This is a genomic window from Gordonia aichiensis NBRC 108223 (assembly GCF_000332975.1).
GTDB classification, from domain to species: Bacteria; Actinomycetota; Actinomycetes; order Mycobacteriales; family Mycobacteriaceae; genus Gordonia; species Gordonia aichiensis.
This window is the reverse complement of record NZ_BANR01000017.1, coordinates 57,672-139,652: the sequence shown is the minus strand read 5'-3', so window position 1 is coordinate 139,652 and position 81,981 is coordinate 57,672. Positions and strand designations below refer to the sequence as shown.

Annotated in this window: 82 protein-coding genes (1 of these 82 cut by a window edge); 18 read left to right on the top strand and 64 right to left on the bottom strand. The window is 65.7% G+C overall.

The window, feature by feature from the left end; translation table 11 throughout:
• The 4 genes from GOACH_RS23425 to rimP all read right to left on the bottom strand — a co-directional run.
• Positions 1–505, bottom strand: a 505-nt coding sequence (locus GOACH_RS23425) for a translation initiation factor IF-2 N-terminal domain-containing protein (protein WP_005176841.1), incomplete at its 3' end; no start/stop codon positions are given.
• Positions 506–584: 79 nt separating this feature from the next.
• Positions 585–902 carry a YlxR family protein gene (locus tag GOACH_RS23420; protein ID WP_157227770.1) on the bottom strand — a complete coding sequence of 106 codons (318 nt, stop codon included), beginning with the start codon at positions 900–902 and terminating at the stop codon, positions 585–587.
• 160 nt (positions 903–1,062) lie between these two features.
• Positions 1,063–2,112: a transcription termination factor NusA gene (gene nusA / locus GOACH_RS15950; protein ID WP_005176834.1), complete on the bottom strand. Its 1,050-nt coding sequence runs from the start codon at positions 2,110–2,112 to the stop codon at positions 1,063–1,065.
• Between the two features lie 138 nt (positions 2,113–2,250).
• Positions 2,251–2,796, bottom strand: a complete 546-nt coding sequence (rimP, locus tag GOACH_RS15945) for a ribosome maturation factor RimP (protein ID WP_005176832.1) — start codon at positions 2,794–2,796, stop codon at positions 2,251–2,253.
• Positions 2,797–3,006: 210 nt separating this feature from the next.
• On the opposite strand from rimP, the gene GOACH_RS15940 reads away from it, so the two are divergent.
• Positions 3,007–3,576: a hypothetical protein gene (locus tag GOACH_RS15940; RefSeq protein WP_052004037.1), complete on the top strand. Its 570-nt coding sequence runs from the start codon at positions 3,007–3,009 to the stop codon at positions 3,574–3,576.
• A complete protein-coding gene (locus GOACH_RS15935) occupies positions 3,573–4,007 on the top strand; it encodes a ferritin-like domain-containing protein (protein WP_005176828.1) in 435 nt (144 codons plus the stop codon). Before GOACH_RS15940 ends, GOACH_RS15935 begins: the two co-directional genes overlap by 4 nt.
• Here GOACH_RS15935 and GOACH_RS15930 read toward each other — a convergent pair.
• Positions 4,004–5,740 carry a proline--tRNA ligase gene (locus tag GOACH_RS15930; RefSeq protein WP_005176826.1) on the bottom strand — a complete coding sequence of 579 codons (1,737 nt, stop codon included), beginning with the start codon at positions 5,738–5,740 and terminating at the stop codon, positions 4,004–4,006. The two genes, GOACH_RS15935 and GOACH_RS15930, sit on opposite strands and share 4 nt — an antisense overlap.
• Positions 5,741–5,824: 84 nt before the next feature.
• On the opposite strand from GOACH_RS15930, the gene yaaA reads away from it, so the two are divergent.
• On the top strand, positions 5,825–6,565 hold the full coding sequence (yaaA, locus tag GOACH_RS15925) for a peroxide stress protein YaaA (protein ID WP_040518963.1): 741 nt from the start codon (positions 5,825–5,827) through the stop codon (positions 6,563–6,565).
• An 8-nt stretch (positions 6,566–6,573) separates the two neighbouring features.
• Positions 6,574–7,308, top strand: coding sequence for an aminoglycoside 3'-phosphotransferase (locus tag GOACH_RS15920; RefSeq protein ID WP_005176814.1), 735 nt, complete (start codon positions 6,574–6,576; stop codon positions 7,306–7,308).
• A gap of 6 nt (positions 7,309–7,314) precedes the next feature.
• Here the strand turns inward: GOACH_RS15920 and GOACH_RS15915 are convergent, their stop codons facing one another.
• The 4 genes from GOACH_RS15915 to GOACH_RS15900 all read right to left on the bottom strand — a co-directional run bounded on the left by GOACH_RS15915 (position 7,315) and on the right by GOACH_RS15900 (position 11,630).
• Positions 7,315–8,868, bottom strand: coding sequence for an MFS transporter (locus GOACH_RS15915; RefSeq protein ID WP_005176810.1), 1,554 nt, complete (start codon positions 8,866–8,868; stop codon positions 7,315–7,317).
• Positions 8,869–8,939: 71 nt separating this feature from the next.
• Positions 8,940–10,241, bottom strand: coding sequence for a uroporphyrinogen-III C-methyltransferase (gene cobA, locus GOACH_RS15910; protein WP_005176808.1), 1,302 nt, complete (start codon positions 10,239–10,241; stop codon positions 8,940–8,942).
• A 55-nt stretch (positions 10,242–10,296) separates the two neighbouring features.
• Positions 10,297–10,635: a hypothetical protein gene (locus tag GOACH_RS15905; RefSeq protein ID WP_005176802.1), complete on the bottom strand. Its 339-nt coding sequence runs from the start codon at positions 10,633–10,635 to the stop codon at positions 10,297–10,299.
• A complete protein-coding gene (locus tag GOACH_RS15900) occupies positions 10,632–11,630 on the bottom strand; it encodes an acyl-ACP desaturase (RefSeq protein ID WP_005176800.1) in 999 nt (332 codons plus the stop codon). Before GOACH_RS15900 ends, GOACH_RS15905 begins: the two co-directional genes overlap by 4 nt.
• A 195-nt stretch (positions 11,631–11,825) precedes the next feature.
• On the opposite strand from GOACH_RS15900, the gene GOACH_RS15895 reads away from it, so the two are divergent.
• On the top strand, positions 11,826–12,533 hold the full coding sequence (locus tag GOACH_RS15895) for a response regulator (RefSeq protein WP_245551919.1): 708 nt from the start codon (positions 11,826–11,828) through the stop codon (positions 12,531–12,533).
• A 90-nt stretch (positions 12,534–12,623) separates the two neighbouring features.
• Here the strand turns inward: GOACH_RS15895 and GOACH_RS15890 are convergent, their stop codons facing one another.
• The 6 genes from GOACH_RS15890 to mqo are packed head-to-tail and all read right to left on the bottom strand — an operon-like array spanning position 12,624 to position 20,459.
• The gene (locus tag GOACH_RS15890) at positions 12,624–14,330 is read right to left on the bottom strand and encodes a GAF domain-containing sensor histidine kinase (protein WP_005176797.1); all 1,707 of its coding nucleotides are present in this window, start codon (positions 14,328–14,330) and stop codon (positions 12,624–12,626) included.
• Positions 14,330–15,727 carry a cobyrinic acid a,c-diamide synthase CobB gene (locus GOACH_RS15885; RefSeq protein ID WP_005176795.1) on the bottom strand — a complete coding sequence of 466 codons (1,398 nt, stop codon included), beginning with the start codon at positions 15,725–15,727 and terminating at the stop codon, positions 14,330–14,332. Before GOACH_RS15885 ends, GOACH_RS15890 begins: the two co-directional genes overlap by 1 nt.
• A gap of 19 nt (positions 15,728–15,746) precedes the next feature.
• Positions 15,747–16,364, bottom strand: a complete 618-nt coding sequence (gene cobO / locus GOACH_RS15880) for a cob(I)yrinic acid a,c-diamide adenosyltransferase (protein ID WP_005176793.1) — start codon at positions 16,362–16,364, stop codon at positions 15,747–15,749.
• Positions 16,365–16,397: 33 nt separating this feature from the next.
• Positions 16,398–18,416: a VWA domain-containing protein gene (locus GOACH_RS15875; RefSeq protein WP_005176792.1), complete on the bottom strand. Its 2,019-nt coding sequence runs from the start codon at positions 18,414–18,416 to the stop codon at positions 16,398–16,400.
• Positions 18,413–18,886 carry a GNAT family N-acetyltransferase gene (locus GOACH_RS15870; protein WP_005176791.1) on the bottom strand — a complete coding sequence of 158 codons (474 nt, stop codon included), beginning with the start codon at positions 18,884–18,886 and terminating at the stop codon, positions 18,413–18,415. Before GOACH_RS15870 ends, GOACH_RS15875 begins: the two co-directional genes overlap by 4 nt.
• Before the next feature lie 40 nt (positions 18,887–18,926).
• Positions 18,927–20,459 (bottom strand): malate dehydrogenase (quinone), encoded by a 1,533-nt coding sequence (gene mqo, locus GOACH_RS15865; protein ID WP_040518960.1) that lies wholly within the window; start codon positions 20,457–20,459, stop codon positions 18,927–18,929.
• A 167-nt stretch (positions 20,460–20,626) separates the two neighbouring features.
• Here mqo and GOACH_RS15860 point away from each other — a divergent pair, with 167 nt between their 5' ends.
• Positions 20,627–21,727 (top strand): alpha/beta hydrolase, encoded by a 1,101-nt coding sequence (locus GOACH_RS15860; RefSeq protein ID WP_005176789.1) that lies wholly within the window; start codon positions 20,627–20,629, stop codon positions 21,725–21,727.
• Positions 21,724–23,139 carry a mycothione reductase gene (locus GOACH_RS15855; RefSeq protein WP_005176788.1) on the top strand — a complete coding sequence of 472 codons (1,416 nt, stop codon included), beginning with the start codon at positions 21,724–21,726 and terminating at the stop codon, positions 23,137–23,139. Before GOACH_RS15860 ends, GOACH_RS15855 begins: the two co-directional genes overlap by 4 nt.
• A gap of 10 nt (positions 23,140–23,149) precedes the next feature.
• On the opposite strand, the gene GOACH_RS15850 is transcribed toward GOACH_RS15855, so the two are convergent.
• From GOACH_RS15850 to GOACH_RS15840, 3 genes are all read right to left on the bottom strand, one after another.
• On the bottom strand, positions 23,150–23,986 hold the full coding sequence (locus GOACH_RS15850) for an alpha/beta fold hydrolase (protein ID WP_005176787.1): 837 nt from the start codon (positions 23,984–23,986) through the stop codon (positions 23,150–23,152).
• A 67-nt stretch (positions 23,987–24,053) separates the two neighbouring features.
• A complete protein-coding gene (locus GOACH_RS15845; RefSeq protein ID WP_083859084.1) occupies positions 24,054–25,673 on the bottom strand; it encodes a cobyric acid synthase in 1,620 nt (539 codons plus the stop codon).
• Positions 25,627–25,986 (bottom strand): winged helix-turn-helix transcriptional regulator, encoded by a 360-nt coding sequence (locus GOACH_RS15840; protein ID WP_005176784.1) that lies wholly within the window; start codon positions 25,984–25,986, stop codon positions 25,627–25,629. The genes GOACH_RS15845 and GOACH_RS15840 overlap by 47 nt, the downstream gene beginning before the upstream one ends.
• Before the next feature lie 122 nt (positions 25,987–26,108).
• Between GOACH_RS15840 and GOACH_RS15835 the strand changes: the two genes are divergently transcribed.
• Positions 26,109–26,828 carry an SDR family oxidoreductase gene (locus GOACH_RS15835; RefSeq protein WP_005176783.1) on the top strand — a complete coding sequence of 240 codons (720 nt, stop codon included), beginning with the start codon at positions 26,109–26,111 and terminating at the stop codon, positions 26,826–26,828.
• Between the two features lie 20 nt (positions 26,829–26,848).
• On the opposite strand, the gene map is transcribed toward GOACH_RS15835, so the two are convergent.
• Genes map through GOACH_RS15820 form a run of 3 tightly spaced genes read right to left on the bottom strand, consistent with a single transcriptional unit; the run spans position 26,849 to position 28,673 of the window.
• Positions 26,849–27,712 (bottom strand): type I methionyl aminopeptidase, encoded by an 864-nt coding sequence (gene map, locus GOACH_RS15830; RefSeq protein ID WP_040518926.1) that lies wholly within the window; start codon positions 27,710–27,712, stop codon positions 26,849–26,851.
• Positions 27,709–28,299, bottom strand: a complete 591-nt coding sequence (locus tag GOACH_RS15825; RefSeq protein WP_005176781.1) for an ATPase — start codon at positions 28,297–28,299, stop codon at positions 27,709–27,711. Before GOACH_RS15825 ends, map begins: the two co-directional genes overlap by 4 nt.
• Entirely contained in the window at positions 28,296–28,673 is a 378-nt protein-coding gene (locus tag GOACH_RS15820; protein ID WP_005176779.1) for a TA system antitoxin ParD family protein, read from the bottom strand. Before GOACH_RS15820 ends, GOACH_RS15825 begins: the two co-directional genes overlap by 4 nt.
• A 222-nt stretch (positions 28,674–28,895) precedes the next feature.
• Between GOACH_RS15820 and GOACH_RS15815 the strand changes: the two genes are divergently transcribed.
• The 4 genes from GOACH_RS15815 (at position 28,896) to GOACH_RS15800 (ending at position 33,141) form a co-directional block, all read left to right on the top strand.
• Entirely contained in the window at positions 28,896–29,879 is a 984-nt protein-coding gene (locus tag GOACH_RS15815) for a heme/hemin ABC transporter substrate-binding protein (protein ID WP_157227779.1), read from the top strand.
• The gene (locus GOACH_RS15810) at positions 29,876–30,955 is read left to right on the top strand and encodes a FecCD family ABC transporter permease (RefSeq protein ID WP_040518925.1); all 1,080 of its coding nucleotides are present in this window, start codon (positions 29,876–29,878) and stop codon (positions 30,953–30,955) included. Before GOACH_RS15815 ends, GOACH_RS15810 begins: the two co-directional genes overlap by 4 nt.
• Entirely contained in the window at positions 30,949–31,743 is a 795-nt protein-coding gene (locus GOACH_RS15805) for a heme ABC transporter ATP-binding protein (RefSeq protein WP_005176774.1), read from the top strand. Before GOACH_RS15810 ends, GOACH_RS15805 begins: the two co-directional genes overlap by 7 nt.
• A gap of 180 nt (positions 31,744–31,923) precedes the next feature.
• The gene (locus GOACH_RS15800; RefSeq protein WP_005176772.1) at positions 31,924–33,141 is read left to right on the top strand and encodes a DUF7373 family lipoprotein; all 1,218 of its coding nucleotides are present in this window, start codon (positions 31,924–31,926) and stop codon (positions 33,139–33,141) included.
• A 55-nt stretch (positions 33,142–33,196) separates the two neighbouring features.
• Here GOACH_RS15800 and GOACH_RS15795 read toward each other — a convergent pair whose 3' ends face one another.
• The 8 genes from GOACH_RS15795 to puuE all read right to left on the bottom strand — a co-directional run bounded on the left by GOACH_RS15795 (position 33,197) and on the right by puuE (position 41,667).
• A complete protein-coding gene (locus GOACH_RS15795; RefSeq protein WP_005176770.1) occupies positions 33,197–33,862 on the bottom strand; it encodes an SDR family NAD(P)-dependent oxidoreductase in 666 nt (221 codons plus the stop codon).
• Complete coding sequence (locus GOACH_RS23800) at positions 33,859–34,002, bottom strand: hypothetical protein (protein WP_157227766.1); 144 nt, start codon at positions 34,000–34,002, stop codon at positions 33,859–33,861. The genes GOACH_RS15795 and GOACH_RS23800 overlap by 4 nt, the downstream gene beginning before the upstream one ends.
• A 91-nt stretch (positions 34,003–34,093) precedes the next feature.
• Entirely contained in the window at positions 34,094–35,929 is a 1,836-nt protein-coding gene (locus tag GOACH_RS15785; RefSeq protein ID WP_005176768.1) for a penicillin-binding transpeptidase domain-containing protein, read from the bottom strand.
• Positions 35,930–36,032: 103 nt separating this feature from the next.
• A complete protein-coding gene (locus GOACH_RS15780; RefSeq protein WP_005176766.1) occupies positions 36,033–36,869 on the bottom strand; it encodes a GNAT family N-acetyltransferase in 837 nt (278 codons plus the stop codon).
• Positions 36,870–36,941: 72 nt separating this feature from the next.
• Complete coding sequence (gene ispG, locus GOACH_RS15775) at positions 36,942–38,126, bottom strand: flavodoxin-dependent (E)-4-hydroxy-3-methylbut-2-enyl-diphosphate synthase (RefSeq protein WP_005176765.1); 1,185 nt, start codon at positions 38,124–38,126, stop codon at positions 36,942–36,944.
• Between the two features lie 67 nt (positions 38,127–38,193).
• Positions 38,194–39,420: a M50 family metallopeptidase gene (locus tag GOACH_RS15770; RefSeq protein ID WP_005176764.1), complete on the bottom strand. Its 1,227-nt coding sequence runs from the start codon at positions 39,418–39,420 to the stop codon at positions 38,194–38,196.
• Between the two features lie 76 nt (positions 39,421–39,496).
• Entirely contained in the window at positions 39,497–40,675 is a 1,179-nt protein-coding gene (gene dxr / locus GOACH_RS15765) for a 1-deoxy-D-xylulose-5-phosphate reductoisomerase (protein WP_005176763.1), read from the bottom strand.
• Positions 40,676–40,701: 26 nt separating this feature from the next.
• Positions 40,702–41,667 (bottom strand): allantoinase PuuE, encoded by a 966-nt coding sequence (puuE, locus tag GOACH_RS15760; protein ID WP_005176762.1) that lies wholly within the window; start codon positions 41,665–41,667, stop codon positions 40,702–40,704.
• A 196-nt stretch (positions 41,668–41,863) separates the two neighbouring features.
• On the opposite strand from puuE, the gene GOACH_RS15755 reads away from it, so the two are divergent.
• Entirely contained in the window at positions 41,864–42,136 is a 273-nt protein-coding gene (locus tag GOACH_RS15755; RefSeq protein ID WP_005176760.1) for a DUF2631 domain-containing protein, read from the top strand.
• A 4-nt stretch (positions 42,137–42,140) separates the two neighbouring features.
• Here the strand turns inward: GOACH_RS15755 and rlmN are convergent, their stop codons facing one another.
• On the bottom strand, positions 42,141–43,253 hold the full coding sequence (gene rlmN, locus GOACH_RS15750; protein WP_005176758.1) for a dual-specificity RNA methyltransferase RlmN: 1,113 nt from the start codon (positions 43,251–43,253) through the stop codon (positions 42,141–42,143).
• 30 nt (positions 43,254–43,283) lie between these two features.
• On the opposite strand from rlmN, the gene GOACH_RS15745 reads away from it, so the two are divergent.
• Entirely contained in the window at positions 43,284–43,676 is a 393-nt protein-coding gene (locus GOACH_RS15745) for a LapA family protein (protein ID WP_005176757.1), read from the top strand.
• A gap of 30 nt (positions 43,677–43,706) precedes the next feature.
• Here the strand turns inward: GOACH_RS15745 and GOACH_RS15740 are convergent, their stop codons facing one another.
• The 4 genes from GOACH_RS15740 to GOACH_RS15725 all read right to left on the bottom strand — a co-directional run bounded on the left by GOACH_RS15740 (position 43,707) and on the right by GOACH_RS15725 (position 48,221).
• A complete protein-coding gene (locus GOACH_RS15740) occupies positions 43,707–44,567 on the bottom strand; it encodes a short-chain dehydrogenase/reductase (RefSeq protein WP_005176755.1) in 861 nt (286 codons plus the stop codon).
• On the bottom strand, positions 44,564–46,060 hold the full coding sequence (locus tag GOACH_RS15735; protein WP_005176753.1) for a flavin-containing monooxygenase: 1,497 nt from the start codon (positions 46,058–46,060) through the stop codon (positions 44,564–44,566). The genes GOACH_RS15740 and GOACH_RS15735 overlap by 4 nt, the downstream gene beginning before the upstream one ends.
• A 197-nt stretch (positions 46,061–46,257) precedes the next feature.
• Entirely contained in the window at positions 46,258–47,331 is a 1,074-nt protein-coding gene (locus tag GOACH_RS15730; RefSeq protein WP_005176751.1) for a PDR/VanB family oxidoreductase, read from the bottom strand.
• A complete protein-coding gene (locus GOACH_RS15725) occupies positions 47,328–48,221 on the bottom strand; it encodes a metal-dependent hydrolase (protein WP_040518954.1) in 894 nt (297 codons plus the stop codon). The genes GOACH_RS15730 and GOACH_RS15725 overlap by 4 nt, the downstream gene beginning before the upstream one ends.
• A 132-nt stretch (positions 48,222–48,353) precedes the next feature.
• Between GOACH_RS15725 and GOACH_RS15720 the strand changes: the two genes are divergently transcribed.
• Positions 48,354–48,962, top strand: coding sequence for a TetR/AcrR family transcriptional regulator (locus GOACH_RS15720; RefSeq protein ID WP_005176747.1), 609 nt, complete (start codon positions 48,354–48,356; stop codon positions 48,960–48,962).
• A 35-nt stretch (positions 48,963–48,997) separates the two neighbouring features.
• Here GOACH_RS15720 and GOACH_RS15715 read toward each other — a convergent pair whose 3' ends face one another.
• The 5 genes from GOACH_RS15715 to GOACH_RS15695 form a co-directional block, all read right to left on the bottom strand.
• Positions 48,998–49,882, bottom strand: a complete 885-nt coding sequence (locus GOACH_RS15715; RefSeq protein ID WP_005176745.1) for a phosphatidate cytidylyltransferase — start codon at positions 49,880–49,882, stop codon at positions 48,998–49,000.
• 20 nt (positions 49,883–49,902) lie between these two features.
• Complete coding sequence (frr, locus tag GOACH_RS15710) at positions 49,903–50,460, bottom strand: ribosome recycling factor (RefSeq protein ID WP_005176743.1); 558 nt, start codon at positions 50,458–50,460, stop codon at positions 49,903–49,905.
• Between the two features lie 95 nt (positions 50,461–50,555).
• The gene (gene pyrH, locus GOACH_RS15705) at positions 50,556–51,296 is read right to left on the bottom strand and encodes a UMP kinase (protein ID WP_005176741.1); all 741 of its coding nucleotides are present in this window, start codon (positions 51,294–51,296) and stop codon (positions 50,556–50,558) included.
• Between the two features lie 159 nt (positions 51,297–51,455).
• Positions 51,456–52,403, bottom strand: coding sequence for a glucosyl-3-phosphoglycerate synthase (locus tag GOACH_RS15700; protein ID WP_040518951.1), 948 nt, complete (start codon positions 52,401–52,403; stop codon positions 51,456–51,458).
• A gap of 50 nt (positions 52,404–52,453) precedes the next feature.
• Positions 52,454–53,470 (bottom strand): alpha/beta hydrolase, encoded by a 1,017-nt coding sequence (locus GOACH_RS15695; protein ID WP_083859081.1) that lies wholly within the window; start codon positions 53,468–53,470, stop codon positions 52,454–52,456.
• 546 nt (positions 53,471–54,016) lie between these two features.
• On the opposite strand from GOACH_RS15695, the gene GOACH_RS15690 reads away from it, so the two are divergent.
• Positions 54,017–55,438 carry a condensation domain-containing protein gene (locus GOACH_RS15690; protein ID WP_005176731.1) on the top strand — a complete coding sequence of 474 codons (1,422 nt, stop codon included), beginning with the start codon at positions 54,017–54,019 and terminating at the stop codon, positions 55,436–55,438.
• A 14-nt stretch (positions 55,439–55,452) separates the two neighbouring features.
• Positions 55,453–57,147 carry a DHA2 family efflux MFS transporter permease subunit gene (locus GOACH_RS15685; RefSeq protein WP_005176730.1) on the top strand — a complete coding sequence of 565 codons (1,695 nt, stop codon included), beginning with the start codon at positions 55,453–55,455 and terminating at the stop codon, positions 57,145–57,147.
• Between the two features lie 126 nt (positions 57,148–57,273).
• Here the strand turns inward: GOACH_RS15685 and tsf are convergent, their stop codons facing one another.
• Together tsf and rpsB are read right to left on the bottom strand one after the other, a co-directional pair.
• Positions 57,274–58,098 carry a translation elongation factor Ts gene (gene tsf / locus GOACH_RS15680; RefSeq protein WP_005176727.1) on the bottom strand — a complete coding sequence of 275 codons (825 nt, stop codon included), beginning with the start codon at positions 58,096–58,098 and terminating at the stop codon, positions 57,274–57,276.
• Between the two features lie 98 nt (positions 58,099–58,196).
• Positions 58,197–59,033 (bottom strand): 30S ribosomal protein S2, encoded by an 837-nt coding sequence (rpsB, locus tag GOACH_RS15675; protein WP_005176716.1) that lies wholly within the window; start codon positions 59,031–59,033, stop codon positions 58,197–58,199.
• A 276-nt stretch (positions 59,034–59,309) separates the two neighbouring features.
• Between rpsB and GOACH_RS15670 the strand changes: the two genes are divergently transcribed.
• Positions 59,310–59,900 (top strand): M23 family metallopeptidase, encoded by a 591-nt coding sequence (locus GOACH_RS15670; RefSeq protein ID WP_005176713.1) that lies wholly within the window; start codon positions 59,310–59,312, stop codon positions 59,898–59,900.
• A gap of 53 nt (positions 59,901–59,953) precedes the next feature.
• Here the strand turns inward: GOACH_RS15670 and GOACH_RS15665 are convergent, their stop codons facing one another.
• The 23 genes from GOACH_RS15665 to smc all read right to left on the bottom strand — a co-directional run.
• Positions 59,954–60,913 (bottom strand): tyrosine recombinase XerC, encoded by a 960-nt coding sequence (locus GOACH_RS15665; protein WP_005176711.1) that lies wholly within the window; start codon positions 60,911–60,913, stop codon positions 59,954–59,956.
• Between the two features lie 150 nt (positions 60,914–61,063).
• The gene (locus GOACH_RS15660) at positions 61,064–61,927 is read right to left on the bottom strand and encodes a siderophore-interacting protein (RefSeq protein WP_005176710.1); all 864 of its coding nucleotides are present in this window, start codon (positions 61,925–61,927) and stop codon (positions 61,064–61,066) included.
• 80 nt (positions 61,928–62,007) lie between these two features.
• Positions 62,008–63,156 (bottom strand): DNA-processing protein DprA, encoded by a 1,149-nt coding sequence (gene dprA, locus GOACH_RS15655; protein ID WP_005176707.1) that lies wholly within the window; start codon positions 63,154–63,156, stop codon positions 62,008–62,010.
• On the bottom strand, positions 63,153–64,664 hold the full coding sequence (locus GOACH_RS15650; RefSeq protein ID WP_005176694.1) for a YifB family Mg chelatase-like AAA ATPase: 1,512 nt from the start codon (positions 64,662–64,664) through the stop codon (positions 63,153–63,155). The genes dprA and GOACH_RS15650 overlap by 4 nt, the downstream gene beginning before the upstream one ends.
• Before the next feature lie 9 nt (positions 64,665–64,673).
• Complete coding sequence (locus tag GOACH_RS15645) at positions 64,674–65,087, bottom strand: YraN family protein (RefSeq protein WP_040518921.1); 414 nt, start codon at positions 65,085–65,087, stop codon at positions 64,674–64,676.
• 106 nt (positions 65,088–65,193) lie between these two features.
• Positions 65,194–65,505 (bottom strand): DUF2469 domain-containing protein, encoded by a 312-nt coding sequence (locus GOACH_RS15640; RefSeq protein WP_005176689.1) that lies wholly within the window; start codon positions 65,503–65,505, stop codon positions 65,194–65,196.
• Positions 65,502–66,203: a ribonuclease HII gene (locus GOACH_RS15635; RefSeq protein WP_040518918.1), complete on the bottom strand. Its 702-nt coding sequence runs from the start codon at positions 66,201–66,203 to the stop codon at positions 65,502–65,504. The genes GOACH_RS15640 and GOACH_RS15635 overlap by 4 nt, the downstream gene beginning before the upstream one ends.
• A 14-nt stretch (positions 66,204–66,217) precedes the next feature.
• Positions 66,218–67,090, bottom strand: coding sequence for a signal peptidase I (lepB, locus tag GOACH_RS15630; RefSeq protein WP_005176684.1), 873 nt, complete (start codon positions 67,088–67,090; stop codon positions 66,218–66,220).
• An 18-nt stretch (positions 67,091–67,108) separates the two neighbouring features.
• Complete coding sequence (rplS, locus tag GOACH_RS15625; RefSeq protein WP_005176683.1) at positions 67,109–67,450, bottom strand: 50S ribosomal protein L19; 342 nt, start codon at positions 67,448–67,450, stop codon at positions 67,109–67,111.
• Positions 67,451–67,680: 230 nt separating this feature from the next.
• Positions 67,681–68,577: a hypothetical protein gene (locus GOACH_RS15620; protein WP_245551917.1), complete on the bottom strand. Its 897-nt coding sequence runs from the start codon at positions 68,575–68,577 to the stop codon at positions 67,681–67,683.
• Positions 68,578–68,798: 221 nt separating this feature from the next.
• A complete protein-coding gene (locus tag GOACH_RS15615) occupies positions 68,799–69,182 on the bottom strand; it encodes a hypothetical protein (protein ID WP_005176681.1) in 384 nt (127 codons plus the stop codon).
• Positions 69,182–69,541 carry a YbaB/EbfC family nucleoid-associated protein gene (locus GOACH_RS15610; protein WP_157227764.1) on the bottom strand — a complete coding sequence of 120 codons (360 nt, stop codon included), beginning with the start codon at positions 69,539–69,541 and terminating at the stop codon, positions 69,182–69,184. The genes GOACH_RS15615 and GOACH_RS15610 overlap by 1 nt, the downstream gene beginning before the upstream one ends.
• 129 nt (positions 69,542–69,670) lie before the next feature.
• Positions 69,671–70,396 (bottom strand): tRNA (guanosine(37)-N1)-methyltransferase TrmD, encoded by a 726-nt coding sequence (gene trmD, locus GOACH_RS15605; RefSeq protein ID WP_005176676.1) that lies wholly within the window; start codon positions 70,394–70,396, stop codon positions 69,671–69,673.
• A complete protein-coding gene (gene rimM, locus GOACH_RS15600; RefSeq protein WP_005176670.1) occupies positions 70,393–70,914 on the bottom strand; it encodes a ribosome maturation factor RimM in 522 nt (173 codons plus the stop codon). Before rimM ends, trmD begins: the two co-directional genes overlap by 4 nt.
• A 14-nt stretch (positions 70,915–70,928) precedes the next feature.
• The gene (locus tag GOACH_RS15595; RefSeq protein ID WP_005176668.1) at positions 70,929–71,171 is read right to left on the bottom strand and encodes an RNA-binding protein; all 243 of its coding nucleotides are present in this window, start codon (positions 71,169–71,171) and stop codon (positions 70,929–70,931) included.
• Positions 71,168–71,629, bottom strand: coding sequence for a 30S ribosomal protein S16 (rpsP, locus tag GOACH_RS15590; RefSeq protein WP_005176666.1), 462 nt, complete (start codon positions 71,627–71,629; stop codon positions 71,168–71,170). The genes GOACH_RS15595 and rpsP overlap by 4 nt, the downstream gene beginning before the upstream one ends.
• A 431-nt stretch (positions 71,630–72,060) precedes the next feature.
• Positions 72,061–73,152, bottom strand: a complete 1,092-nt coding sequence (locus GOACH_RS15585) for an amidohydrolase family protein (RefSeq protein ID WP_005176665.1) — start codon at positions 73,150–73,152, stop codon at positions 72,061–72,063.
• Between the two features lie 6 nt (positions 73,153–73,158).
• Complete coding sequence (gene ffh / locus GOACH_RS15580; protein WP_005176664.1) at positions 73,159–74,715, bottom strand: signal recognition particle protein; 1,557 nt, start codon at positions 74,713–74,715, stop codon at positions 73,159–73,161.
• A gap of 89 nt (positions 74,716–74,804) precedes the next feature.
• Positions 74,805–77,438, bottom strand: coding sequence for a [protein-PII] uridylyltransferase (locus GOACH_RS15575; protein WP_005176663.1), 2,634 nt, complete (start codon positions 77,436–77,438; stop codon positions 74,805–74,807).
• 10 nt (positions 77,439–77,448) lie between these two features.
• Positions 77,449–77,787, bottom strand: coding sequence for a P-II family nitrogen regulator (locus GOACH_RS15570; RefSeq protein ID WP_005176661.1), 339 nt, complete (start codon positions 77,785–77,787; stop codon positions 77,449–77,451).
• 50 nt (positions 77,788–77,837) lie between these two features.
• Positions 77,838–79,181, bottom strand: coding sequence for an ammonium transporter (locus GOACH_RS15565; protein WP_005176645.1), 1,344 nt, complete (start codon positions 79,179–79,181; stop codon positions 77,838–77,840).
• A 191-nt stretch (positions 79,182–79,372) separates the two neighbouring features.
• The gene (ftsY, locus tag GOACH_RS15560; protein ID WP_005176643.1) at positions 79,373–81,088 is read right to left on the bottom strand and encodes a signal recognition particle-docking protein FtsY; all 1,716 of its coding nucleotides are present in this window, start codon (positions 81,086–81,088) and stop codon (positions 79,373–79,375) included.
• A gap of 116 nt (positions 81,089–81,204) precedes the next feature.
• Positions 81,205–81,981, bottom strand: partial view of a chromosome segregation protein SMC gene (gene smc / locus GOACH_RS15555; protein ID WP_005176641.1) — the 3' end only. The gene runs 2,946 nt beyond the window's last position; the window shows 777 of its 3,723 coding nt (coding positions 2,947–3,723); its start codon lies beyond the right edge, outside the window; it ends in the stop codon at positions 81,205–81,207.

Below are 81,981 nucleotides of genomic sequence, written 5' to 3'. Positions count from 1 at the left end.
AGTACGGGTTGTTGCCGACACGGGGTGCACGCGGTCCGGGCTTGGGGCCGGGTCGCGGGCTCGCAGGTGCGGGCGCTTGGGCTGCCGCAGGCGTCGAGGTCTGTGCCGGGGCCTGAGTCGGAGCTGCCGGAGCAGGCTTGGCCGCGGGAGCCGGTGCCGACTGCGCTGCGGCAGGGGTGGGCGCAGCGGTAGGTGTCGGGGCTGCGGGTGCGGGTTTCGGAGCCGCCGGCTTGGGGCCGGGGCGTGCCGCGCCGGGCTTGGGCGCAGCGGTGTTGTCACGAGCGGCAGAACCCGGCTTGGGTGCTGCCGACTTCGTGGAGTCGTTCTTGCTTGCTCCCCCGTTATCTGCGGGGAAGGATTCGCGGAGTCGGCGGGCCACTGGGGCCTCGACGGTCGACGACGCGGATTTGACGAACTCGCCCTGTTCTTTCAAACGCTCGAGCACTTGCTTGCTCGTCACGCCAAGTTCCTTGGCCAGTTCATGCACGCGGGCTTTGCCTGCCACTGCTCTCCTCACTTGGAGGCCGAGCGGCTTGCCCGCCACGGCCTCGGATTACGTCCGATACGTGCTCATCGTGGTGACTTCACGGTGTGCTCATGTCTTCTGCTACCTGTTCTGGCCCCATAGGGCCGCTCTCGTCCGTGCCCTCTCCCGACCGGGTGATCAGCACTTCTTCGAGGTCGGACTGGTCTACGACCAGCCCCGGACTCCTCAGTGCCCGGGCAAACGCGTGGCGTCGAACCGCGGCAGACACACAGTCTGCCGACGGATGCATCCACGCACCTCGCCCCGGCATGGTCCTCGCGACATCGACGACGACCCTCGACCCGCCGTCGCAAGCAGCTGCGACGACTCGGACCAGGTCTGCAATGCCGACTCGCTGTCGACATCCCAGACACATACGGATCGGACCTTGCGGAGAAAGACCCTGTGAGGAGTCGTTCCGCCGACCGGACCGGTTACCGCCGTCGGAATTGTTTCCACAGGAGGCATCCGGCCGCATTCGCGTGACCATCGATCAGTCTAGCGCGCCGAGGGCAGAACTGGACAACCGGTACTCATCACGCCCGGCCGGCTCCCGCCGCGCCCGACTGTCCGGCGGCCGAACCCGGCGCGCCCGGTGTCTCGTCGGCATCCGAGCGGATGTCGATACGCCAGCCCGTCAGGCGCGCGGCCAGACGCGCATTCTGGCCCTCCTTGCCGATCGCGAGTGAGAGTTGGTAGTCGGGCACCACCACGCGCGCGGCCTTCTGCGCAGCGTCGACGACTTCGACCGAGACGACCTTCGCGGGCGACAACGCATTGCCCACGAACACCGCCGGATCCGTGTCGTAATCGATGATGTCGATCTTCTCGCCGGACAACTCACTCATCACGTTGCGTACGCGCTGCCCCATCGGGCCGATGCAGGCACCCTTCGCATTGAGTCCGCTGACGCCTGTGTGCACCGCGATCTTCGAACGGTGGCCGGCCTCGCGCGCCACCGCGACGATCTCCACCGACCCGTCCTCGATCTCGGGCACCTCCAGTGCGAACAGCTTGCGCACCAGGTTGGGGTGCGTGCGTGAGAGCGTGATCTGCGGACCGCGCGGCCCGCGCGAGACACCGACGACATAGCACTTGATGCGATCGCCGTGGTTGTAGTTTTCCCCCGGCACCTGCTCGGCGGGCGGGATGATTCCCTCCGCGCTATTGGCGTCGCTACCGATCTGCACCACAACCATCCCGCGGGCATTGGCACGCGAATCCTGCTGCACCACGCCACCGACGATCTCACCCTCGTGGGTGACGAAATCGCCGAAGTTCTTCTCGTTCTCCGCATCGCGGAGGCGCTGCAGGATGACCTGGCGCGCCGTGGTGGCCGCGATCCGACCGAATCCCTCGGGAGTGTCGTCGTACTCGTGGACGACGATGCCGTCCTCGTCGACCTCCTGAGCCATCACCCGAACAGCTCCGGTCTTTCGATTGACGTCGATACGCGCGTGCGGCGCGAATCCGTCGGTGTGGCGGTAGGCGGTGAGCAATGCGGTTTCGATGGCGGTGATGACCGTGTCGATCGAGATTCCCTTGTCGGCCTCGATCATGCGCAATGCGTTGATGTCGATGTTCATGTGGGCGCTCCTATTCACTTGTCGGCTGCTATGGAGTTGTTCGGCTACTGGGGAGTTGTTCGGCTGGCTGGGATTCTGGGCTGGCTGGGGAGTTGTTCGGCAGGTGGACGTCGTCGACGTTCCGCAGACGTCGGGCCGCTACGAGGTGACGCTGTCGCGACGCTGCGCGATCTGTTCGTCGTCGAGTCCGCACAGGCGCAGTTCGGCGGCGCCGGGCCGGGAGAAGTCGACGTCGACCACAGCGCGCGTGACCGAGTCGAGTTCGACCGCGCGTACGCGGAAACGTCCGCGATCGTTACTGACGACGTCGACCTGACCGTCGTGCAGCGGACCGACCCTCCCGACGACGCGGGTCGGCTCGTCGCCGTCGAGGAGATCGATGAGAACCTTGCGTCCGGCTGCCCGTCGCCACTGCTGCTCGGTCGTGAGCGGCCTGTCGACTCCGGGCGAGGTGACCTCGAGCGTGTCGATGTCGGCGTAGGCCGGGTCGGCGTCGAGCGCGTCGGACAACTCGCGACTGAGGTCGGCGATCTCGTCGAGCGAGCCTCCGCCGTCCCGATCGACGATCACGACGACCGCGTCGCCGCCTGCACCCGCGCCGATCGTCACGTCCTCAACGTCGAATCCACGCTCGGCAACGAATGCGTCGACGAGTGCGCGGAGTTGCTGCACGTCGATTGTCATTGCTCCCCTCACTCCTCGTCCCCGCTAGCCTCACGGCGTCTTCGATTGTCGTTCTTGTCAATTGGCCTGCCGCGTACGGCGGCACCCCATTCTAGTCGATGCCCACGCCTCTTCAGACCACCGCGCGAGTACGCCCGATGAGATGTCGATGACCGTGACGACAACATGGCCGGTGCGGCCTCCGCACGGCCGCTCTGTGCGACTGGCAAGATGTGTCGGGTGAAGCCCGCAGCCCCCGATCAACTCGGCATCGTGGATCGCCGCACTCTCCTGCGCGGTGGCCTCGTGATCGGCGCCGGAGCACTCGTGATCGGCGCGTCCAGTGCCTGCGACAACGGCCCGACACCCAACGAGATCACAGCCACCGCGTTGCTCCCGCTGGCCCGCTCGGCCCGATCCGACGCCGCCGCCGCGCGCTCGCTGGTCCCTCGCCTGCCCGCGTACAGCGCCGCTCTCGCAGTGGTCGCCGATCAGCGTGACGCGCACGCGACCGCCCTCTCGCAAGAAGTACAGCGCCTCGACTCTGACATCGCCACCCAGCTGTCTGCCGCGCCTTCCGGCTCCCCGACGGCCGGCTCCGGCTCCGCGAGCGCAGCAGCATCGGCAGCGCCCACACCGGAGGCATCGACGACGGGCACGATCGACGACCTGCGCTCGACGCTGCGCGCATCAACTCGCGCAGCCCACGACGCCGCGGTCTCGTTGAAGGGTTACTCGGCAGGACTCGCCGGATCGGTGAGCGCATCCGTCGCCACGCTGGTGGAGGTCCAGCTCGCATGAGTGCAACCACTGAAGCTCTTTCCGCCGCAACCGACGCCGAGAACGCCGCGATCTTCACCTATGGGGTGACGACAGCTTTCGTCTCCGCGAGTCGACGCGGCACCGTCGCCGACTACGTCGCTGCACATCGCGCCGCTCGCGATGCCGTGAACACCGCGGTCACGGCAGCGGGCGGGACACCCCCCGACCTCGCGGCCGGCTACACGCTGCCGGTGCAGGTCACCGATCCCACGAGTGCCGTCCGTGCCGCGCTTGCAGCCGAAAACGATTGCGCAACTGCGTATCGCTCGGCGCTCGAGCGGGTCGACTCCGAGTCGGCCCGTCGCCTGGCGGTCGAGCAGCTCACCGAGTGCGCGCTGCGCGCCGCCACCTGGCGCGCAGCACTGCGCGAGAGCCCGGTGACCGTCGCGTTTCCCGGCCAGCCTGCTTAGCGCTGCTGTCGCACGGTGGCGACGATCGCCGACACCGCGTCGTCGATCGGCACCTCCGTGCTCTCTCCGGTGAAGCGGTCGCGGACCTCGACTACACCGTTGGCGTAGCCACGACCGACGACCACGACGACAGGCATCCCGAGCAGCTCGGCGTCCTTGAACTTCACCCCCGGCGATGATTTGCGGTCATCGAGGAGTACGTCGAGCCCCTCGGCGTCGAGTTCCTCGGCCAGTGACGTCGCGCCGCCGATCGCCGCCTCGTCTTTGTTGGCGATCACGAGGTGAACGTCGTAGGGCGCCACCTCGGCGGGCCAGCGCAACCCTTTGTCGTCGTGGTGTTGTTCGGCGATCACCGCGACCAGCCGCGAGACGCCGACGCCGTAGGAGCCCATCGTGAGTCGAACGGGTTTTCCGCTCTCGCCGAGTACGTCCACCTCGAAAGCGTTGGTGTACTTCTGGCCCAGCTGGAAGATGTGCCCGATCTCGATGCCCTTGGCGGCCACCAGTGGTCCCTTGCCATCGGGCGAGAGGTCACCGTCGAGAATCTCGGCGGCCTCGACCGTCCCGTCCGGCGTGAAATCACGACCCGCGACGAGGCCGACGACGTGCCGATTCGGCTCGTCGGCGCCGGTGATCCACGCCGAGCCATCAACCACCCGCGGGTCGACAAGATAACGAACACCGTTCTCGGCCAAGGCTTTCGGACCGATGTAGCCCTTGACGAGGAAGGGATTCGCTGCGAAGTCGGCTTCGGTGAGCAACTCCACCTCTGCTGGTTCGAGCGATGCCTCCAGCCGCTTGACGTCGACCTCACGGTTGCCTAGCACACCGATGCCCAGCAGTTCCCAGTCTCCGCCGGGCTCGCGCACCTTGACCATCACGTTCTTGAGTGTGTCCGCGGCGTCGTACGTACCGTCGAGCGTGTCGTTGGCCCACTCCACGAGCGTCTCGATCGTCGTGGTGTCGGGAGTCTCGTGGACCTGTGCGGGCCCGAGGCCGTCGAACGGGATCGGCTCGGGCGCAGGCGTGATGACCGCTTCGACGTTCGCCGCGTATCCCGACTCCAGGCACCGGACAAACGTGTCCTCCCCGACCTCGCTTTCGGCAAGGAATTCTTCAGACGCGCTGCCGCCCATCGCGCCGGAGGTTGCGGCGACGATCACGTAGCGAACCGCCAATCGCGCGAAGATGCGCTGGTAGGCGTCTCGATGAGCGATGTAGGAGGCCTTGAGACCGTCGTCGTCGAGGTCGAATGAGTACGAGTCCTTCATCACGAACTCGCGGCCCCGCAGGATGCCCGCGCGCGGACGCTCCTCGTCGCGGTATTTCGTCTGGATCTGATAGAGGATGACAGGCAGATCCTTGTACGACGAATACTCGCTTTTGACCAGTTGCGCGAAGATCTCCTCGTGGGTCGGGCCGAGCAACATGTCGGTGCCCTTGCGGTCCTTGACCCGAAAGAGATTGTCGCCGTATTCGGTCCAGCGTGCCGTCGTCTCGTACGGTTCGCGCGGCAGCAGCGCGGGTAGCAGGATCTCTTGCGCGCCGATGGAATTCATCTCCTCGCGGACAACCTTCTCGACCGCCTTGAGTACCCGCAACCCCAGGGGGAGCCAGCTGTACACGCCCGGCGCGACGCGCCGCACGTATCCAGCGCGGACAAGGAGCTTATGGCTGGGAACCTCGGCATCTGCCGGGTCATCGCGCAGCGTACGCAGGAACAGCGTCGACATCCGTGTGATCACGGTCGATAAGTCTAGTCGGCCGCCGCACCGCGCCTGTCGGTCCCGTCCGCGCCGCCCGATACAGTGTTCGACGTGCTCGTCATCCTCCCGCCATCGGAAACCAAATCCGACGGTGGTTCCGGCGCCCCTCTCGACCTCGCCTCCCTCTCGTTCGCCGAACTCACCCCGGTCCGCACGAAGATCGCCGATGCGATCGTCGAGTTGGCGAGTGATCTCGACGCCAGCATGAAGGCGCTCGGCCTCGGCCGGACCCAGATTGCCGAGGTCGACCGCAACGCCGACCTCTGGCTCTCCCCCACCCGGCCTGCCATCGAGCGCTACACCGGCGTGCTCTACGACGCCCTCGACCACGGCTCGCTCACCAGAGCGGGCAAGGCGAAGGCCGCCGACCGGCTCGCCATCGGGTCCGCGCTGTTCGGCGTTGTCCGTGCGAGCGACGCGATCCCTGCCTACCGATTGTCCGGCGGCTCCAAACTCCCCGGTTTCGGCACGCTCGCCTCGATCTGGCGCCCCGAACTGTCGGCTGCACTCGACGCCGTCGACGATTTCGTCGTCGACCTCCGTTCCGGGGTGTATCAGCAACTCGGCCCGGTCTCCGGGGCGGCGACCGCGACCGTCATGACCGAGGCATCGGACGGCAGCCGAAAAGTGGTGAGCCACTTCAACAAGCACTACAAGGGGCTCATGGCACGCGAGCTGGTTCGCACCAGACGCAACGTCCGCGACATCAACGCGTTGGCGGCGGTCCTCTCCGACGCCGGCCAACGCGTGGAGATTCCCAAGCCAGACGAGATCGTCGTGTTGACGGACTGAGAGCACCGATGACCGCTGCCGTCCCCCCGCATGAACCGCCGGACATCGTCGCATCGTGTGCCGACGGCGATGCGGTCACTCCGGTGTGGCGCAACGACCTCGGTGGCATCACGTATCGACTCGGCGAGGGGTCCACTGCTCGCTACCTGAAGTGGCAGCCCCTCGACCCCGAGGTGTCGGTGGACGCCGAGGCCCACCGACTCACCTGGGCCGCCCTCTTCGTCCGGTGTCCCACGGTGCTCGCCTCCGGGCATGATGACGACGCCGAATGGCTGGTGACGGCTGCCGTGCCCGGGGTTTCTGCGGTAGTCGATCCGTGGTTGCGCACACCGGATGTCACCGTCCCGGCATTGGGACGAGGTCTGCGACGACTCCACGACGCACTGCCCGTCGACTCGTGTCCGTGGACGTGGTCGCCCCTCGATCGCGTCGCCGACGCGCGATCGCGCGGGATAGATCTCGATGTCAGTACCGCGGATGCTCCCGTGATCGACCATGCGGTCGTCTGTCACGGCGACGCCTGTTCTCCGAACTTTCTGTTGTCCGCACCGGGCGAAGTGACCGCGTACGTCGATCTGGGAAGTCTCGGTGTCGCCGACCGCTGGGCCGACATCGCCGTGGCGGCGATGAGTACGCGGTGGAACTACGGCCCCGGCTGGGAGAAACCGCTCGTCGCTGCATACGGCGTCGACGTCGACCAGGACCGCATGGACTACTACCAGCGGTTGTGGGATGCCACGTGATCGAGGTCAGTCGTGCTGCGTCGTCTGCGCGATGTCGGGGTCGAGTCCGGCATCGGCGGCTTCCTGCGCCGCCTGGCCCTCGGCGACCTGCTCCGGAGTGAACCGCATGAAGAGCACCACGATCGCTGCGATCACCGCGATGCCGGCGCAGCAGGCGAAGGACAGGCCGTAGCCGTTCGCCTGCGCGTCGAGCTGGGCGGCGTTCATCGTTTCGACGGGCGCGGTCGTGCCGCCGAGCGAGAGCGCGCGCGAGGTCACCAGGGCGCCGACGGCGACGAGTCCGATCGCTCCACCGAGATTCTGTGCGACCTGGGCCAGCGCGGTCAGTGGTCCGATCTCGTTGGGTCCGACACCGGCGACCACTGACAGCGTCAACGGGATGACCGCGAACCCGACGCCCACGCCGATCACGACGACAGGAATCGCGATGCTCGGGAAGTAGGCAGGCTGCTTCGTGGCGATCGACGCCGCGTAGAGACACCCCGCCAGGATGATGGCGCCGCCGACCAACACGAGCCACCGCGGCTGGACGTGGAGGGCGAGCTTGGAGGCGAGCGCCGCCGCAATACCCAGCCCGAAGGCGAACGGCACCACCGCGAGACCGCTCTGTACGGGGCTGTACTTGAGGATGCCCTGCAGGTACAGCGAGATGAACACTGCCATGCACATCATGATCATGCTGGCGAAGAAGATGGCCACGAGTGCTGCGACGCGACTCGAATTGTCGAAGAGCACGAACGGCAGTATCGGATTGCTGGCCCTGCGCTCGACAACGATGAAGGCGAGCAGCGCGAGACCACCGGCGATGAACGACCCGACGACGATGGGACGCCCCCACCCGTCGGGCCCCTCGTTCACGGCGAGCACGAGCAAACTGCAGCCCAGCGTCGCCAACACCGCACCGGGGACGTCGAGGGACAGGCGGACGCCCTGGGATTCGCGCAGCACGTAGAAGGCCCCGGCGGCCACCAGCACACCGATCGGCACGTTGATCAAGAACACCAGCCGCCACGAGAGCTGGGTGAGTACACCGCCGAGGATCAGGCCCGCGACCGAACCCACGCCGGTCATCGCGGCGTAGATGGCGAATGCCTGACTGCGTGGCTTGCCCGGCGCGAATGTCGTGGCGACCAGCGCCATGGCGGTGGGTGCGGCGACGGCGGCCGACGCCCCCTGAAGCGCGCGCCCGACGATGAGGCTGGTCTCGTCCCACGCCAGTCCGCAGAGCAGTGAGGTGACGGTGAACGCGGCGACCCCGATCACGAACATCCGTTTACGCCCGAACGTGTCACCCAGACGGCCACCGAGCAACATCAACCCGCCGAACGCGAGCACATAGCTGCTGATCACCCAGTTGGCGCCGGATTCCGACAGATGCAGTGAGTCGCGGATCTTCGGCAGTGCCAGGGCGGCGACAGTGCCATCGAGCACCATCAGCAATTGCATTCCGGACAGGACGAGAATCGCCAGACCGAAGACGGGTCGGTACTGCTCGTTGCCGTTCGTGTTCGACGCCCCGGCCGCGATATCCAGCCGGTGTGCTTGCCCTGGTGTCGACATAGGGTTCGACGCTACCGCGCGGCTGAGCGTATGTGCCAATTCCCGTTGGCGGATAGCGGGCACGTGGCGCCCTACCCGCCCTCCCCCTCCGATGATCGGGTTCCCCGGCTCGACCGAACCCCGGCCCCCGCATCGAGGTCGCCGAACGCCGCGATCTGGTCCGCATCGGTGAAACCTGCGACCTCGCCGATCACGACGATCGCGGGCGGACGGAGCCCCTCACGGTCGGCGGTCTCGCCCGCGTGAGCAAGATCCGTGCGGATCAACCGCTGTGTGGGCAGCGAACCGTTCTCGATCATCGCAACGGGCGTGGTACCGGGCTTGCCACCGGCCAGCAGCGCGTCGGCGAAGACACCGACACGCTCGACGGCCATCATCAGGACCAGTGTTCCGCGCAGCCGGGCCAGGACCGGCCAGTCGATGAGCGAGTCCGGATGGTCGGGCCGGACGTGCCCCGACGCGATGACCACCTCGTGAGTGACCCCGCGGTGGGTGACCGGAATCCCGGCAGAACTCGGCACCGAGATCGGGCTGGTGATCCCCGGAACCACTGTCACCGGCACGCCTGCCGCCACACATGCCTGCAACTCCTCGAATCCCCGGCCGTAGACGTAGGGGTCACCACCCTTGAATCGCACGACGAACTTGCCCTCTCGAGCGCGCGACACCAGGACCTCGTTGATGGCCTCCTGCTTCATCGCCCTGCCGTACGGCACCTTCGCAGCGTCGATGATCTCGACCTGCGGGCCGAGCGACGCCAGTAGTTCGGGAGGAGCCAACCTGTCGGCGACCACGACGTCCGCCGCCATGAGGAGTTTCAGTCCGCGCACCGTGATGAGGTCGGGGTCGCCCGGCCCGCCGCCGACGAGTGCAACCCCCGGCGGGTGCGGCTCATCGTCGACGTCGAGCGACCCATCGGCCAGCGCCCGCGCAATGGCGGCTCGCACCGCGGCGGACTGCCGGTGGTCGCCGTGTGCCAGCACCCCGAACTGGACGTCTCGATGGCGACCGGAGGCCGGCGTGACCGCGGTGCCCCACCTGGCTTCGTCCGCGCGCACGCAGAACGTGTGCCGACGCTCGGCCTCCGCGACGACGGCAGCGTTCACCTCGGGATCATCGGTGCACGCCATGGCATACCAGGCTCCGTCGAGGTCACCATCGGCGTAGGCGCGCTTGTGTACGACGATCCCGGGAAAGGACTCGACGGCAGGGGTCGGGTCGATGGCCACCACCTCGACCCGCGCACCTGCGGCCACCAGGTTCGGAAGACGACGCTGCGCCACCGATCCTCCGCCGACGAGGACGACCTTCCGACCGTGCAGGTCGAGTCCGGCCAGATAGTGCCCGTGCGTGGAGGTGTGGTCGATCGGCATGCGTCCAACATTATCGGCGGCCGGCCACCTCTCGCGCGCCCTACCGGTGCCATGACTACAGGGGCAGCTCCCCGGTGCGTCGAACGTAGGACCACACATCGGCCGCGGGCACCCCCAGCCGGTGTGCAGCCGACTGCAGCAGCACCCCGAGGAGCATGGAGGAGCAGTATTCTCCAGTGGCCGAATCTGTTGCGTGAGTGCGGATCTCATTCCAGCGCGTCGGATTGTGCAGTGCAGCAGCCTCCGCCATGGCGATCGCCTCGTCGAACCCGGCGGGAACCTCACGATCGTCGCGGACGGCGGGTTCGCACGAACCACAGCAGCCGTCGCAGCCCCGGGCGTCGTCGTCCGCGGACGAGATCGCCAGCGAGAGCCTGCTGTCGACGACGGTCACGCCCCCGCCCTCGACTTCTTCGCCTCGCGCTCGAGAGCGCGTTCACGGGCACGCTCGAATTTCTCCACCTTGACGTTCATCTCCTCGAGATAGTCCGCGAGCTTTTCTCGGTACATCTCGCCCAGGGGCCCGAAATCGTCCCGCTCGAAGATCCGCCACTTGCGTAGCACCGGCATCACTACCTCCGAAAGGTGTTGCGGCAGATCGTAGATCCCACCCTTGGCGATCAGCACCGCGTTGCGCCGGAAGTTGGGCATCGTCGCGCCCGGCATCTGGAAGTTCGACACGATGCTGTAAATGGCGCACATGGCCTGATCGGGAACGAGATCGAGCGCCCCTGCGACGACGTTGCGATAGAAGAGCATGTGCAGGTTCTCGTCGGCGGCCACGCGCTGCAACATGCGATCGGCGATCGGATCGCCGCAGGCCTTCCCGGTGTTGCGATGGCTCACACGGGTGGCGAGCTCTTGAAAACTCACATAGCTGACCGCGAACAGCATGTCGAAGCTGTGATCGCGCTGCCCGTCGTCCTCGGGCAGCGGATTGAAGCCGGACGTCATGTGCGCCATCCGGGTCTCTTCGAGCTCCACCGGGTCGACGCCGCGGGTGACCACGAGGTAGTCGCGCATCACCGTCGAGTGCCGCATCTCCTCGGCGGTCCAGCGGCCCACCCAGAAGCCCCAGGCGTCGTCGAGAGAGAAGTTCTCGGCAATGACCCGGTGATACGACGGCAGATTGTCCTCGGTGAGCAGGTTGGTGATCATCGCGGCCTTCGCGACGTCGGACAGCTGCGACTGTTCGGGGTCCCAGTCGACCCCGCCGAGCGCTGCGAAGTTCCGGCCGTCGTCCCACGGCACGTAGTCGTGCGGATGCCAGTCCTTGGTCATCTTCATGTGCCGCTCGACCTCGGTCTCGCACACGGGAAGCAACTCCCGCAGCAGGTCCGATCCGGTCATTCCGGTGTCGCTGATTGCTGGCCCGATGAGGCTCGTCACTGTCTCTCCTCGATCTCGTCGTCGACGCTGCGCGAAACGGTGCGTCATCTCCGGGTGCTCGCTTCCGACCACACACCGGCCCCCGGCAGATATTTACTGTCGCGTGTGACGCAGGAGGCGCGAGAGAGACCAAAGACCCCAATGACCGGGGACCGACGTCGCGTACTCGGGTGCGACCTGCGGTAATTTCGAGGCATGCACTCCGAAGGTCAACCGTCGACCGATCCCGCCACGAGCACGTCCTCCGCGCAGGATGCGTCAACGGTGCGTGTCTATCTCGTCGATGATCACGAACTCGTACGCCGGGGCCTGCGCGATCTCCTCAGTACGGCCGACGACATCGAGGTCGTCGGCGAGGCCGCGTCGGTCGGCGAGGGACGCGTCGGCATCCTCGCCGCCAAGCCGGACGTCGCCGTCCTCGACGTCCGGCTCCCCGACGGCAACGGCGTCGAACTGTGCCGTGACGTGCGCGCCGCCGAACCCGGGATTCGCTGCCTGATGCTGACCAGCTACGCCGACGACGACGCCCTACTCGCCGCCGTGCTCGCGGGTGCTTCGGGCTTCGTGCTCAAACAGATCCTGGGCCACAACCTGATCGCAGCGGTACGCACTGTGGGCCGCGGAGGGTCGCTTCTCGACGACCGCTCGACGGCCGCGCTGCTCGCCAAGCTGCGCGACGGCAAGAACAAGCCGTCCGACCCGCTCGCCGAGCTCACCCATCAGGAGCGGGAGGTGTTCAACCTCATCGGCGAGGGACTGACCAACCGACAGATCGCGCAGCGAATGTTTTTGGCGGAGAAGACGATCAAGAACTATGTCTCGCGTATCCTCGCGAAGCTCGACATGCAGCGGCGTACCCAGGTAGCCGTGATGGCCACCAAGATCCGCGACGGTAAGGCCTGAACCGCTCCTGAATGCGGGTCGGATCGAGCAAAGTGGATGCTGCAGCACACAGATCCTTCGATCCGACACACATCCCGTCTGCGGATCCGACTACGCGAGTGGCACCGACCACGTCAGTGTGGTCCCCGACGATCGGCCCGCCGCCACGCGCGGATTGGTGACGACGGTGAACGTCCCATCGCATTCCTCAGCACGACGCGTGAGGTTCTCCAGACCCCGATACGTGACGTCGGTACCGATCCCGACCCCGTCGTCGGTGATCTCCACCGACAACACGTCATCGGCGCTCACCGACACCGAGATGTGCTCCGCGTGGGCATGACGCAGCGCATTCGACAGCCCCTCGCGGAGTACGGCGTCGATGTGCGGTCCGAGTGCATCCGGGACCACCGTGTCGACCGGGCCGTCGAACTGCACGCTCGGCGCAATCGGTGCGTGACCCGACAACTCGGACACGATGTCGAGGACTCGTCGCCGCAGTGTTGCGGTGTCGTGGTGTCCGGGAACGGTCTGCAGGTCGAAGATCGACGTGCGGATCTGTGCGATCGTACGGTCGAGGTCGGTCATCACCTGCTCGAGCCGTTCGGAGCGTGCGGCGTCGTCGAACCGGCGTTCTCCGTTGCCGCCCGCCGCGAGCATCGTCTGGATTGACATGCCGATCGCGAACAGTCGTTGGATCACGTGGTCGTGCAGGTCACGGGCGATTCGATGGCGATCCGAGAGCACCTCGAGATCGCGGGCGATCTGCTGCTGCTCCGCATAGACCATCGCCAGCGACGCGACCTCCGCCACACCGGCGAGACCCGACGCCTCCTCGACCTCCCACACCGGCTCCGTGTCATGCGTGATCACGATCCATCCGAACGCCCCGGACGCACGCTGCAGCGGCTGCACCGTCGCCCATCGGGCGCCCCGCCGCGCCAGCTCCGGCGAGACGTCGGCAACGGGCACGATCGACATACCCGCATCCTCTGGCGCCACGAAATGCGCAGGATCGAACTCGACCGGATCGCCGGTGTGCCCGCTGAGCGCGACATCGCGGTCGTCGGCTCGGCCCCCGCCGTCTACACCGTCGCCGGTGGACAGTCCGTCACCCGCGCCGCTGACGATGAACACATCGCTCGCGCCGACGAGTTCGGCGACGTCGGTGCACATCCGGGACAGCGTGTCCTCCAGGGCAATTCCCGACAGCGGCTCCGAACCGCGCCGAACCAGCACCTGCATCCACCGCTGCCTCGTACGCGAACTCTCGAACAACTGCGCGTTGTCGACGGCGATGCCCGCCGCCACGGCCAGGACCGCGATCAACGCCTCGTCCAGCGGCGAGAACTCGTCGGCCGAACGCTTCTCGGTGAGATAGATCCGCCCGAAGTTCGACCCGCGGATGATGATCGGCGCGCCCAAGAATGTCGTCATCGGCGGGTGGTTGGGCGGAAAGCCCACCGAGGCAGGATGTTTCGCCAGATCCGGGATGCGCAAGATGTGGGGATCGTTGATCAGCACGCCGAGCACTCCCTTGCCGACGGGCAACGACCCCATGGCAGCGCGCTCCTCGGGAGTGATTCCGGTATAGACGAACTCAGCCAAACCACCGTCGGGACCACGGACACCGAGCGCACCGTAGCGCGCATCGACGACACCCACCGCGACCTCCACGATTCGCTGCAGCGCTTCGTCGAGGTCGAGCCCCTGGCCGACGACGAGTACCGCCTCGAGCAGATCGCGCAGGATTGCCGGGTCGTCGACGCCATGCTCCCGCAGGATGTCGAGTACCTGCCCGACCGAACTCTCCGCCATCACGTCTCCTTCCCCTCACACGCGCGCACGAAACGTGCGATGGCCGCGGGTACTGCGGCAGGATGCACGTGCAGATACGAGGCATGGACATTCGTCGAGGCGATCCCGTCGGTGCGGGGAGTGCCGTGGTGGTCACGCCAGGCCCACGCGGGCGTGGCGGTGGCGAGTTCGACGACGCTGCGATGGAATTCGTGTCCGGTCACCCGTTCTCCGGCACGGTAGAGCATCGAGTCCGTTACCGCGACGGCGTCGCGGTATCCCAGGGTGAGCGACGGCCCGAACCGCCCAGCCCCGTCGATGACGCCGGTCATCGGATGGCCGTCGAGCCCGGCAGTCAGATATAGGAGGCCGGCACATTCACCGTGGATGGGTCCGCCATCTCTGTTCAACACTGAAATGTCTTCGCGCAGTTGTTCGTTCGTCGCGAGCTTGTCGGCATGCTCTTCGGGAAAACCTCCACCCACGACGAGGCCCGCGGTGCGCTCGGGCAGGCGGTCGACGAGCGGGTCGAACTCCACCACGTCCGCGCCTGCCGCACGCAGCAGCTCGGTGTGCTCGGCATAGCCGAAGGTGAACGCCGCGCCGGCGGCGAGTGCGACGACCGGACGTCCCGGCGTCGTCTTCTCCCCCGCGTCACCGACGGCGTCTGCCGCTGACCACGGTGCACACGTAGCACTGCCGCCCGACTGCGCGATCTCGACAATCGCCTCCAGATCCAGTGCAGCGCCTACCATTTCCGCCATCGCGTCGACGGCATCAACCGCCTCACCCGACCTCTCGGCTGCAGGGATCAGGCCGAGATGTCGAGACGGCACACTCAGGCGAGCATCTCGACGCAGCACTCCGAGTACGCGCATACCGACGCGGGCGCACGCCTGCCGCAGGACCGCCTCGTGCCGGGGCGATCCCACCCTGTTGAGCACGACACCTGCGATCCGCACCGATGGCTCGTAGCCGACGAAACCATGCAGCAGCGCTGCCAGCGACTGACTGTGCCCGGCGGCATCGACGACGAGCACGACCGGCGCCTGCAGGAGTGTGGCGACGTGGGCGGTCGACCCTGTGCCGAGGGAATCGGACTCGGCGACATCGTCGGAGGCTATTCGTCCGTCGAACAGACCCATGACGCCCTCGACCACTGCGATGTCGGCGCCGGCACTGCCCGCCATGAACAGCGGGCCGATCAGATCCGCGCCGACGAGGTTGGGATCGAGATTGCGGCCCACCCGTCCCGCAGCGACCGCGTGGTAGCCCGGGTCGATGTAGTCGGGCCCCACCTTGAACGGCGCCACCCGGTGCCCGGCCCGGCGCAACGCGCCGATCAGACCGGTGGTCACCGTGGTCTTGCCGCTGCCCGACGACGGAGCGGCGATCACGACCGTCGGCGTGGTCGTCACGCGGCGGTCCTCATCGGCGTCACCACTCGATCCCCTTCTGTCCCTTGCGCCCTACGTCCATGGGGTGTGCGACCTTGTGCATCTCCGTCACGAGGTCGGCCGCGTCGACGAGTGCCGCGGGGGCGCGGCGTCCGGTGATCACCACGTGTTGGCGTCCAGGACGGTCGACGAGTGTGCGTACCACGTCGTCGGTGTCGATCCAGCCCCAATCGAGGGGGTAGGTGAACTCGTCGAGCACATAGAAGTCGTGCTGCTCGTCGGCGAGACGACGCGCGATCTCGCCCCACCCGGCACGGGCCGCAGCAGCATGATCATCGGTGATGTCGGCGTTGGCGCGCAGCCACGACCAGCCCTGCCCCATCTTGTGCCACTCGACGGGCCCGCCGACGCCCTGCGTGTCGTGAAGCTCACCGAGAGCCGACATCGCCGACTCCTCACCCACACGCCACTTGGCACTCTTGACGAATTGAAAGACCGCCACCCGCAGGCCTGCGTTCCATGCACGCATCGCCATCCCGAATGCCGCCGTCGATTTCCCCTTGCCGTCGCCGGTGTGGACGGCAAGCACCGGCTGCTGGCGACGCTGACGGGTGGTCAGTCCGTCGTCGGGCACTGTCTGCGGAACACCCTGGGGCACAGTCACTCTCCTCGTTATTGCCCGATATCGCGATCAGGCGGCCGACGCGCGCGCCGGGCGCCGGTCGGTTGCGGGAGCCGACAGCGCCGCGACCGAGAGTTCGTCCATCCGCATCGTCTGCGCCCCGAGGCGCGCGGCCAGATCCGTGGCGAGTCCCAGCCGGACAGCGCCCTGCTCGCAATCGACGACGACGCTGTCGATCCCGTTGCGCCGGATCCGCTGCGCCGCAGAGGCTGCCCGTCCGGCAGCGTCGGGCCCGGCTGTGGCCCGTCCGTCGGTCAGTACCACCAGCAGCGGTCGACGACGCGGGTCGGCTCGTCGAGCCCGGTCGATCACCTGCTGCGCTTCGATCAACCCCTCTGCCAACGGGGTTCGGCCGCCGGTCCTGATGTCGGCGAGACGTCGGACCGCGACGTCGACCGATTTGGTCGGCGGCACGACGAGTTCGGCACGGGCCCCGCGCGCGACCACGACCGCGACCCGGTCGCGACGGGTGTAGGAGTCACGCAGCAGATCGACACAGAGCCGACTCACCGCGCTCAGCCTTCTGCGCGCCGTCATCGACCCGCTGAGGTCGACGACGAACACCACCAGGTTGCCCTCCTGCCCGATCCGCTGCGCCCCGCGCAGATCGGCGGGCGCCACCGACACCCCGCCGGTGGGGGGCGCGGAGGTCGACGCGGCGCGGCCCGCAGCGCGCAGCACGGTGCCGAACAGGTGCAGCGATCCGCCTGGCGCGAAGTCGGTGTCGGACACGGTGTGTCCGCGACGGCTGCGTGCGCGTGACCGTTTACCCGGATCGCCGTCGCCGATGCCGTCGGCCCGCAGGCGTCGCAGACGCGCACCCGAGTTCGGTGCCGCGGGCCCGAATGTGTGGCCGTTGGGAGCCTGTTGAGGCTGCGTCGACGCGTCCTTGTCGGCCTCATCGTCGGACCCCTGTTGCGGAGCAGGCGGATCGGAATCGAACGGGGGTTCCCCGAACGAGTCGGGTCCCCCGACCGAGTCGTCGCGCTGCTCAGGACTCGGTGTGCCGTCGGGCCCGTCCGGATCCGGGTCCGGTTCGTCCTGCGGGCCCGCCGCGTCGTCGCCCGCTGACAGCGCGTCGTCGAGTTGTTGGTCATCGAGCCCTGACTCGTCGAACGGGTCACGCCTGCGGCGGTGTGGCAGAGCGAGTTCGACGCCGATGCGCACGTCCTCCTGCGTCACCGAAGTCGCGCCGCGCAGTGCCGCGTGAGCGGCAGCGGTCCGCGCGACCACGATGTCGCCACGTAATCCGTCGACGTCGAGGTGGGCACAGATGCCCGCGATCCTGCGCAGCTCCCGCGCACTGATCTCGACGTCTCCGACCGACCTGCGCGCCGCACCGATCCGATCGGACAGTGCCTGTTCCTCGTCGGCGTAGCGTGCGACGAATCCCTCGGGGTCGGCATCGAAGTCCATCCGCCGCCGCACGACCTCGACCCGCTCGTCGACCTCACGTGCCGCGGTGACGTCGACGGCCAGACCGAAGCGGTCGAGTAATTGCGGGCGCAGTTCTCCCTCTTCAGGATTCATCGTCCCGACGAGCACGAAATCGGCGGCCTGCGTATGTGACACGCCGTCTCGCTCAATGGTCACACGTCCGCTGGCGGCTGCGTCGAGCAGCACGTCCACCAGGTGGTCGGCGAGGAGATTGACCTCGTCGATGTAGAGCACCCCACCGTCGGCGCGGGCGAGAAGGCCCGGTGTGAACACCGCCTCGCCGTCGCGCAGTACGGCGGTCAGGTCCAACGAACCGACGACCCGGTCCTCGGTGGCGCCGATGGGGAGTTCGACGACCCTGCCGGTCGCGGAGTCGTCGGCGCCCTCATGTGCGATGACCGGGCCCAGACCACGCACGATCGTCGACTTCGCGGTGCCCTTCTCGCCGCGGATCAGCACACCGCCGATCCCGGGTGACACCGCGCACAGCATCAACGCCAGCTTGAGCCGATCCTGTCCGACGACGGCACTGAAGGGATAGCGGGCAGGCGTGACGGGCTGCGCTACGGCGACCGCATGTCTGCCGCTCATGCGCGCAGTTTCCTGGCGGGTCGGAGCATCGAGACGTGCGGAATCCCGTCCTCGAGGTACTCCTCGCTGTCGACGACGAACCCGAACTTCGCGTACATGTCGATGAGATAACTCTGCGCCTCGATCCGACACGGACTGTCGCCGACCTCCGCGAGCGCCGTCTCGATGAGGCGCGCGGTCATGCCCTCGCCGCGCCGGGAACGATCGGTGCACACACGTCCGATCCGGTACATCTCGCCGTCGCCGGGAGCGCCGGAATCCTCGAGTAATCGCAAGGTGGCGACCACCCGTCCGGAATCGTCGGTCACCCAGAGTTGCCGCGTGCCCGGCTCGAGATCTCGTCCGTCGAGTTCGGGATACGGGCATGATTGTTCGACGACGAACACGTCCACCCGCAGCCGCAGGATGTTATAGAGCGTCTCGACGTCGAGGTCGGCCGTGAAGCTGCGATGAAGCTGCCCAGTGGTCATGGTGTCGTGACTATCACACTGACAGCACGCACGTCACAACTCAGCCTGCCGGCGCGGGCTGCACGTCGGCGTCGGCAGGCGCGTCGACGGTGTCGCGTCGCAGCTCGAGGCTGTTGCTGGTCCAGTCCCACACCTGGTGGAAGAGATCGGCGTTGTCGGAGAGCTTCTTGCCGAACGACGGAATCATCTCGGTGAGCTTCGGGGTCCAGCGCGCGAAGTCGGCCGGGAAGCACTGCTCGAGCACCGACAGCATCGCCGGAACAGCAGTCGACGCACCGGGCGACGCGCCGAGCAGACCCGCGATGGTTCCGTCGCCTGCCGCGACGACGGCGGTGCCGAACTCGAGCTTGCCGCCCATGCCTTTGGAGTTCTTGCGGATGACCTGCACGCGCTGGCCTGCCGTGATCAGTTCCCAGTCGTCGCCGACCGCACGCGGCACGAACTCACGCAGGGTGTCGACGCGATCGGCAGGGCTCGCGGCGAGCTCGCTGATCAGGTACTTGAGCAGACCGAACTCTTGCGGGGCGATGGACATCATGGGCAACACGTTGCCGGGCTTGACCGAGCTGAGCAGGTCGGTCATCTTGCCGCTCTTGAGGAACTTGGGCGACCAGCCGGCGTACGGGCCGAACAACAGACCCTGGCGGTGATTGATCACTCGGGTGTCGAGGTGCGGCACCGACATCGGAGGCGCACCGACAGCGGCCTGGCCGTAGACCTTGGCGTGGTGCTCGTCGATGAGTTCGGGATTGGTGCAGCGGAAGAACTCTCCGGAGACGGGGAAACCGCCGAAGCCCTTGGCCTCCTTGATGCCGGACTTCTGCAGCAGGTGCAGTGCACCGCCTCCCGCGCCGACGAACACGAACTTGGCGTGGACGGTCCACTTCTCGCCGGTGCGGACGTTGCGCACCTTGAGGATCCAGCTTCCGTCGGACTGCTTGTTCAGGTTGGTCACGGAATGACCGAAGTAGATGTCGCCACCCTTGCCCACGAAGTTGAGCAGCTTCTGGGTCAGCGAACCGAAGTCGACATCGGTGCCGTCGGTGAACCAGTTGAGGGCAACCGGATCGGAGAAGTCACGGCCGTTCGACATGAGCGGGAGGCGGGCGCTGAACTCACCCGGGTCGGTGATGTACTCCATGCCCTCGAAGAGAACCTCCTTAGACAGCGCGTCGTAGCGCTTGCGGAGGTACTCCACTCCAGCGTCACCGTGGGTGAAGCTGACGTGCGGAATCGGATTGATGAACTCCGAGGGACGGGAGATGATGCCGTTGTCGACCGCGTACGCCCAGAACTGTCGGGAGACCTGGAACTGCTCGTTGATCGCGATCGCTTTGGTGATGTCGACGCCACCGTCTGCGGTCTTCGGGGTGTAGTTCAGTTCGCACAACGCCGAGTGACCGGTGCCTGCGTTGTTCCACGGGTCGCTGCTCTCGCCTGCTGCGGCGTCGAGCCGTTCGAACAGGCTGATCGTCCAGTCAGGCTGCACCTGCCGCAGCAGCGCGCCGAGGGTGGCACTCATGATGCCCGCACCCACGAGCGCAACGTCCGTCTTGATCACCGATTCAGACAACTCGGACCCCACTTCAGACTCCACTCGACAACACTGTCTTGTGTTGCGGAGGACGAATCCTCGTCCACGTCGACCATTGTTCCCCATCGGCGTGTGTGCGCCCGAATCGCCTCCGCCAAGTGTGGGCCGGATGACACTTGCGTGCATGCGTCGACAGCGCATTTAGAGTGGAAATCGTGACTGTATCCCCAGAGTCGACTGCTCGGCGGTCGACGTCCTCGGAGCAAAGCGATCGCACTCTGACCCAACCCGACACCGATTCCGGTTGGCAACCCGACGGATTTCTCGACCACTTCGAGGTGCGGACCTTCGACCTCGGCCCCGATCCCGACGGTGAAGACCCCATCACCGCCACGCTGGTGCGCAAGCCCTCCACGGCGTCGACGGCGACCAAGGGTGCTGTTCTCTTCGTCCACGGGTTTACCGACTACTTCTTCCACGCCCCGCTCGCCGATCACTTCCACGATCTCGGCTATGCCTTCTACGCGTTGGATCTGCGCAAATGCGGCCGCTCGCTGCTCGAGCACCACACACCGCACTTCGCCCGCAACCTCGCCGTCTACGACCTCGAACTCGGTCTCGCACTCGATGCCATCGCCGACGACATCACCGAGGACACACCGGTGCTTGTCGCTGCGCACTCCACGGGCGGATTGATCACGCCGCTGTGGCTTGATCGTCTGCGCACACAATCCCCCGGCCGCCACGCGCGCGTGTCAGGACTTCTGCTGAACAGCCCGTGGCTCGACCTGCAGGGCGCGCCCGTGCTGCGCACCTATCCGGTGACGATGTTCATCAAAGGCATTGCGGCCCTGCGTCCCTTCGAGAAGCTCTCCCGCGACCTCTCGGCAGCGTATGGCGAGAGCCTGCACGTCGACTCCCACGGCGAGTGGGCCTATGACCTCGCGAAGAAGCCACTCGGCGGGTTCCCCGTCACGTTCGGCTTCCTCAACGCCGTGCGCTCCGGACAGCGGCACCTTCACCGCGGCATCGACGTCGGAGTACCGACGCTGGTGCTGCGCTCGGACAAGACGAAGTTCGCCAAGCACTACTCACCGACGGTCGACGCAGCCGACGTCGTGCTCGACGTCTCGCAGATCGCCCACTGGAGCGGCAGTCTCGGTGGCCATGTCACGGTCGCGCCGATCACGGGTGCACGCCATGACGTGTTCCTGTCCGTCGAATCGGCGCGCGCGCAGGCCTACGCGGAGGTCGATCGCTGGCTGGATTCGGTGGTCGAGCCCGCACGACAGGAGCACGCATCATGAACGCAGCACCCGCGACGACAACCCGCACGCAGACAGTCGATCTCGCAATCATCGGCAGTGGCAGCGGCAATTCGATTCCCGACGACCGGTTCGCCGAGAAGAGCATCGCCATCTTCGAGGAAGGTATCTACGGCGGGACCTGCCTGAACGTCGGCTGCATCCCGACAAAGATGTTCGTTTATCCCGCAGAGGTGGCCGACACGGCGTCGGACGGGGATCGTTTCGGTGTTCACTCGCGGGTCGACGGTGTCGACTGGCCCGCGATTCGCGACCGGGTCTTCGGTCGGATCGACCCCATCTCCGCCGGCGGACTGCAGTACCGCGAACTCGAGTGCGAGAACATCACCGTCTACGACTCGCATGTCGAGTTCGACGGCCGCGACGACGACGGCAACTACCGGCTCGCGACGGCTGACGCGCTAATACTCGCCCGTGAGGTGGTGATCGCCGCGGGTTCGCGCCCCGTCATTCCTCCGGTCATCGCCTCGTCCGGCGTGACCTTTCACACCAACAACGACGTGATGCGGCTCCCCGGTCTGCCGCGGCGCATGATCATCCTCGGAAGCGGTTACATCGCAGCCGAATTCGCGCATGTCTTCGGTTCACTCGGCACCGACGTCACGATCCTCGCGCGTGGCCCGATGTTGCTCCGCAAGCTCGACGTCGAGTTGTCGACCCGCTTCACCGACATCGCGGCAGGCAAGTGGGATGTGCGCCTCAACCGTGACCTCGTCGCCGCGGAGGACCTTCCCGGCGGTGGTGTCCGTCTGACGTTGGGAGACGACGAGATCGTCGAAGCCGACGTACTGCTGGTGGCCACCGGGCGTGTCTCCAACGGCGACCGTCTCGGAATCGACACGATCGGCCTCGCACTGACCGATGACGGCAGGGTCGAGGTGGATGGGCACGGTCGGACCGGTGCGCGCGGAGTGTGGGCGCTCGGCGACGTGAGCTCCCCGTTCCAGCTCAAACACGTGGCCAACCACGAGCAGCGCGTGGTGCAGGCGAATCTCCTGAAGGGTTGGGATGCAACAGATCTCGAAACCTTTCAGCACAGCGTGGTACCGGCGGCGGTGTTCACCCATCCGCAGGTCGCCGCGGTCGGCATGACGGAGTTCGAGGCACGCGACTCGGGTCACAACATCGCGGTCAAGGTGCAGGAGTTCGGCGACGTCGCCTACGGCTGGGCGATGGAGGACACCACCAGCGCGTGCAAGGTGATCGCCGATCGTGACACCCATCAGCTCCTCGGCGTGCACATCATCGGACCGCAGGCACCCACGTTGATCCAGCCCGCGATCCAGGCGATGAGTTTCGGACTCGGCGTTGAGGACATGGCACGCGGGCAGTACTGGATTCATCCGGCGATGCCGGAGGTGTTGGAGAACGCACTGCTCGGGCTGGTGTTCTGAGGCCGTGCGCTCAGAACACCGCCGAGCGCAGCGCTATCTCGCTGGCCAGTTCTTTCGCGGCCTTCTGCGGAATCCAATGGTCGACGCCGGGTAGTTCACAAAAGCGGTAGTCGCCGTAGACGTACCGTCCACTCCCCTGCGCCTGAGCCCTGCCGAGCGCGGTGTCGGCATCCGACCACACCAGTGTCGTCGGGATCTCGACCGGTGGGCACGACAACGTGGCGGCGATATCGCCGGTGAAGTTGGCGCGGTACCAGTTGAGTGCTGCGGTGAGTGCTCCCGGCTCCTTGAGCGGAGCCAACTCCGCCTCGGTCACCCCCGCGCGACGCAACAGCACGCCGTTGCGGGCCAGCAACTTCTCCTCGGCTCCTTCGGCGATGAAATCCTTGATGTACGACGACTTCTCGCGCTGATCCTCGGCGTCGTCCGGCGCCTTGATCGCGTCACGCATCGACGACGGATGGCCTGTGCTCGCCACGATCAGGCCGGTGAACCGATCGGGGTGTTTACCCGCGAGATGCCAGGCAACGATCCCTCCCCAGTCATGCCCGACGAGAATTGCATACCGCACATCAAGCGCATCGAGCACCCCGAGAGCGTCATCGACGAGCGCCTCCAGACGGTAGGCCTGGACGCCTTCCGGACGCGCGCCGGGGCTGTAGCCGCGCTGATCGACCTGGATGGTGCGCAGGCCCGACTCGTGCAGGCGGTCGGCGACGTCGTCGTAGCACGAACTGTTGACCGGGAACCCGTGCAACATCAGCACCCAGGGACCGTGGTCGGGTCCGCCGACTCGGACGTCGAAGGTCAGGTCGCCGACAGTGATCTCGCGCCGCTCAGTTTCCACCCCACCAACCCTAGCGGCGCGAGCGCATCCGAATCAGCGGGTTGAGCCGGGTCACAGGTCGGACATGTCACCAGCCAGATCTGAACTCACGCGCGGGCTCCTGGTGGTGGACTATCGTCGGCGCTCTGCGGACCACGTCGTCAGAGATGATCTCGCACAGGGCAGACATGTCGAGGTGTGCCGTCACCACATCGGCCATCAGGTCGAGTTGCCTCTCGCGGATCGTCGCGACATCGGTGTCGGCGGCGGGCACGAACCGCTTGCCCGCACCCATGGCAACCTCGCGCAGATAGGCCCGACGGAAGTCGTCTGATGCGAGCAATCCGTGCCAGTGGGTACCTCGGATCGCGTCACGACGTGCACCCTCCGGGCCGCACTCGTCGTCGTCGATCCACGTCGCCTCCGACGAGCGCTCGACCCTGCCGTGGTGGATCTCATACCCGCTCACCGTGAGGTCGTCGACGACGCCCGTTGTACTGCGCAGCACCTTCTGCGCCTCGAATCGCACGTCGACGTCGAGCAGTCCGAGTCCGTCGACGACGGACTCTCTCGACGACTCGATCGTGTCGACGATGCGCCGTCCCAGCATTTGGAATCCACCGCAGATCCCGAGAACAGCCCCGCCGCGCGCCACGCGTTCGGCGAGCGCCACGTCGAGCCGACGCTCCCGCAGCCACGCGAGATCGTCGACGGTCGCCCGGGTTCCCGGCATGACGACGAGATCGGCCGTGCGTATCGATGCCGGGTCGGCGACCCAGGTGACATCGACCCCCGGCTCACAGGCGAGCGCTTCGACGTCAGTGGAATTGGAGATGCGCGGCAAGCGGACCGCGGCGACGGTGAGTCGCTCGCGCAGGCCCGCACCCGCGGTGTCCGGCGGACCGACTCGACGCCCCACCGGTGCGGCCAGCGAGTCCTCGGCGTCGATCCACAGGCCGTCGACGAACGGGAGTACTCCGAGTGTCGGACGCCCGGTCAGTGCGCTGAGTGTGTGCAGGCCGGGGTCGAGAATCGTCGCGTCCCCTCGGAACTTATTGATCACATATCCGGCGATAAGCGCCTGGTCGTCCGCGTCGAGGATCGCGGTCGTGCCGAACAGGTGCGCGAGGGATCCACCGCGATCGATGTCGGAGACGACAATCACCGGTAGATCCGCCGAGCGAGCCAGACCCATGTTCGCGATATCGGTCGCGCGGAGGTTGATCTCGGCGACCGACCCGGCACCCTCACAGATGACGACGTCGAATTCCGCACGCAGAGAGGCGAGTTCGTCGGTGACCACGTCGCGCAGCTCTGCCCGGCGGGTGAGGTAGTCGCGTGCACCCACGTCTCCCGCAGGCCTGCCGCGGACCACGACGTGCGAACGGCTGTCGCTCCCGGGTTTGAGCAGCACCGGATTGAAACGGGTGGACGGCGCCAGCCCGCATGCCGCGGCCTGCAGCGCCTGCGCACGACCGATTTCGCCCCCGTCGAGCGTCACTGCCGAGTTGTTGGACATGTTCTGCGCCTTGAACGGTGCCACCCGCACTCCCGAGCGCGCGAGCGCCCGACACAGTCCGGCCACGACAAGGCTCTTGCCAGCATCCGAACTGGTACCCCCGACGAGGAGCGCTCCGCGTAACTCCGTCACCGAGCCCACCCTAATGGTCGTCGAATCGACGGTGTGCGGCCTCGACGTCGGGCACATGGGTTTCGGCCCACTCACGAACTGCGGCGAGTGGGCCGAGCAACGACTGACCCAGCACGCTCAACGAGTACTCCACATGCGGCGGCTGACCACCGTGGTCGACGCGGTCGACGAGACCGTCGTATTCCAGGGCGCGCAGCGTCTCGGTGAGCACCTTGGGTGTGATGCCCTCGATATGTGTGCGCAACGCACTGAACCGCATGGGTCCCGACGCAAGAGCGGTGACGACGAACACCGTCCAGCGAGCCCCGATCCGATGCAGCACGACCCGACTCGGGCAGGTCTGCGCCATCACGTTGTACGCCTTCGACATTCCCCGTCCACTCCTCGACCTCACCGTCACGACCGGTCATCGACGGTTTCGTTGAAGATACCAGTATCAAATCCATACCGTAGGTGACGTCCGTCAACGCACACCCATCCGAGGAGTACATCGTGAACCACACATTGTCCGGCAGCAGCGTCCTGGTCGTCGGCGGCGCCAAGAACCTCGGTCTCGCCATCGCGCGACGAGCCGACGAACTGGGCGCCTCCGTCGTCATAGGAGCGCGCGACCTCCAGGCGGCCACCACGGCTGCGGCTGACCTGCGCTCAGGTCGTGCCGTCGCTCTCGATGCCGCCGACGAGGAATCGATCGCACGGGCCGCGCAACAACTCGGAGCCGTCGATCACATCATCAGCACCGCGGCCGCCCATCACAACGTCCCGGTCGCCGAACTCGACCACGACGCGACGGTGAAGGCCTTCGAGGCCAAGGTGATCGGGCCGATGTTGCTGGCCAAGCACTTCGCGCCGCAGATGCCTCCGACCGGATCCATCATCATGTTCTCCGGTGTTGCCGCGTGGAAGCCTGCATCGGGCTTCTCGGTCATGGGTATCACCAACGGGGCCGCCTCCTTCGCCGCCGGCCACCTGGCACATGAACTGGCACCCATCCGGGTGAACGCGGTCTCGCCGGGGATCGTCGACTCGGGAACCTGGGACGGCATGCCCGACGCCGATCGGGCCGCGTTCTTCGATGGCGCCGCAGCGGGCACGCTCGCCGGGCGGGTCGGACACGTCGACGACATCCTCAACGCGGTCGAGTGGCTACTGACCGCGGGCTACGTATCCGGGGAGACCATTCACGTCGAGGGTGGTGCGCGCAGTGCGTGATCGGCGACGGCGAGGATTCCCTACTCGTCCGGAATGGTCAGCACCTCTGCGCCGTCGTCGGTGACGACGAGCGTGTGCTCGAACTGTGCGGTCCACTTCTTGTCTGCGGTGACAACGGTCCAGCCGTCGTCCCACATCTCCCAGGGCAGGCCACCGAGGTTGATCATCGGTTCGATCGTGAACACCATGCCGGGTTCGATCACGGTGTCGACGTTGGGCTGGTCGTAATGCAACACCACCAACCCGTTGTGGAACGTCTCGCCGATGCCGTGGCCGGTGAAGTCACGGACGACGGTGTAGCCGAACCTGTTGGCATATGCCTCGATAACCCGCCCGATCACATTGAGCTCACGACCTGGCTTGACCGCCTTGATCGCTCGTTCGGTGGCGATCCGGGTGCGCTCCACCAGGTCGCGCACCTCCTGCGACACGTCGCCCGCGAGAAACGTGGCGTTGGTGTCGCCGTGCGCGCCGTCGATGTACGCGGTCACGTCGATGTTCACGATGTCGCCGTCTTCGATCACCGTCGTATCGGGGATCCCGTGGCAGATGACCTCGTTGAGCGACGTGCAGCACGATTTCGGAAAGTCTTTGTAGCCCAACGTCGACGGGTAAGCCCCGTGATCGATCATGTATTCGTGGGCTATCCGGTCGAGTTCATCGGTGGTGACCCCGGGGGCCACCGCCTTACCGGCCTCCGCGAGCGCATTGGCCGCGATCTTGGAGGCGACGCGCACCTTCTCGATGACCTCGGGGGTCTGCACCCACGGTTCGTGCCCCTCGTTGACGGTCGGCTTCCACGCGTATTCGGGGCGCTCGATCGAATCGGGCACCTGCCGGATGGGTGTCGGCTTTCCGGGTCGCAGAGCAGTTCGCACGGTCATTCCTCCAGACTAGGCTGCGTGATCTCGATCAGTTCTCGGGGCGCCCAGGACGGCCATCGGGCAGTGCCCGCGTGATCGCCGTCGACAAAGCGCGCGACGATCCGCGTGACGTCGGGCGCCGAGTTGTCGTAGACGGTCGCGTGATCGACCATGCCGATGGCAGCAGAGACGAGCGCCCACAAGCGCGTATACCTCCCGCGGATCTTGTCCTCCGGGACGAAATGGCCACCCTCGACCACCCGCTCGGCGACACGAGCAACCGACAGATCGACCGGCACGAGCACGACGTGGAGGACAACGACGTAGCCGGAGCGTCGCGCACGGGTGATGAGGTGCAGTTTGGACGGGTGGGAGAAGACCGTCTCGGCGACGAACGACTCGCCCTGCTCGATCAATGTCTCGCGGATCGTCGAGGCGATCCGCGCCGCCTCGTACGAGTGCGCCTCGGGAGAGTCGGGCCACCGCTCACGAGCGATCACATCGGCGTTCACGAAAGCGCTGCCCGGCAACAGCGGCGCGAGTCGCTGCTCGACGAACGTCGTCTTACCGGCGCCGTTCGGCCCGACGATGAGGTCGAGCCGCTTCACAGAACAATCTGCGTACCGTCAGGAAGATGCTTCACCACGCGTCCCTCGTCGTCGAGCGCGACTGTCGCGAGACCACGCGCTGCGCGATCGGCGACATGGTTGCCGGTCGCGAGCGACTCCTCGAGCGACGCAGCGACCTCGGCGTTGAAGACCGCACCCTCCTCGATCGAGAGATCGCCGAGCGGGATACGTCCCGCGAGTGCGGCTTCGACCCGGCGTCGGGCAACCTGCCGCTGGTCGGACACCTCTCGGCCCACCCGCACCCAGTGCTCGAGTTGCTGTCGGGCCGAGCGCTGCTCGCGTCGGCCCTCCGACGCCGCGGCGTCGACCAGTTCCGACGACAACCGGGTCACCTTGTCGGCAACGTTCGTCATGGCTCCTCCTGACCCCTGTCTCCACCTAGTGTAGCAATCTGCTACATGCGGCGACGGAGAACACCTGCGATCCCTTCACCAGTGTCTCCGACCCGACGACTAAGGTGAGACTAAGCCGACGCATTGCCCCAGGTGGCACGAGATCACACGTCGGGGAGAGCGGGAGGTCGCGGGCGAGTGAGGTCTTCACGAGTGCTCGCGGTGCTACTCGGATCGCTGGCCATGCTTGTCGCAGGCTGTAGCACCGCACCCATCGAACAAGGGACCAGCAGTTCGGTGTCTGCGACGGCCCACCTGCGCAGCGGACCATCAACCGCAACACTTCCCGACTCCGACGTCGTGCCCGTCACCGCGACCCCGACGACCACGCTGCCGACGACCGTCGACTCTGTCGGACACGGCAGGGTCACCGTCACCGACACCAGCCGCATCGTCGCCGTCGATCGCAACGGAACACTTGCCAACACGGTGTTCTCCCTTGGGCTCGGTAGCCGGGTCGTCGGGCGAGACACCTCGACGACGTTCCCATCGGCGTCGAGACTTCCACTGGTGACATCCAACGGGCACACGCTCAGTGCCGAGGCCGTACTGGCACTGAACCCCAGCGTGGTGCTCGTCGACGAGGACACCACACCGCCGGGTGCCGTGGATCAGATCCGCAACTCCGGCATCCCCGTCGTGGCATTCACGTCCACCAGGACCATCGCGAACACTCCCACGCTCATCCGCGATGTGGCCGCAGCACTCGGCGTCCGGGAGGCCGGTGAGCAACTCGTCGCCCGCACCGAGAAAGAGATCGCCGACGCTCGATCCGCCGTGCCGAACCCGTCCGGCAGTCCACGGATGGCGTTCCTCTACATCCGTGGCCCGCGGCTGATTCTGCTGTCCGGACCGCAATCGGGTGCCGACGATCTGATCGCAGCGCTCGGCGGAACCGACGCGGGCACGGCGTCGGGCCTCAAGCCGGGCTTCACGCAGGTCACCACCGAAGCACTGCTCGCCGCGAACCCGGACGTGCTCCTCGTGATGACCCAGGGCGCCGATTCGGTCGGTGGACTCGACGGCGTTCTCGCTCTGCCCGGCGTCTCGCAGACCAGCGCGGGCAAGGCGCGGCGGGTGGTGCAGATGGATGAAACGGAGATGCTCTCCTTCGGGCCGGACACAGGAAAGGTGCTCGGCGCACTCGCCCGGGCCATCTACGAATGACCCTTCAGCGCTCACCCTCGCGACCCCGACGCCGCACGACCGGAGCCGGCCGGGTGTCGGGCACCGTCGTGATCGTGGCACTCCTGGTGTTGACGGTCGTGGTGGCGATCACCTCGGCGGCCGTCGGGCAGGTAAGCGTGTCGCCCGTCGAGGCCCTCGGCAGCCTCGCACACCACCTCCACCTGCCTGTCGGGCCACTACCAGCAGACATCGGCGAGTACACACTGTGGAACGTCCGCTTCCCCCGCATCGTGATGGGCCTCATCGTCGGCGCAGCGCTCGGCGCGGGCGGGTGTCTCATGCAGGGTGTGCTGGCCAACCCGCTCGCCGAACCCGGCGTGGTCGGGGTGTCGTCGGGAGCCGCCGTCGGAGCGGCGCTGATGATCGTCATCGGCGGTGTCGGGGTCAACGGGTGGGCCCTGGCCGCCGTCGCGTTCGTCTTCGCGCTCGCCACATCCGCCGCGGTCTATGTGCTCTCGCTTCGTGACGGCTCCTCGTCGCCGATCATGTTGGTACTCACCGGCATTGCGGTCAACGCGTTCGCTCTCGGCATCATCGCCTACCTGACGTTCATCGCGTCGACCACCGCCCGCGAGCAGATCGTGTTCTGGCAGCTCGGCTCGCTCGAGGGCATCGGCTGGGGACCCGTGTGGGTGGCACTGCCGCTCGTCGTGGCCGCCGTCGCGGCGTCGTTTCTCTTGGTGCACAAGCTCGATCTGCTCGCCCTCGGCGAGGTACAGGCAGCCTCGCTCGGCGTGAACGTCGAGGTGGTGCGTCGACAGGTCATCGTGCTCGTCGCGATCCTCACCGCGGCGGCGGTGGCATTCACCGGCATCGTGATGTTCGTCGGACTGATCGTGCCGCACCTCATGCGGCTCATCGTTGGACCGCGACACTCGATCCTCTTGCCGACCAGCGTCATCGGCGGCGCATTCGTTCTCGCCGCCGCCGACCTCGCAGCCCGCACCGTGATGCCTCCGGCGAGCCTGCCGCTCGGCCTGTTCACGTCGATCGTGGGCGGGCCGGTCTTCTTCCTGCTCCTGCGCCGCAGTCGCAACGCGGGGGCCGGGTGGTGACCACGGAAGCAGCGACCACATCCGGGTTGCTCGGCGAACACATCGACGTCGAGCTGGGTGGCAGGCTGGTCGTCCGCGACGTCACCCTCACGGTCTCGCCGGGCGAGCTCGTGGTGCTGGTGGGTCCCAACGGATGCGGCAAGTCAACACTCCTGTCGGTGATGGCGGGTTTACGCACTCCGCAGTCGGGTCGCGTGCTGATCGACGGCACCGACATCGCGGAGATGCACGCCCGGGAATTGGCACGGTCGCGTTCGCTCGTCACTCAGCAGAACCGGCCGGACACCCCGTTCACGGTCGCCGAGGTCGTCGAGATGGGCCGGTACCCCTGGCTGCGCACACCGCAGGCCGCCGAGTCACCGACAGTGATCGCCGAATCGATGCGGGTGTGCCACCTCGAGGAGATCGCCGACCGGCCCTTCGGGCAACTCTCCGGTGGTCAGCAGGCACGCGTATCGCTAGGACGTGCGCTGGCGCAATCAACCCCGATCATGCTCCTCGACGAACCGACCGCAGCGCTCGACATCCACCATCAGGAGGCTGTGCTCGATATTCTGCGCAGCCACCGCGACAACGGTGCCGCCATTCTGCTTGTCGTCCACGACCTTTCGCTCGCCGCCGCCTACGCCGACCGCGTCGCCCTGATGAAGGAGGGACATCTGCTGGCCGTCGGATCGGTGCGCGAGGTGATGACGTCCGATCGGCTGTCGGACACCTACGACCATCCCGTCGAGATCTGGGACCACCCCGAAACCGGTGCCCCGATCATCATCCCCCGACGACAGTGAGTTGATCGCCTACTCACCGCGTCATTCACGCGACTGCGAAGCCAGAGCGGGTGCCGATGCCGAGCGACCGTCGTATTAGGGTGCACTGTGGTCGTCTGAACGATTCGGCCAGGGAAGGGCTGACAGGCAATGAGATTCAAGCGAGCCACGTCGCACTGGTGTGCAGCGGGAGCAGCGGCTGTGGCAGCAATCTTGACCGTGGCTGGTTGCTCGGTCGATGGCGACCCGGTCGCTTCCTCGGGCGACGAGTCCGTTGATGTCGCCACACTCGACACCGGTCGGTACCCCACCAGCCCCCGTCCGACTTTCGGCACCGTCACCGATGGCGTCGAGATTTTTCGCATCGACGCTCAACGGTTGGCACAGTATGTCGTCGTACCGTTCGAGATCGATCCAGACCTCACGTCGACGTCCCTGCCCACGCAGGCGATCATGGGGTCGCCGGGTGGCTTGATTTCGGACTCGGCGAACAATGTGGCCGTCAACAAGGACCGATTCCTCTTCGGGTTCGCCGTGGCTGCGGGCACCCCCGACTCGCAACTGCGACAGGGTAATCCACGCCATCTGAACACAATGGTGTTGCGATACGTGACGCCCGAGGACGCGAAGACCGCGGCCACGCAGATGGCGGCAGCCACTGCCTCCGATAAAAAGACTACGACGGGCACACTTGCGGGAATGCCGGACACCGTCACCGTCGCCGGTAGTACGGGCGACAACCGGCAGCTCATGACCTTCACTTATCACCAGACCTTCGTGATCTACGAATGGTTCGAGACCAACTCGGCACATGCCGACCTGCTCGAACCCACTATTCGAAAGGCCGTCGGCTTACAGACCGCACTCGTCGACCAGTATCCGATACGGCTGAACAGGGTCGAACGCGAACAACGGGGTATCAAGAACATCGACTACCCGGTTCAGGACCAGAACAAAGTCCTCGTCTACGCCTTGCCATACACCGACGCGGAAATCGAGAACAAGGACTCGACGATCCTACGCAGCAGCGTGCGCGCAGTGTACGGACCACGTGGTATGGCACAGACAAGTGATGATCCGGTGACGACCTTCACCACACTGACCAAGGTGGGATCCACGGCCAACGCTGTCGAGAAGTCCGTTGTCTACCGTGCGAACACACCAGAGGGCGCCACGACCATAGTGGACGCGTTCCGAGCGAGTGGTACGTCGCGCGGATGGAAGGATCTGCCCGCACCCCCCGGCCTCCCCAATGCGCGCTGCGCGTCCTCAACCAACTCGACGAACAACCTCTACCAGTGCTACGTCAAGAAGGGCCGCTATGTCGGAGAGGTCTCCTCGACGGACAAGAAGGACGTCTACCAGCAGGCAGCTGCGCAGTACGTGATTCTCACCAAGGCCGACCAGAATGCTCACTGAACAGGTCGCGGGGCCTGTTCAGTCACCGTCGAGGGCTTGTCCCGACTCCGCTCGCTCAGAACCGTGCGGTCGGGAATCGCTGCGCGCCGGCGAGGAACCGCTCGTGCTCGGCGTGCAGCCGGTCGCGAAAGTCCGCCGTGTCCGTCGGACCGAAGCCGACGACTGGTTCCCGCTTCTCGAGCCGAGGAAACACCGAATCGCAGAACTCGTCGACGTCGGCGCCATGCGCTTGACCCGGTCCCGCCAGGCCGGTGGCCACTGCGGGCGGAACAGGTTCTGATACCGCAACACCCGTATCAGCCAGCGTGTACCGAAGATTCATGGTGTAACTGTGCAGAGTTGCTTTCGCCGCGCTGTACATCGGAGCGAACGGCTGAGCGGTAAACGCTCCCCCAGATGTCACGTTGACTACGTGGCCGGCCCGATCCTCGCGGAGAAGCGGCATGACGAGGTCGGCGAGTTGAACAGGCGCCGACAGCAGCAGATCGATCTCTGTCTGGCGCTCAGCCCAGTCCGCACAGTCAGAGGCGATGGACACTCGGCGCTGCACGCCTGCGTTGTTCACCAGCACTGCCAGCCGACCGAATCGGCATCGGATGGTGTCAGCGAGACCGGCCCGGTCTTCTGCCCGCGCGAGATCGCCGTGAATCGCCTCACCACCTGGTACCTGGGTGAGCGCCTGGCGTAGACGATCTCGGTTGGGAACGAAGCCGCCTGTCACGCCAACTTGCGCGGATGGAGCAGCGAGGGCTGATTCGGCGTGACAGCACGGCGACCGCGCGCCACATCGCCCCGACCGACAACGGACGACGACTCGCCGCGCACGCGCGCGGCGTACACGCCGACGCAGTCAGACGTCATCTCCTCGACGCGGTTCCCGACCCAGCGGCACCTACATTCTGGTCGGCGTTACAGTCGCTCGCTGCCGCTCGACGAGAGTAAGCGCTACACGTCAGGGACGCGACGACGTCGCGTATCCCGGCGGGAGGAAGTTGAAGAAGTCGCGGGTCACAGCCACGGCGTTGTTGGAGTCGGCGCCCCGGACGACGAGCGTCGCGAAGGCGAGGTCACCGCGGTAGCCGGCGAACCAGGCATGCGACCCGCCGTCGAACTCCGCCTCACCTGTTTTGCCGTAGATCTCGCCCTCGTCGGCGATCGTCGTGCCCGTGCCCTCGGTGACCACGGCCCGCATCATGGGCCTGAGCTTGTCGACGACGCCGGGCTCCAGTTCGGGAGTGGGACCGGTGACCTTGGTCGGTTTGCCCAGGATCAGCTGCGGGACAGGCCGTTTCCCGTCATTGGCGACGGTGGCCGCAACCAGACTCAGGCCGAGTGGACTGACCAGTACTTTGCCCTGACCGAAGCCGTCCTCGCTGCGGGCCACGAGTTCACTGGCGATGGGCACCGAACCCGACACCGCGTCGAGACCGGCGATCTCGTACTGCTCCCCCACCCCCATCGCCGCGGCGGTGTTGGCGAGATCCGACGGCCCCATCATGCTCGCGAGGTGGGCGAACGTCGTGTTGCACGACGCCGCGAACGCCTTGAGCATCGAGACGGTACCCAGGGAGAATCTGTCGTAGTTGGGAATCGTTCGCGGGCCGATCTCGATCTCACCCGGGCACGGCACCAGTGAATCCGGTTGTGCGAGATCGCGTCTGATGGCCGTCGTCGCGGTCACCATCTTGAAGGTCGACCCCGGCGGATAGAGGCCGGTGGTGGCTATCGGCCCGCTCGCGTCGGCAGCCTGGTTCTGCGCGACCCCGAGAATACGGCCGGTCGACGGTTGGATGACGACCATCGCTATCTGAAAACGGTTGGTGGCATCCACCGCTCGCTGCGCGGCATCCTGCACAGCACGAGACAGGCTCAACGAGATCGACGGTGCCGGGGTGGCAGCATGATCGGTGAGGACGTCGGCGTCGAGACCGTTGGGATTCACTGTGACGACGCGCCACCCGACGTGCCCGTCGACCTCGCTGTCGACAACCTTCTTCACCTGTGACAGCAGCGCAGGTGCAAACCCTTTGTCCTTGGCGACAAGTTCGGCCTGCTCGTTGGTGACGACCCCGGGGATGGCCAATTGATCACGGAGACGGTCGAATTGGGCCTGATCGAGACGGGTGATGGGGTATTCGCCGTCGGTGGCCGTCGAGTCCTCGGCGATCTTCTGTGCGTCGAGTGACATACCCGTCGCGTTGAGCGCGGCGGTCAACCGGGTCACCGAGTCGGCGACGGACCCTTGTGCCGCAGCCTTCTTCGCGTCGAAGTTCACCCCGACCACCGTGCCGTTGACCATCACCTGCGAGCCGTCGGCCTCATTGACCGTCGCCCTCGGCGCCTCGACGATCCGCATCGACAACCGCTGGTTGGCACCGAGATCGGGGTGTACATCCGTCGAAGTCCAACGGACAGACCATCCCGAATCGCTGCGCCCCATCTTGACCGTTGCGGGATAGCTCCATTCGCGACCGCGAGGCAGCTTCCAGTGATAGGTCACGTCGACGTCGGCCGTGTCGCCGTTGATGTCGGCGCGTCCGGTCTCCGCGGTCATCGACGCGGCGCCCAGCCCCGACCACGCGCCCTCGAGGCCCCCGGCCGCCTGCGTCGGGTTGTCGGTCAGCGCCGCCGCGGCGTCGATGTCACGCTTGCCGAATTCGGTCAGAAAGTGTTGTGCAGCCTGACGCGGGCCGTCGTCGGCCGACGTGCACGCCGTCGCCCCGACGATAAGGGCAGCACTGAGCGCCACGGGGATCAGGGGAACGACGCGACGTCTGCGAAACACCATCGGTAGCCGATGATAAGCCCGCCGCCATGGCCCGTCGGGGAGGCTCGCGGACAGTCGACGACCCCGGCCGCGCCCCTGGTCTTACACCTAGTCGGTCTGACACCTAGTCGACCAGAACGGTGGCGAAGGTTCCGACCTCGCTGAACCCGACCTGTTGGTAGACCGCTCGTGCGGGGAGGTTGAAGCTGTTCACATACAAACTCGGGATGCGACCCTGCGCCTGGATCGCGGCCGCAACCGCTGCCGTGCCTCCGCCGCCGAAGCCCTCCCCACGTCGGGCGGGGTCGACCCAGACGCCTTGGATCTGACCGACTCGCCGTGAGAGCGAACCAATCTCGGCCTTGAACACCACCTGCCCGTCCTCGAAGCGGGCGAACACACGCTGCGCCGAGATCAGTGCAGCCAGACGGCGTCGATACGACCGACCGCCGTCGCCTGCACATGGGTCGACACCAACCTCGCCGATGAACATCTCGATGGCTGCGGGCAGATAGACATCGAGGTCGTCGAGCGTGACCAACCGCACGCCGGGATCGGGCGCGACGCGGGGTGGACCGGACAGCGCGAGCAGCGGTTGAACCGCTCGTATCTCCCGCGCCGGGCCCCACGAGGGGCATAGCCGCTCCCACATCGCGAGCACGATGTCGGAACCGCCGACGATCGACGAGCACACGCGCGCACTCGCCAGCGCGCGTTCGGCGAAGTAGTTCATGTCCGCCGGTGTACCGACCAGCGGAATGAGATTGGCGCCGGAGAAACACAACGACGTCGACGGGTTGTCTGCGGTCCAGAGTTCGCCGCCGAGCAGTCTCGGGTCGATACCGTGCGTCTCGAAGCGCGCAGCAACCATGCAACTGGCAACGGGATCGGCGTTGAGGACGCGCGACACCGCGGGGGCGTCGCGTGCGCCGAGCGGTTTGTCGCCCAACAGCCTCAGCACGTCATTCCTCCATCGACCCGGGCCGTCTGATCCCCGACGTGTCGACCGGCAACGTCGGTCTGCACGCCTGTGTCAGGAGACGGTCACGGTGGGTGTTCCCACCGCTGTATCACCAGTTTCTCCTGTTTCGCCCGCAATTCGCAGCGCTTCTTCGATCAGCGTCTCGACAATTTCTGCCTCGGGGACGGTCTTGATGACCTCGCCCTTGACGAAGATCTGCCCCTTGCCATTACCCGAGGCGACCCCGAGATCGGCTTCACGCGCTTCCCCGGGACCGTTCACGACGCAGCCCATCACCGCGACACGCAGCGGAACCTCCATACCCTCGAGCCCGGCGGTCACGGCGTCGGCGAGTTTGTAGACGTCGACCTGGGCACGGCCGCAGGACGGGCACGACACGATCTCCAGTTTGCGGGGGCGCAGATTGAGCGACTGCAGGATCGCGTCGCCGACCTTGATCTCCTCGGCAGGGGGCGCTGACAGCGACACTCGGATCGTGTCACCGATGCCCTGGCTGAGCAGAGAGCCGAAGGCCACCGACGACTTGATCGTGCCCTGGAAAGCGGGCCCAGCCTCGGTGACACCGAGATGCAGCGGGTAGTCGCACTGTGCAGCCAACTGCCGGTAAGCCTCGACCATGATGACGGGGTCGTTGTGTTTGACCGAGATCTTGATGTCGCCGAAACCGTGCTCCTCGAACAGCCCCGCCTCCCACAGCGCCGACTCGACGAGCGCCTCGGGGGTCGCCTTGCCGTACTTCTGCATGATCCGCTTGTCCAGCGATCCCGCATTCACACCGATACGAATCGGAATCCCTGCGTCGCCCGCGGCCTTGGCAACCTCTTTGACGCGGCCGTCGAATTCCTTGATGTTGCCGGGGTTCACCCGCACCGCCGCACAGCCCGCGTCGATCGCGGCGAAGATGTACTTGGGCTGGAAGTGGATGTCGGCGATCACCGGGATCTTGGACTTCTTCGCGATGATCGGCAGCGCGTCGGCGTCTTCCTGGCGGGGACACGCCACGCGCACGATGTCGCACCCCGACGCTGTCAGCTCCGCGATCTGTTGCAGCGTCGCGTTGATGTCGTGCGTCTTCGTGGTGGTCATGGACTGCACCGAGACCGGGTAATCGCTGCCGACGCCGACGGACCCGACGTGGATCTGACGTGTCTTACGACGCGGTGCCAGTACCGGCGGCGGCCCCGCCGGCATACCGAGACCGATGGCGGTGGCACCGTCTGTGGCTGGTGCGTTCATCTCGTACTCCTCGAAGCAGGTTCGGTTGTGTGCGCGGCGGTCATCTCAGGGCTGGCGCAGCCGCGCGTCAGAAGATCTTGATCGGGTTGACGATGTCGGCGGTCAGGGTCAGGACCATGAACCCGGCCATCACGATGACCACCGCGTAGGTGATCGGCATCAGCTTGTAGTAGTCGACGACGCCCCCTGGCGCCCGGCCGAACCACCGACGCACCGTGTCGCGGCCCTTCTCGTAGCCGACGATCGCCATGTGCCCACCATCCAAGGGTAGTAGCGGCACCAAATTGAAGAGTCCCAGGAACAGGTTCACGCTGATCAGCAGCAGCAGGAAGATGCTCCACTCGCCGTGCTCGACGGTTTGTCCGCCCATCACCGACGCCCCGTAGACGCTGACCGGCGAGTCCGTCGCCCGCTCACCACCGGTGACGGCGGCCCACAATCCGCTGACCTTCGAGGGCAGCGAGATCAGCGCCTTGAATGTCTCCACCAGGAGCTGACCGGTGAACGAGAACGTGCCAGGTACCGCGGTCGCTACGTTGTAGTGGTTGACGGCTTCCGGAGGTGCATTGAGCTGCACGCCGAGTGCTCCGACCGTGATCTTCTCGAGAGAGCCGTCATCGGCCTTGCGCATCCGCTGGACCTGCGTGATCGGAACGTCGATCGTCATCGTCGTGCCGTCACGTATCACCTCGAGAGCTGCGCTTCCCTTGGTCTCCCAGGTGGTGGTGATCAGGTCGGCGTTGTTGTCGACGCGATGGCCGTTGATGGCGACGATCTGGTCGCCCGAGCGCAGTCCGGCCTCGGCGGCAGGACTCGGCCCGGAACAGGCGACCGGATTTCCCTTCGCGTCGGTGGTCGGCGCCACGCACGTCGCCTTGTCGACGTAGACGGGCGCATCGTAAGCGTCGGGGCCGAGCTTGGGGAGCCCGAACGCGACGGCGACGATGAACACCAGCACGAGGCCCAGGATGATGTTCTGCGCCGGGCCGGCCAGGAGCACGACAAACCGCTTCCACGGCTTCTGCCGGAACATGGCGCGGTCGCGCTCGTCGTCGGCGAGTTCGTCGTAAGGGGTCATGCCTGCGATGTCGCAGAAGCCCCCGGCGGGGATCAACTTGATGCCGTACTCGGTCTCCCCGCGTCTGGTCGACCAGAGCGTTGGACCGAAACCCACGAAATAGCGACGGACCTTCATGCCGGTCGCCTGCGCCGCCCACATGTGCCCGCACTCGTGCCATGCGACCGACAGCACCAGCGCGACCGCAAACAGCACGACGCCGATCGCAAAACTCACTCGTCTAGCTCCACTTCGAGGATGCCCAACTCCACTCCGACGATCCTGCAGCACGCGCTACGGGCTGGTCTGCTCTTCACGAGGACGCGTGTGCGACGAACCGCGCTGCGCGCTCTCGTGCCCACGCATCGGCGGCCAGAATCTCCTCCACAGTACCTGGCTGTGACCGCCATTCGTCTGCGACGGCGAGCACATCGGCGATGATCTCCACGATCCGCGGGAACGCGATCTGACCGGCGAAGAAGCCGGCGGCGGCTGCCTCGTTGGCGGCATTGAACACCGCGGTGAGGCTGCCGCCTGCGCGTCCGGCCTCTCTCGCGAGCTCGATCGCCGGAAACACCTCATTGTCGACCGGCTCGAACGTCCAGGACGACGCCGTCGAGAAGTCGCAGGATGTCGACGACCCGGGGACACGATCGGGCCAGCCGAGTGCCAGCGCGATCGGGAGCTTCATCGAGGGAGGCGAGGCCTTGGCGATGGTGGCACCGTCGACGAAGGTCACCATCGAGTGAACGATCGACTGCGGGTGCACCGTGACATCGATCCTGTCGTAGTCGACGTCGAAGAGCAGGTGCGCTTCGATCACCTCGAGCGCCTTGTTGACCAGCGTCGCGGAGTTCAGTGTGATGAGCGGCCCCATCGACCAGGTCGGGTGTTTGCCCGCCTGCTCGGGTGTGACGTTCTCGAGTTGGTCCCGAGTCCAGCCCCGGAACGGCCCGCCGGAGGCTGTCAGCACCAGCCGCGAGACCTCGTCGGCGCTGCCCGCCCGCAGACACTGTGCGATCGCCGAGTGTTCGGAGTCGACGGGGACGATCTGACCGGGCGACGCGGCGTCGAGAACCAGTGCGCCACCCGCGACGAGCGACTCCTTGTTCGCGAGGGCCAATCGCGCACCCGATTCGAGCGTGGCCAGGCTCGGGCGCAACCCGATCGAACCGACGATCGCGTTGAGGACGACGTCGGCCTCGACTGTCTCGACGAGTCGGCACATCGCCTCATCGCCGGCACCACCGTCATCGCCGAGTACACCGTCGCCGAGATCGACCGCAAGCTTCTCCGCGGCAACGGGATCGGCGACGGCGATCCGGTCGGGGGCCAATCCGGTCGCGCGCGCCTGCGCGGCAAGGATGTCGAGGGAGCCACCTCCCGCGCCGAGGCCCACGACCTCGAATCGGTCGGGGTGCTCAGAGATCACCTCGAGGGCCTGGACACCTATCGACCCGGTCGAGCCGAGGATCAGTACGCGTGTGCTCACGCGTCCATTCTCACCTACCGGTGGCCTCAGGCAGGCGGGTGCACCGTGCGCCAGTGTTCAGCGATCTCAATGCGCCGCGGTATCCACACGCCGTCGTGTGATTGCACGTGATCCAGGAAGCGTTCGAGCGCGGCCAACCGGGCTGGGCGTCCGACGACCCGGCAGTGCAGCCCGACCGAGAGCATCTTGGGAGATCCCTCGACTCCCTCGCGATAGAGCACGTCGAAAGCGTCGCGCAGATGGGTGTAGAACTGTTCGCCCGAGGGAAATCCCCCTGGCGAGGCGAATCTCATGTCGTTGGTATCCATCGTGTAGGGCACGACGAGGTGGTCGACGTCCTCGAGCACGCCGTCGGTACGCCGGGGCACCTTCACCCAGTAGGGCAGGTCATCCGCGTAACTGTCGGAGTCGTAGACGAATCCTCCGTACTCCACGACGAGATCGCGTGTCTTGGGCGAGTCCCTGCCCGTGTACCACCCGAGGGGCCGCGAACCGGTGATCTCGGTCAGCAACTCGATGGCGGCTCGCATGTGCTCACGTTCGACGTGCTCATCGACCATCTGATAGTTCAGCCAGCGATACCCGTGACATGCGATCTCGTCACCGCGCTCGACGAATGCCGCCGCCACCTCGGGGTTTCGCGCCATCGCCTGCGCTACGGCGAAGATCGTCAGCGGCAGTCCACGCGCGGAGAATGTACGCAGGATTCGCCACACCCCGGCGCGAGACCCGTACTCGTAGAGCGACTCCATGCTCATGTGCCGATTGGGAAACGACTGCGCGCCGACCATTTCCGACAGGAAAGTCTCACTGCCACGATCGTTCTCGAGGACGTTGTTCTCACTACCCTCCTCGTAGTTGAGGACGAATTGCACCGCGATCCTCGCATCGCCGGGCCACTGCGGATCCGGTGTGGTGCGCCCGTACCCGATCATGTCTCGCGGATAATCCTCGGAGCGGTAGTCGGCCAGGGAGCGTGTCGTCGGAAGCATGGCGGCATTCTCCCCCACATCGAGCGTGGCCGTGCGACAGGGCGTAGGGGCTGCCGCTATGCTCATCGTGAACTACTACTGATCGTCAGAGACGGCCGTGCCATTGTCGGCCGACTCGATCCGCTCCGGCACCGGAGCGCCGTCACGTCAGTTGTTGGGCAGTGAAATGTCAGTCCTTAGGCAGTGAGGAGCCACCGTGGCAAGCACCGAGGTCGAGCACGACACGCACGAGCAGATCGACACCGGTTGGAAGCATGAGCCCGCCGATGCCCCCTCTGCCCGGTTCGGCTGGCACGGGACCGCCACGAAGACGGCGTACGCCGCCGGGTGGTTCTGCGTTGCAGCGCTGCTGTTCATGCTGATCGGCAACCAGGTCGGCCACGTCGAGGACATCTACCTGGTGGTCATCGCGGTCATCCTGGCGTTCATCCTGCTCTACAAGATGTTCAAGAAGAAGAAGTGGAGCTAGGCGACTACTTCGTCGTCTCTTCCGCCGCCAGCTGACCGCACGCCGCGGCGATCTCCTGGCCGCGGGTGTCGCGCACGGTGCACGACACGCCCTGAGCACGAACGCGACGGACGAACTCCCGCTCAACATCCTTGGGGCTGGCGTCCCATTGTGATCCGGGCGTCGGGTTGAGCGGGATCAGGTTCACATGAACTCGTGATCCGAGAGCTTTGTGCAGCTTCTTACCGAGCATGTCGGCCCGCCACGGCTGGTCGTTCACGTCGCGGATCAGTGCGTACTCGATCGATACCCGACGCCCGGTGGTATCGGCGTAGTAGCGGGCAGCGTCGAGAACCTCCTGCACCGACCACCGGTTGTTGACGGGCACCAGGGTGTCTCGCAGCTCGTCGTCGGGTGTGTGCAGCGACACTGCGAGGGTCACCGCAAGCCCCTCGTCGGCGAGGCGCCGGATCGCAGGGGCGAGACCCACAGTCGACACCGTCACCGAACGCGCAGAGATCCCCAGACCCTCGGGACTCGGCGACGTGATCTGCCGAACGGCCGATACAACGCGTTTGTAGTTGGCCAGCGGCTCCCCCATGCCCATGAAGACAACGTTCGAGAGCCTGCCCTCGTCGCCGAACTCTCCGTCCCGAAGCGCGCGCGCTGCCATGCGGACCTGGTCGACGATCTCGCCCGTCGACAGATTGCGGTCGAGTCCGCCCTGGCCGGTAGCGCAGAACGGGCAGGCCATGCCGCATCCCGCCTGACTGGAGATACACAGGGTGTTGCGATCGGTATAGCGCATCAGCACGCTTTCGAGCAGCGTGCCGTCATGAAGGCGCCACAGTGTCTTCCGTGTGCTCCCGTCGTCACAGGCGATGTGCCGGACAGGCGTGAGCAGCTGCGGAAACAGCGCCTCTGCCACCGCGGGGCGCGCTGCTGCAGGTAGATCGGTCATCTCCTCGACGTCGCCGTTCAGCCGTGAGTAGTACTGCCGTGCCAACTGGTCGGCGCGAAATCTCGGGAGACCGAGATCGGTGATCACCGCGCGCCTGCCGTCGGCGTCGAGGTCGGCGAAGTGTGTCGGCGGCAGTCCCTTCTTGGGTGCGGTGAACACGAGCGGTAATGACGTCATGAATCGATTGTCGCATGTCATGATGGGTGCATGAACCACGGCGACAAGCGCAGGGCCGACAACGACGTGACCGATTCCGAGGTGACTCCATCTGTCGATCCCACCGAGCACCAGGCCCTGCTCGCCGAACGACAGGAATTGCGCACCAGGATCGAGAAGGTCGAGCACACCCGAACCCGCGCGACATTCGTCGGTCTGGTCGTCGGTGCCATCATCACGATCCTGCTGCTCGTGTTCATCCTGCAGAACCTCGAATCACAACGGATCGACGTCCTGTTCTGGGAGGTCAATCTCCCCGTCGGAGTCAGTCTGCTCATCGCCGCCATCGCGGGCGCATTGATCGTCGCGATGGCCGGAGGTGCGCGCATGTTCCAGCTCAATCGCGCATTGAAGAAGGCGAAGAACGCGACCGACACGCCCTGAGCTCTGGCTCAGGCCGCTCTGTTCGGACCGTCAGTCGTCCGCGAATCGCGTCTGCCCGGCAGCATCGAGTTGCCGGATGACGCGATGGATCGACGAGTCGCGGGTGAGCTTCGCATCGAGCAGTGGGTTGATCACTCCGCGAAGTACCGAATAGAGGGTCCACTGCCTCGGTGCGATGATCAGCCCCCGTCGCGAGGCGAGAGCATCGACCAACACCGCGGCCGCCTGCTCGGCGGTGATCCGCCGACTCAGCGGCCAGGGAAGCTGTCGGCCGATCTCCCGGCCGATGGGGTCGTCATCGAGAGTCGCCCGCGTCATGTCGGTCTCGACGATCCCGAAGTAGGCGACACCCGCCGACGCCCCGTAGGGCGCCAGCTCGATGCGCAATGCCCGACCGAGCTGTTCGACGCCGGACTTGGTGATCATGTACGCCGAGCCGCCCATACCCGGGGCGAATGCCGCGCACGACGCCACCAACTGCATGTGTCCTCGCGCCGCGATGACCGGTTCTACGCACGCACGCACGGTGTTGAACACCCCGCGCAGATTGACGTCGACCACCTGCTCGAACTCGGCGGGGTCAACCGTGCGCAACGTCGCCGTCGGCGGCGTAATGCCCGCATTGGCGATGACGTGGTCGAGCCGCCCGAACGTGCCGATGGTCTTGTCGGCGACGGCACGCATCGAATCCAGATCACGCACATCGGCTTCGATGGTGAGCACCGCGTCGGCGGCGAAACCAACCGCCGCGGCCGACAGCGCCTCGTCGTCGACGTCGGTGAGCACCACCCGCGCGTCGCTTTCGCTGAGCAGCCGCGCGGTGCTCAGACCAATCCCCTGGGCTGCACCGGTGACCAGGACCACCGATCCGGACAGACGTGCGACGTTCATCGGCGCACCGCCGCGCTCGTCGACTCAACCGATGGTCGTCCTGGTAGGTCGGTGTCCCTTACGACGTCGAAATCATCCCACCGTACGTGTCGCATCGCTCTACGGAAGGTAAACACAAATCCGGGCCAGAACGTGACATTGCGCCCAGATGGACTCAGGTAGTAGCTGGCGCAACCGCCGGTGTTCCAGACCGATGCCGCGAGGCCGGCGTCGACCTCGTCGACGAAGCGGTCCTGCGCGGCGCGCGTGACATCGATGCTGCGGATTCCCCTGTCCCGCATGCCGGTCAATGCATCGAGGAGATAGTCGACCTGCGCCTCGATCGTGACCACCTGCGAGGTGTAGACCACCGAGTTTGGACCGAGGATCAGGAAGAAGTTGGGAAAGCCCGCAACACTGGTGCCCATGTACGCCGCCATCTCGCCAGTGCCCCATGTGTCCGACAGGCTGCGACCGTCTCGCCCGTGAATCCGCGAGAATCCTTCTCCCGCCGCCAGTTTGAATCCTGTCCCGAGAAGAATGGAGTCGACCTCATGGACGGCACCGTCAGCCGTTTCAATGCCGGTCGGATGCACCCGGACGATCGCATCGGTCACGACCGAGGCATTCTCGGCGCTCAGTGCCGGATAGTACTTGTTGGAGAACGTCGGTCGCTTGCAACCGAACTGGTAGGTCGGGGTCAATGCCGCTCTCAGCGCGTCGTCGTCGACCTGCCGACGTAGGTGCCACCGCCCCAGTGCCGCAGCCGGTTTCAGTATGCCGGGGTGGCTGACCAGCCCGGGCACCATTAATTCCTGCACGAGTGAACATGCGCCGCGCACTGCGCGCTGGGTGCAGGGCACACGAGCGAACATCCTTCGGATCGCACGCGGGACCGGACGATCCGGGTGCGGCAGAATCCAGGTCGGCGTCCGCTGAAAAAGAGTGAGGTGCTGTGCGTTCGGCTGTATCCGGGGCACAAACTGCACTGCCGAGGCCCCGGTTCCGATAACGGCCACACGTTTGCCGGTCGGCGACCACGTGTGATCCCATCGCGCCGAATGAATGACGTCGCCCTCGAAGTCGTCGAGGCCGGGGATGTCCGGGTGGGCGGGTTCGCTGAAGGGGCCGGTTGCCCCGACGAGGACATCGGCGGTGACGACCGATCCGTTCACCGTCAGTCGCCAGACCTGTGCGAGGTCATCCCACGACGCGTCGGTGACGTCGTGACCACACCGCACATGGGGCGTGACATCGAAATCGTCGGCACACCGGGCGATGTAGGCCTGGATCTCGCGCTGCAGCGGATAGAGACGCGTCCATTCCGGATTCGGGGCGAACGAGAACGAGTACAGCGCCGACGGGATATCGCACTGAGCGCCCGGGTAGGTGTTGGCCTCCCAGGTTCCTCCGACGGCCGACGCACGCTCGAAGACCACGAGGTCGTCGAATCCGCTCTGCAGACAGCGGATCGCCGCGCAGATACCACCGAACCCGGCGCCGATGATCGCCACGCGGAAGTGTCGACAGACCTGCTCTGGGACGTGGTGAGCCGACTCTCGCCGGTCTGCACCGGACCGGACTGAATCCGGGTGGGCTGCATGATTGCGGGGCGCATCATCGTGGGCTGTGTCACTGTTGCCTGGGTCATTGTTGGCTGGGGCATCGTGGACTGGGGCATCGTGGGCTGGGTGTGGCACGGTGGTTGCTCCTAGAGATCGACGACCACGTGGTCGCCTACTGCGCGCGAGACGCAGATCATCATCGAATCGTCGCGTTCGTCCCCGATCAGGACGCGGTCGTGGTGGTCGACGGTTCCCTCGAGAACACGGACGCGGCACGCACCGCAGAATCCCTGCTGGCACGAGTAGCGCACGTCGGGTCGTTTCCTGCGGATCGCGGCAAGCGCGCTCTCGTCGGCGGCGACGTCGACCGAGCCGCCGGAGGCGAAGTCGATCCGGAACGGCTCGCCGTCGACAACCATTGGCGGGCTGAATCTTTCACTGTGTAGTTCGCGCCGCGGTGTGTGTGTGATCACTGCGTGCCGTGCCGCCGACAGCATGCTCGACGGCCCGCACAGATAGATCGGTGCGGTGTCGTCGCCGATACCGAGCATTCCGGCGATGTCGGGTACGCCGTCGACGTCGTCGGTGAGGACACGCACCCGGTCGGCATCGAGTGCGAGCAGTTCGTCGAGAAACGGCATCGTGGACCGGGACCGTCCGGTGTAGACCAGCGTCCAGTCGAGGCCGCGCGCGTGCGCCTCACGGACCATCGGCACAATCGGGGTGATACCGATTCCGCCTGCCACGAAATGGCACCGTGTGCTCGCAGCGAAGGTGAACGCATTGCGCGGTCCCCGAATTCGCAACTCGTCGCCGCGGCGCAGCAGGTGCATCTCCGCCGAGCCGAGACCGCCGGCTATGCGTCGCACAGCGATTCGATATGTGATGGTGTCGGCCGGATCGCCGGTGAGCGAGTAGTGACGTTGACGATCGGAAGGCGTGAAGACGTCGATATGTGCGCCGGGTGTCCAGGCCGGTAACGGTGAGCCATCCGGGCGCGCGAGGGTGATGAGCCGCACTCCGTCGACCGTCGCGACACTGTCGACCACATTGAGTTGCATATCGAATCCCGCGCGGCGCACCGGATTCGGACGTGAGAGCCGGTCGGCGAACCTACCCCGTGCGAAGATCCCGGAGTAGCCTCTCGCAAGCCGGTAGATCTCACGGAGGACGGGTGTCGGATTGTCGACGACGGTGGTGGGCGGCGGAAGATAGTTCATAGCTCCGCCGCCCGTGCCGCCGGTGAGATCGCCAGGTAGCGAACGGCTTTGTCGATGTCGCCCATGCTCGACGGATGGAATCCCGGCCGCAGGTAGAGGTAGATCTGCTCGAACAGGAATGAGATCCCGGGAATCATCTGTCGGCGCGATGCAAGCGCAAATGCCACCGGCCACGCCCGGCGTCGAGTAATGGTTTTATCGTTGCGGTAGAGGTGCGCGGCGGTCGAAAACCACAGCGCTGCAAGTCCTGTCGACGCTATGAGCGCCGTACGCGCACGCCGGAAGTAGCCGCCGTCGACATACTGGAATGCGTCGAACGCCACGTTGCGGTGCTCGAGTTCTTCGGCACCGTGCCACCGCAAGAGGTCGAGCATGGTGGGATCGACGCCGACCTCGTCGAAGGCGACGTTGTCGAGCAGCCATTCACCCACGACCGCCGTGAAATGCTCCGCGGCGGCATAGATTCCGAGACGCTCACACAGCCAGGCACGGCGCGCACGTTGTCCGGTGATGCCGTGATCACCGAAGATCTTCTCGACGGCGAACTCTATGCGCGCCATCACCGGCCCGATCTCGACCCCGTTGACGATCAGGTACTTTCGGAAACCCTCGTGCGAGGCCGCGTGGGTGGCTTCCTGCCCGACGAAGCCGACGACCTCCTCCCTCAACCGCTGATCGTCGATCAACGCAAGCGCCTGTGCGAACACGTCGGCCATCGCCCGCTCGCCCTCGGGCAACACGAGATGCATGACATTCCAGAAGTGCGTTGCATACGGCTCGCCCGGAATGTACTCGAGTGGCACACCAGCCCAGTCGAACCGGACGGGACGAGCGTTGATGGCCAGCGCCTCCTCGTCGTACTCGCGTGTGCGTACTCCGCGTGTATGCATCTGCGCCACTACCCCTCGTGCTCATGCCATTACCCGAACGGCGCCGCGTCCGTTGCGCCATCTGTCGAACGCGAACAGTGAAACACATGTTGCATCATTGTTTCAATAGGCGACGTCGTTTACTCTTTCACCATGTCCGTGCCCGGTTTGTTCACCACAGAGGTAGGCGCCGAGACCACGTCTGACCCGATACTCGACGCCGCCCTCGACGTCTTCGCCGACATCGGGGTTCGCCGGGCCACCGTCGACGACATCGCCAAGCGCGCGGGGGTCGGGCGCGTCACCGTATATCGCCGCATCGGCGGGCGCAACGAGGTGCTGAGTGCGGTCCTGATCCGCGAGGCGTCGCGACTGTTCTCCGACGTCCGTGCTGCCGCGGAGGCTGCGGACACCTACGCCGACAGGGTGGTGACCGCATTCGCGACCACGGTGACGACGGTCCGCGGCAATCCGGTGTGGAACAGGCTCATCGAACTCGAGCCTGCGTCTGTGCTCGAGCAGTTGACGCTCAATGGAACGTACATCCTGTCGGCGGCTGTCGAGGCGACCGCCGACATCCTGCGGACCCCTGACACCACTCTCGACGACGACGAGCTCGCATCACGAGCCGAGATACTCGTACGCATCACGCACTCGATTCTGCTCACCCCGCAGGTTCGGGTACCGCTGACCGACTACGCCGACGTCGAGAAGTTCGCGCGCGATCATCTCCTCGCGATCGCAGGACCCGGCGGCCACTGAGTGAGGGCGCCGGGGGATCCGTGCGGTGAAGCGAATCAGAGAAGTGCGGTGAGAACCGCCCACACGATGAACGCCGAGGGCAGCAGCGAATCGAGGCGGTCCATGATTCCCCCGTGGCCGGGCAACAATGTGCCCATGTCCTTGATCCCCAGATCCCGCTTGATCTGCGACTCGACGAGGTCGCCGAGCGTGGCGCACACCACCAGGACAGGTCCGAGGACCAGACCGATCCACCACTGACTGTCGAGCAACCAGACCACGCAGCCGATCGCGCCGGCCGTCCCGACCAGAAGCGAACCGGCGAGGCCCTCCCACGACTTCTTCGGACTGATCGCCGGAGCCATCGGATGCTTGCCGAAGAGAACACCTGCTGCATACCCCCCGACATCAGAGCAGACGACGACGACCATCAGAGTCGCGACCCGGGCGGCACCGTGGTCTTGGACGACCATCATCGCGCCGAACGAGGCCAGCAGCGGCAGCCAGGCGAGCACGAACACACTCGCCGAGAGATTCTTGAGGTAGTTGACCGGGGCGTGATTGATCCCTTGCGCCAACAACATCCACACCATCAACACCAACAATGTCGCCACGAACGCCACGAGCACACCGGTCGTCCCCCACGGCCAACTCGACCAGATGATCGCCTGGCCACCGACCAATAGAGGGATCAGCGCGACGTCGTATCCGCCGTCGCGGAGGCGTTTGGTGACCTCCCACGTCGCGATCGCGAAGGCGACGGCGACGACGACGTACCAGACCTTGGGCGCGAACAGCAGGATGAGAATGATCCCGATACCCAGGGAGAGTCCTACGCCCAGAGCTGCGGGCAGGTCACGGCCCGCACGCGACTTCTTCGGCTCCGCCTCGGTGTTGCCGCCGCCGTCGTTGTCGCGATTCGACGCTGAATCGTCAGACATGGAATGTGCCGGCTCCTCGATCACACCTCGAGCAATTCGGATTCCTTGTGCTTGACCAGTTCGTCGACCTGATGCACATAGCCTGCGGTCGTCTTGTCGAGCTCTTTCTCGGCACGGGAGACCTCGTCCTCACCGGCTTCGCCGTCTTTCTGGATGCGCTTGAGCTCGTCAACCGCCTTGCGGCGGATGTTGCGGATCGCAACCTTGGCGTCCTCCCCTTTGCCCTTGGCCTGCTTCACGAGATCCTTGCGACGGTCCTCGGTGAGCTGCGGGATGGCTACGCGGATCAGGTTGCCATCATTGGTGGGGTTCACCCCGAGATCGGAGTTACGGATCGCGGTCTCGATGTCACGGAGATTCGACGCCTCGTACGGCTTGATGACGACGAGCCGCGCCTCGGGTGTCGTGATCGATGCGACCTGCGTGATGGGAGTCAGCGCGCCGTAGTACTCGATGTGGATCTTGTTGAACATCGAGGGGTTCGCGCGGCCGGTCCTGATGGACCCCATGTCCTCGCGCGCCACGCCGACGGCCTTTTCCATCTTTTCCTCGGCATCGAACAGTGCGTCGTCAATCATGTCGGTTCCTGGTCCCTCGTCGTCGTACCGGCTCTCGGTGCCGGATCTCGTCGTGCCGGTCGTCGTCGGCTGTCCGCCGTCCGTGACACGTTGGTCTATGTGCTGACCAGTGTGCCAATACGTTCGCCTGCCACCGCCCGCGCGATGTTGCCCTTCTCCAAGAGATTGAACACGAGCATCGGCATCTTGTTGTCCATACAGAGACTGAACGCCGTCGCATCAGCGACCTTGAGCTCCTTGTCGAGCACCTCGCGATGGGTGACCTCGCGGTAAAGAGTCGCGTCGGGATTGGTGCGTGGATCGTCGCTGTAGACGCCGTCGACCGCCTTGGCCATGAGTACGACCTCGGCCTTGATCTCGAGCGCCCGCTGCGCAGCGGTCGTGTCGGTCGAGAAGTACGGCATACCCATACCGGCGCCGAAGATCACGACCCTGCCCTTTTCGAGATGTCGCTGCGCGCGAAGCGGAAGGTAGGGTTCTGCGACCTGGCCCATTGTGATCGCGGTCTGAACGCGGGTGCTGATGCCGCGTTTTTCCAGGAAGTCCTGCAACGCCAGACAGTTCATGACGGTGCCCAGCATGCCCATGTAATCCGACCGGGCGCGATCAAGGCCACGTTGCTGGAGCTCGGCCCCGCGGAAGAAGTTGCCCCCGCCGATGACGACGGCCACCTGGACGCCGGAGTTGACGACCTCGGCGATCTGATCTGCGACGGTACTCAGCACATCTGGGTCGAGACCGACCTGACCGCCCCCGAACATCTCGCCGCCGAGCTTGAGCAGTACGCGGTGATAGCCCGGGCGTACGGATTCCGGGGATTCGGGGGTTTCGCTCATCAACATCCTCAAGTCGTCGGTTCGCCTCGTCCATCTTATGGGGACGCTGCCACCGTCGTGATTGCGGTTGCCGATCGACCCGCCATCGGGTCGTCGACGAACCAGACACGGCAAGGTCACAGCGCCCCTCACACAATGACGCGGAGGTGAACAGCCAGCTCAGCCGCGATGAAGATCGGCGAACAAACTCTGAAGGGCCGGCCTGTCGTCGAGGACCGGATACGCCCGGCGTGGGCTGTGCGCGCCATCGGGTTCCATCGTGAAGGCGACCAGCGGACTTCCGCTGTCAGCGATCCCCACTCGTGACAGGACCGTCGCCACGATCTGCCGCGACATCGGCCCCAGTTCGTGGAGCGGACGGTTCCGGTGTATCCGCAGGCCGAGATTGACCTGACCGATCGCGTCGATTCCGTACTGCGCGAGGGTGTCGAGGACGATACCGATCTCGACTCCGTAGCCGGGAGCGAACGGAATCGACGTGAGCAGTTCGCGCGTTCCGGCGTACTCACCCGCAAGCGGTTGGATCAATCCACACAGGTCCGGGCACAGCGCCGCGAGCAGCGGGCGCACGGTGAGCTCGGTGACCCGCCCCCCGCCGGACGGATCGACACCATCGACGCCCATCAGCGGGCGGCGGTAGTACCCCTTGACCAGATGCAGATCTGGCTCTATGAGTAGCGGTCCGACCAGCTTGGGCACATACGTCGGATCCGGGTCGACGAGATCGCTGTCGATGAACGCGACGATGTCGCCGCCTGTCGTCGCCAACGAACGCCACAGCACCTCGCCCTTGCCGTCAACGACAGGGATGCCCTCTAGTGCGGACTCGCGCGTCTGGACCCTCGCACCCGCAGCGCGCGCGACCTCGATGGTCGCGTCGATGGACCCCGAATCGACGACGACGAGTTCGTCGACGAGTCCACCGACCAGCGGCATGATGGCTTCGACGACGCTACCGACCGTCCGTTCTTCGTTGAGGGCAGGCAGGACGACGGAGATCGTTCGCCCGGCTTTCGCTTCGACGAGTTCCTCGACCGAGAAACCAGGACGTTCCCACGTGTTGGACTCGAGCCAGGTGGCCGACCCCTCCGACGTCGAAATCGTCATCGACGACGCAGTGTCGGCATTCGACGCCGCGTTGACCGAGTGCTGCCCGCTCATCGCGTCAGCGCCGCCTTGAACTGCGGCCATGCCCGATGCAGTTCGTCCTGCCAGTAGGGCCACGCGTGCGTGCCGCCGCCGTAGAAGTGGAATGTCGCAGGCACACCGACCTCACGCATGCGACGTTGCAGGTTCCGAGTGCACTGGTCGGTCGCGGTCTCGATGACCGCACCGACGGCGAGTTGTTCGGCAAGCTTCTGGCTGTCGCCGTCGATTCCGGGACCGTTGATCGTGTCGTAGCGCCCGGGCACCCCCGAACCGTTGGATACGTAGACCGACTTGCCACGGAACTGCTCGACATGCAGATAGGGATCGTTCTCCCGCCACGCCGGGGCGCTCGGCGGGCCCCACATGTTGAGGGTGTTCCCTCCGCCACGGGCCTCCACGACCAACCTCACCGCGGCCTGGCCTGCCGGGTCGCTGGTCTGAGCACATCCGCTGAAAGATCCGAGCGCACGGTAGAGCGTCGGCGCGTGAAGCGACAATTGGAACACCGACGTACCCGCCATCGAGATCCCGGCGATGGCGTTGCGGCCGTTCCCGTTGAACCGCGCATCGATGATCGAGGGAAGCTCCGCGGTGAGGAAGGTGGCCCATTTCTGCACGCCGAGCTTCGGGTCGGTACGTTGCCAATCGGTGAAGTAGCTTGCCGCACCTCCCATCGGCACAACGACATTCACATTCTCACGAGCGAAGAACTCGCGAATATCGGTCTGGTCGAACCAACTGCTGCCGCCCTCACCGCCCGCAGCGCCGTTGAGCAGGTACAGCGTGGGTGCCGCGGAACCGCTGCGCGCGGGTATCACCTTGACCGGGACCGGTCGTCGCATCGCGGGAGAGGCAACCTCCACGTCGACCTCGGTCGGCGCGATAACCCTCTCGGAAACGATGTGTGCACCGCCAGGCTGTGCTGCCACCTGGGGGCCCGCCGCGACCGCACCACTGAACGCGCACGTTACCGACGCGATCACGACGATCCTTCTGCGCCACGAACTTCCGCTGATGCCGTGCATATGACGTAACCACGGACTGCCGATCCCAACCGCTGACTTCACTCGACTTCTCTCCCCCACTCCCAACTGACCGGCTATCTCGATGCCATACACAGGTGCCATGCCGAAACAACGCTCGGCGTCGCAGCGCCCCGTTCGTAGCGACTCATCCAAGCCATCGGGATATTGACTGATCCGCGAAATCGAGAAATGACGTATGAGCCTGATGCGGGCAGTGTGCCGTACGGGATATCCCGTTGTCCACCACTGAAATAGAGGTGGCGAAGTTGATCTTTTGACCCAATTCTCGAATGGGATAATTCGGCCACAGTTGGTCCTTTGACCCACTTTCGCGCAACCCTGAAATCAGCAGAAGTAGGTCCTTTGACCCACTTGAGTGGAATGATCCGAGAACAATTTTCTACGCGCACTATCAGCAATTGCAGCACTTCGCTTGTTACGGTACCGTCGCTGAAATATTGCATGGCGTGACATTTACCGTCGTGGCGTGAGGGGAAAACGGGGGCCCGCACTCATCCACCACCAGAGTGAATCGAGGTTTGACCGATGGTGAAATTCGGACTGATCGACGAATGGCAACCGCGCGCAGGCACGGTGACGAGTTGGACATTGTCTCCGGAGGCACTCGCCGCGGGCTCGAAGGCTCCCGCCCACCAGGTGCCACCGTCCCATCAACAGGAGGAATACCTCAACGCCGCACGCCGCAACGAGTCGGCCGGATTCCGCTTCTCACGACTTTGTCTGGAGGCCTTCGATTTTCAGGGACCACTCGACCGATCGGCACTCGAGCGTGCGGTCACCGCGTTCCTACGTCGCCACGACACCTTCCTCTCCTGGTTCTCCGTGGATGGGAAGGGCTCGATCGTGCGGCACGTCGTCGAGGCCGATGTCGTCGAGTTGTCGGCAACAGATCACGGTGATATCGGTACGGCGGCTGAGATTCGCTCTCTTGTTTCCGATAGCACTCCCGGCCCGTTCCAGTGGAACTGTTTCACCTTTGGAACAATCGAATGGGACGGCGGCTTCACCCTCTACGCAGCCGTCGATCATCTGAATACCGACGGTATTTCGCAGGCGCTCACCTGCGTCGAGTTGATCACGTTGTATTCGAATGAGGCCTTCGGTCTGAACAATCCCGTCCCAGAGGTCGGCAGTTACCTCGGCTATTGCGAGCGCGAGCGTACTGTGTCGCACGAGTTGACAGCCGAGTCACCCGAGGTGCGTCGGTGGATCGAGGTCATTGCACACAACGGCGGCGAGCTGCCCCATTTCCCCCTACCACTCGGAACCGACGCCGAAGGCTACACACGCAGCGGTCATCTGACCGAGACCGTGTTCGACGAGTCCGCCGCGCAGCGATTCGAAAAGATATGCAAGGAGAACGGCGCCAACATGACCGCGGGACTGCTCGCGGTGGCCGCCATAGCCTACTGCGAATTCACCAGTGCCACAGACTATCTCGCGATGACACCGAAGAGTACTCGCGCGGTCGGTCCGGAATTGAACTCCGTCGGCTGGTTCACCAGCCTCATCCCGGTACCGATCGAGGTCGCTGCCGGCGCATCGTTCACCGATATCGCGGCGTTCGCGGGTCAGAGCTACATCGCAGGTAAGGACCTCACCGACGTCTCGTTGCATCGCGTGGCACAGTTGATCTCCGACGACGACGATGTCGACATCCCGGTCGGATGGACGGTGCCGATGTTCTCCTACATCGACGTCCGCAAGCTCCCCGGAGTCGACCTCTTCGATGCCATCAACGGCTGCCTCTACGGCAACCGCGGTAGCAGCGAAGAGGTGTTCATGTGGGTCAACAGGTTCAACGACGAGACGTCGATGACTTTCTTGTTCCCGGACACCGATGAAGGCCGCGACTCGCTCACCCGGTACACCGAGAAAGTCAAGAAGATCATGCGGTCCGTGGCAGACCAGGGGGACTATCAACCTGACCTGTCCCCCGCGAACTGACCGGTCCTGGCCGGATGGCTGCACACATCGCACCGGCGGTGCCATCGAGCGATGCACCCGCGGCACCGACGCGGGCTGCGTGGCTTGCACTTGCGGGCTGCTTGCTCGGCGTGTTCATGCAGATGCTGGATACGACGATCGTCAACATCGCACTCCCCGACCTCACCGTCGATCTCGGCGCGTCGACGTCTGAACAGCTGTTCGTCCTGAGCGTCTACACCCTTGCCTTCGCATGCACCCTGCTGACAGCGGCAACCGTGGGCGGCCGTATCGGCCGACGCCGGGTCTTCATCATCGCGATGGTCGCCTTCACCGTCACCTCTGTGTTGTGCGGCCTGGCTCGCGGTCCGCTCGAGCTGATCATCTGTCGTGGCGCCCAGGGCATGAGCGCCGCGCTGATGTCGGCACAGACGTTGGCGCTGATCGCTGCGTTGTTCCCCAAGTCGCGCCACGGCGCTGTCTTCGGCATCTACGGCGCGGTCGCGGGATTGGCGGCCATGTTGGGACCGGTCCTCGGCGGACTCCTGGTGACCGGGGATCTGTTCGGTTGGGGATGGCGCGCGATCTTCTTCGTCAATGTTCCGATCGGCATCGTGGCATGCGTGCTCGCGGGCCGTCGACTTCCGCAGATGCGCGACGCCGACCCGCCGCGGCTCGATCTGGTCGGTGTGGCGCTGTCGACCGCCGGACTATTCCTGCTGCTCTACCCGCTGGCGGTTGGCCGCGAGCAGAACTGGCCACCGCGTCTGTGGGCCATGATGGGTGCGGCAGTGGTCCTGTTGGGCCTGTTCGTCGTCGTCGAACGTCGTCTGCTCCGCAGCGGAGGCGCTCCCCTGCTCCGACTCGATCTCTTCGCGTCTCGACGATTCTCCGTGGGAATGCTTCTCTCGCTGCTGTTCTTCAGCGTCTTCGCGGGGTTCTTTTTCACGGTGTCGGTCGCGACCCAGTTCGGCCTCGGCTATTCGGCGTTGCGCACCGGGCTGCTCGCACTTCCATTCGCGATCGGGGCGGCCGCGGGTTCCGTCGGTTCGCCGCTTGTCGTTCGTCGGCTCGGGCCGGCACGCACACTGTGCCTCGGTGTCCTGGTCCTGTCGGCGGGACTCGCCTGGCTCGCAGCAGAATTGGAGCCACAGACCGCGTCCTTGTCGGTGGCGGCCGTCATCGCGCCGCTCGTCGTCGGCGGTATCGGCACGGGATTCTTCATCGCTCCACTACAGACGGCGATCCTCTCCGACACGAACGACCAGAACATCGGCTCCGCGTCGGGCTGTGTACCGACGGTGCAGCAGATCGGCGCCTCGATCGGACTGGCCGTGGTCACGATCTTCTTCTTCGGTCAGGTCTCGGCCCAGTCGGTCGAGGCGGTTCCCGCCGCACGCGCCGGATTGTCGGCAGCGCTCGAGAACACCGACGTCGACCCGATGTTCCGCAGTGCGGTGGCCGACCGTTTCGCCGACTGCGCGTCGGCTCAACTGATCTCGGCGCATCCCGAAACTCCCGCACCGGGTTGCTCGACGTCGGGGTCTACCCAGCAGGGTGTGGCCGCCACTGTCGCACGGCAGGCGGCGCCGGAACTCAAGATAGCGGGCAGGCATGTCGCGGCACAGAGTTTCATGGGCGCATTCCGCGCAACCCTCTGGGTGCTCGCGATCCTCGGCTGTGTGATCGCCGTGCTGTCGCTGACGCTCGGTCGTCGACAAGCAATCTGAACAGACGCTGCACACGTCCGAGCCACTGTCGCCTGCACCATGAGCCACTGACACATCAACGCCCGCATCCGAACTCGGATGCGGGCGTTGATGGTCATGCGTGCGCCTGTGATCGACGCGAATAGATCAGGACTGGCCGACCTCGAACCGGGTGAACGCCTTGACGGTGGCTCCGGCTTCGTCGAGGACGTTCTTGACGGTCTTCTTGGAGTCCTTCACGAACGGCTGGTCGATGAGGACCGAGTCCTTGAAGAATCCCGTGAGGCGACCTTCGACGATCTTCGGCAGGGCCTTCTCCGGCTTGCCTTCTGCCTTGGCGGTCTCCTCGGCGATGCGACGCTCGTTCTCGACGACGTCCGCGGGGACCTCGTCGCGAGTGGCGTAGCGGGCCTTGAGCGCAGCGACCTGCTGTGCCGCATTGCGTGCGGCCTCTGCAGCTGCGTCGCCCTCGCCGTCGTAGGACACGAGAACGCCGACGGCGGGCGGCAGGTCGGAGGCACGCTTGTGCAGGTACACGGCTACAGGGCCGTCGTAGTAGACGACGCGGCGCAGTTCGAGCTTCTCGCCGATCTTGGCCGAGAGTGCCTGCACGGCGTCGGCAACGGTGCCCTCGTCGAGCTTGGCGGCCTTGAGCTCCTCGACGTCGCTGGTCTTGGCGGCCAACGCCGAGTCGAGGATCTGATCGGCGAGCGCCTGGAACTCGGCGTTCTTCGCGACGAAGTCGGTCTCGGAATTGAGCTCGATCATCGCGCCGTCCTTGGCGGCGACGAGGCCTTCGGCAGTGGAGCGCTCAGCGCGCTTGCCCACGTCCTTGGCGCCCTTGATACGGAGCTCCTCGACAGCCTTGTCGAAGTCGCCGTCATTGTTCTCGAGGGCCTTCTTGCAGTCCAACATGCCAGAACCGGTGAGCTCGCGAAGTCGCTTCACATCGGCTGCGGTGTAGTTCGCCATCGTTGGCGAGCCTCCTTCAAGTGGGTTAAACGGTGCGGGTGCCCGCACGATCCGGAGGGATCGTGCGAGCACCCGCCGGTGGCTATCGGCTACGCGCGTCAGGCGGTAGCGGGCGGCTCCGTCGCTGCGGGTGCCTCGGCGGCAACTTCTGCTGCCGGTGCCGCAGCCTGGGTCAGCAGCTCCTGCTCCCACTCGGCGAGCGGCTCGCCTGCGGCAGCGTCGGGCTTGGCGTCCGAGGAAGCCTGGCCTGCGCGGGCCTGGACACCCTCGGCGACGGCCGAGGCCACCACGCGGGTGAGGAGAGCAGCGCTGCGGATCGCATCGTCATTACCCGGGATCGGGTAGTCGACGAGGTCGGGATCGCAGTTGGTGTCGAGGATCGCAATGACCGGGATGTTGAGCTTGCGTGCCTCACCGACAGCAATGTGCTCCTTGTTGGTGTCCACCACCCAAACAGCAGAAGGCACCTTGGCCATATCCCGGATACCGCCGAGTGTCCGCTCGAGCTTGTTCTTCTCGCGGGTCAGCATCAGGATTTCCTTCTTGGTGCGACCCTCGAAACCGCCGGTCTGCTCCATTGTCTCGAGTTCCTTGAGACGCTGCAGACGCTTGTGGACGGTCTGGAAGTTGGTGAGCATGCCGCCGAGCCAGCGCTGATTCACGTACGGCATGCCGACGCGGGTGGCCTCGGCTGCGATCGACTCCTGGGCCTGCTTCTTGGTGCCGACGAACAGGATGGTGCCGCCGTGGGCGACGGTCTCCTTGACGAATTCGTAGGCCTTGTCGATGTAGGTCAGCGTCTGCTGCAGATCGATGATGTAGATGCCGTTGCGGTCGGTGAAGATGAATCGCTTCATCTTCGGGTTCCAACGGCGGGTCTGATGCCCGAAGTGTGCGCCGCTGTCGAGCAGCTGCTTCATGGTTACGACAGCCATGAGTCTTCTATCCTTTGTGTGCAGTTGACATCGCCACCGGGGGTGGTGACGATCCTGGCGCCCGCCTCGCACGGACCCGGGTGCCCGGGACCGCCCGCGCGATGGTGCGGCTGCCGCATGCGACCTCGGCCGGTGCGGCGCAACCTGATGCAGGCGCGCGAAGTCACCTCATCCGCAGATGAGATGCCCGTCCAGCCTACGCCGCTGCAGCTCAGAACCCAAAACGCCACCCGATTGCAGAAAGTTCTGTGCTCGGTGGAGCTTTTCGCGAGGTGTATGCGTCTGATCCTCATGCACCACCACCAGGACTCGGTAGCCGCCCCGTTCGAGCTGCGCGAACATCGTGCCCCCGTAGTGCGATGCCTTACCGTCGCCCTTGCCGACATTGCCCTGGTGGCCGCTCTCCTGGTCGGTGTGCCGTCTCTGGCGGAAGCGCGATCGCCCGGGTACGGAGCGCCTCTTTCGCCGAAGCCGACGGTGGTCACCGGGTACGACGAGCCGGATCAACGCTGGCACGCGGGCCACCGCGGGGTCGACCTCGCCGTCGCGCCGGGCACACCCGTGCTCGCCGCGGGCGACGGGGTCGTCCGGTTCGCGGGGGAGGTGGGCGGCAAGTCGACGGTGTCGCTGCAGCATTCCGACGGTCTGATCACGACATACGAGCCGGTCCGACCGTCTGTTCGCCGCGGTGAGCGCGTCAGCCGCGGAACCCCGATCGGTACGGCCCTCGCCGGACACCCCGGTTGTCCGGCTGCGGCATGCCTGCACTGGGGCGCGCGTCGAGGCGCCGGACGCACCGCCGACTATGTCGATCCGCTCGCTCTGCTCGGTGCTGTGCGGGTACGACTCAAACCACTCGGCGAGTGACTGCCTACCGCACCGACCGGACGAAGCGGATCCACACAGGCAGTTGTCCCACGTCAGGCCCGCGGATGTGCCTGACGATGCGCGGCGCGTAGACGTTCGACGCTGACGTGCGTGTACAACTGCGTGGTCGCCAGGGACGCGTGGCCGAGAAGTTCTTGCACGACACGGAGGTCGGCCCCACCCTCGAGGAGATGCGTCGCGGCGGAATGTCGGAGACCGTGCGGTCCCATCGACGGACCGCCCGCGGCGTCGACTGCCCGATGGACGACGGTCCGAGCCATCCGTTGGTCGAGGCGTCCACCGCGAGCGCCCAGTAGCAGTGCGTCGCCGGAGCGAGCTGTCGCCACCGATGGTCGCCCGTCGCGGAGCCACCTCGTCACGGCCTGTGCTGCAGGCGCACCGTAAGGCACCGATCTTTCCTTGTTCCCTTTGCCGATCACCCGCACCAAACGCCGACCCGAGTCAACGTCGGCAACATTCAGGCCACACAATTCTCCGACGCGAATCCCGGTGGCGTACAACAACTCGATGATCACCACGTCGCGAAGCGCTATCGGATCGTCGCCGTCGCGAACCTCCGGCCTGGTCTCGGAACTCGTCTGATCGTTGTCGTCATGATCGTTGTCGTCACGAGCGGTCCGGCCGGCTGCGCCGATCGCGGTAACGGCCTCTTCGGGAGCCAGGATCGGCGGCAGGGTTCGGTGTGCCTTGGGTGCCTGGAGTCGAGTGGACGGGTCCTCGGCCAGAACCTGCTCGCGAAAAGCCCACGCGCAGAACGTTTTCGCCGACGACACCTGGCGCGCGATGGTGGTGCGCGCAGCGCCGCGGCGCGTGTGTTCTGCAAGCCAGGAGCGCAGCAGGGGCAGGTCGATGTCGCCCACCGGGATGCCCCTGGCGCCGGCGAAGGCGATCAAACCCTTCACGTCGGAGACGTACGCGCGGATGGTGTGCTCGCTGCGTCCACGCTCGTGGCGCAGATGGTCGGCGAAGTCGTCGAGCACGGAGGCGGTCATATACCAACAACAGCGAACGCCGCGAGCGTACGCAACCGCACACGCGTGTCGTTGTCGGATCGTCGCCTCGGCACTGATACGCAGCGCATCGAATCAGCCGCGGCTACGAGCCCGGGACAGCCTCACGGCCACCCGATCGGCCGTCGCTCTTCAACCGGCGACGCTTGCGGCCTCCTCCGTGGCACGCAGTTCCGACTTCCACTGCCGGAACCCCTCTTCTGTGCGGCCACGCCGCCAGTACCCGGAGATCGACGCCTTCGCCGCACTCACGCCGCGCTCCTTGCGCACATAGGCGCGCAAATTGTGCATGACCGCCTGGGCCTCGCCGTGGATGAACACATGGGGTTCACCGTCGAGCCACTCGGACCCACGAACCGCCGCGATCAGCGGCGCATTGTCGCCTGCGAGGTCGTCGGACACCTCGCCTGCAGGGCCACCGCGATGAACCCAGGTCACCTGCACTCCGGACGGAACGTCAAGTGGCACCTCGTCATCGGGCCCGGCGACCTCGATGAACGCTTTCGCGATCGCATCGTCGGGCAACGCTTCGAGCGCTGCGGCGAGTGCGGGAAGTCCTGCCTCGTCTGCCGCCAGCAGATGCCACGGGGCGTCGACATCGGGGCGGTAACCACTGCCCGGTCCGAGGAAGTTCGCGGTGGAGCCGGGGTCGACCGACGCAGCCCACGGACCGGCAATCCCCTCGTCGCCGTGCACGACGAAGTCGATTGCGATCTCACGGGCGTCCTCGTCGACGCTCCGGATCGTGTAGGTGCGCAAGACCGGTTGCTGTTCGGGCGGCAGTGATCGAGACGCCCTCGGATCGAAGTCGTCGGGGAACTCGACTCCTTCGGGCATGAAGATGAGCTTCACGTACATGTCGGTATCGCGTTCGCTCCGTGGCGGCAGTGCCGCCGCAAAATCGTCGAAGCCCTCACCTCCCAGATAGAGCCTTACCATGTGGGGGGTGATCTGCTCGCGACGGAGCACTGTCATCGAATTCACGCGCTTTGCCATAAAACCTCCTAATGGCTCCAGCGTACGCCACGTTAATTAGGGTGACCTAAACCAAGGACGTTGCGACATCGGCAGGGTTGCTACGCAAAGAGGCGCCACCCGCCACCGTCGCCGGCGATCAGACCCGCAATCTCCAGCCCCGCGAGCGCTGCCCGGACGATACTTACATCGAGACCTGCAGCAAACGAGATCTCGGCGATCGTGACACTCCCCTGACCCGGAATCGCGTCGTGGACTCGCTTCTCGTCGTCGGTCAATGTGTCGGTGGGCCGCTCACGCCCGCGTCCGGGATCGCCGCCGCCGTCAGGCACCGCAAGCGTGATGACCGATGCCGCGTCGGTGACGAGTGTGCCGAGTCCGTCGGCGATCAGGCGATGACACCCCACGGACGTCGCCGAGGTCACCGGCCCGGGAACGGCACCGACAGGCCGGTCGAGCATGCGCGCCCACGCCGCGGTGTTGGCGGCGCCGGATCTCCTGCCCGCCTCGACGACGACTGTCGCCGCCGACAACGCCGCCACCAACCGATTACGAGTGAGGAACCTGTGCCGTGCAGCCGTGGTTCCGGGCGCGTACTCCGAGACCACGGCCCCGGTGACCGCGACGTCGGAGAGAAGGCGAGCATGCCCTGCGGGATAGTCGCGATCGATCCCGCAGGCGAGAACCGCCACGGTGATGCCGGCGGAGGCGAGGGCCGCACGATGCGCGGCGCCGTCGATGCCATAGGCGCCTCCCGACACCACAGCCCAACCCTCCCCACACAGTTCGCCCGACAGTCTCCCGGTGACGTGCTCACCGTAGGACGACGCCGCTCGCGATCCGACCAGGGCGATCGAGGCGGCACCCACGTCGTCGAGACGCGCTGGGCCGCGAACCCACAGCGCTACCGGCTCATCACCATGCGCCTGTGGTTGAAGACGTGTCAGTGGTAGCAGCGACCAAGCAGGCCATTCAGCGTCGTCGGGTGTGATCAGCCGTGCACCGACCGCTGCTGCCCTGTCGAGATCTTCTGCGGGGCTATAGCTCTGCGATCGCGCACTGGTCGGCGACAGCACCGCATCATGGCCACTCGGCACGCGGCGAGTGCGAATGGCCTCCGCCGCCGCCACCGGTCCGATTTCGTCGATGAGGCGTCGAATCGGAGGACACGGCGGCTCGGCCACCGCGCTCAGATATGTCCACGCCCGCAGCAGCGTGTCGTCGTGGTGTGTGTCGGCGTACGGTGTCATCGAAATCCCCCTCGGTCTCGGTATAGCAAGGCTTGTGCCACATCGGTTTCGGTCGGTACGTCGCCACCGCGAAGGTCGGTCAGCGTCCACGCGACACGCAGAGCCCTGTCGACGCCGCGGGTCGTTACCCGTCCCTCGCGAACACAGACGTCGACCGGCCGAAGCGCAGCGGGCGACAACCGAAACTGCTGGCGGAGGGCCGATCCCGGAACTTCTGAGTTGGTTCGCCATCCGTGCTCGCGCCATCGTTCGACGGCCGCCGCTCGCGCTGTGGTCACTCTCGCGCGTATGTCGGCACTCGACTCCTCTGCAGCCATCATCAGCGCCGCGTTCCCGGGGGGCTCCATCTGCACCCGCAAATCGACACGATCCATCAATGGGCCGGACAGCTTTCCCAGATACCGTCGCCGTACGACGGCACTGCACACGCAATCGACATCGTGCACAGGTGCACACGCACACGGATTCGCTGCGAGCAGCAGTTGAAAGCGCGCCGGATAGGTGGCCACCCCGTCTCGACGACTGATCCGCACCTCCCCCTCCTCGAGCGGCTGCCGAAGGGAGTCAAGGACTTTGGGCCCCATCTCCGCGCATTCGTCGAGGAACAAGATGCCCCGGTGTGCCAGCGACACCGCACCCGGCCGCGCGATACCGGTACCGCCGCCGATGAGCGCGGTGGTCGAAGTACTGTGGTGCGGCGCCACGAACGGCGGTGAGGTGATCAGGGGCTGACCCGGCCGCAATCGGCCCGCGATCGAGTGAAGGGCGGTCACCTCCAAAGATTCTTCTTCGTCGAGTGGCGGGAGAATACCTGGCAACCGGCGCGCCAGCATGGTCTTCCCGATACCTGGAGGACCGGTCATCATCACGTGATGCGCTCCCGCAGCAGCGATTTCAAGCACATGTCGCGCTTCGCTCTGGCCGATCACATCCACCATGTCGGCAACGGGATCTGCGGGCAGAGACCGGACCTCGCACACGGTGTCGAGTACGCACTGACCCTCGAGCCAGGCTGCGACCTCGGACAGCGAGTGCGCACCACCCACCTCGATGTCGCGCACAAGTGTCGCCTCACCCACCGACTCGATCGGCACCACCGCACGAGCGAAACCGGCGTTCCGCGCCTCGATGACCGCCGGAAGCACGCCGCGCACCGGGCGAAGCCGTCCATCCAGAGCGAGTTCACCCAGGAAGATCGTTCCGGCAAGCTTCGACGTGGGAACAGCATCCGTTGCCGCGAGTATCGACACCGCAAGGGCGAGATCATGTCCCGACCCGCTCTTGGGCATCTCCGCGGGCGCCAGGTTCACCGTCACCTTCTTCTCCGGGAACTTCGCCCCCGAGTTGGAGATCGCAGCCCGCACCCGATCACGCGCCTCGCGTAGTGACGAATCGACATTTCCCGACAGCGAGAACCCCGGAAGCCCCTGACTCAACGAAGCCTGAACCTCGATGACCCCGGCCTCAAACGCATTCAGGCCGACCGAATGACAACGCCCCAGCGACATCGCACACACCTACTCGAACACGCCGCGGTAGTGGCGCATCGCGCCCAGGTCGGTGCGCTCCGGATAGTGCGAATCGAGCTGCACCGAAATGACGTCGAATCGGATCAGCGGCCAGTACGCGTCCTGTGTACTCAGCCACAACCGGGTCAGGCGGCGAATACGCGACAGCTTGTCGGCAGTGACCGCCTGCGCAGGATCACCGAACACCCGACTCGCCCGGGTCTTGACCTCAATGACGACCAGCGTCGGCTCACCGTTGGTGGCGTCCTTGGCGATCAGATCGATTTCGCCGTAACGACATCGCCAATTCCGTTCCAGGACCGACCATCCCAGTCCGACTACGTACTCGGCGGCCAGGTCTTCACCCAACCGGCCGATCACTGCCCGACGGTCCGGACGCCGCGCCGACGACTCGCTTCTCATGCCACAACAGTGACCCATGGCCCCGTCGAAAAGCCGAGTGCAACGGGATCAGTGGTCTGGCTGTGGACGAATCGCTGTCTGTGGAATGAGTGTGTCGGTGACCCGTCTACGGCTCGTCGGGCAGTCGCAGTTCGGGCTTTTCGAGCTCTTCGATGTTGACGTCCTTGAACGTGATGACGCGGACCTGCTTGACGAATCGCGCGGGACGGTACATGTCCCACACCCACGCATCACTCATGCGGAGTTCGAAGTACACCTCGCCGTCGGTATTCCGTGGCACCATCTCCACGGCGTTGGCAAGGTAGAAACGCCGCTCGGTCTCCACCACGTAGGTGAACTGGCCGACGATGTCCTTGTACTCGCGGTACAGGGACAACTCCATCTCGGTTTCGTACTTCTCGAGATCCTCAGCGCTCATCGTTCAAGCCTATCGCGATCGGGTGGGGGCGGGATGTCTGGTCGCTCTTCGCGACGTCGAGCAGCGACGTTTCGATACGACATCCGATGCTGGTGGGAGGGGCCGTGCACGTCGAGGCATGCCATGTGGTGTGCGGTGCTGTAGCCCTTGTGCACGGCGAAGTCGTACCCGGGGACCTCGTCGTCCATCGCGACCATGATGCGGTCTCGCGTCACCTTGGCGAGGATGCTTGCTGCGGCGATGCATGCGGCTGCTCCGTCACCCCCGATCACGGGAAGTGACGGCGCCGTCAGTCCCGGGACCGCGAAGCCGTCGGACAACACGTATCCCGGAGTCACGTCGAGTTGTGCCACAGCGCGACGCATCCCCTCGATGTTGGCGACGTGGATGCCGATCCGGTCGATCTCGTCGGCCTCGATGACCACCACCGACCAACTCGCGGCGTAACGGGTGACCGCGCGATACAGCGTCTCGCGCGTCGCCTCGGAGAGGCGTTTGGAATCATCGAGGTCAGCCAGCGACGCCAGCTGTGTGGGTTTCAGGACACACGCGGCGACCACGAGAGGTCCCGCGCACGCTCCCCGGCCGGCTTCGTCGACACCGGCCACCGGGCCGAGACCGTTTCTGTGCAGCGCGAACTCGAAGGTGCGCAGGCCCGACGCGCGGCGAACAGGCGCTCTCGGCGGCCATGTACCCACGACGCCTCGCGCCCTCACTGCTGCGGGTTGATCGAGCCGACACCACCGATCCGCGAGACGGGGTAGATGATGAAACGAACCTTGCCGCGAATATCGGACACAGGGACCGTGCCGTGCAGTTCGTCGGTGACGTGATAGCGCGAGTCGGCCGAGTACTCACGGTTGTCGCCCATGACCCAGACGTTGCCGTCGGGTATCTTGATCGGACCAAAGTCGGGACCATAACAGCTGGTCACCTGGTTGTCAGCTTCACCGGACTGTCCCGACGCCACGTCGCGAGACTGCAGACTCTTGTCGATGTACGGCTCGGTCAGCGGCTTGCCGTTCACCTTGACGCCGACTCCATCGGCGTTGCGGCACTCGACCGTCTGTCCGCCCGTCGCGATCACACGCTTGACGAGGTCATTCTCGTCGGGGGGTGCGAAACCGAACCATGACAGACCGTCTTGGAGCGCATGCACAACCGGATTGGAAGACCGCGGCGAGTCCCAGTCACCGTCCCACGACGCGGTGGGTGCACGGAATACGACGACGTCACCGGGCTTGGGATCACCGAAGCGATAGGCCAGCTTGTCGATGACGATGCGGTCGTTGGTGCAACCCTGGCATCCGATCAGCGTCGACTCCATCGACTCCGACGGGATCACGTATTGACGACCGATGAAGGTCTGCAGAATCCACGTCACCAAGAGAACGCATGCGACGATGATGACCGTCTCACGCAGCCAGGAACCACGTTTCCGCTTCGGTTCGTCGCCGTCGTCCTTCGTGCGCCAGGGGCGCTCGTCGGAGTCTTCGGGGCGTTGCGTTCCGTCAGAATGGTCCGCCGACCGTGAATGGGCGTCGTCTGCGTCGGAGTGATGTGCCGCGCTGTGTTCGGATGCCACGTCGTCAGGGTAGACGCGTCAGCGCTTTTCCTTGATCTTGGCTGCCTTGCCGCGCAGATCGCGCAGGTAGTAGAGCTTGGCGCGTCGCACGTCACCGCGAGTCAAGACGTCGATCTTGGCGATGTTGGGGCTGTGGACCGGGAAAGTACGCTCCACGCCGACACCGAACGAGACCTTGCGGACGGTGAACGTCTCGCGGACGCCGCCGCCCTGGCGACGAATGACGACGCCCTTGAACACCTGGACGCGCTCCTTGGAGCCCTCGATGACCTTGACGTGGACGTCGAGGGTGTCGCCGGGGCCGAATTCAGGGATGTCGTCGCGCAGCGACTGCTTGTCGAGGAAGTCGAGGGTGTTCATGATGTCGTTGTTCCTTAATGTGGCTACTGGTGAACAGAGGAACCTGGCGGCCCACGCCGTTGTCGTCGGTGTTTGCGACCATGTGACGTCAGGGTTCGAACCGGTTCGTGCTCCGAGTCATGCCCTAGGCGTCGTTCGACGGCCTCAGGCAACCCGACCATTGTGCCAGAGCACCAGGCAGGAAGTGAAATCCGCCCGTCGCGACGGCGCACTGCACCCGGTTGACCATCTCAGCGCCGCGCCGACTGTGGTGAGGCCACAGCGACGCCCTCTGCCATCAGTACCGTTGCGATGCCCTGCGGCATTGTTGTGGCTGATGCCACGATCGCCGGGGTCACCCCCAGACGCGTCATCTCGGCGATGATCGCGTACTCCGGTGGGCCACCGTCGCCCGCGAGGAACTCACTGGGCGCGATCGCGAATCCGGGACGCTGATACGGCTGGGGATCGCTCGTCGCGACGACCCTGACCGGCTCTCCGTCGGAGTCCACACCGACGCCGATTGCGACACGCATCCACTCGGAGAACGGCGCCGGCAGTGATGTCTGCAATACGACTGCACGCTCGATCAGCGACGCCGGGTCGACGCCGAGCTCGCGTGCCGAGCCATCTCCCACGAGAGGAACTGCGCCATGCAGGCCACCGCCCGCCGACATCCCGAGCGCGCCGAGACCCGCGAGTCCGCCCATCGACATCATGCCGCTGGTCGCAGCGGGCGGGGTCGACTCTGCGCCCCGTTCGGCGGCATCACCCGCGTCACCTGCCCGCTCGGTGTACTCGTCCCCCGCAGCCGAGAGTGCATACCGACCGGCGCTCGCCGCCATCACGCACGCCGCATCGTCGCCGAGCGCGCCGGCCACCGACGCCGCGAGTCGATCGCGATCGGCGATGGCCGCGAGGACCGTCATCTCCGAGCGTGCGTCGATGGTGGCGGTCGCGTAGGTGTCAACCGACAGCGCGAACACGGTGAATCGTTCTGCCAGTTGTCGCATGCCGCCGAGGCCGGACGCCACTCGCCCGAGTGCGTCGACCAACCCGTCGTGTGCCAGCCCCGACCCGTCGTGAGTTTGTCCGAGACCGTCGGTGATGTCGGCGAGAGCACCTAGTTCATCGGCCAGTCCGCGCACACGGCGCCCGCACTCGAGAAGCGCTGTCTCATCGGCGGTCGGCCAACACCCCGGTGCCAGGAACTCGGCGAGGCGGCGAAGCTCGTCCGTCCCGATTACTGGAGAGTGCGTACCGGTTCCCGACGCGCACGACGACGGTGACTCGGGGCACGGTGATCCGAGGGACGGTGACTCAAGGGTAGGCGGCTCGCAGAGTGCTGACTCGTTGGAGGAGCAGGGCTTCATGTTTCTCCGACGTCCGCTGCGTGGAAACCGCCGAGCCCGCGCGACCGCGAACCCAGCGCGCCGTCGGTCTCGTCCGACAGCGCCGCCGCGGCGTCGACGTTGTCGGCGATCGCGGTCAGCGCCCTCGACACCTCCTCGACGCCGCGCGCACAGCTGCACGCCATGGCGTCGGCACCGGGCCGGAAAGCCTCAGCAGGCCGCCCTTGTCCCATCGCCTGCTCGACGACGGCACGCACTGCGCTCAACTCGTCGCGGACGGCGTCGACACGGCGGGCGATCTCCGACAATCGCAGGCTCAGATCCGCGTGGGCCCCGAGGTCGACGCGCATTGCCGGCGCGTCGACGTCGAATGCGGCGCCAGCCTGCCACGACTTACCCATCAGCGCACCCGTCGCTGATTCGACAGGGTGTCGTCGTGGCCGGCCCACACGTCGGAGTATGCCAGTTCGAGCTCGGACACGCTGCGCAGCAACCTTTCTCGCTGCCCGCGCAGTTCGGCGTCGGCGCGCGCGACGAGTTCGACGATCGTGGCGGAGAGCCGATCGGCACGGTAGTGCCGCAATGCCGCAGGACGGATGTCGACGTCCCGTACCAGTCCGCGCGAGCCGACGGTCACGCTCACCAACCGATCGGGAGTTGTCGCGTGCGCAGTCAGTCGCTCGAGTTCGCCTGAGACGCGCGCCAATTCGACGCGTTGATGGTCGAGATCGTCGAGCATGCGTGTCCATCGATCCCGCACAGCGCCCCTCCCCCACAATGGTCACCGATCGGGTGTATCGATCCGGTGTGCGCAGATCATATCCGGCAACCCGTTGCCGTATGCGGGGTCGGAACTATCCTGTGCATACCCGACGCCCGAGCGGTTGTCTCAGTCGCCGCGCTGCGAGCGGTGCTCGAGTAGATCAGGGCGACGCAACCGTGTGCGCTGCAGCGACTGCTCATGGCGCCACGCAGCGACCTTGGCGTGGTCACCGCTGAGCAATACCGGCGGAACGTCGAGTCCTCGCCACTGCACGGGGCGCGTGTAACTCGGCCCCTCGAGCAGCCCGTCGGAGAACGAATCCTCTTCGTGCGAACGCGGATTGCCCAGGACACCGTCGATGAGCCGTACCGTGGCCTCGATCATCGCCATGGCGGCCACCTCGCCGCCGATCAGCACGAAGTCGCCGAGCGAAACCTCCTCGACACGAACCCGGCGAGCGGCGTCGTCGAATACTCGCTGGTCGATTCCCTCGTACCTGCCGCATGCGAACACCAGATGCTTTTCGCGGCTGTAGCGCTGCGCTGTCTCCTGACGGAAGGGAACGCCGGCGGGCGTCGGCACCACGAGCAGGGCATCATCGGGGCACACATCGTCAAGGCAGGGACCCCAGACCTCCGGTTTCATCACCATGCCAGGCCCGCCGCCATAGGGAGAATCATCGACGGCACGGTGTACGTCGTGCGTCCAATCGCGCAGGTCGTGTACCCCGACGTCGATCGTGCCCTTGTCGATCGCCTTGCCCAGCAATGCGATTCGTAGCGGATCGAGATACTCGGGGAAGATCGAGACGATGTCGATCCGAACCGGGGCGGCGGACGAATCCTCGCTCATGATGCGCCGACGTCCAACAAACCGTCGGGCGGGTCGATCACGATGCCGTCGACACCAACCGTCGGAACGATCTCACGAACGAACGGCACCAGAACTTCGCGGCCATCTGATGTGGTCACGGCCAGGACGTCGTTCGCCGGTAGATGCAGAACCGCTGCGACCACTCCAACCTCATCGCCGTCGACGGTCGTGACCGCGACTCCCTCGAGTTCGTGGTCGTAGAACTCGTCGGGGTCGTTGCCCGAGTCAACGTCGGCACTGTCGATGAGGAAGAGAGTTCCGCGCAGGGCGTCGGCCGCGGTTCGGTCGGATACCTCTGCCAGCGACAGCAACAGCCGCCCGGCATGCTGCCGGGCGGCTGTCACCGTGTAGTTCTTCTCGTCCCCACCACGGCCCGGTCGGCCACGGAGGACAGTCCCCACCGCGAATCGTTCGTCGGGAACATCGGTACGCACATCGACGACGACTTCACCGCGGATGCCGTGTGACTTCGCGACACGTCCGACGACGAGGTCCATCGGTGCGAGTCTGCTCAGCGGTCGGTGTCGACGATGTCGACACGTACGCCGCGACCGCCGATTCCGGAGACCAGGGTGCGCAGAGCGGTTGCCGTACGACCGTTGCGGCCGATGACTTTCCCGAGATCCTCCGGGTTGACGTGTACCTCGACGAGACGACCACGACGACCGGTGATCAGTTCGACACGCACATCGTCGGGGTTGGCGACGATCCCGCGGACGAGATGTTCGACCGCGTCGGCGACGACAGCGCTCACGCCTCGTCCTTGGCGTCAGCAGCAGCCTCGGCCGGAGCCGCATCGGCGGCGGGCGCCTCGTCGGTCTTCTTCGCAGCCTTCTTCTTGGGGGTGATCGCCTCGGCGACCGGCTCGCTGTCGGCGGCCGCGAGTGCCGCGTTGAACAGGTCGAGCTTGGAGGTCTTGGGCTCGGCGACCTTCAGCGTGCCCTCGGCACCCGGGAGTCCCTTGTGCTTCTGCCAGTCACCGGTGATCTTGAGGATCGCTGCGACGGGCTCGGTCGGCTGCGCGCCGACGCCGAGCCAGTACTGCGCACGCTCGGAATCGACCTCGATCAGGCTGGGGTCTTCCTTGGGGTGATACTTGCCGATGGTCTCGATCACCCGGCCATTGCGGCGGGTCCGAGAGTCGGCGACGACGATGCGGTACTGCGGGTTGCGGATCTTGCCGAGCCGCGTGAGCTTGATCTTGACAGCCATGTGGTGCTTCTCCAGTGGTCACTGCGCAATTCAGCAGTCCGCCCGATTTGGCGGACCCGGTTTTGCGATCTATTCGGGTGTGACCGTCGGGCGGTGCGTAACCGCTCCGACGAACCGAGGATCCATTGTGCCAGACGGCACCGATCAGGAGAAATCGCAGCGAGCACCCGGGCCGAGAGCGCCCCCATGACTCACTACCGACGCATATGGAGCATGCGGATGCCCACCCCGCGAAAAGGCAACCGCATGCTCCATATGGCAGGTGAACGGCCTCATGCCACGCGGTCGCAACGACACGAAGTGTGCGTGCTTCAGCCTCGGACTAGACCGTCTACGCTCCTCAATGCAACGTGAATGCCACCCTACTAGGGGGTAACAACGTAAACCACGCGTCCGAAGGTGTCATGCCTCACATTTCGACGCCCGGCGGCTCAGCTCACGAACTCACCGGCGCACACAACGGCGCGGGGCCGTCGCAGTGTTGACAGGTCGGCCCGCGGATCGTCGTCGAGAACGAGAAAGTCGGCACGGTCGCCGTCGTCGAGAATGCCGGTGCCGAGCCAGCGTCGCGGCTCCGTGGTCGCAGCCGCGAGCGCGCCCCCGGCGCCGAAACCGATACCGGCGAGCCGTTCGATCTCGTCGACGATCCGTCCGTGCTCGATGAACCCACCCGCGTCCGTGCCCGCGTACATCGCCACGCCAGCCTCCCGTGCTGCGGCAAACGTGTCCGGAGCAGCGGCGTGCAGCTTGCGCATGTGGGCGGCATACGTCGGGTACTTGTCGGCGCCCGCCGCGATCTCGGGAAAATTGTCGACCTGAATCATGGTGGGCACCAGGGCAATCGAGTTCGCGACGAGCGCATCGATCTGATCGCTGTGCAGGCCGGTGCCGTGTTCGATGCAGTCGACGCCTGCCGCGATGAGGTCATCGAGCGCGTCGCTGCCGAATACGTGCGCAGTGATACGAGCCCCCGCGCCGTGCGCCGCCGCGACCGCTCCCTCGAGCTGGGATCGGTTCCACAGCGGCGCGAGGTCGCCGACCTCGCGGTCGATCCAGTCACCGACGAGCTTCACCCAGCCATCGCCTGCCGCCGCCTGACGGGCAACCTCGGCGGAAAGATCGTCGGGATCGTCGAGTTCGACGCCGTACCCGCGCAGGTATCGCTTCGTACGCGCGATGTGTTTGCCGGACCGGATGAACTGCGGCCCGGCGTCCCCATCCAGTGGATGGGTGTCGAGCGGCGAGCCGACCTCGCGGATCAGCAGCGCACCGGCGCGGGCATCGGCCTGGGCGAATGCGCGGGCCTGCTCGATGGTGACGCCGAGACCAGGCGCGATCCCCACGTGATTGTGGGCATCGACAAGTCCCGGAACGATCCATCCGTCGGTGACGACGGTCGTCGCGCCTGCGACCGGAACCCGAGAGATCCTGTCCCCCACCACCCACAACTCGATGGGCTCGTCAGACAGCGGATCACGACCGCGAAAGTGACGTGCGGTCGAGGACGACTCGGAGCCGGTCATGGAACGCTACTTCTTCTTGGGCTGCTGGAACTGCGAGATGTCGATGCCCTCGAGACCCGGCGGGAGTTCGTCGAGCCCTGCCGGCATCCCCGAGAGGTCGGGAAACCCGCCGGGCATGCCGGGGAAGCCGCCACGAACCTTCGGTGGAGTCGGTCCGCGTCCCTTGGCCTTGCCCTTCTTGCCCTTGCCCTTCTTACGGTTGGTCTTGCGAGAGCCGCCGCCCATACCCATGCGCCCCGACATCTGGGCCATCATCTTGCGGGCGTCGAAGAACCGGTCGACGAGCTGATTGACCTCACTGACCGTGACACCCGAGCCGTTGGCGATACGCAGACGCCGCGACGCGTTGATGATCTTCGGATTCTCGCGCTCGGCCGGCGTCATGCCCCGGATGATCGCCTGCACGCGGTCGAGTTGCTTGTCGTCGACCTGCGAGAGCGCGTCTTTCATCTGGTTGGCGCCCGGCAGCATGCCGAGGATGTTGCCGATCGGCCCCATCCTGCGCAGCATCTGCATCTGCTCGAGGAAGTCTTCGAGCGTCAGCTCGCCCTGACTGATCTTCTGCGCTGCGGCCTCGGCCTGCTGGGCGTCCCAATGCTGCTCTGCCTGCTCGATCAGGCTGAGCACATCGCCCATGCCGAGGATGCGACTCGCCATGCGGTCGGGATGGAAGACGTCGAAGTCCTCGAGCTTCTCACCCGACGACGCGAACATGATCGGCTGTCCGGTCACCTCGCGCACCGACAGCGCGGCACCGCCCCGCGCATCGCCGTCGAGCTTGGTGAGCACCACGCCGGTGAATCCGACGCCACTCTGGAATGCTTCCGCGGTGGCAACCGCGTCCTGACCGATCATCGCGTCGACGACGAAGAGCACCTCGTCGGGTTGCGTGGCCTCGCGGATGTCGGAGGCCTGCCCCATCAGCTCTTCGTCGATGCCGAGACGACCAGCGGTGTCGATCACGACGACGTCGTAGTGATGATCACGGGCTTCGGCGACACCGGCCCGCGCAACGGCAACGGGATCGCCGTGGCTGACCGTGCCGAGATCGCCGGACTGTCCGATGCTGGTCCCGGGATCGGGAGCGAAGACCGGAACGCCTGCACGCTCGCCGACGATCTGCAGCTGCGAGACGGCCCCGGGACGCTGGAGGTCGCAGGCGACGAGCAGCGGCGTGTGCCCCTGCTGTGCGAGCCAGTGGCCGAGCTTGCCGGCCAGGGTTGTTTTACCTGCACCCTGCAGACCGGCGAGCATGATGACCGTCGGCGGGTTCTTGGCGAACTGCACGCGCCGGGTCTCGCCGCCGAGGATGCCGACGAGCTCCTCGTTGACGATCTTGACGACCTGTTGGGCTGGGTTGAGTGCCTGCGAGACCTCTGCACCCTTGGCGCGCTCCTTGATCCGGGCGATGAAGGCCCGCACCACGGGCAACGACACGTCGGCCTCGAGCAATGCCAGACGGATCTCACGTGCCGTGCGGTCGATGTCGGCGTCGGACAGGCGTCCCTTGCCGCGCAAATCCTTCAGTGCACCGGTCAAGCGATCGGAGAGGGAGTCGAACATTGCTCCAGTGTCCCATGACCCCGCGTATGCCCGCCGCAGCGGTACGTCTCTTGTTCAACCCCTCGACCGGCTGCGAGCGAACCCGTCCGTCAACTGATCGGCACGCCCGAGCGTCCAGAGCCGGTTGTGCCCGCTGCACCGTCGCCCTTGCTCTCGTCCGATCGCGGCTGAGGCGGTGGACATGCGGCGATCACCGCGTCGGCCAACGCGGTCCTTGCCTGTGGGGTGTCGTCGGCCAAGCGCAGACAGAAAGTGTCGACGACGGTCGGGCCGAGCGTCGTCACCTTAGCCCAGCGAACGTCTGCGCCGTGCTGTTCGATGACGGCGCTGACCCGGCTCAGCAGCCCCAGACGATCGTCTGTGCGCAACTCCATCAGCACCTCGTCATCCGACGGCGCCGGAGCCCAGAGAACCCGTGGCGGTGCGATGGCGAACAGTGCGGGCACGGCATTCTTCGGGTGCCCGGCGCCGTCGACCGCTGGGTCGGTACTGCCGGCCGCGGCCGCGGCAGCGGTTCCCGGCGCCGCGTTCACCGAACCGATCGTCGGGATCGGTGAACTGCGCTCGCGCGCATCGAGTCGCTCGATGACGTTGATCTTGCCTTCCACCGCTGCTATCAGCTGCTGGCGTAGCAGACCGGCTTCCGGGGGCGAACCGAAGGTCGGAACGACGACGAAGGTGTTGACCGCCCGGTGTCCCCCATCTGACGTCTCGACACCCTGGACGGTCGCCGAATGCGACCGGAGTCCATTCAGCGCCACGACTCCTGCCATCTTCGAGAGCAGGCCGGGAGCATCGGGAGCGACCATCACCACGGTGAAGGTATGGGGGCGCTCGCCCGGCGTGAGGCTGACCGCGAAGTCGCCGCTCTCGGCGAGCGCACGCGTCTGGGCGCTGAGCGGTTCAGGCGCCTCGGGCGCCTCGCCGTCGATCAACCGCATCGTGCGTCGAACGAGATCATTGATCAGCGACGCCTTCCACTCACCCCACACACCGGGCCCGGTGGCGCGGGAGTCCGCTTCGGTAAGTGCCGCAAGCAATTCCAACAACACCCGGTCGTGACCCAAGGTGTCGGCGACCTCCGCCGCCGTCGCAGGATCGTCGAGGTCACGTCGAGTCGCGATCGACGGCAGCAGCAGGTGATGGCGCACCAGATCCGACAGCAGGTCGACATCTTGGGGCCAGAGGCCGAACCTGTTGCCCACCTGCACGGCGAGCTCGGCACCAACGATGCTGTGATCGGCCCCCCGCCCTTTGCCCAGATCGTGGATGAGGGCCCCGAGCACAAGCAGATCCGGACGCGACACGCGCGTGGTCATCGAACTCGCGTACGCGGCGGTCTCGACAAGATGCCGGTCGACCGTCCACGTATGCACCGCGTCTCGGGGCGGGAGGTCGCGGACCGCTCCCCATTCGGGCAGGAGCCTGCCCCACAACCCGGTGCGATCGAGAGCTTCGATGGGATCGATCATGTGATGCCCGGACCCGAGGAGCACCAGCAGGTCGCTCAGCGCTTCTGCCGGCCATGGCTCGCGCAGTTCGGGTGCGTAGTCGGCGAGTCGCGACAGCGTCGACGCACTGATCGGCAGCCCGGTCCGTGCCGACGCAGAGGCCACGCGCAGGATGAGACCCGGATCCTTGCTCGGAATCGCGTTGCGCGCCAGTACGATTTCGCCGTTGTGCTCCACCACGCCCTCGTCGAGCGGACGTCGAATGGGTGACCGTCGCAGCTTCGACAGGCCGCGTCGCGGCAGCGCGTTGCCCGCCGTGCGTAGGCCGACGTCGATCGAGTAGCTGATCGTGCGCGCGGAGTCACTGATGACACGAGCCAGGTCGAAGCGGTCACCGATCCGTAGCGACGCACCCATCTCGTCGGCATCCTGTGCACGCACCTGCTCGCGAGGACGCCCGGCAATCCGATGCAGTTCGGTACGGATGTCCAACAATCGGTGATAGGCCATCTGCGGCCCGGCACTCGGCGAATCGGGGCGCAGGCCACCCATGCCGTCGGTGAGCTGCGCGATCGCCAGAGCACCCAGTAGTTGCACGTCTCGCAGGCCCCCGCGGCCGTTCTTCAGGTCTGGTTCTGCGCGGTGCGCGATGTCGCCTGCACGACGCCACCGGTCCTGGGCGTGCTCGACCACCTCGGGAAAGCGGTGCCTGATATCGGTGCGCCATTGCTGGCGTACGCCGCCGATCAACAACGACGACAGGTCTTCGTCGCCGACGATGTGCCGCGCCTCGAGAAGACCGAGCGCAGCGGTCACGTCCTCGGCGGCGACCTGCAGCGCCTGCGGAACGGTGCGCACGCTGTGATCAAGCGGAATATTGGCGTCCCACAGTGGATACCAGAGTCCGTCGGCGACATCCGAAAGCCGCTCGACGGCGAGATCGTCGTGCAGCAGGATCAGATCGAGATCCGAATGCGGGAGCATCTCACCGCGACCCAGCCCGCCGACCGCAACGATCGCGAGACCGCTGTGGGGCTTGATCCCGAGTTCTGCCGCTTTGCTGGTCAACCAGAATTCGTGCAGATCCACGAGGACCTGCCGCAAGCCTGCGGCGTCGAGTCGACCGACACCGGTCGCCTCTGTGAGTTGCTTGCGAGTACGTGCCAGGTCGGTGGCTGCGAGAGGACCACCGCCCGGTCCCATGCCGTGCCGTGGCCCCGCACCCGACGAATCGTCGGACGCAGGGCCACGGTCGGAGTTGACGAATGGCAACGGGCCTCGCCTACAGCGCGTCGGCGCCGCGCTCGCCGGTTCGGACGCGAACGACCGATTCAACCGGGGAGACCCACACCTTTCCGTCACCGATCTTGCCGGTTCGCGCGGCCTCCACGATGACATCGACAACCTTGTCAACAGCTGCGTCGTCCACGACGACCTCTACTCGCACCTTGGGTACGAAGTCGACCGAGTATTCGGCACCTCGATACACCTCGGTGTGGCCCTTCTGACGGCCGTAACCCTGTACCTCGCTGACGGTCATTCCGAGAATCCCGGCCTGCTCGAGGCCGGCTTTGACGTCCTCAAGCGTGAACGGTTTCACGATTGCGGTGATGAGCTTCATTAGTTATCCCTCTCCACAGGAATCAAGCGTAGTAGTGAATGACCGGGGATTCATGCCAGTTCGTACGCGGTCTCGGCGTGTTCGGCCTCATCGATACCGCTCTTCTCCTCGTCGGGCTTGATTCGCCAGCCGAGCGGCTTCAGAACCAGGGCGATGATGGTGGTGAGCACACCGGTGAACGCGAGCGCGAACGCGGCGATCACGATCTGCACGACGAGCTGCTTGTAGTCGCCACCCCAGAAGAGGCCGGTGTCCTTGGCGAGGAAGCCGATACCGACCGTTCCCCACAGTCCCGCGACGAGGTGCACGCCGACGACGTCAAGCGAATCGTCGTAGCCGAACTTGTTTTTCAGTCCGATCGCGAGAGCCGCGAGAATACCGGCGATCACACCGAGGATGAGCGAGCCGACGGGGGTCAGCGCACCACAGGCGGGGGTGATGGCTACAAGACCCGCCACGATGCCCGATGCCGCACCGACGCTGGTCGGATGCTTGTCACGCACCCACTCGACGGCGAGCCAGCCGACCATCGCGGCCGCAGTCGCGGCGGTGGTGTTGACCCAGACCTTGCCCGCGGTCATGTCGGCGGCGAGTTCGGAACCTGCGTTGAAGCCGAACCAGCCGAACCACAGCAGGGCGGCACCGAGCATCACGAACGGAATGTTGTGCGGACGGTAGGCGGTCTTGCCGAAACCGACACGGGTGCCGACGATCAGCGCGAGCACCAGGCCCGCCATACCGGCGTTGATGTGGACGACCGTGCCACCGGCGAAGTCGATCGGCGCGACGTTGGCGGTACCGTCCGAGTTGGTGCCGAACATCCATGAGGCGAAACCCTTTTCGGCGTTCGACATCAGACCGCCACCCCACACCATGTGGGACAGCGGGAAGTACACGATGGTCGACCACAGCACCGAGAACACCAGCCACGTGGAGAACTTCACGCGCTCGGCCACAGCACCGGAGATCAGGGCCACGGTGATCACGGCGAAGGTGAGCTGGAACGCAAGGAAAACGATGGCGGGCAGATGGGTGTCGACGCCCGTCCACAGCACGTAAGTGGGCTTGTCTTCGGTGCCGGCCGTGTTCATCAGCTGATCAGAGCCGAACAGCGAGAACGGATTCGAGAAGACTCCCCAGATGTCGGAGTCACCGGTGACGGTGTTGCCGAACGACTCCGAGAATCCCCAGAGAACGTAGACGATGCTGACCGTCGCGACAGAGCCGAACGACATCATCATCATGTTCAGAACTGCTTTACCCCGAGACAAACCCCCGTAGAAGAAGGCCAGCGCTGGAGTCATCAGAAGAACCATCGACGCACTCGCCAGCATCCATGCTGTATTGCCGGCGTCAGGCTCTCCGAAAACACTATCCGGTAGTGCAGAGACCACTGTAGAAAACCTCCTCAGAGCGCGCCGACGGCTCGGCGCCTGCAAAGACTCTGTCCGCAAGTGGTTTCAGCTGTGGTGCTCCCGTGTTTCGACCGTGTGAACCAAAGCCCGATTCATATGTCGCGGAGGTAAACCGACAGGTGAATCCGAGAACTCTTCTCAGCAATCACGCCGATCACATCGGGAGTCGATCACAGCAGAGCATCGATGAATGCATCCGGATCGAACGGCGCGAGATCGTCGGCCCCCTCGCCGAGACCGACGAGCTTGACCGGTACGCCGAGCACCTCTTGGACGTTGAACACGATTCCGCCCTTGGCGGTCCCGTCGAGTTTCGTCAGTGCGACACCGGTGATGTCGACGACGTCGGCGAAGACCTTCGCCTGGTTCAGCCCGTTCTGGCCGACCGTCGCGTCGAGCACGAGAATCACCTCGTCGACCGGAGCCTTCTTCTCCACGACGCGTTTGACCTTGCCGAGCTCATCCATCAGACCGGTCTTGGTGTGCAGCCGGCCCGCCGTGTCGATGAGTACGACGTCGACTCCCTCGTCGATGCCCCGAGCGACGGCGTCGAATGCGACGGCCGCCGGGTCGGCCTGCTCCTTGCCACGCACGATGTCGGCGCCGACGCGCTCGCCCCACGTCTGGAGTTGGTCTGCTGCGGCTGCGCGGAACGTGTCGGCCGCGCCGAGAAGCACACGACGACCGTCGGCGACCAGCACGCGTGCCAGCTTGCCCGTCGTGGTGGTCTTGCCCGTGCCGTTGACTCCGACGACGAGCACGACCGCCGGCTTGTCGGCGTGCGGCAGTGCGCGGATCGACCGATCGAACTCGGGATGCAGCTGCTCGATGAGCACCTTGCGCAGCAGTGCGCGTGCCTCGTCGGCGCTGCGCACCGGGTTGGTTGCCAGTTCGGTCCGCAGTCGATCGATGACAGCCTCCGTCGTCGCCGACCCGAGGTCGGCCATCACCAGCGTGTCCTCGATCTCCTCCCAGCTGTCCTCGTCGAGGTCGCCCGCGCCGAGCAGTCCGAGCATGCTCTTGCCGATCGCCCCCTGAGACCGGGACAGACGCCCGCGCAGCCGACCGAGTCGGCCGGCGGTCGGCTCGATCTCGTCACGCGGCGGCGCCGTGGTGGCCGCCTCCGCGGAAAGCTCAGCTGTCGAGGGGGCCGCCGCGGACTGGGGCGTGTCGGTCGTCGATGAGGAGTCCTCGTCCTCGATCTCGCCGATCTCTTCGATGATCTCGTCAGGGCTCTCCCCGACCGACTCGACGATCTCTTCGAACAGCGGTGTGGTGAGTGACGGGTCGGTCGCGTCGTCGATGGGCAGGGTGTCGCTCGTGAGCGCGGACTCCTCGGAGGTAGCGGGCTCCGACGTCGCGGTATCGCTATCTGCTGCGGTGTCGGCGGTCGCTGCGGTACCGCTGTCGGTGTCAGCGGCAATGGTGTCCGTGGCACTGGCTGCGGTGTCGGCGGTGCCGGTGTCGCTGTCGGCGGTGTCGCTGTCGGCGGTGTCGCTGTCGGTGGCGCCGGTGTCACTGTCGGCGGTGTCCGGCAGCGTGACGTTGGTGATGCCGCGACGCTCTGAATCACGGGGAACCGACGCGTCGTCACCGACGCCGGGTTGACCGTCGACCTCAGTCCGCTCGGTGGGAGCGACCGGCGGCTCGGGTGGTTGTGCCACGGCGGTGCCCGACGCCGCCCCACCCTGGCTGAAACTGAAGCCCGACGACGCCTTGTAGCCGCCCGAGCGATCGACCTGCGGCTTCGATCCGTCGACGACCTGCGTCTGGCTGTCGTCGTGCAGAGAAATCCGTCGACGGCGCGCAAGGACGAGACCCGCGATGATCAACGCGACGATGACGACGACCGCGATGACTATTCCGATGATGATTCCGGTGTTCACTGCTTCTCCAGTTCTTCCCGCATATCTCGGGCTGCGTTGTCCGTCGTGCTCCCTCGCCGTTCAGCGAAAGGGCATTGCCTATCTCTACCGTTGCCTATCTCTACCGTTGTCGATGTCTATGTTGTCGCACTGTCGGCATTCTGAACCTCGGCTTCCTGAACGTCGGCTTCCTGAACGTCGGCTTCCCTCACACCGATGGCCGCCTCGTGGTTGTTGCCTGTGCCGTCCCCGCGACCCGGTGCCGTCGTCGCCGAGACCGCGACGTTCTGTCCGCGGAGACGCTGCGAGATCACGGTCGTGATGCCGTCCCCGCGCATGCTCACGCCATACAAGGCGTCGGCGACTTCCATGGTCGGCTTCTGGTGGGTGATCACGATGAGCTGCGAGCGTTCGCGCAACTGCTCGAACAGGGTGATCAGACGGCGCAGGTTGGTGTCATCGAGAGCCGCCTCGACCTCATCCATCACATAGAACGGAGAGGGTCGCGCACGGAAGATCGCGACGAGCATAGCCACCGCGGTCAATGATTTCTCCCCGCCCGACAGCAGCGACAACCGCTTGACCTTCTTCCCGGGTGGGCGCGCCTCCACCTCAACACCCGTGGTCAGCATGTCACCCGGCTCGGTGAGCACGAGTCGCCCCTCTCCACCGGGGAACAGCGTCGAAAACACTTGGGAGAACTCGCGTTCGACATCGGCGTACGCCTCGGTGAAGACCTGCAGGATGCGAGCGTCGACATCCTCGACCACGTCGAGGAGGTCCTTCCGCGCGGCCTTGACGTCTTCGAGCTGCGCCGACAAGAAGCTGTAACGCTCTTCGAGCGCCGCGAACTCCTCGAGCGCGAGGGGATTCACCTTGCCGAGGGTGTTGAGGTCCTTCTGTGCCTTCTTCGC

Excerpts from the sequence above, each read along its gene's own strand:
- GOACH_RS23420 (WP_157227770.1), bottom strand. The coding sequence starts at position 902 with ATGTGTCTGGGATGTCGACAGCGAGTCGGCATTGCAGACCTGGTCCGA.
- nusA (WP_005176834.1), bottom strand. The coding sequence starts at position 2,112 with ATGAACATCGACATCAACGCATTGCGCATGATCGAGGCCGACAAGGGA.
- rimP (WP_005176832.1), bottom strand. The coding sequence starts at position 2,796 with ATGACAATCGACGTGCAGCAACTCCGCGCACTCGTCGACGCATTCGTT.
- GOACH_RS15940 (WP_052004037.1), top strand. The coding sequence starts at position 3,007 with ATGTGTCGGGTGAAGCCCGCAGCCCCCGATCAACTCGGCATCGTGGAT.
- GOACH_RS15935 (WP_005176828.1), top strand. The coding sequence starts at position 3,573 with ATGAGTGCAACCACTGAAGCTCTTTCCGCCGCAACCGACGCCGAGAAC.
- GOACH_RS15930 (WP_005176826.1), bottom strand. The coding sequence starts at position 5,740 with ATGTCGACGCTGTTCCTGCGTACGCTGCGCGATGACCCGGCAGATGCC.
- GOACH_RS15920 (WP_005176814.1), top strand. The coding sequence starts at position 6,574 with ATGACCGCTGCCGTCCCCCCGCATGAACCGCCGGACATCGTCGCATCG.
- GOACH_RS15915 (WP_005176810.1), bottom strand. The coding sequence starts at position 8,868 with ATGTCGACACCAGGGCAAGCACACCGGCTGGATATCGCGGCCGGGGCG.
- cobA (WP_005176808.1), bottom strand. The coding sequence starts at position 10,241 with ATGCCGATCGACCACACCTCCACGCACGGGCACTATCTGGCCGGACTC.
- GOACH_RS15895 (WP_245551919.1), top strand. The coding sequence starts at position 11,826 with ATGCACTCCGAAGGTCAACCGTCGACCGATCCCGCCACGAGCACGTCC.
- GOACH_RS15890 (WP_005176797.1), bottom strand. The coding sequence starts at position 14,330 with ATGGCGGAGAGTTCGGTCGGGCAGGTACTCGACATCCTGCGGGAGCAT.
- GOACH_RS15875 (WP_005176792.1), bottom strand. The coding sequence starts at position 18,416 with ATGAGCGGCAGACATGCGGTCGCCGTAGCGCAGCCCGTCACGCCTGCC.
- GOACH_RS15870 (WP_005176791.1), bottom strand. The coding sequence starts at position 18,886 with ATGACCACTGGGCAGCTTCATCGCAGCTTCACGGCCGACCTCGACGTC.
- GOACH_RS15855 (WP_005176788.1), top strand. The coding sequence starts at position 21,724 with ATGAACGCAGCACCCGCGACGACAACCCGCACGCAGACAGTCGATCTC.
- GOACH_RS15845 (WP_083859084.1), bottom strand. The coding sequence starts at position 25,673 with ATGTGCCCGACGTCGAGGCCGCACACCGTCGATTCGACGACCATTAGG.
- GOACH_RS15840 (WP_005176784.1), bottom strand. The coding sequence starts at position 25,986 with ATGTCGAAGGCGTACAACGTGATGGCGCAGACCTGCCCGAGTCGGGTC.
- map (WP_040518926.1), bottom strand. The coding sequence starts at position 27,712 with ATGACCGTGCGAACTGCTCTGCGACCCGGAAAGCCGACACCCATCCGG.
- GOACH_RS15820 (WP_005176779.1), bottom strand. The coding sequence starts at position 28,673 with ATGACGAACGTTGCCGACAAGGTGACCCGGTTGTCGTCGGAACTGGTC.
- GOACH_RS15815 (WP_157227779.1), top strand. The coding sequence starts at position 28,896 with ATGCTTGTCGCAGGCTGTAGCACCGCACCCATCGAACAAGGGACCAGC.
- GOACH_RS15810 (WP_040518925.1), top strand. The coding sequence starts at position 29,876 with ATGACCCTTCAGCGCTCACCCTCGCGACCCCGACGCCGCACGACCGGA.
- GOACH_RS23800 (WP_157227766.1), bottom strand. The coding sequence starts at position 34,002 with ATGACGTCTGACTGCGTCGGCGTGTACGCCGCGCGCGTGCGCGGCGAG.
- GOACH_RS15785 (WP_005176768.1), bottom strand. The coding sequence starts at position 35,929 with ATGGTGTTTCGCAGACGTCGCGTCGTTCCCCTGATCCCCGTGGCGCTC.
- ispG (WP_005176765.1), bottom strand. The coding sequence starts at position 38,126 with ATGAACGCACCAGCCACAGACGGTGCCACCGCCATCGGTCTCGGTATG.
- puuE (WP_005176762.1), bottom strand. The coding sequence starts at position 41,667 with ATGCTTCCGACGACACGCTCCCTGGCCGACTACCGCTCCGAGGATTAT.
- rlmN (WP_005176758.1), bottom strand. The coding sequence starts at position 43,253 with ATGACGTCATTACCGCTCGTGTTCACCGCACCCAAGAAGGGACTGCCG.
- GOACH_RS15745 (WP_005176757.1), top strand. The coding sequence starts at position 43,284 with ATGAACCACGGCGACAAGCGCAGGGCCGACAACGACGTGACCGATTCC.
- GOACH_RS15740 (WP_005176755.1), bottom strand. The coding sequence starts at position 44,567 with ATGAACGTCGCACGTCTGTCCGGATCGGTGGTCCTGGTCACCGGTGCA.
- GOACH_RS15730 (WP_005176751.1), bottom strand. The coding sequence starts at position 47,331 with ATGAACTATCTTCCGCCGCCCACCACCGTCGTCGACAATCCGACACCC.
- GOACH_RS15725 (WP_040518954.1), bottom strand. The coding sequence starts at position 48,221 with ATGCATACACGCGGAGTACGCACACGCGAGTACGACGAGGAGGCGCTG.
- GOACH_RS15720 (WP_005176747.1), top strand. The coding sequence starts at position 48,354 with ATGTCCGTGCCCGGTTTGTTCACCACAGAGGTAGGCGCCGAGACCACG.
- GOACH_RS15715 (WP_005176745.1), bottom strand. The coding sequence starts at position 49,882 with ATGTCTGACGATTCAGCGTCGAATCGCGACAACGACGGCGGCGGCAAC.
- frr (WP_005176743.1), bottom strand. The coding sequence starts at position 50,460 with ATGATTGACGACGCACTGTTCGATGCCGAGGAAAAGATGGAAAAGGCC.
- pyrH (WP_005176741.1), bottom strand. The coding sequence starts at position 51,296 with ATGAGCGAAACCCCCGAATCCCCGGAATCCGTACGCCCGGGCTATCAC.
- GOACH_RS15700 (WP_040518951.1), bottom strand. The coding sequence starts at position 52,403 with ATGACGATTTCGACGTCGGAGGGGTCGGCCACCTGGCTCGAGTCCAAC.
- GOACH_RS15695 (WP_083859081.1), bottom strand. The coding sequence starts at position 53,470 with ATGCACGGCATCAGCGGAAGTTCGTGGCGCAGAAGGATCGTCGTGATC.
- GOACH_RS15690 (WP_005176731.1), top strand. The coding sequence starts at position 54,017 with ATGGTGAAATTCGGACTGATCGACGAATGGCAACCGCGCGCAGGCACG.
- GOACH_RS15685 (WP_005176730.1), top strand. The coding sequence starts at position 55,453 with ATGGCTGCACACATCGCACCGGCGGTGCCATCGAGCGATGCACCCGCG.
- tsf (WP_005176727.1), bottom strand. The coding sequence starts at position 58,098 with ATGGCGAACTACACCGCAGCCGATGTGAAGCGACTTCGCGAGCTCACC.
- rpsB (WP_005176716.1), bottom strand. The coding sequence starts at position 59,033 with ATGGCTGTCGTAACCATGAAGCAGCTGCTCGACAGCGGCGCACACTTC.
- GOACH_RS15670 (WP_005176713.1), top strand. The coding sequence starts at position 59,310 with ATGCGTCTGATCCTCATGCACCACCACCAGGACTCGGTAGCCGCCCCG.
- GOACH_RS15665 (WP_005176711.1), bottom strand. The coding sequence starts at position 60,913 with ATGACCGCCTCCGTGCTCGACGACTTCGCCGACCATCTGCGCCACGAG.
- GOACH_RS15660 (WP_005176710.1), bottom strand. The coding sequence starts at position 61,927 with ATGGCAAAGCGCGTGAATTCGATGACAGTGCTCCGTCGCGAGCAGATC.
- dprA (WP_005176707.1), bottom strand. The coding sequence starts at position 63,156 with ATGACACCGTACGCCGACACACACCACGACGACACGCTGCTGCGGGCG.
- GOACH_RS15650 (WP_005176694.1), bottom strand. The coding sequence starts at position 64,664 with ATGTCGCTGGGGCGTTGTCATTCGGTCGGCCTGAATGCGTTTGAGGCC.
- GOACH_RS15645 (WP_040518921.1), bottom strand. The coding sequence starts at position 65,087 with ATGAGAAGCGAGTCGTCGGCGCGGCGTCCGGACCGTCGGGCAGTGATC.
- GOACH_RS15640 (WP_005176689.1), bottom strand. The coding sequence starts at position 65,505 with ATGAGCGCTGAGGATCTCGAGAAGTACGAAACCGAGATGGAGTTGTCC.
- rplS (WP_005176683.1), bottom strand. The coding sequence starts at position 67,450 with ATGAACACCCTCGACTTCCTCGACAAGCAGTCGCTGCGCGACGACATC.
- GOACH_RS15615 (WP_005176681.1), bottom strand. The coding sequence starts at position 69,182 with ATGGGTAAGTCGTGGCAGGCTGGCGCCGCATTCGACGTCGACGCGCCG.
- trmD (WP_005176676.1), bottom strand. The coding sequence starts at position 70,396 with ATGAGCGAGGATTCGTCCGCCGCCCCGGTTCGGATCGACATCGTCTCG.
- rimM (WP_005176670.1), bottom strand. The coding sequence starts at position 70,914 with ATGGACCTCGTCGTCGGACGTGTCGCGAAGTCACACGGCATCCGCGGT.
- rpsP (WP_005176666.1), bottom strand. The coding sequence starts at position 71,629 with ATGGCTGTCAAGATCAAGCTCACGCGGCTCGGCAAGATCCGCAACCCG.
- GOACH_RS15585 (WP_005176665.1), bottom strand. The coding sequence starts at position 73,152 with ATGACCGGCTCCGAGTCGTCCTCGACCGCACGTCACTTTCGCGGTCGT.
- ffh (WP_005176664.1), bottom strand. The coding sequence starts at position 74,715 with ATGTTCGACTCCCTCTCCGATCGCTTGACCGGTGCACTGAAGGATTTG.
- GOACH_RS15570 (WP_005176661.1), bottom strand. The coding sequence starts at position 77,787 with ATGAAGCTCATCACCGCAATCGTGAAACCGTTCACGCTTGAGGACGTC.